General features: G+C 63.2%; 104 protein-coding genes and 6 pseudogenes (2 of these 110 running past the window's edge). 68 read left to right on the top strand and 42 right to left on the bottom strand.

What is annotated here, in order from left to right; all coding sequences use genetic code 11:
- Positions 1-780, bottom strand: partial view of a haloacid dehalogenase type II gene (locus DLM46_RS13365; RefSeq protein WP_115101225.1) — the 5' portion only. 24 nt of this gene lie to the left of the window's left edge; the window shows 780 of its 804 coding nt (coding positions 1-780); the start codon lies at positions 778-780; its stop codon lies off the left edge, out of view.
- Positions 781-931: 151 nt separating this feature from the next.
- On the opposite strand from DLM46_RS13365, the gene DLM46_RS13360 reads away from it, so the two are divergent.
- Positions 932-1,834: a LysR family transcriptional regulator gene (locus DLM46_RS13360; protein ID WP_115101224.1), complete on the top strand. Its 903-nt coding sequence runs from the start codon at positions 932-934 to the stop codon at positions 1,832-1,834.
- Between the two features lie 171 nt (positions 1,835-2,005).
- Complete coding sequence (locus tag DLM46_RS13355) at positions 2,006-2,440, top strand: universal stress protein (protein ID WP_115101262.1); 435 nt, start codon at positions 2,006-2,008, stop codon at positions 2,438-2,440.
- 278 nt (positions 2,441-2,718) lie between these two features.
- Here the strand turns inward: DLM46_RS13355 and aceA are convergent, their stop codons facing one another.
- From aceA to DLM46_RS13340, 3 genes are all read right to left on the bottom strand, one after another.
- Positions 2,719-4,023: an isocitrate lyase gene (aceA, locus tag DLM46_RS13350; RefSeq protein ID WP_115101223.1), complete on the bottom strand. Its 1,305-nt coding sequence runs from the start codon at positions 4,021-4,023 to the stop codon at positions 2,719-2,721.
- Between the two features lie 641 nt (positions 4,024-4,664).
- Positions 4,665-6,278: a DEAD/DEAH box helicase gene (locus DLM46_RS13345; protein ID WP_115101222.1), complete on the bottom strand. Its 1,614-nt coding sequence runs from the start codon at positions 6,276-6,278 to the stop codon at positions 4,665-4,667.
- A 417-nt stretch (positions 6,279-6,695) separates the two neighbouring features.
- The gene (locus DLM46_RS13340; protein WP_115101221.1) at positions 6,696-6,965 is read right to left on the bottom strand and encodes an acyl-CoA-binding protein; all 270 of its coding nucleotides are present in this window, start codon (positions 6,963-6,965) and stop codon (positions 6,696-6,698) included.
- 297 nt (positions 6,966-7,262) lie between these two features.
- On the opposite strand from DLM46_RS13340, the gene tsaB reads away from it, so the two are divergent.
- The 4 genes from tsaB to DLM46_RS13320 are packed head-to-tail and all read left to right on the top strand — an operon-like array spanning position 7,263 to position 10,705.
- Positions 7,263-8,060 (top strand): tRNA (adenosine(37)-N6)-threonylcarbamoyltransferase complex dimerization subunit type 1 TsaB, encoded by a 798-nt coding sequence (gene tsaB, locus DLM46_RS13335; RefSeq protein WP_115101220.1) that lies wholly within the window; start codon positions 7,263-7,265, stop codon positions 8,058-8,060.
- On the top strand, positions 8,057-8,551 hold the full coding sequence (gene rimI, locus DLM46_RS13330) for a ribosomal protein S18-alanine N-acetyltransferase (RefSeq protein ID WP_115101219.1): 495 nt from the start codon (positions 8,057-8,059) through the stop codon (positions 8,549-8,551). Before tsaB ends, rimI begins: the two co-directional genes overlap by 4 nt.
- On the top strand, positions 8,538-9,704 hold the full coding sequence (locus DLM46_RS13325; RefSeq protein WP_115101218.1) for a uracil-DNA glycosylase family protein: 1,167 nt from the start codon (positions 8,538-8,540) through the stop codon (positions 9,702-9,704). Before rimI ends, DLM46_RS13325 begins: the two co-directional genes overlap by 14 nt.
- Complete coding sequence (locus DLM46_RS13320) at positions 9,704-10,705, top strand: DUF1853 family protein (RefSeq protein ID WP_115101217.1); 1,002 nt, start codon at positions 9,704-9,706, stop codon at positions 10,703-10,705. Before DLM46_RS13325 ends, DLM46_RS13320 begins: the two co-directional genes overlap by 1 nt.
- 78 nt (positions 10,706-10,783) lie before the next feature.
- Here DLM46_RS13320 and thiD read toward each other — a convergent pair whose 3' ends face one another.
- The gene (gene thiD / locus DLM46_RS13315) at positions 10,784-11,590 is read right to left on the bottom strand and encodes a bifunctional hydroxymethylpyrimidine kinase/phosphomethylpyrimidine kinase (protein WP_115101216.1); all 807 of its coding nucleotides are present in this window, start codon (positions 11,588-11,590) and stop codon (positions 10,784-10,786) included.
- Positions 11,591-11,645: 55 nt separating this feature from the next.
- Entirely contained in the window at positions 11,646-12,953 is a 1,308-nt protein-coding gene (lplT, locus tag DLM46_RS13310; protein ID WP_115101215.1) for a lysophospholipid transporter LplT, read from the bottom strand.
- A 218-nt stretch (positions 12,954-13,171) separates the two neighbouring features.
- Between lplT and alr the strand changes: the two genes are divergently transcribed.
- From alr to DLM46_RS13295, 3 genes are all read left to right on the top strand, one after another.
- On the top strand, positions 13,172-14,242 hold the full coding sequence (gene alr / locus DLM46_RS13305) for an alanine racemase (RefSeq protein ID WP_115101214.1): 1,071 nt from the start codon (positions 13,172-13,174) through the stop codon (positions 14,240-14,242).
- Positions 14,243-14,317: 75 nt separating this feature from the next.
- A complete protein-coding gene (gene radA, locus DLM46_RS13300) occupies positions 14,318-15,694 on the top strand; it encodes a DNA repair protein RadA (protein WP_115101213.1) in 1,377 nt (458 codons plus the stop codon).
- Between the two features lie 141 nt (positions 15,695-15,835).
- On the top strand, positions 15,836-16,114 hold the full coding sequence (locus tag DLM46_RS13295; RefSeq protein WP_115101212.1) for a DUF2866 domain-containing protein: 279 nt from the start codon (positions 15,836-15,838) through the stop codon (positions 16,112-16,114).
- Positions 16,115-16,194: 80 nt separating this feature from the next.
- Here the strand turns inward: DLM46_RS13295 and DLM46_RS13290 are convergent, their stop codons facing one another.
- Both DLM46_RS13290 and DLM46_RS13285 read right to left on the bottom strand, forming a co-directional pair.
- On the bottom strand, positions 16,195-17,268 hold the full coding sequence (locus tag DLM46_RS13290) for a CaiB/BaiF CoA transferase family protein (protein WP_115101261.1): 1,074 nt from the start codon (positions 17,266-17,268) through the stop codon (positions 16,195-16,197).
- 98 nt (positions 17,269-17,366) lie between these two features.
- Positions 17,367-19,301 (bottom strand): ATP-binding cassette domain-containing protein, encoded by a 1,935-nt coding sequence (locus DLM46_RS13285; protein WP_115101211.1) that lies wholly within the window; start codon positions 19,299-19,301, stop codon positions 17,367-17,369.
- Between the two features lie 135 nt (positions 19,302-19,436).
- Here DLM46_RS13285 and DLM46_RS13280 point away from each other — a divergent pair, with 135 nt between their 5' ends.
- Positions 19,437-19,916 (top strand): glutathione peroxidase, encoded by a 480-nt coding sequence (locus tag DLM46_RS13280; protein WP_115101210.1) that lies wholly within the window; start codon positions 19,437-19,439, stop codon positions 19,914-19,916.
- Positions 19,917-19,943: 27 nt separating this feature from the next.
- Here the strand turns inward: DLM46_RS13280 and cls are convergent, their stop codons facing one another.
- The 6 genes from cls to dapC all read right to left on the bottom strand — a co-directional run bounded on the left by cls (position 19,944) and on the right by dapC (position 26,369).
- On the bottom strand, positions 19,944-21,383 hold the full coding sequence (gene cls, locus DLM46_RS13275) for a cardiolipin synthase (RefSeq protein ID WP_115101209.1): 1,440 nt from the start codon (positions 21,381-21,383) through the stop codon (positions 19,944-19,946).
- Between the two features lie 283 nt (positions 21,384-21,666).
- Entirely contained in the window at positions 21,667-22,551 is an 885-nt protein-coding gene (gene prmB / locus DLM46_RS13270; protein WP_115101208.1) for a 50S ribosomal protein L3 N(5)-glutamine methyltransferase, read from the bottom strand.
- A gap of 16 nt (positions 22,552-22,567) precedes the next feature.
- Positions 22,568-23,707 (bottom strand): succinyl-diaminopimelate desuccinylase, encoded by a 1,140-nt coding sequence (gene dapE, locus DLM46_RS13265; RefSeq protein WP_115101207.1) that lies wholly within the window; start codon positions 23,705-23,707, stop codon positions 22,568-22,570.
- Between the two features lie 174 nt (positions 23,708-23,881).
- Positions 23,882-24,247, bottom strand: coding sequence for an ArsC family reductase (locus DLM46_RS13260; protein WP_115101206.1), 366 nt, complete (start codon positions 24,245-24,247; stop codon positions 23,882-23,884).
- Positions 24,247-25,074, bottom strand: a complete 828-nt coding sequence (gene dapD / locus DLM46_RS13255) for a 2,3,4,5-tetrahydropyridine-2,6-dicarboxylate N-succinyltransferase (RefSeq protein WP_115101205.1) — start codon at positions 25,072-25,074, stop codon at positions 24,247-24,249. The genes DLM46_RS13260 and dapD overlap by 1 nt, the downstream gene beginning before the upstream one ends.
- Positions 25,075-25,151: 77 nt before the next feature.
- The gene (dapC, locus tag DLM46_RS13250; RefSeq protein WP_115101260.1) at positions 25,152-26,369 is read right to left on the bottom strand and encodes a succinyldiaminopimelate transaminase; all 1,218 of its coding nucleotides are present in this window, start codon (positions 26,367-26,369) and stop codon (positions 25,152-25,154) included.
- Positions 26,370-26,828: 459 nt separating this feature from the next.
- Between dapC and DLM46_RS13245 the strand changes: the two genes are divergently transcribed.
- From DLM46_RS13245 to def, 5 genes are all read left to right on the top strand, one after another.
- On the top strand, positions 26,829-27,851 hold the full coding sequence (locus DLM46_RS13245) for a DMT family transporter (RefSeq protein WP_115101204.1): 1,023 nt from the start codon (positions 26,829-26,831) through the stop codon (positions 27,849-27,851).
- 150 nt (positions 27,852-28,001) lie between these two features.
- Positions 28,002-31,520, top strand: a complete 3,519-nt coding sequence (gene smc / locus DLM46_RS13240) for a chromosome segregation protein SMC (protein ID WP_115101203.1) — start codon at positions 28,002-28,004, stop codon at positions 31,518-31,520.
- Between the two features lie 111 nt (positions 31,521-31,631).
- Positions 31,632-32,903, top strand: coding sequence for a cell division protein ZipA C-terminal FtsZ-binding domain-containing protein (locus DLM46_RS13235; RefSeq protein WP_115101202.1), 1,272 nt, complete (start codon positions 31,632-31,634; stop codon positions 32,901-32,903).
- A 188-nt stretch (positions 32,904-33,091) separates the two neighbouring features.
- Positions 33,092-35,158 carry an NAD-dependent DNA ligase LigA gene (gene ligA / locus DLM46_RS13230; RefSeq protein ID WP_115101201.1) on the top strand — a complete coding sequence of 689 codons (2,067 nt, stop codon included), beginning with the start codon at positions 33,092-33,094 and terminating at the stop codon, positions 35,156-35,158.
- Entirely contained in the window at positions 35,155-35,688 is a 534-nt protein-coding gene (gene def, locus DLM46_RS13225) for a peptide deformylase (RefSeq protein ID WP_115101200.1), read from the top strand. The genes ligA and def overlap by 4 nt, the downstream gene beginning before the upstream one ends.
- Before the next feature lie 177 nt (positions 35,689-35,865).
- Here def and DLM46_RS13220 read toward each other — a convergent pair whose 3' ends face one another.
- From DLM46_RS13220 to map, 3 genes are read right to left on the bottom strand one after another with little or no spacing between them, the layout of a single operon-like run.
- The gene (locus DLM46_RS13220) at positions 35,866-38,073 is read right to left on the bottom strand and encodes a pseudouridine synthase (RefSeq protein WP_115101199.1); all 2,208 of its coding nucleotides are present in this window, start codon (positions 38,071-38,073) and stop codon (positions 35,866-35,868) included.
- Positions 38,074-38,079: 6 nt separating this feature from the next.
- Complete coding sequence (locus DLM46_RS13215) at positions 38,080-40,659, bottom strand: [protein-PII] uridylyltransferase (RefSeq protein WP_115101198.1); 2,580 nt, start codon at positions 40,657-40,659, stop codon at positions 38,080-38,082.
- Between the two features lie 31 nt (positions 40,660-40,690).
- Positions 40,691-41,500, bottom strand: coding sequence for a type I methionyl aminopeptidase (map, locus tag DLM46_RS13210; protein WP_115101197.1), 810 nt, complete (start codon positions 41,498-41,500; stop codon positions 40,691-40,693).
- 550 nt (positions 41,501-42,050) lie between these two features.
- Between map and rpsB the strand changes: the two genes are divergently transcribed.
- The 16 genes from rpsB (at position 42,051) to DLM46_RS13130 (ending at position 58,246) form a co-directional block, all read left to right on the top strand.
- Positions 42,051-42,803: a 30S ribosomal protein S2 gene (rpsB, locus tag DLM46_RS13205; protein WP_115101196.1), complete on the top strand. Its 753-nt coding sequence runs from the start codon at positions 42,051-42,053 to the stop codon at positions 42,801-42,803.
- Positions 42,804-42,996: 193 nt separating this feature from the next.
- Positions 42,997-43,878, top strand: coding sequence for a translation elongation factor Ts (tsf, locus tag DLM46_RS13200; RefSeq protein ID WP_115101259.1), 882 nt, complete (start codon positions 42,997-42,999; stop codon positions 43,876-43,878).
- 221 nt (positions 43,879-44,099) lie between these two features.
- On the top strand, positions 44,100-44,813 hold the full coding sequence (gene pyrH / locus DLM46_RS13195) for a UMP kinase (protein WP_007181434.1): 714 nt from the start codon (positions 44,100-44,102) through the stop codon (positions 44,811-44,813).
- Positions 44,814-44,913: 100 nt separating this feature from the next.
- The gene (gene frr, locus DLM46_RS13190) at positions 44,914-45,474 is read left to right on the top strand and encodes a ribosome recycling factor (RefSeq protein WP_012433445.1); all 561 of its coding nucleotides are present in this window, start codon (positions 44,914-44,916) and stop codon (positions 45,472-45,474) included.
- 64 nt (positions 45,475-45,538) lie between these two features.
- Positions 45,539-46,321 (top strand): polyprenyl diphosphate synthase, encoded by a 783-nt coding sequence (gene uppS / locus DLM46_RS13185; RefSeq protein WP_115101195.1) that lies wholly within the window; start codon positions 45,539-45,541, stop codon positions 46,319-46,321.
- Positions 46,315-47,136, top strand: coding sequence for a phosphatidate cytidylyltransferase (locus DLM46_RS13180; protein WP_115101194.1), 822 nt, complete (start codon positions 46,315-46,317; stop codon positions 47,134-47,136). The genes uppS and DLM46_RS13180 overlap by 7 nt, the downstream gene beginning before the upstream one ends.
- A 10-nt stretch (positions 47,137-47,146) precedes the next feature.
- Positions 47,147-48,352, top strand: a complete 1,206-nt coding sequence (locus DLM46_RS13175; protein WP_115101193.1) for a 1-deoxy-D-xylulose-5-phosphate reductoisomerase — start codon at positions 47,147-47,149, stop codon at positions 48,350-48,352.
- 7 nt (positions 48,353-48,359) lie between these two features.
- Positions 48,360-49,769, top strand: a complete 1,410-nt coding sequence (gene rseP, locus DLM46_RS13170; protein ID WP_115101192.1) for an RIP metalloprotease RseP — start codon at positions 48,360-48,362, stop codon at positions 49,767-49,769.
- A gap of 67 nt (positions 49,770-49,836) precedes the next feature.
- Complete coding sequence (gene bamA, locus DLM46_RS13165) at positions 49,837-52,140, top strand: outer membrane protein assembly factor BamA (RefSeq protein WP_115101191.1); 2,304 nt, start codon at positions 49,837-49,839, stop codon at positions 52,138-52,140.
- Between the two features lie 85 nt (positions 52,141-52,225).
- Positions 52,226-52,753 (top strand): OmpH/Skp family outer membrane protein, encoded by a 528-nt coding sequence (locus DLM46_RS13160; RefSeq protein WP_425273984.1) that lies wholly within the window; start codon positions 52,226-52,228, stop codon positions 52,751-52,753.
- A 73-nt stretch (positions 52,754-52,826) separates the two neighbouring features.
- Positions 52,827-53,930, top strand: a complete 1,104-nt coding sequence (gene lpxD / locus DLM46_RS13155; RefSeq protein WP_115101189.1) for a UDP-3-O-(3-hydroxymyristoyl)glucosamine N-acyltransferase — start codon at positions 52,827-52,829, stop codon at positions 53,928-53,930.
- A 184-nt stretch (positions 53,931-54,114) separates the two neighbouring features.
- Complete coding sequence (fabZ, locus tag DLM46_RS13150) at positions 54,115-54,579, top strand: 3-hydroxyacyl-ACP dehydratase FabZ (RefSeq protein WP_006048683.1); 465 nt, start codon at positions 54,115-54,117, stop codon at positions 54,577-54,579.
- Positions 54,580-54,681: 102 nt separating this feature from the next.
- Positions 54,682-55,470 (top strand): acyl-ACP--UDP-N-acetylglucosamine O-acyltransferase, encoded by a 789-nt coding sequence (gene lpxA / locus DLM46_RS13145; protein ID WP_115101188.1) that lies wholly within the window; start codon positions 54,682-54,684, stop codon positions 55,468-55,470.
- 3 nt (positions 55,471-55,473) lie between these two features.
- Positions 55,474-56,643 (top strand): lipid-A-disaccharide synthase, encoded by a 1,170-nt coding sequence (gene lpxB, locus DLM46_RS13140; RefSeq protein ID WP_115101187.1) that lies wholly within the window; start codon positions 55,474-55,476, stop codon positions 56,641-56,643.
- On the top strand, positions 56,640-57,401 hold the full coding sequence (gene rnhB, locus DLM46_RS13135) for a ribonuclease HII (RefSeq protein ID WP_115101186.1): 762 nt from the start codon (positions 56,640-56,642) through the stop codon (positions 57,399-57,401). Before lpxB ends, rnhB begins: the two co-directional genes overlap by 4 nt.
- A gap of 59 nt (positions 57,402-57,460) precedes the next feature.
- Positions 57,461-58,246 (top strand): TrmH family RNA methyltransferase, encoded by a 786-nt coding sequence (locus DLM46_RS13130; RefSeq protein ID WP_115101185.1) that lies wholly within the window; start codon positions 57,461-57,463, stop codon positions 58,244-58,246.
- Positions 58,247-58,298: 52 nt separating this feature from the next.
- Here the strand turns inward: DLM46_RS13130 and ppsR are convergent, their stop codons facing one another.
- On the bottom strand, positions 58,299-59,114 hold the full coding sequence (ppsR, locus tag DLM46_RS13125) for a posphoenolpyruvate synthetase regulatory kinase/phosphorylase PpsR (protein ID WP_115101184.1): 816 nt from the start codon (positions 59,112-59,114) through the stop codon (positions 58,299-58,301).
- A 510-nt stretch (positions 59,115-59,624) separates the two neighbouring features.
- On the opposite strand from ppsR, the gene ppsA reads away from it, so the two are divergent.
- The 3 genes from ppsA to DLM46_RS13110 all read left to right on the top strand — a co-directional run bounded on the left by ppsA (position 59,625) and on the right by DLM46_RS13110 (position 63,647).
- The gene (gene ppsA, locus DLM46_RS13120; RefSeq protein WP_115101183.1) at positions 59,625-62,030 is read left to right on the top strand and encodes a phosphoenolpyruvate synthase; all 2,406 of its coding nucleotides are present in this window, start codon (positions 59,625-59,627) and stop codon (positions 62,028-62,030) included.
- Positions 62,031-62,185: 155 nt separating this feature from the next.
- Positions 62,186-62,629, top strand: coding sequence for an NfeD family protein (locus DLM46_RS13115; RefSeq protein WP_115101258.1), 444 nt, complete (start codon positions 62,186-62,188; stop codon positions 62,627-62,629).
- A gap of 85 nt (positions 62,630-62,714) precedes the next feature.
- The gene (locus DLM46_RS13110) at positions 62,715-63,647 is read left to right on the top strand and encodes an SPFH domain-containing protein (RefSeq protein WP_115101182.1); all 933 of its coding nucleotides are present in this window, start codon (positions 62,715-62,717) and stop codon (positions 63,645-63,647) included.
- Between the two features lie 143 nt (positions 63,648-63,790).
- Here the strand turns inward: DLM46_RS13110 and smpB are convergent, their stop codons facing one another.
- Entirely contained in the window at positions 63,791-64,237 is a 447-nt protein-coding gene (smpB, locus tag DLM46_RS13105) for an SsrA-binding protein SmpB (protein WP_115101181.1), read from the bottom strand.
- A 100-nt stretch (positions 64,238-64,337) separates the two neighbouring features.
- Here smpB and DLM46_RS13100 point away from each other — a divergent pair, with 100 nt between their 5' ends.
- Both DLM46_RS13100 and DLM46_RS13095 read left to right on the top strand, forming a co-directional pair.
- Complete coding sequence (locus tag DLM46_RS13100) at positions 64,338-64,775, top strand: type II toxin-antitoxin system RatA family toxin (protein ID WP_115101180.1); 438 nt, start codon at positions 64,338-64,340, stop codon at positions 64,773-64,775.
- On the top strand, positions 64,772-65,104 hold the full coding sequence (locus tag DLM46_RS13095) for an RnfH family protein (RefSeq protein WP_115101179.1): 333 nt from the start codon (positions 64,772-64,774) through the stop codon (positions 65,102-65,104). The genes DLM46_RS13100 and DLM46_RS13095 overlap by 4 nt, the downstream gene beginning before the upstream one ends.
- Before the next feature lie 150 nt (positions 65,105-65,254).
- Here the strand turns inward: DLM46_RS13095 and DLM46_RS13090 are convergent, their stop codons facing one another.
- Positions 65,255-66,232, bottom strand: coding sequence for a DMT family transporter (locus DLM46_RS13090; RefSeq protein WP_115101178.1), 978 nt, complete (start codon positions 66,230-66,232; stop codon positions 65,255-65,257).
- A 357-nt stretch (positions 66,233-66,589) separates the two neighbouring features.
- Between DLM46_RS13090 and guaB the strand changes: the two genes are divergently transcribed.
- The 6 genes from guaB to DLM46_RS13055 all read left to right on the top strand — a co-directional run bounded on the left by guaB (position 66,590) and on the right by DLM46_RS13055 (position 71,865).
- Positions 66,590-68,050 carry an IMP dehydrogenase gene (guaB, locus tag DLM46_RS13080; RefSeq protein WP_115101176.1) on the top strand — a complete coding sequence of 487 codons (1,461 nt, stop codon included), beginning with the start codon at positions 66,590-66,592 and terminating at the stop codon, positions 68,048-68,050.
- Positions 68,051-68,056: 6 nt separating this feature from the next.
- Positions 68,057-68,809: a hypothetical protein gene (locus DLM46_RS13075; RefSeq protein WP_115101175.1), complete on the top strand. Its 753-nt coding sequence runs from the start codon at positions 68,057-68,059 to the stop codon at positions 68,807-68,809.
- 206 nt (positions 68,810-69,015) lie between these two features.
- Complete coding sequence (guaA, locus tag DLM46_RS13070) at positions 69,016-70,599, top strand: glutamine-hydrolyzing GMP synthase (protein ID WP_115101174.1); 1,584 nt, start codon at positions 69,016-69,018, stop codon at positions 70,597-70,599.
- A gap of 222 nt (positions 70,600-70,821) precedes the next feature.
- Positions 70,822-71,106 (top strand): Uma2 family endonuclease, encoded by a 285-nt coding sequence (locus tag DLM46_RS40245; protein WP_244306154.1) that lies wholly within the window; start codon positions 70,822-70,824, stop codon positions 71,104-71,106.
- Between the two features lie 141 nt (positions 71,107-71,247).
- Complete coding sequence (locus tag DLM46_RS40240; RefSeq protein ID WP_244306151.1) at positions 71,248-71,418, top strand: hypothetical protein; 171 nt, start codon at positions 71,248-71,250, stop codon at positions 71,416-71,418.
- 60 nt (positions 71,419-71,478) lie between these two features.
- Complete coding sequence (locus DLM46_RS13055; protein ID WP_115101257.1) at positions 71,479-71,865, top strand: SgcJ/EcaC family oxidoreductase; 387 nt, start codon at positions 71,479-71,481, stop codon at positions 71,863-71,865.
- Positions 71,866-71,903: 38 nt separating this feature from the next.
- On the opposite strand, the gene DLM46_RS13050 is transcribed toward DLM46_RS13055, so the two are convergent.
- The 5 genes from DLM46_RS13050 to DLM46_RS13025 all read right to left on the bottom strand — a co-directional run bounded on the left by DLM46_RS13050 (position 71,904) and on the right by DLM46_RS13025 (position 75,277).
- A complete protein-coding gene (locus DLM46_RS13050) occupies positions 71,904-72,836 on the bottom strand; it encodes a YihY/virulence factor BrkB family protein (RefSeq protein WP_244306149.1) in 933 nt (310 codons plus the stop codon).
- Positions 72,833-73,198: a CsbD family protein gene (locus DLM46_RS13045; protein ID WP_244306146.1), complete on the bottom strand. Its 366-nt coding sequence runs from the start codon at positions 73,196-73,198 to the stop codon at positions 72,833-72,835. The genes DLM46_RS13050 and DLM46_RS13045 overlap by 4 nt, the downstream gene beginning before the upstream one ends.
- Positions 73,199-73,700: 502 nt before the next feature.
- Entirely contained in the window at positions 73,701-73,835 is a 135-nt protein-coding gene (locus DLM46_RS13035; protein ID WP_115101171.1) for an entericidin A/B family lipoprotein, read from the bottom strand.
- Between the two features lie 425 nt (positions 73,836-74,260).
- Positions 74,261-74,530, bottom strand: a complete 270-nt coding sequence (locus DLM46_RS13030; RefSeq protein ID WP_165847968.1) for a hypothetical protein — start codon at positions 74,528-74,530, stop codon at positions 74,261-74,263.
- Between the two features lie 513 nt (positions 74,531-75,043).
- A complete protein-coding gene (locus DLM46_RS13025) occupies positions 75,044-75,277 on the bottom strand; it encodes a hypothetical protein (protein WP_115101255.1) in 234 nt (77 codons plus the stop codon).
- Positions 75,278-75,942: 665 nt separating this feature from the next.
- On the opposite strand from DLM46_RS13025, the gene DLM46_RS13020 reads away from it, so the two are divergent.
- Positions 75,943-76,524, top strand: coding sequence for a hypothetical protein (locus tag DLM46_RS13020; protein ID WP_115101170.1), 582 nt, complete (start codon positions 75,943-75,945; stop codon positions 76,522-76,524).
- Positions 76,525-76,706: 182 nt separating this feature from the next.
- Here the strand turns inward: DLM46_RS13020 and DLM46_RS39390 are convergent, their stop codons facing one another.
- Positions 76,707-76,850 (bottom strand): hypothetical protein, encoded by a 144-nt coding sequence (locus DLM46_RS39390; RefSeq protein WP_165847960.1) that lies wholly within the window; start codon positions 76,848-76,850, stop codon positions 76,707-76,709.
- Between the two features lie 618 nt (positions 76,851-77,468).
- Here DLM46_RS39390 and DLM46_RS13010 point away from each other — a divergent pair.
- The 4 genes from DLM46_RS13010 to DLM46_RS12995 all read left to right on the top strand — a co-directional run bounded on the left by DLM46_RS13010 (position 77,469) and on the right by DLM46_RS12995 (position 79,191).
- Positions 77,469-77,807: a BON domain-containing protein gene (locus tag DLM46_RS13010; protein ID WP_115101169.1), complete on the top strand. Its 339-nt coding sequence runs from the start codon at positions 77,469-77,471 to the stop codon at positions 77,805-77,807.
- Between the two features lie 178 nt (positions 77,808-77,985).
- The gene (locus DLM46_RS13005) at positions 77,986-78,141 is read left to right on the top strand and encodes a DUF3309 family protein (RefSeq protein WP_115101168.1); all 156 of its coding nucleotides are present in this window, start codon (positions 77,986-77,988) and stop codon (positions 78,139-78,141) included.
- A gap of 253 nt (positions 78,142-78,394) precedes the next feature.
- Entirely contained in the window at positions 78,395-78,982 is a 588-nt protein-coding gene (locus DLM46_RS13000; protein WP_115101254.1) for a BPSL1445 family SYLF domain-containing lipoprotein, read from the top strand.
- Between the two features lie 62 nt (positions 78,983-79,044).
- Positions 79,045-79,191 (top strand): DUF3096 domain-containing protein, encoded by a 147-nt coding sequence (locus DLM46_RS12995; protein WP_115101167.1) that lies wholly within the window; start codon positions 79,045-79,047, stop codon positions 79,189-79,191.
- Positions 79,192-79,275: 84 nt separating this feature from the next.
- Here DLM46_RS12995 and DLM46_RS12990 read toward each other — a convergent pair whose 3' ends face one another.
- The 6 genes from DLM46_RS12990 to DLM46_RS40225 all read right to left on the bottom strand — a co-directional run bounded on the left by DLM46_RS12990 (position 79,276) and on the right by DLM46_RS40225 (position 84,069).
- Entirely contained in the window at positions 79,276-80,232 is a 957-nt protein-coding gene (locus DLM46_RS12990) for a glycosyltransferase family 4 protein (protein WP_115101166.1), read from the bottom strand.
- A gap of 486 nt (positions 80,233-80,718) precedes the next feature.
- Positions 80,719-80,841: a hypothetical protein gene (locus tag DLM46_RS40915; protein ID WP_279635185.1), complete on the bottom strand. Its 123-nt coding sequence runs from the start codon at positions 80,839-80,841 to the stop codon at positions 80,719-80,721.
- Positions 80,842-80,991: 150 nt separating this feature from the next.
- Positions 80,992-81,399, bottom strand: coding sequence for a DUF3564 family protein (locus DLM46_RS12980; RefSeq protein ID WP_115101165.1), 408 nt, complete (start codon positions 81,397-81,399; stop codon positions 80,992-80,994).
- Between the two features lie 329 nt (positions 81,400-81,728).
- On the bottom strand, positions 81,729-83,057 hold the full coding sequence (locus DLM46_RS12975) for a cation:proton antiporter (RefSeq protein ID WP_425273988.1): 1,329 nt from the start codon (positions 83,055-83,057) through the stop codon (positions 81,729-81,731).
- 132 nt (positions 83,058-83,189) lie between these two features.
- Positions 83,190-83,600, bottom strand: coding sequence for a DUF3175 domain-containing protein (locus tag DLM46_RS12970; RefSeq protein WP_115101164.1), 411 nt, complete (start codon positions 83,598-83,600; stop codon positions 83,190-83,192).
- 166 nt (positions 83,601-83,766) lie between these two features.
- Positions 83,767-84,069 carry a hypothetical protein gene (locus DLM46_RS40225; RefSeq protein ID WP_244306143.1) on the bottom strand — a complete coding sequence of 101 codons (303 nt, stop codon included), beginning with the start codon at positions 84,067-84,069 and terminating at the stop codon, positions 83,767-83,769.
- Positions 84,070-84,231: 162 nt separating this feature from the next.
- Here DLM46_RS40225 and DLM46_RS12960 point away from each other — a divergent pair, with 162 nt between their 5' ends.
- From DLM46_RS12960 to DLM46_RS12945, 4 genes and pseudogenes are all read left to right on the top strand, one after another.
- Positions 84,232-84,483 carry a hypothetical protein gene (locus DLM46_RS12960; protein ID WP_115101163.1) on the top strand — a complete coding sequence of 84 codons (252 nt, stop codon included), beginning with the start codon at positions 84,232-84,234 and terminating at the stop codon, positions 84,481-84,483.
- 206 nt (positions 84,484-84,689) lie between these two features.
- Positions 84,690-84,986, top strand: a complete 297-nt coding sequence (locus DLM46_RS12955; protein ID WP_115101162.1) for a hypothetical protein — start codon at positions 84,690-84,692, stop codon at positions 84,984-84,986.
- Between the two features lie 160 nt (positions 84,987-85,146).
- Positions 85,147-85,449, top strand: a complete 303-nt coding sequence (locus tag DLM46_RS12950; protein WP_244306141.1) for a DUF1488 family protein — start codon at positions 85,147-85,149, stop codon at positions 85,447-85,449.
- 21 nt (positions 85,450-85,470) lie between these two features.
- Positions 85,471-85,845: pseudogene (locus tag DLM46_RS12945) on the top strand (PA2169 family four-helix-bundle protein); the annotation flags it as partial.
- Between the two features lie 91 nt (positions 85,846-85,936).
- Here the strand turns inward: DLM46_RS12945 and ligD are convergent.
- Both ligD and DLM46_RS12935 read right to left on the bottom strand, forming a co-directional pair.
- Positions 85,937-88,577, bottom strand: a pseudogene (gene ligD / locus DLM46_RS12940) (DNA ligase D).
- Positions 88,578-88,614: 37 nt separating this feature from the next.
- A pseudogene (locus tag DLM46_RS12935) lies at positions 88,615-88,984 on the bottom strand (hypothetical protein); the annotation flags it as partial.
- Positions 88,985-89,232: 248 nt separating this feature from the next.
- Here DLM46_RS12935 and DLM46_RS41245 point away from each other — a divergent pair.
- A pseudogene (locus DLM46_RS41245) lies at positions 89,233-89,551 on the top strand (alpha,alpha-trehalose-phosphate synthase); the annotation flags it as partial.
- Between the two features lie 70 nt (positions 89,552-89,621).
- Positions 89,622-89,867, top strand: coding sequence for a hypothetical protein (locus DLM46_RS12925; protein WP_115101160.1), 246 nt, complete (start codon positions 89,622-89,624; stop codon positions 89,865-89,867).
- A 220-nt stretch (positions 89,868-90,087) separates the two neighbouring features.
- Here the strand turns inward: DLM46_RS12925 and DLM46_RS40220 are convergent.
- Positions 90,088-90,234, bottom strand: a pseudogene (locus tag DLM46_RS40220) (IS5/IS1182 family transposase); the annotation flags it as partial.
- A 314-nt stretch (positions 90,235-90,548) separates the two neighbouring features.
- Here DLM46_RS40220 and DLM46_RS12920 point away from each other — a divergent pair.
- Together DLM46_RS12920 and DLM46_RS12915 are read left to right on the top strand one after the other, a co-directional pair.
- A complete protein-coding gene (locus DLM46_RS12920; protein WP_115101159.1) occupies positions 90,549-92,012 on the top strand; it encodes a mechanosensitive ion channel in 1,464 nt (487 codons plus the stop codon).
- A gap of 222 nt (positions 92,013-92,234) precedes the next feature.
- Positions 92,235-94,610 (top strand): AsmA family protein, encoded by a 2,376-nt coding sequence (locus tag DLM46_RS12915; protein ID WP_482811934.1) that lies wholly within the window; start codon positions 92,235-92,237, stop codon positions 94,608-94,610.
- Between the two features lie 362 nt (positions 94,611-94,972).
- Here DLM46_RS12915 and DLM46_RS40215 read toward each other — a convergent pair.
- From DLM46_RS40215 to DLM46_RS12885, 6 genes and pseudogenes are all read right to left on the bottom strand, one after another.
- Positions 94,973-95,230, bottom strand: a pseudogene (locus DLM46_RS40215) (EthD domain-containing protein); the annotation flags it as partial.
- Between the two features lie 76 nt (positions 95,231-95,306).
- Positions 95,307-96,776, bottom strand: a complete 1,470-nt coding sequence (locus tag DLM46_RS12905) for an NAD-dependent succinate-semialdehyde dehydrogenase (protein ID WP_208866273.1) — start codon at positions 96,774-96,776, stop codon at positions 95,307-95,309.
- 11 nt (positions 96,777-96,787) lie between these two features.
- The gene (locus DLM46_RS12900; protein ID WP_115101155.1) at positions 96,788-97,807 is read right to left on the bottom strand and encodes a dihydrodipicolinate synthase family protein; all 1,020 of its coding nucleotides are present in this window, start codon (positions 97,805-97,807) and stop codon (positions 96,788-96,790) included.
- Between the two features lie 28 nt (positions 97,808-97,835).
- A complete protein-coding gene (locus DLM46_RS12895; protein WP_115101154.1) occupies positions 97,836-98,846 on the bottom strand; it encodes an ornithine cyclodeaminase family protein in 1,011 nt (336 codons plus the stop codon).
- 103 nt (positions 98,847-98,949) lie between these two features.
- Entirely contained in the window at positions 98,950-99,915 is a 966-nt protein-coding gene (locus tag DLM46_RS12890; protein ID WP_208866270.1) for a LysR family transcriptional regulator, read from the bottom strand.
- Positions 99,912-100,835, bottom strand: coding sequence for a LysR family transcriptional regulator (locus DLM46_RS12885; RefSeq protein WP_115101153.1), 924 nt, complete (start codon positions 100,833-100,835; stop codon positions 99,912-99,914). Before DLM46_RS12885 ends, DLM46_RS12890 begins: the two co-directional genes overlap by 4 nt.
- Positions 100,836-101,171: 336 nt before the next feature.
- On the opposite strand from DLM46_RS12885, the gene DLM46_RS12880 reads away from it, so the two are divergent.
- The 10 genes from DLM46_RS12880 (at position 101,172) to DLM46_RS12835 (ending at position 110,457) form a co-directional block, all read left to right on the top strand.
- Positions 101,172-102,062, top strand: a complete 891-nt coding sequence (locus tag DLM46_RS12880; RefSeq protein ID WP_115101152.1) for a SphA family protein — start codon at positions 101,172-101,174, stop codon at positions 102,060-102,062.
- 20 nt (positions 102,063-102,082) lie between these two features.
- Positions 102,083-103,243 (top strand): alpha/beta hydrolase family protein, encoded by a 1,161-nt coding sequence (locus DLM46_RS12875; RefSeq protein ID WP_115101151.1) that lies wholly within the window; start codon positions 102,083-102,085, stop codon positions 103,241-103,243.
- Positions 103,244-103,271: 28 nt separating this feature from the next.
- Complete coding sequence (locus DLM46_RS12870; RefSeq protein ID WP_115101150.1) at positions 103,272-104,249, top strand: VOC family protein; 978 nt, start codon at positions 103,272-103,274, stop codon at positions 104,247-104,249.
- 14 nt (positions 104,250-104,263) lie between these two features.
- The gene (locus DLM46_RS12865; RefSeq protein ID WP_115101149.1) at positions 104,264-104,668 is read left to right on the top strand and encodes a Rieske (2Fe-2S) protein; all 405 of its coding nucleotides are present in this window, start codon (positions 104,264-104,266) and stop codon (positions 104,666-104,668) included.
- A gap of 96 nt (positions 104,669-104,764) precedes the next feature.
- The gene (locus DLM46_RS12860) at positions 104,765-105,892 is read left to right on the top strand and encodes an FAD-dependent oxidoreductase (RefSeq protein WP_115101148.1); all 1,128 of its coding nucleotides are present in this window, start codon (positions 104,765-104,767) and stop codon (positions 105,890-105,892) included.
- 18 nt (positions 105,893-105,910) lie between these two features.
- Positions 105,911-107,116 carry an MFS transporter gene (locus DLM46_RS12855; protein WP_115101147.1) on the top strand — a complete coding sequence of 402 codons (1,206 nt, stop codon included), beginning with the start codon at positions 105,911-105,913 and terminating at the stop codon, positions 107,114-107,116.
- On the top strand, positions 107,113-107,916 hold the full coding sequence (locus tag DLM46_RS12850) for a cyclase family protein (RefSeq protein WP_115101146.1): 804 nt from the start codon (positions 107,113-107,115) through the stop codon (positions 107,914-107,916). Before DLM46_RS12855 ends, DLM46_RS12850 begins: the two co-directional genes overlap by 4 nt.
- On the top strand, positions 107,913-108,509 hold the full coding sequence (locus tag DLM46_RS12845) for a cupin domain-containing protein (protein ID WP_115101145.1): 597 nt from the start codon (positions 107,913-107,915) through the stop codon (positions 108,507-108,509). The genes DLM46_RS12850 and DLM46_RS12845 overlap by 4 nt, the downstream gene beginning before the upstream one ends.
- On the top strand, positions 108,506-109,510 hold the full coding sequence (locus DLM46_RS12840) for a fumarylacetoacetate hydrolase family protein (RefSeq protein WP_115101144.1): 1,005 nt from the start codon (positions 108,506-108,508) through the stop codon (positions 109,508-109,510). The genes DLM46_RS12845 and DLM46_RS12840 overlap by 4 nt, the downstream gene beginning before the upstream one ends.
- Positions 109,507-110,457, top strand: a complete 951-nt coding sequence (locus tag DLM46_RS12835; RefSeq protein WP_115101143.1) for an NAD-dependent epimerase/dehydratase family protein — start codon at positions 109,507-109,509, stop codon at positions 110,455-110,457. The genes DLM46_RS12840 and DLM46_RS12835 overlap by 4 nt, the downstream gene beginning before the upstream one ends.
- 95 nt (positions 110,458-110,552) lie before the next feature.
- On the opposite strand, the gene DLM46_RS12830 is transcribed toward DLM46_RS12835, so the two are convergent.
- Complete coding sequence (locus tag DLM46_RS12830; protein WP_115101142.1) at positions 110,553-111,005, bottom strand: MaoC family dehydratase; 453 nt, start codon at positions 111,003-111,005, stop codon at positions 110,553-110,555.
- Between the two features lie 833 nt (positions 111,006-111,838).
- Here DLM46_RS12830 and DLM46_RS41240 point away from each other — a divergent pair.
- The 3 genes from DLM46_RS41240 to DLM46_RS12815 all read left to right on the top strand — a co-directional run.
- A complete protein-coding gene (locus DLM46_RS41240) occupies positions 111,839-112,099 on the top strand; it encodes a hypothetical protein (protein ID WP_425273983.1) in 261 nt (86 codons plus the stop codon).
- A 172-nt stretch (positions 112,100-112,271) separates the two neighbouring features.
- Complete coding sequence (locus DLM46_RS12820; RefSeq protein ID WP_165847966.1) at positions 112,272-113,300, top strand: helix-turn-helix transcriptional regulator; 1,029 nt, start codon at positions 112,272-112,274, stop codon at positions 113,298-113,300.
- Between the two features lie 436 nt (positions 113,301-113,736).
- On the top strand, positions 113,737-113,966 hold the beginning of the coding sequence (locus DLM46_RS12815; protein WP_115101140.1) for an ATP-binding protein. Its footprint extends 2,260 nt past the window's final position; 230 of the gene's 2,490 nt are visible here — the first part of the coding sequence; its start codon is at positions 113,737-113,739; its stop codon lies off the right edge, out of view.

The raw sequence follows: 113,966 nt of genomic DNA, 5'->3' as shown, positions 1-113,966 counted from the left end.
GCGGCTGCCGCCGCTGCTGCCGCGTTCGGGCGGCACGAGGGTTTGCAGAAAAGCGAGCAGGTCGTTCATGCTCCCGCCCGCGCCATGCGGCGCGACGCCCAGTTCTTCGGCTGGCGCGTTTTGCCGGTTGAGCCAGAAAGTGGTGAAGCCGAACCAGGTCGCACCCGCCACGTCCCAGCCGTTCGACGATACGAAGACGATCTCGCGCGGCGGCGCGCCGAAGGCTTGTGTGCCGAGCGCATAAGCGGCGGGCGAAGGTTTGTAGGCGCGTACTGCGTCAACGGACAGAACATGATCGAACAGACCCGTCATGCCGGCGCTCTTCACGGCGATGTCGAGCATTTGCGGATTGCCGTTCGAGAGGATCGCCAGACCGGGCCGTGTGCCGCGTTTGCCGCCCGCAGGCGCGGAGGGCGGCTCGCGCAACTGGCGCAGCGCGGGCACGGCATCGGGGAACGCGGACAGGCACGCGTATTCGTCCATCAGACGCTTTTCGGCGGCGCGATTGAGCCTGAGCTGAAGCTTCTTCGCGGCGAAGCGCAACGCGTCGATCGTGATGTCCCAGAACGGCTGGTAATGCACGCTGGGCGTGCCGGCCGGGTCGGCGAGCGTGCGCAATTGCGTGTATTCGATTTGCTTGAGACGCCACAGCTGCGAGAGCGCGTCGCCGTGGCCGGGGAACATCTGTTCTGCGGCAGCGATCACCGAGTGCACGTCGAAAAGCGTGCCGTAGGCATCGAAAATCACTGCTTTAGGGAAGAGTGTCGTTGTGGCCGACATTGCCGTGCGCTCCTATCAGAGGTCAGGATGGATTGTATTAGTGATGGTCTGCGCTAAAAAATAGTCTAAATATCACTTGATCTTTTACTTTCATAAACCTAATCTGACCTGCACTAACCACTTTCATGCGCAATTCCGGCTCTGCCCCGTCATGGACCGTTTCAAGCAGATCGAAACTTTCGTCGCCGTCGCGGCAAAGGGCAGCCTGTCCGCCGCGGCACTGGTCGAGGGCGTCGCGCCCGCGATCATCGGCCGCCGCATCGACGCGCTCGAAGAGCGTCTCGGCGTCAAGCTGCTGGTGCGCACCACCCGCAAGATCACGCTGACCTTCGAGGGCTCGGCGTTTCTCGAAGACTGCCAGCGCGTCATTCACGATATGCAGAACGCCGAGGCGAGCGTGTCGGCGGGCGGCGTGAAGGCGAGCGGTCATTTGCGGCTGTCGGCGCCAGCGGGTTTCGGCCGCCGGCACGTCGCGCCGCTGGTGCCCGCGTTTACCGTCGCGCATCCGGATGTGTCGATCACGCTTGATCTGTCCGACCGGCTGGTCGATCTGGTCAACGAGGGTTTCGATTGCGCGGTGCGGCTCGGCGAGTTGCCGGATTCGTCGCTGGTGTCGCTCAAGCTCGGCGAAAACCGCCGCGTGTGCGTGGCCTCGCCCGCGTATCTGAGCCGGCGCGGTGCGCCGCATACGCTGGCCGATCTCGCGCATCACAACTGTCTCGCGCTCGGCGCGAGCGCCAACCAGCAGCGCGGCTGGACGTTCCAGCAGGGCGACAAGGTCATGTCGATCAAGGTGTCCGGCACGATGGAATGTTCGGACGGCGCGGTGCTGCATGAGTGGTGCCTCGAAGGTTATGGCCTCGCGTGGCGCTCGTGGTGGGAAGTCGGCAGCGATATCGCCGCCGGGCGGCTGGTGAGCGTGCTCGACGAGTTCGCTGCGCCGCCGATCGGCATTCATGCGGTGTTTCCGCAGCGCCGTCATTTGCCGTTGCGGGTGCGGCTCTTTCTCGATTTTCTCAAGCATACGTATAGCGATCCCGGTTACTGGGGCTGACGTTCGCGAGGCTCAGGCGACGCCGCGCACGGGGTTTCCGATATGCGGACAGACCCGCACACGTGTCATGCGCGTGATATCGGCGCACTACAATCGATTGCAGCGGCTTGCATGCCGGGCCTCGTTGGACGCTGACGCCGCGCGGCGAGCCGCATGGCGACGGAGGGCATCATGTTCAGGCACATCCTGGTTCCGACCGATGGTTCAGACCTGTCACGTAAAGCAATCGACGGCGCCATCGATCTCGCGCAGGCCGTCGGCGCGCGTGTGACGGCTTATGCGTGCCTGCCGCAATATCCGTACTCGCCGTTTTCCGAGGTCGTGATCGAGCCGCCGGCCGAATTCCTGCAGCGCAGCGAGCGCGAGGCGCGCGTGCATCTACGGGAAGTGGAGCTGGCCGCGCGCCGCGTGGGCGTCGCGTTCGACAGCCGCACCAGCGTGCATCCGGCGCCCTATCTCGGCATCATCGAAGCGGCCGAGCAGGGTGGCTGCGACGTGATTTTCATGGCTTCGCATGGACGGCGCGGTCTTGGCAGCCTGCTGATCGGCAGCGAAACGCAGCGGGTGCTCACGCATACGAAAATTCCGGTGATCGTGTATCGCTGAGCATGCCGGTCCGGTCCGGCGTGTGTGGCGCATTGCGAAAAAAAGCGCCGGCGATGAGGCCGGCGCGCGGTATGCATCGCCGCACGATCCGCCGTGCGAGCGCTATCTCCCAGATTCCAGCCCTATGGCTCTCTGGCCCTTTAGTCCTGTGGGTCCAGTGAGCTCCGGCTCTGCGGCCATGTTGTTCTCCTCCCTGACAGCGGCCCTCTGGCGGGGCCTTTTGCCGTCTGTCTGCCATGCCGTTCTTGCGATCAGACCGCGCTATGTCATGTGGCCTGTTACGCGACCTTCTTGTCGAAGAACTGTTCGTCTTCCGTCGAGCCGTGCAGCGCGGTCGTCGATGCTTCGCGTTCGACCGTTTGCGTGACGGCGTCGAAGTAGCCGGTGCCGACTTCGCGCTGGTGCTTCACGGCGGTGAAGCCCTTTTCGGCGGCTGCGAATTCGGCCTGCTGCATTTCGACGAACGCGCTCATCTGCGTGCGGGCATAACCGTGTGCGAGGTTGAACATCGAGTAGTTCAGCGCGTGGAAGCCTGCCAGCGTGATGAACTGGAACTTGTAGCCCATCGCGCCGAGTTCCTTCTGGAACTTGGCAATGGTTGCGTCATCGAGGTTCTTCTTCCAGTTGAACGACGGCGAGCAGTTGTACGACAGCAGCTTGCCCGGGAATTCCTTGTGGATCGCTTCCGCGAATTTCTTCGCGAATTCGAGGTCCGGCTTGCCGGTTTCGCACCAGATCATGTCGGCGTACGGCGCGTAGGCGAGACCGCGCGAGATCGCTTGCTCCAGACCCGGCTTCGTGCGGTAGAAACCTTCGACGGTGCGCTCGCCGGTCAGGAACGGCTTGTCGTTGTCGTCGATGTCCGAGGTGACGAGGTCGGCGGCTTCAGCGTCGGTGCGAGCCAGCAGGACGGTCGGCACGCCCGAGACGTCGGCGGCCAGACGCGCGGCGGTCAGCTTGGCGATGTTTTCGCGGGTCGGCACGAGCACCTTGCCGCCCATGTGGCCGCACTTTTTCACCGAGGCGAGCTGGTCTTCGAAGTGCACGCCCGCGGCGCCGGCTTCGATCATCGCCTTCATCAGTTCGAACGCGTTCAGCACGCCGCCGAAACCGGCTTCAGCGTCGGCGACGATCGGCGCGAAGAAGTCCACGTAGCCTTCGTCGCCCGGGTTCTTGCCTTCCGACCACTGGATCTGGTCGGCGCGCGTCAGCGTGTTGTTGATGCGCTTCACGACGAGCGGCACCGAGTTCGCCGGATACAACGACTGGTCCGGGTACATTTCGCCGGCGACGTTCGCATCGCCCGCCACTTGCCAGCCCGACAGATAGATTGCCTTGAGGCCGGCCTTCACTTGCTGCATGGCCTGGTTGCCGGTCAGCGCGCCGAGCGCGTTGACGAACGGCTCGTTGTGGATCGAATCCCACAGCTTTTCCGCGCCGCGCCTGGCGAGCGTGTGCTCGACCGGCACCGAGCCGCGCAGGCGCACCACGTCGTCGGCGGTGTACGTACGCTTGATGCCTTTCCAGCGCGGGTCGGTTTCCCACTGCTGCTGAAGTTGTTTGGCTTGTTGTTCGCGGGACATGGTGTGCTCCTTGGTTGCCTGTGATGGATAGGTGACTCTGTCGACCAGAGTTGGCGCTTTAGCTGTCGGCCGGGGTTAGCGCTTCAGCTGTCGGCCGGAGTTAGCGCTTCAGCTGTCGGCCGGAGTTAGCGCTTCAGCGCTTACTCCGGGCTCATGCAGAGCACTTACTCCGGGCCCATGCAGAGCGCTTCCTCTGGTCCTATGCAAGAAACTTGCGGTCTTCGTCGAAGCGGCTGGCCCGGTCAGGCGTTTCGTTTCGTGAAGTCTTATATAAGAGTCTAGGCAAATCAGTAGTCGGACAATAGCTGCCCGGGAGCGTTTTTGGAATATTTATATTTGTTTTAAATCAAATACTTATTGCATTCATTCCGCATTAAGAAATGTGGTTTTCCATCTCGCAATAAGACTTGTTGTGCCTTGCAGCACGATTTTTTACGACGCAAAAAAATTTTCCACATGGTGAAATTTGGGCGGAGCCCAAATACGGACAAAAAAAAACCGGCGCATGAGCACCGGTTTCTTCCGACTGACGAACGGCGCAGGGCCGTCCGGGTCTTTCTTCAAGCTGACTTCCGCGGTAATCGGGCGGCGCGCATGGCGGCTGCCCGGTTACTGCCTCACTGCAACTCGACAGTCGCGGCTTAGCTGCCGCGGCGCGCCGTGCGCGGGCCATCGCTACGGCGTGCGCCGTAGCCGCCGTCACGCGAACCGCCGTAACCTTCACGCGAACCGGAACCGCCGTAGCCTTCGCGCGAACCGCCGCCAGCCGACTTGCCGGCCCAGCCGCCGCCATTGCCGCTGCCGCTGCGAGCGCCGCCGCCGTTGCCGGCCGGCTTGCCTGCGCCGCTGCCAAAGCGCCGGCCGCCGCCGTTGCCGCCGCCCGGACGGCCACGACCGCCAAAGCCAGGACGGCCGTTGCCCGACGGAGCCGACTTGCGCGGCTCGAAGCCTTCGACGACGTTGACCGGCAGCGGGGTGCGCACGAAGCGCTCGATGCGCTTCAGCGCGCCTTGTTCAGCGTGATGCACGAGGCTCACGGCGATACCCGAGCGGCCGGCACGGCCGGTACGGCCGATACGGTGCACGTAGTCTTCGGCGAACTTCGGCAGGTCGTAGTTGAACACGTGCGTGATGCCCGGGATGTCGATGCCGCGAGCGGCGACGTCCGTGGCGACCAGCACGCGCACGCGGCGCTCGCGCAGCGCGCGGATGGTGCGGTTGCGTGCGCCTTGCGGCAGGTCGCCGTGCAGCGCTGCCGATTCGAAACCGGCATCGGCCAGACGCCCGGCCAGCTGGTCCGCGTCCATCTTGGTTGCCGTGAAGACGATAGCCTGATCGAGGCCGGCGTCACGCAGCAGATGGTCGAGCAGACGATCCTTGTGATCGCGATCGTCGACATAGTGAACGGTTTGCGCGATGTTGGTGCGTTGTTCGAGGCGCTGAACGATCTCGATACGCTCCGGATCCTTCAGCAGGCGGCCGGTCAGCGAACCGATCTTGCCGTCGAGCGTGGCCGAGAACAGCATGGTTTGGCGCGTGGCCGGCGTAGCGGCAACGATCGTTTCGATGTCTTCGATGAAGCCCATGTCGAGCATGCGGTCGGCTTCGTCGAGCACGAGGATCTGCAGTTGCGACAGATCGATACGGCCGCGTTCCAGGTGGTCGATCAGACGGCCCGGCGTGGCAACCAGGATTTCCGGGTTCTTCGCCAGCAGCATCAGCTGTTGACCGTAAGCGACGCCGCCCAGAATGCTGACGGTGCGCAGACGCTTGAGGTGCTTGCCGTACGTGGCAGCGGCGGTGGTGACCTGCATAGCGAGTTCGCGGGTCGGCGTCAGAACCAGCATGGTCGGACGGGCAACCGGTTGCGGACGGCGCGTGCGGCCGCCGTCAGCCGGGCGCGGCTCACGCGGCTGGCTGGCTTGCGCTTTTTGCAGTTGCGAGAAACGCTCGATGGCGGGCAGCATGAACGCGGCGGTCTTGCCCGAACCGGTCGGGCTCGAGACCAGCAGGTCGCGGCCGGCGATGCCGGCGGGGATGGCGCGTTGCTGAACCGGGGTCGGCGTTTGGTAACCAGCGGCGGTCAGCGCGGAGACAACATCCGCGGACAGGCCAAGCGACGCGAACGACGGGCCGGCGGGCGCTGCGGCGACGGCTTCCGGCGCGGCAGCGGCTGCTGCGGGTGCGTCGGCGAGACCGAGGGCTTGGTCGGCGATGGCGTTCAACGGGCTGCTGGGGGTATTGCTCGAAGTCATGAGAATCCTTGAAACGATCCTGGAGGATGCAGGGAATTAAAACGTCGGCGCCAATCGGCATACCCAAGTCGTCGGATTCAGCGAGCAAAGAAGCAGCGAGCAAATCGAAAAACGGGGGCAGCTCGCGACAATGAAGGCGAGCTTTTCGTTAGAAGCTGTATCGGATGCGACATGCCAACACGGCGTGTCGCCAGCCTGGGACATGATCGCCCGTAGGGGGCTAGGCAGGAGGGGACAGGTTCTAAACTGGATTGGAGCTAAACGCTACGAGGCGCTGCGCCGCAAAGGCCGCTAGAGGAAAGCCGGGCAAAGCAGTGGAGCGCAGGCAGCATTGTATAGATATTTGTTGCACTGCGCCACTATTAGGACATTTCCTGGTGAAAAAGTTTTGACTGCCGATGCCCTGGCGGATCTGGCTCAGGCTGCCGCGCCGCTTTTGAGGGATTCGACCAGGTCGATGTATTGCTGCTTCGCGGCGTCCGGTGCGGTGCCCTTCAGGGCGGCCCATGCGTCGTATTTGTATTTGCCAACGATGTCGGTGAAACCGGGTTTGTCGCCGTGAACGTCGCCGTCGGTGGCTTGCTTGAAAAGGGCATAGAGACGCAGCAGGGTCAGGTTGCCCGGGCGTTCCGGCAATTGCTTCGCGTCTTCCTGAGCCTGAATGAATTGGGTGTTGATGTCTGTCATTGTGATTTTGCCCTCCGGGCAGGGGTGGGTTCGGCTGGTTTTCGCTGGGTTCCAAGCTTGGCCGGTCATCATAACAATTGGCTGCCGCCGCGGGGCTGAGGGGTTATTCCAAACGGTTTCGGGTTTTTGTCCGGGTTTTTGTTTTTGCCGTGCGGCGTTATGGTCGATAGGCCAAAGGCGAGCAGAACAAAGAACGTCCAACGCCGCGGACGTACAAACCCACAGCGCCGCGCGGGCGGAAAGAACCAAAACCCCATGCCCCCGTGCGGTGCCGATTACCCGATTACAATACGCGTCATGACTCAAACAGTACTTCTTGCCCTCGATACATCGACCGAATTCTGCTCGGTAGCGCTTCTCGCCACTGGCGAATCATCGGCCCACACCGCCCCTGAACCCCGCATCTGGGTCCGTCATGAGCAAACCGGCGCGGTTTCCAGCACGCGCCTGCTGCCGGCGATTCGCGAACTCTTCGATGAGGCCGGTTTGCAACTGGCCGATTGCAATGCCATCGCCTTCGGCTCCGGGCCCGGTTCGTTCACAGGGCTTCGTACGGCCACCGGTGTCGCCCAGGGCCTCGCGTTCGGCCTGAACCTGCCGGTCGTGCCGGTCGGCACCTTGCTCGCGTGCGCGGAAAGCGCCCGTCTGCACGATCCTTTGGCGCTTCGCGTGCTCGCCGCGCTCGACGCCCGCATGGAAGAAATCTATTGGGCCGACTATGCGTGGGACGAGACCCAGGGCGAGTGGCGAACGCTCCTACCGGCTTCGCTCGATACCCCCGAGCGCCTCGTCTTGCCCGGCGTGCCGTTTACGCTGGCAGGCAACGCCGCCGCAGCCTTCGGCGCGCGGCTGCCCGCCGTCGCTGCTGCCCGGACAGTCGATGGCGAAGCGCTGCCGCATGCGTTGCCCATCGCATACGCGGCGCTACGCGCATTCCGCGCCGGCCGCACGGTGCCCGCCGACCAGGCCGCGCCGGAATATGTGCGCGATAAAGTTGCCCAAACCATGGCGGAACGCGTCGCTGAAAAAGCCGCCAAGGCCGAATTGGCCGCGCAGGCGGCGCACCGCACGCATCAGGGCGAGGGCCAGCGATGAGCGGGGTGTTGCTCGCGGACCGCTACATGTCGCCGATGACCGAAGGCGACCTGGACGAGGTTGCCGCAATCGAAAAGATCGCTTACGAATTTCCCTGGAGTCGCGGCAATTTCGGCGATTCGCTGCGCAACGGCTATTTCGGCGTTTGTCTGCGGCATGTGACGGGCGCGCTGATCGGCTATTGCGTATTGATGCCGGTTGTCGATGAAATGCACCTGCTCAATTTGTGCGTGACGCCGGCCGCGCAAGGCGCCGGCGCCGGGCTCGCGCTGTTGCGAGAAGCGGTGCGCATCACGCGCGCCGAAAAGCTCGACGGCCTGCTGCTCGAAGTGCGGCCGTCCAACCATCGGGCGATCCGGCTTTACGAACGCTTTGGGTTTGCGTCGATCGGCCGGCGCAAAAACTATTATCCGGCGCGGCATCGCAGTCGGGAGGACGCCATCGTGATGCGTTATTCGTTTGCCAGGGAGGGCGCAGATGGCGCTGCATGAATCGGTACTGGAAGAGTTCGGACTCGCGCCGCTGTGGGTACGTCGAGGAATGGCGGTGGTCGCGTCCGCCGAGGCTGTCGAGCTTGCTTCGGACGCGCAGACCAGTCATGCGCGGCCGGGCGAGGCCGGCGCCGCGGACGCAGGCGCGCGTCGCGAAGAGCCGCTGGCTGCGGACCCGGGAGTAACGGCGCCGTCAACGTCGCCGGCCGGCCGTGCAGAGCGAGATGATCGGCAGCCAGGCTCGCAGCAGGCAACGGCGCGTTCGCACGATGAGCAGCGCCCGGCGATGCGCGCAAGCGAAGCGCCGCAGTCCCGCCAGACACAGCCCGGCAGCGGGCAATCAGCGTCGATGCGCACGAGCGAACCGCGGCAGCCAGCGCCTGCGCGCGAGCCGGACGAGCATCGTTCGCCTGCGCAACGTAGCGAGCCGGCACGGCAAACGCCGCCATCCTCGTTTGGCGAAGCACCGTCCGACGACGATTTCGCGTGGTTCGACGATCTGCCGGCCCATGAGTCTGGCCCCGCGAGCGCCGAGCCGCGCCGCGAAACGCCGGAAGCGCTGCCGATCCATCTGCTCGACTGGGACGCGTTGAGCGATCGCGTCGCCGGCTGCGAACGCTGTCGTCTGTGCGAGAAACGCACGAAGACGGTGTTCGGCGTCGGCGATCGCAACGCCGACTGGATGCTGATCGGTGAAGCGCCCGGCGAGAACGAAGATCGCCTGGGCGAGCCGTTTGTCGGCCAGGCCGGCAAGCTGCTCGACAACATGCTGCGTGCGCTGACCCTCGCGCGCGACACCAACGTCTATATCGCCAATGTGATCAAGTGCCGGCCGCCCGGCAACCGCAATCCCGAGCCCGATGAAGTCGCGCGTTGCGAGCCCTATCTGCAACGCCAGGTCGCACTGGTCAAGCCGAAGCTGATTGTCGCGCTCGGCCGCTTCGCCGCGCAGAGTCTGCTGAAGACCGACGCGAGCATTTCGTCGCTGCGCGGCCGCGTGCACGAATACGAAGGGGTGCCGGTCATCGTCACGTATCACCCGGCTTATCTGTTGCGCAGCCTGCCCGACAAGGCAAAGGCCTGGGCCGACTTGTGCCTCGCGCACGATACGTGGCGCAAGGCGGGCGGCACAGCTTCGCACGAAGCGAAGTGATGGCGGCCACCGGGCCGACGGCGTCGGCGGCCTTCGCAGCGCCCGGCACACCTGCCGCGCTACTCGAGACGCTCCTCGACACCTTGCGCGTCCCGGCGGTGCGCGATCTGGCGTGGCTGTTGCTGAGCTCCGATTTGTTGCGGGCGCAACCACCGGCGGGGGCACTGGCCACGCCGTTCGACACGCCGCAGGAGGCCTGTGCGACGATCGACTGGTTGCGCGCGCTCGACACCGATCCGGCCGAACTGCAACGCGACCTCGCCGCGACGCGCATCACGCGCCTTGGCCGCTACGCCGAACGTCTGCTCGCGTGGTTTCTGCGGCATGGGCCCGCGGCGCGGCTGGTCGCGGCCGGCGTGCCGCTGCGGCGCGCCGGCGTCACGCTCGGCGAATGCGATTTTCTGGTGCAGACGAACCAGGGCGCGCGACTGCACTGGGAATTGGCGGTGAAGTGCTATCTGCATGCCGGCGACGGTCGCGGGCAACTGGCGGATTACGTCGGCCCGAATCTGAGGGATCGTTTTGATCTGAAGCTCGCGCATTTGCTGAATCATCAGCTGCCGCTGAGCGCACGCGAAGAATTCGCGTCGCTCGGCTATGGAGGCTCGTGGACGCCGCAGATGTTCGTCAAAGGCTGGCTGTTTTACCGGCATGGCGAGTCGCCGACGGATCCGGCCGTGCTCGATCCTTCACACGGACGCGGCTGGTGGGTGACCCGTGGCGATTGGCCGGCTTTTGCCGCCGCGCATGCATGGGCGTGGCGCGCGCTGCCGCGTCTGGAGTGGCTCGCGCCGAGGCGGCATGAGCCTGCTGCTGAGGAGCAGGCGGAGATCGCTTGTGTCGATGCGCGGACGCTCGCTGAGCAAGTTTCACATCAACAGGGACCGGCGATGGTTGCGGCGTTCGCCAATGACGGCGCGCGCAACTGGCTTGAACGCTCACGCGGGTTCATCGTCCCGGACGACTGGCCGCAACAGGCGCAGGCCTACGCGCGGCAGTAGCGGGAGTCGAGGGGAGTCAGCGGGAGTCGAGGGGGTAAGGCCTGGGTGCCAAGCCGCAGACAGTTCCGCTTCACCACCTCACCACCACCGATAAAAATGATGCACCGGCCCGACGCCGCTGCCGACCTCGAGCCGGTCGCTCGCTTGCAGCGCGCCGGTCAGATACCGCTTCGCATCGGCGACGGCGCTCGCCAGATCGTCGCGTTGCGGAATCAGCGCGGCAATCGCCGACGACAGCGTGCAGCCTGTCCCATGCGTGTTCTTCACCGGCACGCGCGGACCGCCGAGACGCAGCGTGCCGCTGTCCTGCACGAGCCAGTCGGGACTATCCGGCGCACTCAGATGACCGCCTTTCATCAGCACCGCGCGCGCGCCGAGCGCACGCAGCGCTTCGCCTTGCGCGACCATGCCGGCCTCATCCGTCGCGGCTGCCACGCCAAGCAAGGCGGCGGCTTCCGGCAGATTCGGCGTCAGCAGATCGGCGAGCGGCAGCAATTCCTCACGCACCGCGGCGACCGCATCCGGCAGCAGCAACGCGTGATTGCTCTTCGAAATCATGACTGTGTCGAGCACGATGTGCTTCGGCTTGTGCCGGCGCAACGCGTCGGCCACCGCGCGCGCGATCGCCGCGTTCGCGAGCATGCCGATCTTCACGGCGTCGATACGGATGTCGTCGAACACCGCATCGAGCTGCGCGGTGACGAAGGCCGGTTCCGGCGTATGAATCGCCGTGACGCCGCGCGTGTTCTGCGCGGTCAGTGCGGTGATCACACTCGCGCCATAGGCGCCGAGCGCGGAGAACGCCTTCAGGTCGGCCTGAATGCCGGCGCCGCCGCCGGAATCGGAACCGGCGATCGTCAGCACGTTGGGAATCGGTTGAGTCATGGCAAGGCGGAAATAGGAGAAGGCGCGCGGGATGGCGCTTGCAGGCCGCCGCTGGTCAGTGCTTGACTTCGCCGATCAGCGCGACCGAATCGAACGCGCGCTGATTCGCCTGGTGGCGCCGCATCACGAGCCACATCATCAGGCAGACGAACGTGCCGAACAGCACGATCACCGTCGTGACCGGCACGTCGAGCCACACCAGCACCGCGTACAGGCACAGCATCACGAGCACCGAGAGATTCTCGTTGAAGTTCTGCACGGCGATCGAGTGGCCCGCCGACAGCAGCACGTGGCCGCGATGCTGGAGCAGCGCATTCATCGGTACGACAAAAAAACCGGACAAACCGCCGACGACCATCAGGAAGATATACGCGACGATCAGATAGCCGGGCACGTGCATGCGGCCGAAGTAGAGGCCCCAATGCGCGGGGAACAGGTCGCGCGTGTAGAACGCCATCAGCATCACGGCGATGCCCATCATGATGCCGACCGGCAGCACTGAGAGCGACTTCTTCAGCGGCACGCGCGAGGCCGCGAAGATCGCGCCGGCCGCCACGCCCACGGCCACCACCGCCTGCAGGATCGCGGCTTCCGACAGCGACATGTTGAGCGACACCTCGGCCCACTTCAGGACGATGAATTGCAGCGTCGCACCGGCGCCCCAGAACAGCGTGGTGACGGCGAGCGAAATCTGGCCGAGTTTGTCGCGCCACAGCACGAGGAAACAATCGGCGAAATCGGTGATGAGCTTGATCGGGCCGCGTTCCTGTTTCGGATAACGCGCGCCGGTGTCGGGAATGCGCAGATTGAACAGCGCGGCGATCACGTAGATCCCCATGATCACCAGCATCGCTGCTTCGGCGGGCGTGTGGACGGTGGGAATGTGGTGCTTCAGGATCGGCGCTGCGATGTGCGGACTGATCAGGGCGCCGCCGAGCACAGTGCCGAGAATGATCGAGCCGACCGTGGTGCCTTCGATCCAGCCGTTCGCGGCGACCAGCCGCTCAGGCGGCAGCAGTTCGGTGAGAATCCCGTATTTCGCGGGCGAGTAGGCCGCCGCGCCAAAGCCGACGATGCCATACGCGAGTAACGGATGCGCGCCGATGAGCATCGTGACGCAGCCGACCACCTTGATGGTATTGGTGATGAACATCACGCGTCCTTTCGGACGCGAGTCGGCGAAAGCGCCCACGAAGGCGGCCAGAACGACGTACGACAGCACAAAAAACAACTTGAGCAGCGGCGTCATCCAGTTTGGGGCGTGAAGATCTTTCAGCAGTGCGATAGCAGCGATCAGAAGCGCATTGTCGGCCAGCGACGAAAAAAATTGCGCGGCCATGATGGTGTAAAAACCTTTTTTCATCTGATGCGATGCTGTCCTCGCTGCGGTCTGTCCGCCCCGGCCGTGGGAGAGGCGTCCGGGCTTATGCCGTTCGAAATGGGTTGTGCGCACGGCTTTATATCACGAAAATAGCTGGATTCGGACTAGCAAAATCCTTGACTGCACCGCCCAGCGGGCTGCCGAGCGCTGAAAACGCCCTGTAAGCTGCTGATTCGCAAGCGTCTTTACGAAAATTTCCCATGCCGCGCCCCCTCTCAGCCACGATCCATACCGCCGCACTCGCCAATAATCTCGCCGTCGCCCGTCGCTACGCACCAAAATCGAAGATTTGGGCCGTCGTCAAGGCAAACGCCTACGGACACGGCCTCGCACGCGCGTTCCCCGGACTGCGCGCAACCGACGGCTTTGGCTTGCTGGACCTCGAAGAAGCCGTGAAGTTGCGTGAATTGGGATGGGCCGGGCCAATTTTGTTGCTCGAGGGCTTTTTCCGTCCGACCGATATCGACGTGATCGACCGCTATAGCCTGACCACGGCGCTGCACTCGGACGAACAGCTGCGGATGCTGGAAATGGCGCGTCTGTCCAAGCCCGTCAACATTCAACTGAAGATGAACAGCGGCATGAACCGCCTCGGTTACGTGCCGGAAAAATTCCGTGCCGCCTGGGAGCGCGCGCGTGCCTGTCAGGGTGTCGGCCAGATCACGTTGATGACCCATTTCTCGGATGCCGACAGCGAACGCGGCATCGCCGTTCAGATGGAAGCGTTCGAACGCGGCGCGCAAGGCATCGCAGGTGCGCGCAGCCTCGCGAATTCGGCGGCGACGCTGTGGCATCCCGCCGCGCACTTCGACTGGGTGCGTCCGGGCATCATTCTGTACGGCGCGTCGCCGTCCGGCGTGAACGCCGCGATCGCAGACACCGGTCTGCAACCGGCCATGACGCTCGCCTCCGAACTGATCGCCGTGCAGACCATCGCCGAAGGCCAGACGGTCGGCTACGGTTCGTCGTTCAAGGCGCGCGGGCCGATGCGCATCGGCGTGGTCGCCTGCGGTTACGCGGACGGCTATCCGCGGATCGCGCCGGAAGGCACGCCGGCGATCGTCGACGGGGTGCTGACGCGGCTCGTCGGGCGCGTTTCGATGGACATGCTGACCGTCGACCTGACGCCGATCCCGACGGCCAACGTCGGCTCGCGCGTCGAATTGTGGGGCACGTCGCTGCCGATCGACGACGTCGCGCAAGCGTGCGGCACGATCGGCTACGAGCTGATGTGCGCGGTGGCGCCGCGCGTACCGGTGCGCGCCGAGTAAGCACGGAAGCGATCGGCGGGCTCACGGCCTGATCAGCCGGATCTCCAATAGAACAGCAACAACAGGCAAGGGCGCGTGGCTAAACAGAAGACGTTGTACATCTGCAGTGAATGCGGCGGGCAATCGCCGAAGTGGGCCGGGCAGTGCCCTTCATGCAATGCGTGGAACACGCTGGTCGAATCGGTGGCGGAAGCGCCCTCCAACCATCGCTTCCAGTCGCTCGCGAAAAGCGCGCCGGTGCGGCGTCTCGCCGATATCGACGCGACCGACGTGCCGCGTTTTTCAACCGGCGTCAGCGAGTTCGACCGCGTGCTGGGCGGCGGTCTGGTGCCGGGCGGGGTGGTGCTGATCGGCGGCGACCCGGGCATCGGCAAATCGACGCTGCTGCTGCAATCGCTCGCGGAAATCGCCGCGGACAAACGGGCGCTCTATATCAGCGGTGAGGAATCGGCGGCGCAGATTGCGCTGCGCGCGCAGCGGCTCTCGCTGCTCGAGCCCGGTTCGAAGGCCAGCGAACTGCAGTTGCTCGCCGAAATCCAGCTCGAAAAGATCCAGGCGACTGTCGCCGAGCAGCGGCCCGACGTCGCCGTGATCGACTCGATCCAGACGGTCTATTCCGACGCTCTGACCTCCGCGCCCGGTTCGGTCGCACAGGTGCGCGAGTGCGCGGCGCAATTGACGCGGATCGCCAAGCAGTCGGGCACCACCATCATCATGGTCGGCCATGTGACCAAGGAGGGCGCGCTGGCAGGGCCGCGCGTGCTGGAGCACATCGTCGATACGGTGTTGTATTTCGAGGGCGACACGCATTCGTCGTTCCGGCTGGTGCGCGCGATCAAGAACCGCTTCGGCGCGGTCAACGAACTCGGTGTGTTCGCGATGACCGAGCGCGGCCTGCGCGGCGTCGCCAACCCTTCCGCGCTGTTTCTGTCGCAGCATGAACAATCCGTTCCGGGCTCGTGTGTGCTGGTCACGCAGGAAGGCACGCGCCCGCTGCTGGTCGAAGTGCAGGCGCTGGTGGACGCGGCGAACGCGCCGAATCCGCGGCGGCTAGCCGTCGGCCTGGAACAGAACCGGCTCGCGATGCTGCTGGCGGTGCTGCACCGGCATGCCGGCATCGCCTGCTTCGATCAGGACGTGTTCCTGAACGCGGTGGGCGGCGTGAAGATTACCGAACCCGCCGCCGACCTGGCCGTGCTGCTCGCGATTCATTCGTCGATGCGAAACAAACCGTTGCCGAAGGGGCTGGTCGTGTTCGGCGAAGTGGGCCTCGCCGGCGAAATCCGGCCGTCGCCGCGCGGTCAGGAGCGTCTGAAGGAAGCGGCCAAGCTCGGTTTCTCAATCGCGCTGATTCCGAAGGCCAATGCGCCGAAGCAGCTGATCGACGGCTTACAGGTCATTGCGGTTGAAAGGATCGAGCAGGCCATCGACCGGGTTCGCACGCTCGAATGAACGGGGCTGTAGCGGCGGCAGGCGCGGTCCGCCGCGTAATGCGCGGTAAATATCTCCATATTGGCTGTAACCTACCCGACATTCCTTTTTCCTAAGCTGAAGGGATTGCTTCCCTTCTGATGCCGAAAAAAGGATTGCGCCTTGAAACAGCCACATGAAACCGTAGCCGAGCGGCCAATGCAGGTGCGCGGCTGCCGCGTCTCCGCGCCCATTCGCCAGCCTTGGGGCGGAGCTTGCCGGATCGTCGAGTGGATCGACACGACGGGGCAGATTTCGCGGCGGGTGGTAGCCGAACATGTTACGGCGGCGGAAGTGCGGGCCACCATCAACCGTCACGTTGAAGGCCGCAAGTATCTGCTGTACGACGACGAGAAAACGCCGCGCCAGACCTTGCCGCGGCAAGCGGCGGCCAAACGCTGACCTGCTGACCTGCTGACCTGCTGACCTGCTGACCTGCTGACCTGCTGACCTGCTGACCTGCTGGGCGGCGGCCGCTTGCCTCAACCGGCGGAGCGGCCTTCGTCGTCTTCGGCCTCGGTTTCGTTGTCACTTGCGCTCGCGGCCACGCGGGCCTGCGGATTGAAGAGCGGGTGCCGCGCGGCTTCTGCCGGCGTCAGCACCGGCGACACGCAACAGTCGAGCGACTCTAGCAGCAGCACCCACTCCTCCAGCGGGCGCTTGCCGATCACATCGGCCAGTTCCTGCGTCAGCGCGGCCGCGTCCGGGCCGCCGATTGCCTGACCAAGACTCCAGTGGCGCGTCGCCCATTCGGGCCGGTCCAGCGCCATGCACAGCGTTTCCCAGAATTTGAGCTCGAGCGCGCCGACCGCGAGCCAGCGGTTGTCGAGCGTGCGGTACAGGTTGTAGCAGGGCACGCCGCCGTTCAGCAGGCCAACGCCTGCGGCCGGAGCGGCGCCTTCATTGGCGAGCGAGACTTGCGCGACGACGTTGTGCGCGTGCGTGACATGGGTCATCGATACGTCGACGAAGCGGCCTTCGCCCCCGCGCGACACGTGCCATAACGCGGCGAGAATCTGCGTGACGGCGCTCAAGGCGCCGCCGAGCAGGTCGGCGATCTGGAAGTTCGGCAGGATCGGCGCGCCGTCGCGGCCGGCCAGTTGATCGAGTACACCCGCGTAGCCGATGTAGTTCAGATCGTGGCCGGCATGGTCGACAAACGGACCGCTCGCGCCGTAGCCGCTAATTGCGCAGTAAACCAGTTTGGGATTCGCCGCGCGCAGTGTTTCGTAGCCGAGGCCGAGGCGCTCCATCACACCGGGCCTGAAGCTTTCGATCAGCACGTCCGCTTCGGCCGCGAGCGCGCGTAACACGCTGCGTCCCGCTTCCGATTTCAGGTCGAGCCGCGTTTCGCGCTTGCCGCGATTGACGAGCCGGTAAAACGCGCCGGGCCGGCCGGCCACGCGGTCGCTCGACGACTGCATCATTGTGCGGGTGGGGTCTCCCGCGCCAGGCGCTTCGATCTTCAGTACGTCGGCGCCGAGTTCGGCAAGCCGCAACGCGGCGACCGGGCCCGGCAACAGGCGCGTCAGATCGAGCACGCGCAGGCCTTGCAGCGCGGGCGGCGCTGATGCGGACCATGATCTGGATGACGTCGCAGATGACAAAGCCAACCTCTTGTCGATGCCGGCGCGGACCTGGAAACTGCGTACCGCTAGCCGATTTGTTCGAGTTCCTCATGAGCGTCGAGCCATTCGGCTTCAAGCGCTTCGAGGCGCGCGTTCACATCTGCCTGACGGCGGATCGCCTCCGTCAGTTTGCTTTTCTGCTCGGGTTCGTAACTCGCCGGATCGACGACGAACGCATCGAGCGTCGCCTTTTCCGCGTTGAGCGAGTCCATTTCCTTTTCAATTTTCGTGATGCGGCTTTGCAGCGGCTTTTTCAGGTGCGCGAGCTTTTGCCGCGTTTCGGCTTCGAGACGGCGCTGCTCCTTGCGGTTGACGCTATTGTCCGCGCTATCCGCGCCGTTCGACGCCGTGCCCGCTTTCAGCGCCGCGCGTTGTTCGGCCGCGTGTTGCAGCAGCCAGTCGCGGTAGTCGTCGAGATCGCCGTCGAATTCCTGCAGACGGTGTTTCGCGACCAGCATGAACTGATCGGTCGTGGCGCGCAGCAGATGCCGGTCGTGCGACACCAGAATCAGCGTGCCCTCGAACTGCGCGAGCGCCATGGTCAGCGCGTGACGCGTTTCGAGGTCCAGGTGGTTGGTCGGTTCGTCGAGCAGCAGCAGATTCGGCTTTTGCCAGATGATCAGCGCCAACGCGAGGCGAGCCTTTTCGCCGCCCGAGAAGGGCGCGATTTTCGAGGTGGCCATCTCGCCGGAGAAGTTGAAGCTGCCGAGGAAGTCGCGCAGTTCCTGTTCGCGCGTATCCGGCGCGAGCCGCGCCAGATGCTGCAACGGCGTGTCGTCCGGGCGCAGCGTTTCCAGCTGATGCTGCGCGAAGTAGCCGATCCGCAGACCCTTGCCTTCGCGCACCTGACCGCCGAGCGCGTCGAGCGTCCCGGCCAGCGTCTTGATCAGCGTCGATTTGCCCTGGCCGTTCGCGCCGAGCAGGCCGATGCGCTGTCCGTTCTGGATCGACAGCATCACGTGCTCGACAATCGGAATCTCGACGCCGTCATTGCGATAGCCGCAGCGTACGGCTTCCATCACCATCATCGGATTCGGCGCGGAATCGGGGGGGCGGAATTCGAATGTGAACGGCGAGGCCGCGTGCGCCGGCGCGATCAGCTCCATCTTTTCGAGCGCCTTCACGCGGCTTTGCGCCTGACGCGCCTTGGTAGCCTGCGCCTTGAAGCGGTTGATGTAGCTCTGTAAATGCTCGACGGTGCGCTGCTGTTTCTCGTACGCGCTCTGCTGCAACGCGATCTGTTGCGCGCGCAGGATTTCGAACTGCGAGTAGTTGCCGCCGTAACGCTTGATTTGCTGCTGCTCCAGGTGCAGCGTCACGTTGCAGACCGAATCGAGAAACTCGCGGTCGTGCGAGATCACGATCAGCGTGCCCGAATAACGGTTCAGCCAGTCTTCGAGCCAGACGATTGCGTCCAGATCGAGGTGGTTGGTCGGTTCGTCGAGCAGCAGCAGGTCGGAGCGGCACATCAGCGCCTGCGCGAGATTCAGCCGCATGCGCCAGCCGCCCGAGAAGCTGCTGACCGGCTCGCGGGTCTGCTCGAGCGTGAAGCCGAGGCCGAGCAACAGCGCTTCGGCGCGGGCGGGCGCGGTGTAGCCGTCGGCATCCGCGAACGCGGCGTGCGCTTCGCCTTCGGCAGCGCCGTCATGCGCGGCCGACGCCGCGGCAATGCGCGCTTCGATCGCGCGCAACGCGGCGTCGCCGTCGAGCGTGTAGGCGAGGGCGGTCTTGTCGGCGGCGGGCGTTTCCTGCGCGACGTGGGCGATCCGCCAGGTCGGCGGGATCGAGAAATCGCCGCCGTCCGCGTGCAGTTCGCCGAGCAGCACGGCAAACAGCGTCGACTTGCCCGCGCCGTTCGCCCCCACCAGGCCGGCCTTTTCGCCGGGGTTGAGGGTGAACGTGGTGTTGTCGAAGAGCGGCTTGGTGCCGCGCGCGAGGCTGAACTGGTTAAAGCGGATCACGACGAGGCCGGCTGAAGAAAAGCGCTATTTTAGACTGCCGGGGCCGACACCGGGCGCTCAGCCGGGATCGGCCGTTCGGCCGACTGTACTGGCGAAGCTTTTGGCATAGACTGACGGCTTTCACGGGGAGGGCACATGACATCGATTTATTCGTTTTCGGCGCACACGCTCGGCGGCGAGGAAGTGAGCCTCGAGCAGTATCAAGGCAAGGTCTTGCTGATCGTCAACACGGCGAGCGAATGCGGGTTCACGCCGCAGTACGCGGGCCTGCAAAAGCTCTATGACACTTATGCGGCGCGCGGCCTGACGGTGCTCGGTTTTCCGTGCAACCAGTTCGGCAAGCAGGAGCCGGGCGACGCCGCGCAGATCGGCAGTTTCTGCGAGAAGAACTTCGGCGTGACTTTCCCGATGTTCGACAAGATCGACGTGAACGGCGCGAATGCGCATCCGCTGTTCCGTTACCTCACGGGCGAGGCGCCGGGCCTGCTGGGGCTCGAGGCGATCAAGTGGAATTTCACCAAGTTTCTGATCGGCCGCGATGGCGATGTGGTCAAGCGCTACGCGCCGCTGACCAAGCCCGAGGCGATTACCGAAGACATCGAGAAGCTGCTGTAAGCGCCGCGCAGTCGGGCAGCGCGGCGGCTACAGGATCGGTGAGAACAACCGTGCGACGTGCATCAGCACGCGCCGCAATGCGCTCGCTTGCCGGTAGTCGCTGCGGTCGATTTCGAGCGACTGGGCGAAATCCTTCAGTAGCATCCCTTCGACTTCTTTGGCAAAACCGCGATCCACGGTCAACACCATGATCTCGAAGTTCAGGCGGAACGAGCGGTTGTCGAGATTGGCGCTGCCGATCGCGGCGGCCACGCCGTCGATCAGTACGACTTTCTGATGCAGGAAGCCCGGCTGGTAGCGAAAGATCCGAATGCCGGCGCGCACCGAGTCGTACGCATAGAGTTTCGAAGCTTCGAACACGACGAGATGGTCGCGCCGGCTGGGAATCAGGATGCGCACGTCCACGCCGCGCAGGGCCGCAAGCCGCAACGCTGCGAACACCGCCTCGTCGGGCACGAGGTAGGGCGTGGTGATCCAGATCCGCTCGCGCGCCGCGCTGATCGCTTCGACGAAGAAGAGCGAACAGGTCTCCTGCTTGTCGGCCGGACCGCTCGGCATCACGAGGCAATGCATGCCAACGCCTGCCGGTTCGAGCGGCGGGACGTCGAACGCCGGCAACTGCTGGGTCGCCCAATGCCAGTCTTCGGTAAACACGAACTGGATGCTGGCAACCGCGGGGCCGCGTACTTCGATATGCGTATCGCGCCATGGCGAGAGCGGCGGCTTGCCGCCCAGATACTCGACGCCGACATTGTGTCCGCCGACAAACGCGCGCTCGCCGTCGACAGAGACGATCTTGCGGTGATTGCGGAAGTTCAGTTGCAAACGGTTGACGAAGCGGCGATTGGTGGCGAACGGATGCGTCTCGACGCCGGCTGCGCGCAGCGCCGCTACGTAGCGGTGGGGCAGATCGAAGCTGCCGATGCTGTCGTACAGAAAGTAGACGCGCACGCCTTGCTGCGCTTTCGCGATCAGCGCGTCCCTGAGCATCTCGCCGAGCGCGTCGTCGCGCACGATGAAGAATTGCACGATCACGTAGTGGCGCGCGCCTTCGATCGCTTCGAAGATCGCCTCGAAGGTCGCTTCGCCGTTCACCAGCGTGCGTACCGAATTGCCGGGCAGGAACGGCATGCCGCCGAGACGCGTCAACGAATGCACGAAGCTTGCGCCGAGTTCCTCGGTGGGCAGGCCCGCTGAAGAGTCTTGCGTGTCCCATTCCAGCGGATGCGAGCGTGTGCGCAGCAGTTCGTTCTCGATGCGGCGGGCGTCCGCGTAGCCTTCGAATTTGCTGCGGCCAAGAAACAGGTACGGCACCAGCGTCAGATAGGGCATCGCGACCAGCGACACGGCCCACGCGATCGCGCCTTGCGACGTGCGGGTGTTGAGAATCGCATGGCACGCGGCGACCCCGCCGAGAATGTGGGCGAGAAGGACCAGCGGGCCGATGTGAAGCAAGTCGAATTGCATAGGCGGCTGATGGGTTTCGGGGCGCTGCCGGGCGGCTTGACGCCGCCGTGGGAAGCCGACCGCGCCCATCTTACCGAACGCGCGCGCATTGGGGGTACGTGACGGACAACCGACTGCTTGATTTACCGCAGTGCGGCAAAACAGCCGGAAGGGACGCGCATTTCGCGCGGCGGACATTCCTATGCCGCCGCGCGCATCGCCGGATGACGCGATGACGCGATGACGCGATGAAGCGATGAAGCGATGAAGCGATGAAGCGATGAAGCGATGAAGCGATGAAGCGTCAGACCGGCAGATCCGCGGCCTGAATCAGGAAGACGTTGTCGTCGCCGGCACTGGTCGACAGCCAGACGAGGTCGAGGCCGCCGAACGCCGCCTCGACGTTCGCGCGCTCGTTGCCGATTTCGACCACCAGCACGCCGTTTTCGGTCAGCCAGTTGCGTGCTTCGCCGATGATCCGGCGCACGATGTCCATGCCGTCCACGCCGCCCGCCAGCGCCATGTTCGGCTCGTGCTTGTACTCGGCGGGCAAGCTCTGCATCGACGCCGCGTTCACATACGGCGGATTGCTGATGATCACGTCGTAGCGGCGCTCGGCGAGCGGTGCGTACAGATCACCTTCGAACAGCGCGATGCGGTCATCGAGATGGTAGTCCGTCACGTTGCGCGTCGCGACTTCGAGCGCGGGCGCCGACAGATCGACGGCGTCGATATCCGCATTCGGGAACGCGTGCGCCGCGAGAATCGCAAGGCAGCCGGAGCCGGTGCACAGCTCGAGCACCGCGCCGACCTGCTCGGGATCTTCGACGTACGGTTGCAGGCCGTCCTGCAGCAGTTCGCCGATGAACGAGCGCGGCACGATCACGCGTTCATCCACGTGGAAGCGAAAGCCGTGCATCCACGCTTCCTGCGTGATGTACGCGGCCGGCACGCGTTCACCGGCGCGGCGTTCGATCACGTTGAGCACGGCGTCGATTTCGGCCGCGCTCAAACGCGCGTCGAGAAACGGCTCTAGCAGATCGAGCGGCAGATGCAGCGTGTGCAGGACCAGATAAGCGGCTTCATCGTAAGCGTTGGCCGAGCCGTGGCCGAACGACAGCCCGGCCTGATTGAAGCGCGACACCGCGAAACGCAGCAGGTCGCGGACAGTGGAAAACGGGAGCGTCATTGCAAATAGTCCTTGGTCAGGCGATCAGTTGTTCGAGCACGCGGCGATACACGTTCTTCAGCGGCTCGATATGAGCGACTTCGATATGCTCGTCGATCTTGTGGATGCTGGCGTTCAGCGGGCCGAATTCGACCACCTGCTTGCAGATGCGCGCAATGAAGCGGCCGTCCGAGGTGCCGCCGGTGGTGGACAGTTCGGTCGCAATGCCCGTCTCGTCCTTGATCGCTTTGGCGAGCGCGTTCGACAGATCGCCGCGCGGCGTGAGGAACGGCAAGCCGCTCACGGTCCACTGCAGGTCGTATTCGAGGTTGTGCCTGTCGAGAATCTCGTGCACCCGCGCCTGCAAACCTTCGACCGTGCTCGCCGTGGCAAAGCGGAAGTTGAACAGCACGTCGGCGTGGCCTGGGATCACGTTGCTCGCGCCGGTGCCGCTGTGAATGTTCGACACTTGCCAGGTGGTCGGCGGGAAGTATTCGTTGCCGTCGTCCCAACGTTCGGCGACCAGCTCGGCCAGCGCCGGTGCGAGCAGGTGCACCGGATTTTTTGCCAGATGCGGATACGCAATATGGCCCTGCACGCCCTTGACGATCAGCTTGCCCGACATCGAGCCCCGCCGGCCGTTCTTCACGGTGTCGCCGAACTGCGTGCTCGAGGTCGGTTCGCCGACGATGCAATAGTCGAGGCGCTCGCCGCGCGCTTGCAGCGCGTCGACGACCTTGACGGTGCCGTCGGTGGCGGGGCCTTCTTCGTCGCTCGTGATCAGGAACGCGATCGAGCCGCGGTGCGCGGGGTGCGCCGCGACGAACTCTTCGCTTGCCACCACGAAGCCGGCGATCGACGTCTTCATGTCCGCCGCGCCGCGTCCGTACAGTTTGCCGTCGCGATGGGTCGGCTCGAACGGCGCCGAATTCCATTGTTCGAGCGGGCCGGTCGGCACGACGTCCGTGTGGCCGGCGAACACGAGCAGCTTGCCGCGAGTGCCGTCGACGCCGCGTTTGACGGCCCACAGGTTGGTCACGCCGTTCGATTCGATGGTCTCGTGCTCGAAGCCGAGCGCGGACAGGCGCTCGATCAGGAGGCGCTGGCAATGCTGGTCGTCGGGCGTGACGGACGCGCGCGCGATCAGTTGTTCGGTAAGGGCGAGGGTGCCGGACATGGATTCAATACAAGCCACTTTGAAATGAAAAAATGCCGGCTGGCGGTTGAGCACCGCAGCCGGCAACAGCTTTTGAGCAACGGGGCGAGGCTGCGCTCATCGGCGTTTTTCTGCGCTTTATCTGCGCGCCACCTGCCCCGTACTTCTTTGTTGCGTTCGAAATCGCCCTGCCGATCAGGCGAACAGCGTGGCGTATTCGTCAGCGGAAAAACCGAGCGACTTGACGCGGCCGTTGACCACCAGCACCGGGCGCTTGATCACCGACGGCTTGTGGATCATCAACGCGATCGCGCCCGACTGCGTATCCGCCGCCGATTTCATGTCGTCCGACAGACCGCGCCACGTGGTGCCGCGACGGTTCAGCAACGCGTCGAGCTTGACGTCCTTCAGCCAGTCCTGCACGAGCGGCTCGGTTACGCCGGCTTTCTTGAAGTCGTGAAACTCGAACTCGACGCCGTGCTCTTCCAGCCACACGCGGGCCTTCTTCACGGTGTCGCAGTTCGGGATGCCGTAGACGACGGTTTTGGTGCCGCGCGCCATCAATCGCCTCGCAGCAGCTCGTTCAAGCCGACCTTTGCACGCGTCTTGGCGTCGACTTTCTTGACGATCACGGCGCAGTAGAGGCTGTGCGAGCCGTCCTTCGACGGCAGGTTGCCCGCCACCACCACCGAGCCCGCCGGAATGCGGCCGTACGACACTTCGCCGGTTTCGCGGTCGTAAATCTTGGTGCTCTGGCCGAGGTACACGCCCATCGAGATCACCGAGTTCTCTTCGACGATCACGCCTTCCACGACTTCCGAACGCGCGCCGATGAAGCAGTTGTCTTCGATGATGACCGGATTGGCCTGCAGCGGCTCCAGCACGCCGCCGATGCCCACGCCGCCCGACAGGTGGACGTTCTTGCCGATCTGCGCGCACGAACCGACGGTCGCCCACGTGTCGACCATCGTGCCTTCGTCCACATAGGCGCCGATGTTGGTGTACGACGGCATCAGCACGACGTTCTTCGCGATGAACGAGCCGCGGCGCGCGATGGCGGGCGGCACGACGCGGAAGCCGCCGGCGGCGAAGTCTTCAGCGGAATAGTTGGCGAACTTCGACGGCACCTTGTCGTAGAACTGCGAGTAACCGCCGGCTGGTTGCACCACGTTGTCTTCCAGTCGGAATGACAGCAGCACGGCTTTCTTCAGCCATTGATTGACGACCCAGTCGCCGTCCTTCTTTTCAGCGACGCGCAGCGCGCCCTTGTCCAGTTGCTCGATCGCGTGCGCGACGGCTTCGCGCACTTCGGCCGGAGCGGCCTTCGGCGACAGGTCGGCGCGGTTTTCCCAGGCGGTGTCAATGATCTGCTGAAGTTGTTGCGACATATGCGTGCTTTATCGAAGAGTTGAAGTCTGAAGAAGGGGATGCGGTGCGGCGCTGGTAACGGAACTCAACCCGGAACTCAACCCGCCAACGCGCGGCAAAAATCGACGATTCGCTGTGCGCCTTGCGTGCATTCGTCGACATCGGCGACGAGCGCCATGCGCACGAAGTTGCGGCCGGGATTCACGCCGTGCGCAGTGCGCGCGAGGAACGAGCCCGGCAGAACCGTCACATTATAGTCGGCGTAAAGGCGCTGGGCGAACCCGGTGTCCGTGAGGCCCGTGCGCGACACGTCGGCCCACAGGTAGAACGCGGCGTCCGGCAGGCGTACGTCGAGCACCTCGGCGAGCATCGGCGTCACAGTGGAAAACTTCTGCAGGTACTTCGCACGGTTCTCGCGAACGTGCGCCTCGTCGTTCCAGGCTGCGATGCTGGCACTCTGGAACACGGTCGACAAGGCCGCGCCGTGGTATGTCCGGTATAGCAGGAAATCCTTGAGAATCGCCGCGTCGCCGGCCACGAAACCCGAGCGCATGCCGGGTACGTTCGAGCGCTTGGACAGGCTCGACAGCATAACGAGGCGCTCGAAGCCGCGGCCGAGCTTGTGCGCCGCTTCCAGGCCGCCGAGCGGCGGATTGGCCTCGTCGAAGTAGATTTCCGAGTAGCACTCGTCCGACGCGATCACGAAGCCGTGGCGGTCCGACAGCGCGAACAGCTCGCGCCAGTCGTCCAGCGTCAGCACCGCGCCGGTCGGATTGCCCGGCGAGCACACGTACAGCAGTTGCGTGCGGGCCCAGATGTCGGCCGGCACCGCCGAATAATCGCAGGCGAAATTGCGCGCCGGGTCGCTATTGACGAAGTACGGCTGGGCGCCCGCGAGGATCGCCGCGCCTTCATAGATTTGGTAGAACGGGTTCGGACAGAGTACGATCGCAGGCTCGCCCGATGCATTCCGTTGTGGGTCGATCACCGTTTGTGCCAGCGCGAAAAGCGCTTCGCGCGAACCCGACACCGGCAGCACCTGGGTGGCCGGATCGACCGGTGGCAGGTTGTAGCGCTGCATGGCCCATTTTGCAATCGACTCGCGCAGCGGCAACGAACCGATGGTCGCCGGATACGCCGACAATCCGCCGAGCGAGGCGACCACGGCGTCGCGAATCAGCGCCGGCGTGGGATGTTTCGGCTCGCCGATGCCGAAGCTGATGTGCGCGAGGCCGGCCGGCGGCGTGAGGTCCTTGAAAAGCGCGCGCAGCTTTTCGAACGGATAGGGCTGAAGGGAGTCGAGGAGCGGGTTCACTGGGCGGATCGGGCCTGATCGAGGATGGTGCGAACTGAATGCCGGGTAGGCGCGCTGACGCCAAACGCATGAAGCGCATGAAACAGGCGCAACGGCCGGCGGCGACGACGAACGGATGATTATAGCCGGGCGTGCCAGGCGTGGGGCGCCCCGGACGGCGCCTGCCGCTGGACGCATCGCAGCCGTGCGGCGCGCCTCGCGCGCAGGACGCGGCGCAACCTGCGAGGCAGCGCAGGCAATGCGCCGCAGCGGGAACGACGCGAACCGCGGACGGTTCGCGTGAAAGGACGCAGGAGCAGTGATGTACGTAACAACAATCGAGACACGTTTTGCGACTCGTTTCGGATCGAGGTCCGGACGAATCGGGCGCGAACGCGCCGCCGCCGGCGGCACGACCGGCAAAAGCAGCAATAGCGCAGATGGCGGCAACATGCGCAAAAGCCGCGGGAGCGCCGCGCTATGACCAACTGGCTTCGCAATGGCTGGCCGACGCTCGCGATCATGCTGGGCGCGTCGGTGTGGGGCATGATCTGGTATCCGCTGCGCATGCTGTCGGCCCTTGGCGTAACCGGCACGGCGGCGAGCGCGCTGACGAGCGGCGCCGGTTGTCTGTTCGTGCTTCTGGTACGCCGCAGTGCACTGAAGACGGTGCGCTGGCACTGGCTGCTGCCGGCCCTGGCGCTGGCAGCGGGCATCACCAATCTCGGCTTCGTGTGGGGTTCGATCCACGGCCAGGTGATGCGCGTGCTGCTGCTCTTCTATCTCACCCCCGCATGGACCGCGTTGTTCGCGCACTTCATCCTGCGCGAACGGCTGACGTGGTCGGGCGCGGGGTTGGCCGCGCTGTCGCTGGCGGGCGCGATGGCCATGCTGTGGTCGCCGCAGCTGGGTATCCCGGTGCCCGGCAATCTCGCCGAATGGGCGGGCCTCGCCGGCGGCATGGGCTTCGCGATGAGCAACGTGCTGATCCTGAAGACGAGCCGCGTGCTGCCCGGAATGAAACCCGAGATGCGTACCGCAACGGTTTTCGGCGGCGCGGCGATGTTCAGCGCGTGTGCGTCGCTGTTCGAAGCGATGCCGGCGCCGCCCGCCGGCGCGCAGCTTGGCACGGCAGCGCTACTGGTGCTCGGCCTCGGTTTGCTGCTGGCGTCGAACAACATGCTGGTGCAGTACGGTCTTGCACGCGTGCCGGCCAACCGGGCCTCGATCATCATGCTGTTCGAGATCGTGATCACGGCCTTGTCCGCGTGGCTTTTTGCCGGCGAGACGCCCGGTCCGCGCGAATGGGCGGGCGGCGCGTGCATCGTGCTGGCCTCCGCCTTGTCCAGCTGGGTACATCGAACCAGAGCCGGGCCGGCTGATCCGACCGGTCGGGGGGCAGGCGCGGGTGCTGACCACAATGCGGGCCACGACGCCGACCACAACGCCAACCACAACGCCGACCGTAAGGACGGTAAGAACCGTCCACGCGCGATGGTATGATTGCCCCTCATTGGCTAACGCGCGCTTGACCGCGTGCGATTGGCGCCCGTTTCGAGGGAGGCTTCACGGGCCGTTTCGCCGCATCGGCAAACGGCTTGCGCGGCTTTCGCGAGCCACCTTTATTTTCCCTTTTCAATCAGCGATATTGCCGTGCGTCTGACCTCGATCAAACTCGCTGGCTTCAAGTCATTCGTCGATCCCACGCATTTCCAGGTTCCAGGCCAATTAGTCGGTGTGGTCGGTCCCAATGGGTGCGGCAAGTCCAACATCATCGATGCCGTGCGCTGGGTGCTCGGCGAATCGCGCGCCTCCGAGCTGCGCGGCGAATCGATGCAGGACGTGATCTTCAACGGCTCGACCGCGCGCAAGCCGGGTAGCCGCGCCAGCGTCGAACTCGTGTTCGACAACGCCGACGGCCGCGCCGCCGGGCAGTGGGGCCAGTATGCCGAAATCGCCGTCAAGCGCGTGCTGACGCGCGACGGCACCTCGAGCTACTACATCAACAACCTGCCGGCGCGCCGCCGCGACATCCAGGACATCTTCCTCGGCACCGGTCTCGGGCCGCGCGCTTACGCGATCATCGGGCAGGGCATGATCGCGCGCCTGATCGAGGCGAAGCCCGAAGAGCTGCGCGTGTTTCTCGAAGAAGCCGCGGGTGTGTCGAAGTACAAGGAGCGCCGCCGCGAGACCGAGAACCGTCTGCACGACACGCGCGAGAACCTGACGCGGGTCGAGGACATCGTCCGCGAACTGGGGGCGAACCTCGAAAAGCTGGAAGCGCAGGCGGTGGTCGCCACGCGCTACAAGGAACTGCAGACCGACGGCGAAGAGAAGCAGCGTCTGTTGTGGCTGTTGCGCAAGAACGAAGCCGGCAGCGAGCAGGAACGCCAGTTGCGCGCGATCGAACAGGCGCAGATCGACCTCGAAGCACAAACCGCGAAGCTGCGCGAAGTCGAAGCGCAGCTCGAAACACTGCGCGTCGCGCATTACTCGGCGAGCGACGCCATGCAGGGCGCGCAAGGCGCGCTGTACGAGGCGAATGCCGAAGTCAGCCGTCTCGAGGCCGAGATCAGGTTCATCGTCGAATCGCGCAACCGCGTGCAGGCGCAGATCGCGGCGCTGACCGCGCAGCGCGAGCAGTGGCTGTCGCAGGCCGAAAAGGCGCAAGGCGATCTCGAAGACGCTGAGGAGCAACTCGCCGTCGCCGAAGAAAAAGCCGCGCTCGCCGAAGACGAAGCCGCCGCGAAACACGACGCGTTGCCGGCGCTCGAAGCGCGCTGGCGCGATGCGCAGACCGAGTTGAACGCCGAGCGCGGCGGTATCGCGCAGACCGAACAGGCGTTGAAGCTCGAAGCCGCGCATCAGCGCAATGCCGACCAGCAATTGCAGCAGTTGCAGCAGCGTCACGAGCGGCTGAAGTCGGAAGCGGGCGGTCTCGATGCCCCCGACGAGGCGCAGCTCGAAGACCTGCGCATGCAGCTCGCCGAGCACGAAGAAATCCTCCACGACGCCCAGGCCCGTTTGGCCGACGCGCAGGAAACGCTGCCGCGCCTCGATGGCGAACGGCGCGCCGCGCAAGAGCGCGTGCAGTCGGAAAGCGCGCAGATTCATCAGCTCGACGCACGCCTTGCCGCGCTCAAACAGCTGCAGGAGAACGTCCAGACCGAAGGCAAGATCCAGCCGTGGCTCGAGAAGCATGAACTGAACGGCCTGCCGCGTCTGTGGAAGAAGCTGCATGTCGAAGCCGGTTGGGAAACCGCGCTCGAGGCGGTGCTGCGCGAGCGGCTCGCCGCGCTGGAAGTGTCGAATCTCGACTGGGTCAAAGCGTTCGCCACCGACGCGCCGCCTGCCAAGCTCGCTTTCTACGCGCCGCCTTTGGCCGCAATGCCGGCCGCTACGCCGCCCGCATTGCGCCCGCTGCTGTCGCTGGTTCGCATCGACGACGCGGGTTTGCGTGCGGTGCTGAACGACTGGCTCGGCCTCGCGTTCGTCGCCGACGACCTGGCGCAAGCGCTCGCAATGCGCTCGCAGCTGCCGGAAGGCGGCTCGTTCGTCGTCAAGGCCGGACATGTCGTGACCCGCGTCGGCGTGCAACTGTATGCCGCCGATTCCGAACAGGCCGGCATGCTGGCCCGTCAGCAGGAAATCGAAAACCTGACGCGTCAGGTGCGCGCTCAGGCCTTGCTCGCCGACGAGGCAAAGGCCGCGGCGATCCGTGCCGAGGCCGCTCACACGCAAGCCGCGCATGCACTGACCGAGGTGCGCCAGCAGTCCGAGCGCGCGACGCAACGCGTTCATGCGTTGCAGATGGACGTGCTCAAGCTCACACAAGCGCACGAGCGCTACACGCAGCGCAGCACGCAGATCCGCGAAGAACTCGAAGAAATCACCGCGCAAATCGAAGAGCAACGCGCGATGCGCACCGAGTCGGAAGCGAACTTCGAGCGCCACGACGCGGAGCTCGCCGAATTGCAGGCGCGTTTTGAAGATCACCAGATGGCCTTCGAAGCGCTCGACGAAGAATTGACCGCCGCACGCGGGCAATCGCGCGATCTCGACCGTGCCGCCACCGACGCGCGCTTCGCCGCGCGCAACATGGCGAACCGCATCGATGAATTGAAGCGCAGCATCCAGGTCGCGCATGAGCAGAGCGAACGCGTCGCCGCATCGCTGGAAGACGCGCGCGCCGAACTGGAAACCATCAACGAGCAGACCGCGCACACCGGCTTGCAGGACGCGCTCGACATCCGCGCGGTCAAGGAAGAAGCGCTGCACGCCGCGCGCCTCGAACTCGACGACCTGACCGCCAAGCTGCGCGCAGCCGACGAAACCCGTCTGAGCGCCGAGCGCGCGTTGCAGCCGCTGCGCGACCGCATCAATGAGTTGCAGCTGAAGGAACAGGCCGCGCGCCTGAACGGCGAGCAGTTCATCGAGCAACTGGCCGCGGCCGGGGTCGATGAAGCCGAGCTGCAGGCCAAGCTCACGCCGGACATGAAGCCGTCGTACCTGCAAGGCGAGGTCACGCGGATCAACAACGCGATCACCGCGCTCGGCCCGGTCAATATGGCCGCGCTCGACGAGTTGAAGGCGGCGAGCGAGCGCAAGATGTTCCTCGATTCGCAATCGGCCGACCTGACCGACGCGATCGAAACGCTCGAAGACGCGATCCGCAAGATCGACGGCGAAACGCGCACGCTGCTGCAAGGCACCTTCGACGAAGTGAACCGTCATTTCGGCGAACTGTTCCCGCGCCTGTTCGGCGGCGGCCAGGCCAGGCTGATCATGACCGGCGACGAAATTCTCGACGCCGGCGTGCAGGTGATGGCGCAACCGCCGGGCAAGAAGAATTCGACGATCCACTTGTTGTCGGGCGGCGAAAAGGCGCTGACCGCCACCGCGCTGGTGTTCGCGATGTTCCAGCTGAATCCCGCGCCGTTCTGTCTGCTCGACGAAGTGGACGCGCCGCTCGACGACGCCAACACGGAACGCTTCGCGAACCTCGTGCGCGCGATGTCGGACAAAACCCAGTTCCTGTTCATTTCGCACAACAAGATCGCGATGGAAATGGCGCAGCAGCTGATCGGCGTGACCATGCAGGAGCAGGGCGTATCGCGGATCGTGGCGGTGGACATGGAAACAGCCGCCGGTTTCGCCCAGAATATCGTTTAAGTTAAAAAAAAGCCGCGCGGGCGTCCGCGTTCACCGCAGCGGCTGCCGGCCGCGCGGCACGTGGGGCGGGCGCATAGCCGCGCAGACAGAAGAATTGCTGATGGAGCATGCATGGACGAGTTGACACTCGGTTTGATCGGCGCGGGTGCCGTGGTGGTCGGGGGCGTGGTTGTGTACAACGCCTGGCAGGGCGCGAAAGTGCGCCGCAAGATGCCGCGGCCGATGCCGGCCGACGCTGCCGAAACGCTGGCGCGGGACGATCAGCAGGAACAGAGCCCGTTCATCGAGCCGGCCCGGCCCACCACGCGCCGCGAGCCGGTGGTGGGTTCCGATGCGGTTGCGCAAACGGCGGCGGCGCGCGTCGAACCGACTTTCGGTTCAGCGGCCGCACCGCTCGATACGCCGGCCGATATTCAGGCGGAGACGACTACGCCGAACGGCTATCCCGATGCCGAAGGCGTCGCGGCTGCGGAAGGCGCTCACGCGGCTGAGGGCCGCAAGGCGGCGAAAGCAGGCGAGCCCGTCGAACCGATCCTGCCGGCCGCTACGACGATTTCGTCGGCGCCGCCGGCCATCGTCGATCGCCGCATCGACTGCATCGTGCCGATTCGCCTGAACGGTCCGGTGGCCGGCGACAAGGTGATTCCTCTCGCGCAGCGTCTGCGCCGCGCGGGCAGCAAGCCGGTGCATATCGAAGGCAAGCTTGAAGGCGGAGCGTGGGAGCTGCTGCAAAACGGCGCGCGCTACGAAGAGTTGCGCGCGGCCGCGCAGTTGGCCAATCGCAGCGGGGCGCTCAATGAACTGGAGTTCTCGGAGTTCGTGACCGGCGTGCAGCAGTTTGCCGATGCGCTCGATGCGTCGCCGGAATTCCCCGACATGCTCGAAACGGTCGCGATGGCGCGCGAACTGGACGGTTTTGCCGCGCAGTGCGACGCGCAACTGTCGATCAACGTGCTCTCCGACGGCGCGCCGTGGTCGGCCAACTACGTGCAGGCGATCGCCTCGCAAGACGGCTTGCTGCTGTCGCGCGACGGCACGCGCTTCGTCAAGCTCGACGCGAAGCAGAGCCCGGTGTTCATGCTGCAGTTCGGCGACACCAACTTCCTGCGCGACGACCTCACCTACAAGGGTGGCCAGATGATCACACTGGTGCTCGACGTGCCGGTGGCCGATGAAGACATCCTGCCGTTCCGTCTGATGTGCGACTACGCGAAATCGCTGGCCGAGCGCATCGGCGGGCGGGTGGTCGACGACGGCCGGCGGCCGTTGCCGGAAACCGCGTTGCTGGCGATTGAAAAGCAGTTGATGACGCTCTACGCGAAGCTCGAACAGGCGGGCATTCCGGCCGGTTCGCCCGCGACACGACGCCTCTTCAGCCAGTAACATTCCGGGTCTTTCACGTTGTATCCGACGGCCGCACGATGTGCGGCCGTTGTCATTGGGGGCAGTGCTTTCAGGCAGCGCCTCGCGCGGCCGGCGAACGCTCGAAACTGGTCGATCGGCCGATGTAAAGGGGCACGCTTTCCTGCGATAATCCAATGTCTGAATTTCACAAAGAACCTTCCGACAGCATGGCCCGAACCCCCGTCTCCAATCCAGCAACCAGCGCTCCGGCAGAGCGGGCCGCGTGGCTGCGCGCGGAACTCGAACGCGCCAACTACGCGTACTACGTGCTCGACCAGCCTGACTTGCCGGACGCGGAATACGACAAGCTTTTCAAGGAGCTGCAACAGATCGAGACGGAACATCCGGACCTGATCGTGCCGGATTCGCCCACCCAGCGTGTGGGCGGCGAGGCGGCGAGCGGCTTCGAGCCGGTCGTGCACGATCAGCCGATGCTGTCGCTGAACAACGGCTTCGCGGACGAAGACATCATTGCGTTCGACAAACGCGTCGGCGATGCGCTCGGCAAGAATGCGAGCGAGCCGCCGGTGCCGGTCGATTACGCTGCCGAGCTGAAGTTCGACGGCCTCGCCATCTCGCTGCGTTACGTCGACGGCAATTTCATGCAGGCGTCCACGCGCGGCGACGGCACCACCGGTGAGAACGTTACCGAAAACGTCCGCACGATCCGCTCCATTCCGCTGAAGCTCAAGGGCAAACGCGTGCCCCGTGTGCTCGACGTGCGCGGCGAAGTGCTGATGTTCAAGCGCGACTTCGAGCGCCTGAACGAACGTCAGCGGGCCGCGGAGCAAAAGGAATTCGCCAACCCGCGCAATGCCGCGGCGGGCAGTCTGCGGCAACTCGATTCGAAGATCACCGCACAGCGGCCGCTGTCGTTTTTCGCGTATGGCATCGGCGTGCTCGAAGGCATCGAGATGCCGGCCACGCATAGCGAACTGCTCGACTGGTACAAGGAACTCGGCTTGCCGGTCAATGGCGAGCGAGCCGTGGCGCAAGGCGCCGACGGCCTGCTGGGATTTTTTCATGCGGTGGGCGAGAAGCGCGAGAGCCTGCCGTACGACATCGACGGCGTGGTCTACAAGGTCAACCGGCGCGATGAGCAGGACGCGCTCGGCTTTGTGTCGCGCGCGCCGCGCTTCGCGTTGGCGCACAAATTCCCCGCGCAGGAAGCGCTCACCAAACTCGTCGCGATCGACGTGCAGGTCGGCCGCACCGGCGCGATCACGCCGGTCGCGCGGCTGGAGCCGGTCTTCGTCGGCGGCGCGACGGTGACGAATGCGACCCTGCACAATGAAGACGAAGTGCGCCGCAAAGACATCCGTATCGGCGATACGGTGATTGTGCGGCGTGCCGGCGACGTGATTCCGGAGGTGGTGAGCGCGCTGCTCGACCGGCGTCCGGACGACGCCCGCGAGTTCGTCATGCCCACGCACTGCCCGGTGTGCGGCTCGAGCATCGAACGGTTGCCGGACGAGGCGATTGCGCGCTGCACGGGCGGTCTGTTCTGTCCCGCCCAGCGCAAGCAGGCGCTGTGGCACTTCGCGCAACGTCGCGCACTGGATATCGACGGGCTCGGCGAAAAGATCATCGATCAGCTGGTCGAGCAGAACCTGGTGCGCACGCCGGCCGATCTGTTCAATCTTGGCTTTGCGACGCTCGCCGAGCTCGACCGGTTTGCCGACAAATCCGCGCAGAATCTGCTCGACTCGCTCGAAAAAGCCAAGCACACCACGCTGGCGCGCTTTATCTACGCGCTCGGCATCCGTCACGTCGGCGAATCGACGGCGAAAGACCTGGCCAGGCATTTCGGCTCGCTCGATCCGATCATGGACGCGTCGGTCGAAGCGTTGCTGGAGGTCAACGATGTCGGGCCGGTGGTCGCCGAGTCGATTCATCAGTTTTTCGCTGAAGAGCACAACCGCACGGTGATCGAGCAACTGCGCGCGCCCGGCAAGGTCACGTGGCCGGAAGGGCCGCCCGCACCGAAGGCGCCGCAAGGCATACTGGCCGGCAAGACGGTGGTGCTGACCGGCACCTTGCCCACGCTCGCCCGCGAAGAGGCGAAAGAAATGCTCGAAGCGGCCGGCGCCAAAGTGGCCGGTTCGGTGTCGAAGAAAACCGATTACGTGGTGGCCGGCGCCGAAGCAGGCAGCAAGCTTGCAAAGGCGGAGGAACTCGGCATCCCCGTACTCGACGAAGATGGTATGCGCAAGCTCCTGGAGGGGCAGTTATGATCCGTGAAATTCTCAAGATGGGCGATCCGCGCCTTCTGCGTATTGCTGATCCGGTCGATCACTTCGACACGCCCGAACTGCATGAACTCGTGAAAGACATGTTCGAGACCATGCGCGACGCGAACGGCGCGGGGCTCGCCGCGCCGCAGCTCGGCGTCAATCTGCAGGTGGTGATCTTTGGCTTCGGGCACAGCGAGCGCTATCCGGATGCGCCGCCGGTGCCGGAGACCGTGCTGATCAATCCGACCATCACGCCCGTTTCGCTGGATATGGAAGAGGGCTGGGAAGGCTGTCTGTCGGTGCCGGGACTGCGAGGTGCGGTCAGCCGGTTGTCGATGATCCGGTATCACGGCTTCGATCAGTATGGCAAGCCGATCGATCGCGTCGCCGAAGGCTTCCACGCCCGCGTCGTGCAACATGAGTGCGATCACCTGATCGGCAAACTGTATCCGATGCGGATTACCGATTTCTCGCAGTTCGGCTTCACGGAAGTTCTGTTTCCGGATCTGGACCCGGAAAGCGACGATTGATGCCGCTTCTTGTCCGGCGGAGGTCGGATCATCGAGCTGCCGGGAAACAAAAAACCCACGCAATGCGTGGGTTTAATGAGATGGTCAGCCTGACCGAAAAGGCCCAATCGGCTTACGCTGATTGGGCTTTTTCTTTTTGTCGGGTGAGTCTCACAAGCCAGCCTTACGCGCCTAGCGTCAGAACGACTCGTCCGGCGCCAGGTAGCGCCATTGACCCGGCGGCAGCGCGCCCAGCATGACGTGGCCCATCCGCACGCGCTTCAGGCCGACCACTTCGAGGCCGACCAGCTCGCACATGCGGCGGATCTGGCGCTTCTTGCCTTCGCGCAGCACGAAACGCAGCTGCTCGCCATTTTGCCAGCTGACCTGCGCAGGCTTCAGCGGCGCGTCGTCGAGCGAGAGGCCGTGGCGAAGCAGCGCGAGGCTTTCCGGCGGGAAATGGCTTTCGACGTCGGTGGTGTGCTCGCCATACGACACGCGCACCAGATACTCCTTGTCGATCTCCGAATGGCCGCCGACCAGCTGCTTGGCGATGCGGCCGTCCTGCGTCAGCACCAGCAGGCCCGTCGAATCGATGTCCAGACGTCCGGCTGGCGCGAGTTGGCGCAGATGAGCAACGGAGAAGCGAATGTCCGAGCGGTCGCCTTCCCAGCGGTTTTCCGGCGTAACCAGTGTGATGGCCGGCTGATAGCCGTCTTCCGCCTGACCCGACACGAAGCCCACGGTCTTGTGGATCAAGACCGTCACCTGACTCGCCTGCGCGGCCTCGGCGGCGGGATCGATCTCGATCCGCTGATCAGGACGAACCTTGGTGCCGAGCGTGTCGATCCGCTCGCCGTCGACCAGTACCCAGCCTTTTTCGATCCATTCGTCGGCTTCCCGGCGCGAACACAGGCCGAGTTCGGACATCAGCTTCGACAAGCGCAAGGTGCCTGGCGCGTCTTCGTAATCGCGGCGGGGTGTGCGCGGCAAGGCGTCGGCGTCCCGTTCGATTTTGGCTGAGGACGGGCCGCGCGGCTTGTCGGCGCTTGCCGGGCGGTCGTTGTCGCCGAAGCGTCGTGCGGCGGCCGGCAGCGCTTTGTCGAAGCTGCGGGCAGGGCGGTCGCTACGTTCCGTGCGCTCGCTGTGCTCGACTCGCGGCGGCCGATCGCCGAATTCGCGTTTTGCGGGTGCTCGCTCGCCACGGCCGCCACGGTCGTCGCGTGGTGCGCGGGCGGAGCGGTCCGGGCGGTCGCTGTAACCGCTTTTGACGGGTTTCGCGAATGTGCGCTCACCCCGATCGGACGAGCCGCGTTCACCTTCATAACGGCGCGGCGCGCTGTCGCTGCGCGACGGCCGCTCGCCGGTGCGGCGCTCTTGCGGGGCGCCGCGGTCGCTGCCGAAGCGCGGCCGATCGGACGCATCGCGCTCACGGCGCGGTCCGCCTTCCGACGGACGGCCGGTACCCGGGCGGGCAGCGCTGAATGAGCGACGCTCGCCATCGTCACGACGCGGCGCACGGTTGCCTTCGAAACTGCGTGGAGCGGCCGCACTGCCTTCGAAGCGTCGCGGAGCCCGTTCACTACGATCGCCGCCGCCTTCAAAGCGGCGCGGCGCACGCTCGCTGCGCTCGCCCTCGGCACGGCGTGGGGCCCGTTCACTACGATCGGCACCGCCCTCAAAGCGGCGCGGGGCGCGCTCGCCCTCGGCACGGCGTGGGGCCCGTTCACTACGATCGGCGCCGCCTTCAAAGCGGCGCGGGGCGCGCTCGCCCTCGGCACGGCGCGGAGCCCGTTCGCTACGATCGGCGCCGCCCTCAAAGCGGCGCGGGGCGTGTTCGCCCTCGGCACGGCGTGGAGCCCGTTCGCTACGATCGCCGCCGCCTTCAAAGCGGCGCGGGGCGCGCTCGCCCTCGGCACGGCGTGGGGCCCGTTCACTACGATCGCCGCTGCCTTCAAAGCGGCGCGGCGCACGCTCGCTGCGTTCGCCATCTGCACGGCGTGGAGCTCGTTCACTACGTTCAGCGCCGCCTTCAAATCGCCCCGGCGCCCGTTCGCCACGCTCAGCATCGGCGCGGCGCGGCGCACCGCCCGCACCCTCACGGCGCGGCGGGCGATCCGACGTCGCCCGGCGCGCAGCGCCAGTACCTGCCGTGTTCCGCTCACGCGAAAACGATCCGTCGGCCCGCGCCGGCCGCGTGCCGCCGCCCGCTGACTGGCCTGCTGGCCGCTTGCCGCCGCCCGCCGCTGCGCCTTCACCGCGCGCCCCACTAAAACCCGTCGCGGAGGTCGACGGCTTCGGTCCCGCCGGGCGCGTCGGCTTACGCGCCGATGCGCTTCCGGTACGGACAGGGGCGCGTTCGGACGAAGCCGGCCGCGGGTGCTTGGCTGTTAATTTGACTCGCATGAAATCTCACACTGCGATCGCGCGCAGCAGTTCGGTCTCGACCTGAATTTGCAGGCGGTTGTCCGACAGATCGTGTCCATCCAGCAGGAACACGTCTTCGACGCGTTCGCCGAGCGTATTGATCCGCGCCGAGGAGACGCCGACCCGATGCTCGGCCAGCACGCGCGCGATCGAATAAAGAAGGCCTGGCCGGTCGTTGGCCGACACGGACAGGATGTAGTATTGGCCGCGCTCGTCGGCCCGAAGATCGACACGCGGCGTGACAGGGAAGGTCCGCGACAGCCTCGACAGACGGCCTTTCGACGGTCCCGGCAGCAGTGTGCCGTCGCCCGCCAGGCGTGCGGTCAGTTCCTGTTCGACCAGATTGGCAATATCGCGATAATGCACGTCTTCTTCGGTATGCGCGACGAGGAAATTATCGAGCGCGTACCCGTGACGGGTCGTGCTGACCCGCGCATCGAGCACCGACAGGCCGTTGCGGTCGAAATACGCGCAAATGGCGGCGAACAGCTCGGGCTGGTCCTTCACGTAAACCAGCACCTGGAGCGCCTCGCCGATCGGCGCGGGCCGGGCGCGCACGATCGGGGTCGGCGTTTCGACGTGACGGGACAGCACGCGTGTCTGCCACGCGATATCCGCCGCGTCGTGGCGCAGGAAGTAGCCAATATCCAGCTTGTCCCATAGTGCCTTTTGTGCGCCTTCCGGCACGGTTTCGAGGCGCAGCAGCGCAAGCGCCTCTTCCTGACGCGACTTCAGTTCCGAATGCGCGTCAGGCCGCGCGCCGCCGAGCACCGCCAGCGTCGAGCGATACAGGTCTTCGAGCAGCTTGGCCTTCCACGTATTCCAGACTTTCGGGCTGGTGCCGCGAATGTCGGCGACGGTCAGCAGGTAAAGTGCCGTCAGACGCCGTTCAGTGCCGACCAGTTCGGCAAACTGCTTGATCACCTCAGGGTCGCTCGTGTCCTGCTTCTGCGCGACCTGGCTCATGGTCAGATGCTGCTGGACCAGCCAGACGACCAGTTCGCCGTCGTCGCCCTCGATACCGTGGCTGCGGCAAAAGCGCCGCGCGTCGGCCATGCCGAGCACCGAATGGTCACCGCCGCGGCCCTTGGCGATGTCGTGAAACAGCGCCGCCACGTACAGCACCCACGGCTGGTCGAAATTGGCGATCAGCTGGCTGCAGAACGGATATTCGTGCGCGTGCTCGGCCACCGCGAAACGGCGCAGGTTGCGCAGCACCATCAGGATGTGCTGATCGACCGTGTAGACGTGATACAGGTCGTGTTGCATCTGTCCGACGATGCGCCGGAAATTCAGCAGATAGCGCCCAAGCACGCTGGTCTGGTTCATCAGCCGCAGCGCGTGCGTGATGCCGGCCGGCTGCTTCAGGATGCCCATGAAGAGGCGCCGGTTTTCCGGGTCGCGCCGCCAGTGCTGATCCATTATGTCGCGGGCGTTGTAGATCGCGCGCAGTGTGCGCGCGGACAAGCCTTTCACGCCCGGCGTCTGCTCGTACAGCAGGAAGGCCTCGAGAATCGCGTTCGGTTCGCGTTCGAACACGTCGTCGCTGGCGATTTCAAGCATGCCTTGCTTCTCGACGAAGCGGTCGGACAGCACGCGCGTAATGCCGCTCGTGCTGGGGAAGAGTTGCGCTTCGATGTTCTGGATCAGGATCGTCGCGAGCTGCGTGACGGCCTTGGCCGACCAGTAATAGCGGCGCATCAGCTGTTCGCTGGCGCGCTTGGTGGCGGTCGGCTTGTAGCCGAAGCTCTCTGCCACCGGGGTTTGCAGGTCGAATACCAGAATGTCCTGACGACGGCCCGCAATCACATGCAAGCGGGCGCGAAGCGCTTTCAGGAAGCCTTCGTTGCGGCGCAGTTCACGCGCTTCGCGTTCGGTAATCAGGCCGCGTGCCTCGAGTTCGCGCCAGCTGCTGCCGAAGCCGGCCGCCTGGGTGATCCACAGAATCAGTTGCAGATCGCGCAGGCCGCCCGGGCTTTCCTTGATGTTCGGCTCGAGCGCATACGGCGTGTCCTGAAACTTGGCGTGCCGTTGGCGCATTTCCAGCACTTTCGCCTGAAAAAATGCGCGCGGATCGAGCGCTTCGCGGTAACGCCGCGCGAAATCGTCGAATAGCAGGGTGCTGCCGGTGACGCGCCGCGCTTCGAGGAGCGAAGTGCGTACGGTGACGTCGTTGGCGGCCTCTTCCAGACACTGCGACACGCTGCGCACGCTGCTGCCGAGTTCCAGCCCCAGATCCCACGCGAGGCTGATGAAGCGTTCGATGCGCGCTTCCAGATGGGCGATCGGCGCGTCCGGCAGCAGGACCAGGATATCGATGTCCGAGTGCGGCGCGAGCTCGCCTCGTCCATAGCCGCCCACGGCCAGCAGCGCCAGCTCGGACGGCAGTTCGCAGGTGTTCCAGGCGGCCCGCAGCGAGTCGTCGGTGGCGCGCGCGAGGGCGGCCATCAGCGCATCGACGTTGGTAGCCGTCTTGAAGCGTTCCAGCAACTGGGCTTTGGCCACTTTGTAGTCCGCCTTGAGCGACGTGGCATGGGATTGGGCGACGACAGGAACACTACTCATTGGCAGGCGGGCGAGTGGGGGCGGAAAGCGCTCAGGCGGTGGCGGCCACGACCGGCGGGCGCGCAGGCGTGCCGGCGGAGACGGTCAGCACGTCATAGCCGGTTTCGGTGACGAGCACGGTGTGCTCCCACTGCGCCGACAGGCTGCGGTCCTTGGTCTTGACGGTCCATTGGTCCGGCATGGTACGGATCTCACGACGGCCGGCGTTGATCATCGGCTCGATCGTGAAAATCATGCCCGCCTGCAATTCGAGCCCAGTGCCCGGGCGGCCGTAGTGCAGAATCTGCGGATCTTCGTGGAACACCGTGCCGATGCCGTGGCCGCAGTATTCGCGCACCACGCTGTAGCCCTGCGCTTCGGCATGCTTCTGGATCGCGTACCCGATGTCGCCCAGATGGGCGCCAGCGCGCACCTGATCGATGCCGAGCCACATGCATTCGTAAGTGGTTTGCACAAGGCGTTTCGCCAGAATCGACCCTTCTCCGACGATGAACATCCGGCTCGTGTCGCCGAAATAGCCTTCCTTGATTACGGTGACGTCGATATTCAGCGCGTCGCCGTTCTTCAGCGTCTTGTCGCCCGGAATGCCGTGGCAGATCACGTCGTTGACCGAGATGCAGGTGGCTTTCGGATAGGGTGGATAGCCGGGCGGCTGGTAATTCAGCGGAGCCGGAACCGTGCCCTGTACCTTGACCATGTATTCGTGGCACAGCCGGTCGAGTTCGCCAGTGGTAATGCCGGCGGTGACGAACGGCGTAATGTAGTCGAGCAACTCGCTTGCGAGCTTGCAGGCGACGCGCATTTGCGCGATATCGTGTTCGTTTTTGAGCGTAATAGCCATGAGTCGGGCCTGAAATGCGATTTATTCGGGGATTATCGCACCATATTCAGGCCGCCGCAGGCTTTTGCGATAGGGCCGGCGCGCTTTGCGGCCGTGTTCCCGGCGTGTTTCGGGCATTTTGAAGGCGGTTGCAAGGCTGGTTTTTGCGGACGTGGATCGAAGCTGGCCTTCAGTCGCGTCGGCGCCTGTTGCGCGCTGGTTCAAAGCCGGTCGCAAAAAGACAGGTGCAACCCGTCTGCGGCAAACAGGAGCTACCGTGCGGGTTGAGCCGGCCGATAGTCGCGTGCTATAATCTCTGGCTAAGTCGATCTTTGTTCTCGTTTGTGCGTATTTATTATGCATATAGCCGCGGCCCACGTGGTGAGAGAAGAAGGGGAGGCCGCTCATGGCGCTAGCTGCCTGCGCCATGAGTGAGTAGTAACAAGGCAGCAGACTCAAGGCAGCAGACTCGCAAGCCGGCGCACCCAGGGTGTCCGTTGCGCTCAGCCAGAAAAGGCGGGCGCGGCCGATACGGCAGCCGGCTTAAGGCCCAACCCTCGCGGAGAATTTCATGGCAGTTACCATGCGTCAAATGCTGGAAGCCGGTGTCCACTTCGGTCACCAAACGCGCTTCTGGAACCCGAAGATGGCTCCCTTCATTTTCGGTCATCGCAACAAGATTCACATCATCAACCTCGAAAAGACGCTGCCGATGTACAACGACGCGCTGAAGTACGCGCGTCAACTGGCGGCGAACCGCGGCACGATCCTGTTCGTCGGCACGAAGCGTCAATCGCGCGACACGATCGCTGAAGAGGCGCAACGCGCTGGCATGCCGTATGTCAACGCACGCTGGCTCGGCGGCATGCTGACCAACTTCAAGACGCTGAAGGTTTCGATCAAGCGCCTGAAGGACATGGAAGCAGCGCTGGAAGCCGGCGAAACCGAACGCATGAGCAAGAAAGAAGCGCTGCTGTTCGAACGCGAAATGCTCAAGCTGCAAAAGTCGATCGGCGGCGTGAAGGACATGGGCGGTATTCCGGACGCGATCTTCGTGGTCGACGTCGGCTACCACAAGATTGCCGTCACCGAAGCGAACAAGCTCGGTGTGCCGGTCATCGCCGTGGTCGATACGAACCACTCGCCGGAAGGCGTGGACTACGTGATCCCGGGTAACGACGACGCCAGCAAGGCTGTCGCTCTGTACGCGGCCGGCGTGGCTGACGCGATCCTGGAAGGCCGTGCGAACGCGGTCAACGAAGTGGTGCAAGCTGCCCGTGGCGGTGATGGCGACGAGTTCGTCGAGGTCAACGGGGAAGCGTAAAGCCACCCCGTGTCCGGCAAAAAAGGGGGCTTTCTACAGGCCCCCTTTTTTTAAGCCGCGACATTGTAGCGGGGCGTCGAAAACGGTGCCCGAAACGTTGTTTGTAAAAAATACGCACAACGCTGAAACGAATTCTTGCCGCCGGTATCGAAGTCCGGGCGGCGTGTGACAGACGGAACTCAAGGAGCAAATGATGGCGGCAATTACCGCAAGCATGGTTGCAGAACTGCGCGCGAAGACCGACGCGCCGATGATGGAATGCAAGAAGGCGCTGACGGAAGCCGAAGGCGACATGGCGCGTGCTGAAGAACTGCTGCGCGTGAAGCTGGGCAACAAGGCCAGCAAGGCAGCGTCGCGCGTGACGGCTGAAGGCGTGGTTGCATCGTTCATCGGCGGCAACGCTGGTTCGCTGGTCGAACTGAACTGCGAAACCGACTTCGTTTCGAAGAACGACGACTTCCTGGCTTTCTCGAAGCAGATCGCTGAGTTGGTCGCTACGCAAAACCCGGCTGACGTCGCTGCCCTGTCGGCGCTGCCGCTGGACGGCTCGACGGTCGACGCAGTGCGTCTGGCGCTGGTCGGCAAGATCGGCGAAAACCTGTCGATCCGCCGTTTCGAGCGTTTCGAAACCTCGAACAAGCTGGCAGCGTACCTGCACGGTACGCGTATCGGCGTGCTGGTCGAGTACACCGGCGCGGACGAGCAGGTCGGCAAAGATGTCGCAATGCACATCGCGGCAATGAAGCCGGTGTCGCTGTCGTCGGACGACGTGCCGGCGGATCTGATCGCCAAGGAGCGCAGCATCGCTGAACAGAAGGCCGCCGAATCGGGCAAGCCGGCTGAAATCGTCGCCAAGATGGTCGACGGCAGCGTGCAGAAGTACCTGAAGGAAGTGTCGCTGCTGAATCAGACGTTCGTTAAGAACGACAAGCAGACGATCGAACAGATGCTGAAGGCCGGCAACTCGAGCGTGCAGAAGTTCGCGTTGTTCGTGGTCGGCGAAGGCATCGAGAAGAAGCAGGACGACTTCGCAGCTGAAGTGGCCGCTCAAGTCGCTGCTGCAAAGCAACAATAAGTCTCGCGTAAGCTTTACCGCAGTACCGTTGGACCCGCGGCGGAGCAAGACTTTGCCGCGGTCGGTAGCGCCGCAAGGCTGCGCGCGGGTTGACCCTCGCCGCGCAGCCGCCGCTGGCGAACCTTGGGGTTCGTGAATTTGGCGGCGCTTGCCCGAATCAGCATTTCACCCCTACATTAGTCCCTTGTTGTTGCCCTGTTCTGCGCGATCTGGATATCTCTATGCCCATTGCCTATAAACGCGTCCTGCTCAAACTCTCCGGCGAAGCTCTGATGGGCGACGATGCCTTCGGCATCAATCGTGCGACCATCGAACGAATGGTGGCGGACGTGGCCGAAGTGGTTCGGCTCGGTACGCAGTTGGCCGTGGTGATCGGCGGCGGCAATATTTTCCGCGGCGTCGCGGGCGGCGCGGCCGGCATGGACCGCGCCACGGCCGACTACATGGGTATGTTGGCCACCATGATGAACGCGCTGGCGCTGCAGGACGCAATGCGCCACGCCGGTATTGAAGCGCGTGTGCAATCCGCGCTGCGTATGGACCAGGTGGTTGAGCCGTACATCCGCCCGCGTGCGATTCGCCAGCTCGAGGAAGGCAAGGTCGTGATTTTCGCGGCCGGTACCGGCAACCCGTTCTTTACGACAGACACGGCTGCTGCGCTGCGCGGCTCGGAAATCGGCGCGGAAGTCGTGCTAAAAGCCACCAAGGTGGACGGCGTCTATTCGGCCGACCCCAAGAAGGACCCGAGCGCGACCCGTTACACGACGATCAGCTTCGACGAAGCGATCGGCCGCAATCTGCAGGTGATGGACGCTACGGCGTTCGCGCTGTGCCGCGACCAGAAGCTGCCGATCCGGGTGTTTTCGATCGTCAAGCCGGGCGCGCTCAAGCGCATCGTACAAGGTGAGGACGAGGGCACCCTCGTCCACGTGTAAACTCTCGTTCACATAACGTGGGCTTTGACGCGGGCCCTGGCCGTCGCCTTTCGCGCGCGCTGGCCGGCTCGCTCCGTTTTGAAGGTTCGGAGGTTTAAAAATGTCTGTGGCTGATATCAGGAAGGGCGCTGAACAAAAGATGCAGCGCTCGATCGACGCGTTCAAGAACGATTTGTCGAAGATCCGTACGGGCCGTGCGCACACGGGCCTGCTCGATCACATCCAGTGCGACTACTACGGTTCGCCGGTGCCGATTTCGCAAGTTGCGAACCTGACGCTGATCGACGCACGCACGATCGGCGTGCAGCCGTGGGAAAAGAAGATGGTCCAGGTCGTCGAAAAGGCGATCCGTGAATCGGACCTCGGTCTGAATCCGGCCACCCAGGGCGACGTGATCCGCGTGCCGATGCCCGCGCTGACCGAAGAGCGCCGCCGCGAACTGACCAAAGTGGTCAAGAGCGAAGCGGAAACGGCGAAGGTGGCCGTGCGCAACCTGCGCCGCGACGCAAACGAGCAACTCAAAAAACTCGTGAAAGACAAAGAAATTTCCGAAGACGACGAGCGTCGTGCAGGCGACGACGTCCAGAAGCTGACGGACAAGTTCGTCGCTGAAATCGACAAACTCGTGGTGACCAAAGAAGCCGAGATCATGACGGTCTGAGGCCGGTTGGCTCAGCACTTTCAGGGTTTCCACTTCTTTTTTTGCAGTCACTGTCCCGACGGCCATGACCTATACCAGCTCAACCGTGCGCGTGCCTGATGTCGCAGCGGTGCCGCGACATATCGCGATCATCATGGACGGCAACGGCCGTTGGGCGACCCAGCGGCGCCTGCCGCGCGTGGCCGGCCATACGCGCGGCGTCGACGCGGTGCGCTCGGCCGTCGAGGCTTGCGCACGCCAGGGCGTCGAATATCTGACGTTGTTCGCTTTCAGTTCGGAAAACTGGCGCCGTCCAACCGACGAAGTGTCGTTCCTGATGCGTCTGTTCGTCTCGGCGCTCGAACGCGAAATCGGCAAGCTGCACGCGAACGGCATCCGTCTGCGGGTAGTCGGCGATCTGTCGAAGTTCGACACGCGCATCCGCGATCTGATCAAGCGTGCGGAAACCAAAACCGCGCGCAATACCCGTCTCACGCTGACCATCGCCGCCAATTACGGCGGCCGCTGGGACATCATGCAGGCTACCCGCAAGCTGGCCGAGCAATCGGCGCTGGCGGGGCAGGCCGTCGAGGTCAACGAGGAATCGTTCGCCGAACATCTGTCGATGGCCTATGCGCCCGAGCCGGATCTCTTCATCCGTACCGGCGGCGAGCACCGCGTCAGCAACTTCCTGCTGTGGCAACTCGCGTACACCGAGTTCTACTTCACCGACACCTTCTGGCCGGATTTCGACGCCGACGCCCTCGGCCACGCCATCGCTTCGTACGCGGAGCGTGAGCGCCGCTTCGGCCGCACCAGCGCTCAACTCGAGCCGCAATCGCAGAACGTCGATTCGCTTCCATGCTAAAAACCCGTGTCATCACGGCGATCATCCTGCTGGCGGTGTTTCTGCCGGTCACGTTGTTCGCGCCGGTGGGTGCGTTCGGCGCGCTGATTGCATTCGTCGTCGTGTTCGCCGCGTGGGAATGGGCCCGTTTGCTGAAGCTCGGCGGCGCCGGCCCGGTCGTTTACGCGCTGATTGCCGCGGTAGCGCTGGTCGCGAGCACGCGCCTCGGCAGCGGTGTCGAAGAGCCGCGGCCGCTGTTTCAGGCGGCCGCTATCTTCTGGGTGATCGCCGGCCCGTTCGTGCTGCTGCGCAAGCCTGCGCTGGCGCAAGGCGCGTGGCGCGCCTTTCTGTTTCTTGCCGGCATTGTGGTATTCGCCGCCTGCTGGCATGCTCTCGTCGCCGCGCGCATGAAGGGCGTACCGTTCGTGCTGTCGCTGCTGCTGTTGGTATGGCTCGCCGATATCGGCGCATACTTCTCAGGAAAAGCGTTCGGAAAACACAAGCTGGCGCCCGCCATCAGTCCGGGTAAAACCTGGGAGGGCGCGATCGGCGGCTGGCTGGTGGTCATGATCGTCGCGGCGGCGGTGGTCTTTTTGCATGCGTTCCAGCCGACCCTGTATTCTGCGCTGCTGGCGCAATTGGGCGCCGTGCGCACGCTGCTCGCACTGACCGCGCTGGTGGCATTCAGCGTGGTGGGCGACCTGTTCGAATCGATGTTGAAACGCCAGGCCGGAGTCAAGGATTCAAGCGGCCTGCTGCCGGGACACGGCGGCGTGCTCGATCGCATCGACGCATTATTGCCGGTGCTGCCGCTTGCCATGCTGCTGCTCGGCTAGAGAAAGAGATATGCAAAAACGTCTGACATTGCTCGGTTCCACGGGCTCGATTGGAGACAGTACGCTCGACGTCGTCGCGCGACATCCCGAGCGCTTTTCGGTCTATGCGCTCTCCGCGCATCGCAACGGCGACAAGCTCGTCGAACAATGCCTGCGCTTTGCCCCCGAAGTCGCGGTAGTCGGCGACGCCGATACGGCCGCGCGCGTCGCGGCGAAACTGCGCAATGCCGGCTGCAAGACCGAAGTCACGTTCGGGCCGCAAGCGCTTGTCGACGTGTCGAAGAGTGACGGTTGCGATACGGTGGTGGCGGCGATCGTCGGCGCCGCGGGCCTTGCGCCGAGTCTGGCCGCGGCGCGCGCCGGCAAGCGCATTCTGCTCGCCAACAAGGAAGCGCTGGTGATGTCCGGGGCGATCTTCATGGACGCGGTGCGCGACAACAGCGCGGTGCTGCTGCCGGTGGACAGCGAACACAACGCGATTTTCCAATGTCTGCCGCGCGACGCCGCGGCGCATGGCGGTGTGTCGAAGATCATCCTGACCGCCTCGGGCGGCCCGTTCCGCACCCGCGAACCGGCCACGCTCGTCGACGTCACGCCGGAAGAGGCCTGCAAGCATCCCAACTGGGTCATGGGCCGCAAGATTTCCGTGGACTCGGCCACGATGATGAACAAGGGCCTCGAAGTGATCGAGGCGCACTGGCTGTTCGGCCTGCCGGGCGAGCGTATCGACGTGCTGATTCATCCGCAGAGCGTGATCCACTCGCTGGTGTCGTACGCCGACGGCTCGGTGCTCGCGCAACTCGGCAACCCGGACATGCGCACGCCGATCGCGCACGCGCTGGCGTTTCCGGATCGCGTCGATTCGGGCGTCGCGCAACTCGATCTGGCGGAGGTCGCGTCACTTTCGTTCGAAAAGCCGGACTACACGCGCTTTCCGTGTCTCGCTCTCGCCATGAAGGCGCTGGCCGAGGGCGGGGTCGCGAGCGCGGCCTTGAATGCCGCAAACGAAATCGCTGTTGAAGCGTTCCTGGCGCGCCAGATCGGCTTCATGGCGATTGCCCAGGTGGTCGACGCGGTGCTCAACGCGTTGCCGAACCGCAGCGCGCATGCGCTCGAAGACGTGATCGAAGCTGACGCCGCCGCGCGTCGCGCCGCTGCCGAATTCATCGCGCGTCTGCCGGACGGCGCTCGTCGCACGGAACGCGCCGTTCAGTGAGGCGCTTATGAATCTGCTGATCGAACTGCTTGCCTTCGCGGTCGCGATTGGCGTACTCGTGGTCGTTCACGAATATGGTCATTACAGCGTTGCGCGCCTGTGCGGTGTGCGCGTGCTGCGCTTTTCGATCGGCTTCGGCAAGCCGCTGTTCCAATGGGTGAGCCCGAAGACGGGCACTGAATGGACGATTGCCGCGTTGCCGCTCGGCGGCTATGTGAAGATGCTCGACGAGCGCGAGACGGGCGCGCCGATTGCCGCTGAAGCGTTGCCCTATGCGTTCAACCGGCAGTCGGTGTGGAGCCGTATCGCGATTGTCGCGGCTGGGCCCGTCGCCAATTTCCTGCTGGCTATCGTGCTGTTCGCCCTCGTGTTCGCTACCGGCGTGACGGAACCCGCGGCCGTGGTCGCGGCACCCGCGCCGAACACGCCGGCGGCTTTGGCCGGTTTCGACGGCGGCGAGACCATCGTCGCGGTGCGCTCCGTGAATGGCGGTGAATCGGAGCCGGTGCGTTCATGGTCTGACCTGCGCTGGAAACTGCTGGGCGCGACTTTCGATCACAGGCGTATCGTACTGAGCGCGAAGGATGCCCACGGCACGTCGGATTTCCAGCTCGATCTGCGCGGCATCACGGAGAAAGATGTCGACGACGACTTTATGTCGCGTCTCGGCTTCGAGCCGGGCGGGGGCAAGCTGACGGTCGCGGGTGTGCAGCCCGGCAGCGCGGCGCAAAAGGCAGGCCTTGTAGCCGGTGACCGCTTGCGTGCTGTCGACGGTATGCCCGCCGACAATGCCACGGCATTCATCGCGTATGTGAAATCGCACGCCGGCAAGCCGCTCACGCTGCAAGTGGAGCGCGGCAGGCAAGGTGCGCAGGGTGCGCACGCTACGCAGGGCGCAGGCAAGTTCGAAGACATCCGTATCGTGCCGCAGTCGCAGCGCGACAATGCGACGGGGCAGCAGATCGGCCGCATCGGTGCGGAACTGGCGACCCAGGTGCCGTCGATCGACGTGCGTTATGGGCCGATCGAGAGTCTGCAACTGGGTGCGCGCCGCACCTGGGATCTCGCGGTGTACTCGGTGCGCATGTTCGGCCGGATGATCGTCGGCGAGGCTTCGCTGAAGAATTTGTCCGGTCCGGTGACGATCGCCGATTACGCGGGAAAGAGCGCACGTCTGGGTCCTTCTGCATTCCTGTCGTTCCTGGCCCTTGTCAGTATTAGTCTCGGTGTACTGAACCTGTTACCAATTCCGGTATTGGACGGGGGGCATCTGTTATATTATTTGGTTGAAGCTGTGACCGGCAAAGTTGTCTCCGATCGCTGGCAACTCGTTTTTCAGAGGGCGGGGCTCGCCTGCATCGTCGCGTTGTCGGCGATCGCGCTGTTCAACGACCTGGCTCGTTTAATCCATTTTTAAAGTGTCCGGCGGCGCTCACGATGGCGACCGCCTGACCTGATGCAGCTATACACACTGGGGAAGCACGTTGTTTAAACCTCATCGCTCTGTTCCAAAGACGGTTATAGCCGCGGCATTCGCCGCGCATGGGCTGGTTGCTCACGCAACGACGCCCTTCGTGGTGCAAGACATCCGGATCGAGGGATTGCAACGCGTCGAACCAGGTACCGTGTTCGCGTACCTGCCGATCAAGCAAGGCGACACCTTTAGCGACGACAAGGCTTCCGAAGCCATTCGCGCGCTGTACGCCACCGGCTTCTTCAACGACGTCAAGATCGCGACCGAAGGCAACGTCGTCATCGTGCAAGTGCTGGAGCGTCCGGCGATCGGCACGATCGATTTCGCCGGGATCCATGAATTCGACAAGGAAAACCTGACCAAGGCGCTGCGTGCGGTCGGTTTGTCGCAAGGCCGGTACTACGACAAGGCGCTGGTCGACAAGGCAGAGCAGGAACTGAAGCGCCAGTATCTGACGCGCGGCTACTACGCCGCCGAAGTCACCACCACGATCACGCCGATCGACCGCAACCGCGTGGCGGTGCTGTTCTCGGTGGCCGAAGGCCCGAGCGCGAAGATCCGCCAGATCAACTTCATCGGCAACAAGGCATTCAGCACCGGTACGCTGCGCGACGAAATGCAGCTGTCCACGCCGAACTGGTTCTCGTGGTACACGAAGAACGACCTGTACGCGAAAGACAAGCTCACCGGCGACCTCGAGAACGTTCGCTCGTACTACCTGAATCGCGGCTACCTCGAGTTCAACATCGAGTCGACCCAGGTGTCGATCACGCCGGACAAGAAGGACATGTATCTGACGGTCACGCTGCATGAAGGCGAGCCGTACACGATTTCGAGCATCAAGCTGGCGGGCAATCTGCTCGACCGCGAGGCGGAGCTGTCCAAGCTCGTCAAGATCAAGCCAGGCGACCGTTTCTCGGCTGAAAAGCTGCAAGCCGCCACCAAGGCGGTCGTCGACAAGCTCGGCGAATACGGCTATGCGTTCGCTACCGTCAATGCACAGCCGCAGATCGATCAGGCCAACCACAAGGTCGACCTGACGCTGCAAGTGGACCCGAGCCGCCGCGTGTACGTGCGCCGCATCAACGTGGTCGGCAACACACGCACCCGCGACGAAGTGGTGCGTCGCGAAATGCGTCAGCTCGAAAGCTCATGGTTCGACTCGAACCGCCTCGCGCTGTCGAAAGACCGGATCAACCGTCTCGGCTACTTCACCGACGTGGACGTGACCACCACGCCTGTGGAGGGCACGCCGGATCAGGTCGACGTGGATGTCAAGGTGGCCGAAAAGCCGACTGGCGCAATCACGCTGGGTGCAGGCTTCTCGTCGACCGACAAGGTGGTGCTGTCCGCAGGCGTGTCGCAGGACAACGTGTTCGGTTCGGGCACGAGTCTCGCCGTGAACGTGAATACCGCCAAGACGTACCGTACGCTGACGGTCACGCAGGTCGACCCGTACTTCACGGTCGACGGCATCAAGCGGATTACCGACGTCTACTACCGTACGTACCAGCCGCTGTACTACTCGACGGATTCGAGCTTCAAGATCGTCACGATCGGCGGCGACCTGAAGTTCGGCATCCCGTTCTCCGAAGTCGACACGGTCTACTTCGGTGCAGGCCTCGAGCAGAACCAGCTGGATATCGACGCGAACACGCCGCAAAGCTACATCGACTACGTGAACCAGTTCGGCCGCCGCTCAACCAACGTGCCGGTCACGGTGGGCTGGTCGCGCGACGCGCGTGACAGCGCGCTGGTGCCGAGCCGTGGTTACTTCACGCAGGCGAACGCCGAATACGGCACGCCGATCGGCGGCACGCAGTACTACAAGGCCGACATCAACGCGCAGTACTATTACTCGTTTGCGCGCGGTTTCGTGCTGGGCTTCAACTTCCAGGGCGGTTACGGTAACGGCCTCGGCGGCAAGCCTTACCCGATTTTCAAGAACTACTACGCGGGCGGTATCGGTTCGGTGCGTGGCTACGAGCCGAGCTCGCTGGGTCCGCGTGATGCCAAGACGAACGACCCGATCGGCGGCTCGAAGCTGCTGGTGGGTAACGTCGAACTGACGTTCCCGCTGCCGGGCACGGGCTACGACCGCACGCTGCGCGTCTTCACGTTCCTCGACGGCGGTAACGTCTGGGGTACGGAGGGCAACAGCATCGGCGCGAACGGCCTGCGTTACGGCTATGGTGTCGGTCTGGCGTGGATCTCGCCGATCGGCCCGCTCAAGCTCAGCCTGGGCTTCCCGCTCACGAAGCACACCGGCGACCAGTATCAGAAATTCCAGTTCCAGATCGGGACGGCATTCTGATCCGGCCGCGGGCGACCCCGGCGATGGGCGGCTCCCGGCGGCGGGCTCCCCTTGGCGGGCCCAGCCAAATTACAGTATCGAGAGGATGACTTTGCGAACCGGTATGTTTTCGAAACGTGTGGCGTGCGCACTGGCGCTGGCAATGACCTTGGGTGTGGGCGTGGCGCATGCGCAGGAAGCCAGGATCGCCGCGGTGAATTCGGACCGCATCCTGCGCGAATCGGCTGCCGCGAAGGCCGCGCAGGTCAAGCTCGAGGCCGAGTTCGCCAAGCGTGACAAGGACCTGGCCGACATGGCGCAGAAGCTGAAGTCGATGTCCGACTCGCTCGACAAGAACGGCGCGTCGATGTCGGCGACAGATCGCGCACAGAAGCAGCGCGATCTGTCGCAGCTGGATACCGACTTCCAGCGCAAGCAACGCGAGTTCCGCGAAGACCTGAACCAGCGCCGCAACGAAGAGCTGGCGGCGGTGCTCGATCGCGCCAACAAGGTGATCAAGCAGATCGCCGAGGCGCAGCACTACGACCTGATCGTTCAGGAAGCGGTGTACGTGAGCCCGCGCATCGATATTACCGATCAGGTCCTCAAGGCGCTCGCGGCGTCGGGCAACTGAACGCGTCGGGCGGCCCGTAGAACCGGGCCGCGGAACTGACAAACTGGACTGAACTGCAGGAGACAGGATAGGCATGGCATTTACGCTCGAGGACATCGTCCAACGGTTCGGCGGTGAAGTAGTCGGAGACGGTTCGCAGCGCGTCAGCAGTCTGGCGCCGCTCGACCAGGCAGGCCCGAACCAGCTGGCGTTCCTCGCCAATCCGAAGTATTTGTCGCAGGTCGCGACGACCCGTGCGGGCGCGGTCTTGATCAACGCCGACGACCTCGCCAGGCTCGGTTCCTGCGACGCCCGTAACTTCATCGTCACGCCGAATCCGTACGCTTACTTCGCGCGCATCGCGCAAACCTTCATCGACATGGCTGCGCCTAAGCCGGTACCCGGCGTGCATCCGAGCGCGACGATCGATCCGTCGGCGCAGATTGCCGCGAGCGCGGTGGTCGGTCCGCATGTCACGGTGGAAGCGGGCGCGGTGGTCGGCGAGAACGCGCGGCTGGACGCCAATGTGTTCATCGGCCGCGGCACGCAGATCGGCGCGGGTTCGCACCTGTATCCGAATGTCGCGGTGTACCACGGCTGCAAGCTCGGCGAGCGCGTGATCGTGCATGCGGGCGCGGTCATCGGTTCAGACGGATTCGGCTTCGCGCCTGATTTCGTCGGCGACGGCGACGCGCGTACCGGCAGCTGGGTCAAGATTCCGCAGGTCGGCGGCGTGTCGATCGCGGCGGACGTCGAAATTGGCGCGAACACCACGATCGATCGCGGCGCAATGGCCGACACGATCATCGAAGAGTGCGTGAAGATCGACAACCTCGTGCAGATCGGCCACAACTGCAAGGTCGGTGCCTACACCGTGATCGCCGGTTGTGCGGGGATCGCCGGCAGCACGACGATTGGCCGTCATTGCATGATCGGCGGCGCGGTCGGCATCGCCGGGCACGTCACGCTGGCGGATTATGTGATCGTCACGGCGAAGTCGGGTGTCTCGAAGTCGTTGTTGAAGCCCGGCCTGTACACCAGCGCTTTTCCAGCCGTGAACCATGCGGACTGGAACAGGAGCGCCGCTTTGCTGCGTAACATCGATAAACTGCGTGACCGTATCAAGGCGCTCGAAGCGGGTGCCGCGGCCGACGGGTCGGTCAAGGCAGCCGGCGGTGCCGCGGGCGACAAAGTCTGAGATATCAGGGGCAGCCTGCCGGCACCGCGTAAAATAGCCGGCGAGCATCAAGAAGCAAGTCGGTTGCCGTGACCGGGTGGCATGGCCACCGGGTCACGGCAAGCGTCGGCAGCACGCGTTACCAACCCACCTGCACCAGCATCCGCAGTCATCATCGCGCAGTCAATGCGCGAGTAGAAACACCATGAGCACCGAAAAAATCAATCTCGACATTCATAAGATTCTCACGCTGCTGCCTCATCGTTATCCGATCCTGCTGGTTGATCGGGTGCTCGAACTCGAACCGCACAAGAGCATCAAAGCGTTGAAGAACGTGTCGATCAACGAGCCGTATTTCCAGGGTCACTTTCCGACCCGTCCGGTGATGCCCGGCGTGCTGATTCTCGAGGCGCTCGCGCAAACGGCGGCGCTGCTGACGTTCTCGGAAGAGCCGAGCGATCCGTCGAACACGCTGTACCTGTTCGTGGGCATCGACAATGCGCGCTTCAAGCGCGTGGTCGAACCGGGTGACCAGCTGATCCTGAACTGCACGTTCGAGCGTCACATGCGCGGCATCTGGAAGTTCAAGGCGCGCGCCGAAGTGGATGGCGTCGTGGCGGCGGAAGCCGATCTGATGTGCGCGGTGCGGCACACGGACAAGGACGCTTAAGTCGTCGGGAATTCAGCGTCGGGCGGTCAGCGGCTGGTCGCAAGCCCTGCAAGCCCCGCCCCGCCCATCCAGACAACGCAACAGAATCAGAAGCGAGGACGCATGAGCAGGATTCATCCCACTGCGATCGTCGAACCGGGCGCACAACTCGACGAGTCCGTCGAAATCGGACCGTATGCCGTGATCGGCGCGCACGTGACGATCGGCGCACGGACCACGGTCGGTTCGCACAGCGTGATCGAAGGTCACACGACAATCGGCGAGGACAACCGGATTGGCCACTACGCATCGGTGGGTGGCCGTCCGCAGGACATGAAGTACAAGGACGAGCCGACCCGGCTCGTGATCGGCAACCGAAACACGATCCGTGAATTCACCACGATCCACACCGGCACGGTGCAGGACGCGGGCGTCACCACACTCGGCGACGACAACTGGATCATGGCCTACGTGCACATCGGTCACGACTGCCACGTCGGCAGCAACGTCATCCTGTCGAGCAACGCGCAGATGGCCGGTCACGTGACGATCGGCGACCACGCGATCGTCGGCGGCATGTCCGGCGTGCATCAGTTCGTGCGCATCGGCGCGCATTCGATGCTGGGTGGCGCGTCGGCGCTGGTGCAGGACATTCCGCCGTTCGTTATCGCGGCCGGTAACAAGGCGGAGCCGCACGGTATCAATGTCGAAGGCCTGCGCCGCCGCGGCTTTTCGGCGGATGCGATCTCGGCGCTGCGCTCGGCGTACCGGCTGCTCTACAAGAACGGCCTGTCGCTGGAAGAAGCGAAGGTGCAGTTGCGCGAACTCGCGTCCGCGGGTGGCGATGGCGATGAACCGGTGCAAACGCTGCTCGCGTTCGTCGAAGCGTCGCAACGCGGCATCATCCGCTAACCGATGGTCTTGCAACCGAGTCCGCTGCGCGTCGCCATGGTGGCTGGCGAGCCATCCGGCGATCTGCTGGCCGCGTCGCTGCTCGACGGCCTGGCCAGCCGTCTGCCCGCCGGCACCCAGTACTACGGGATCGGCGGCCCGCGCATGATCGCTACGGGGTTCGACGCGCACTGGCCGATGGAAAGGCTGACGGTGCGCGGCTACGTCGAAGCGCTGCGGCATATCCCCGAAATTCTCGGCATCCGCAACGAGTTGAAGCGCCAGTTGCTCGCTGAGCCTCCATCGGTGTTCGTCGGGGTGGATGCGCCCGATTTCAACTTCGGCCTCGAACATCCGCTGCGCGATGCCGGCATTCCGACGATTCACTTCGTCTGCCCGTCGATCTGGGCGTGGCGCGGCGGCCGGATCAAGAAGATCGCCAAAGCGGTCGATCACATGCTGTGCGTGTTCCCGTTCGAAACCGCGCTGCTGGAGAAGGCGGGCGTCGCGGCGTCGTACGTGGGTCACCCGCTGGCTGACGAAATCCCGTTCGAGCCCGACACGCTGGGCGCGCGCCGCACGCTTGGTCTGCCGGAAAGCGGTCCGATCATTGCCGTGCTGCCGGGCAGCCGGCGTTCGGAAATCGATCTGATCGGTCCGACGTTCTTCGCCGCGATGGAGATGATGCAGCACCAGGAGCCAGGCTTGCGTTTCGTGATGCCGGCGGCTACGCCCGCATTGCGCGAGATGCTGCGGTCGCTGGTCGATGCGCACCCGGGTCTCGCGCTGACGATCACCGACGGCCAGTCGCAACTCGCGATGACCGCGGCGGACGCGATCCTCGTCAAGAGCGGCACGGTCACGCTCGAAGCCGCGCTGCTGAAAAAGCCGATGGTGATCTCGTACAAGGTGCCCTGGCTGACCGGTCAGATCATGCGCCGGCAAGGCTATCTGCCGTACGTGGGCTTGCCGAACATTCTGGCCGGGCGTTTCGTGGTGCCGGAAATTCTCCAGCATTTCGCCACGCCCCAGGCACTCGCCGAGGCCACGCTGAAGCAGTTGCGCGACGAAGCCAACCGGCGCACGCTGACGGAAATCTTCACGGAGATGCATCACGTGCTGAAGCAGAACACCGCGCAGCGTGCGGCGGAAGTCGTGGCGAACGTCATCGAAACGCGGAAGGCGCGGCTGTGACGACTGCACGCGCACCACGCCGCAAGACCACAGGCGTCGCCGGGGCGGCGGCCCAGCAGGCCGGCCTGAACTTCGAAGCGCCGGATGACATCGTCTGCGGCGTCGACGAAGCAGGGCGCGGGCCGCTGGCCGGCCCGGTGGTCGCGGCAGCGGTAATATTCGACCCGTCGAAACCGATTATTCGCGGCCTCGACGATTCGAAAGCGCTCACCGCCAAAAAGCGCGACGAACTGTACGACAAAATTGTCGACCGGGCGCTCGCGTATTGCATCGCGTCCGCCAGCGTCGAAGAAATCGATACGCTGAATATCCTGCACGCCACGATGCTGGCGATGAAGCGCGCGGTCGAAGGCTTGTCGGTGGTGCCGACGCTCGCGAAAATCGACGGCAATCGTTGCCCGGCGCTGAGCATTCGCAGCGAGGCGATCGTCGGCGGCGACGCGCTGGTCAAATCCATTTCGGCTGCGTCGATCCTCGCAAAAGTCACGCGCGACCGGATGCTGCTGCAACTGCATGAGGCCTATCCCGTCTATGGCTTCGACGCGCACGCCGGCTACGGCACGCCGCAGCATCTCGCGGCACTGCGCGAGCATGGGCCATGCGAGCATCATCGGCGCTCATTTGCGCCGGTGCGCGAAGTGCATTTGCGATTCGGCACGGGCGTGCCGCTGTCGTCGGGCGGCGTGATCGTTGTGCCGGACACGATCACCGGTACCATGCCCGATGACGACGCCTTCGGTGAACGTACTGGCGCCTGAGCGCCGTGTAGCCTCGCGCGTCGCCACCTCTTTCCTCATTCTCACTGTCTGCGCTGCCTGTGAAAGCCATCACCTCGCGGGACAATCCGCTCTATAAGCGCCTCAAGGCATTGGCCGGCTCGACGCATCAGCAGCGTCGCAGCGGTCATGCGCTGCTCGAAGGCTTCCATCTTGCGAGCGCCTATCTCGACGTCGCCGGGCAGCCGGAAATGTGCATTGTCACGGAGGGCGCGCTGCGTCACGACGAGGCACAGGAAATCGTGTCACGCATCGACGAGCATCGGATCGTCACGCTGCCTGATGCTTTGTTCGGTCAGTTGTCGAATGTCGTGCACGGCGTCGGGATTTTGCTGCTGGTCGACAAGCTCGAGACGCCGTTGCCCGAACGGGTAGCGCAGACCTGCCTCGTACTCGATGGCGTGCAGGATGCCGGCAACGTTGGCTCGATTCTGCGCAGCGCGGCCGCCGCCGGTATTCAACAGGTGTTCTGCGCGCCGGGTACCGCATACGCGTGGTCGTCGAAGGTGTTGCGCTCGGGCATGGGCGCGCATTTTCTGCTGCAGATTCACGAGGACGTCGAAGCGCAGACGCTGATCGAACGCCTCGCGGTGCCCATCGTCATTACGGATTCGCACGGCGCCGAGGCGCTTTACGATTGCGATTTGAGCGGACGGTTGGCGTGGGTGTTCGGTAACGAAGGGGCGGGCGTGTCGCAGACGTGGCGCGATGCGGTCACGTTGCGGGTGACGATTCCGCAGCCGGGCGGCATGGAATCGTTGAACGTGGCGGCGGCCGCGGCGGTCTGCGTGTTCGAGCAGTGCCGCCAGCAGCGCCGCCGCGCGTGAGCGCATGACATGAAACGCGCGCGGCTACGCGCGTTTGCGCTTCAGGCGGCGCTCAGTAAGCCTGCCGGTCCAGCTTGATCTCCTGCAAGATCGTCGTCGCGATCTCTTCGATCGACTTATGCGTCGACGACAGCCACTTGATGCCTTCGCGCCGCATCATCGTCTCCGCTTCATTGATCTCGTAACGGCAATTTTCCGGCGCGGCGTACTTGCTGCCCGGTCGGCGCTCGTTGCGAATCTCCGACAGCCGCTGCGGATCGATCGACAAACCAAACATCTTCGGCCGATGTGCCAATAGCGGTGTGGGCAGCTTGCCGCGTTCGAAATCTTCTGGAATCAGCGGGTAATTGGCCGCTTTCACGCCATACTGCATCGCCAGATACAGGCTCGTCGGCGTTTTGCCGCTGCGGGATACGCCCACCAGAATCACGTCGGCGTCGGCGAGATTACGGTTCGATTGGCCGTCGTCATGCGCGAGCGAAAAATTGATCGCCTCGATGCGGTTCTTGTATTCCTCAGTGTCCGCATTCTGGTGACCACGGCCCATCGCATGGCTCGACTTCAGCTCCAGTTCCAGTTCGAGCGGCTCGACGAAGGTCTGGAACATGTCGAGCACGAGCGCGTTCGAACCTTTGACGATCTGGTTCGACGCGCTGTCCACCAGCGTGGTGAACACGATCGGACGGCGGCCGTCCTGCTGGATTGCTTCGTTGATCTTTTCTAGCGTGGCGTAGGCCTTTTCGGTCGAGTCGACAAAGGGCACCCGAACGAGGCGGAATTTCTGGTCGAACTGGGAGAGGATCGAATGCGCGAAGGTTTCGGCAGTGATCCCGGTCCCGTCAGAGACGATGAATACGGTGGGCGGCATCAGTGGAGCTGGGGAACATGAGCGGGAAAGAGCGCTCGAAAGAAACATCGCTGCGCGGACTTCGCTGCACGGTGGCTAACCGGGGATTGCAGCGGCGTCGACGGAGCGCGCCGTGGGCACCGCTACTGCGCCCGGATGCGGCTTGGGCCTCGCTAGGAGCCCGCCGGCCGGTCCGGGGCGCGATTCGAGGCGCAATTCTCGTCCGACTGTCACATTTTGAGAGTCGGCACGGTAGAATAGCGGCAACCTGTTGGATAAGCAATTGCAGGCGATTGGCGTCTAACTTACCGTGAACGGTCGTTCAACGCCTCGCTTTCAGCTGGTAACCTGCGGCGAATGGGGTGGATCGATCGGTAAATTCGTCCAACCGCTTTCTTCGTCGTGGATCTGGCATCTCAGGCGATTGTTTCTCCAACAGGTTGTGCAAGACGCGAGGTCACGCTTCCTATGAGCGCTCGCGTTCAAGCCCACTTGCACAGCCGTGAATTTCTTTCACACTTAGGGGCTTGTATGACTAACGCAGTTACCGTCGCAAAGGATGAGGCGTATGTAGTTCCGTTCGAGCAGTTGCGGATGACCGATGTGGAAATTGTCGGCGGCAAGAACGCGTCGCTTGGCGAGATGATCAGCCAGCTCGCCGAAGCCGGCGTGCGCGTGCCGACCGGTTTCGCCACCACGGCGCTGGCCTTCCGTGACTTCCTGCATCACAACAATCTGACTGAACGCATCGCCCAACGTCTCGAAACGCTCGACGTCGACGACGTGAAGGCGCTCGCCGAAGCGGGCAAGGAAATCCGTCAATGGATCGTCGATGCGCCGTTGCAGCCGCGTCTCGAAGCGGATATCCGCGCAGGTTTCGACACCCTGCAAAACAGCTCGCCTGAAGAGCTGTCGTTCGCCGTGCGTTCGTCGGCAACGGCAGAAGACTTGCCGGACGCATCGTTCGCCGGTCAGCAGGAAAGCTACCTCAACGTGGTCGGCATCGACGACGTGCTCGATCGCATGAAGCACGTGTTCGCGTCGCTATATAACGACCGCGCCATCTCCTATCGCGTCCACAAGGGCTTTACCCACGCGGAAGTCGCGTTGTCGGCCGGCGTGCAGCGCATGGTGCGCTCGGACGTCGGCGCGGCCGGCGTGATGTTTACGCTGGACACGGAGTCGGGCTTCAAGGATGCGGTCTTCATCACGTCGAGCTACGGCCTGGGCGAAACGGTCGTGCAGGGCGCGGTGAATCCGGACGAGTTCTACGTCTTCAAGACCACGCTCGCGCAAGGCAAGTACCCGATCATCCGCCGCTCGATCGGCTCGAAGCTGATCAAGATGGAATTCACCAAGGCCGGCGAGCAAGGCCGCGTGAAGACCGTGGATGTCCCGCACGAGCAGCGCAACCGCTTCTCGATCACCGACGATGACGTGATCGAGCTGGCGAAGTACGCCGTCATCATCGAAAAGCACTACGAGCGTCCGATGGACATCGAGTGGGGCAAGGACGGCCGCGACGGCAAGATCTTCATCCTTCAGGCGCGTCCGGAAACGGTGAAGAGCCAGGCCGCGGGCAAGGCCGAGCAACGCTTCAAGCTGAAAGGCCAATCGAACGTGCTGGCAACCGGCCGTGCCATCGGCCAGAAGATCGGCGCGGGTCCGGTGCGCGTGATTCACGATCCGTCGGAAATGGACCGTGTGCAGCCGGGCGACGTGCTGGTCGCCGACATGACCGACCCGAACTGGGAGCCGGTGATGAAGCGCGCTTCGGCAATCGTCACGAACCGAGGCGGGCGGACCTGCCACGCGGCGATCATCGCGCGTGAACTGGGCGTGCCGGCGGTGGTGGGCTGTGGCGACGCAACCGACGTGCTGAAGGAAGGCTCGCTCGTCACCGTGTCGTGCGCGGAAGGCGACGAAGGCAAAATCTACGACGGTCTGCTCGAAACCGAAATCACCGAAGTGCAGCGCGGCGAACTGCCGCCGATTCCGGTGAAGATCATGATGAACGTGGGCAACCCGCAACTGGCGTTCGATTTCTCGCAACTGCCGAACGCAGGCGTGGGTCTGGCGCGCCTCGAGTTCATCATCAACAACAACATCGGTGTGCACCCGAAGGCGATTCTCGAGTACCCGAACATCGATCAGGACCTGAAGAAGGCCGTGGAAAGCGTGGCACGCGGCCATGCATCGCCGCGCGCGTTCTACGTCGACAAGCTGACCGAAGGCATCGCGACGATCGCGGCGGCCTTCTATCCGAAGCCCGTGATCGTGCGTCTGTCGGACTTCAAATCGAACGAGTACAAGAAGCTGATCGGCGGCTCGCGCTACGAGCCGGACGAAGAAAACCCGATGCTGGGTTTCCGTGGCGCTTCGCGTTACATCGCCGAAGACTTCGCCGAAGCGTTCCAGATGGAATGCGTCGCGCTGAAGAAGGTGCGTGAAGAGATGGGCCTCGACAACGTCGAGATCATGGTGCCGTTCGTGCGTACGTTGAAACAGGCGGAGCGCGTGGTCGGGCTGCTGGAGAAATTCGGCCTGAGGCGCGGCGAGAAGAACCTGCGCCTGATCATGATGTGCGAAGTGCCGTCGAACGCGATTCTCGCAGAGGAATTCCTGCAATTCTTCGACGGTTTCTCGATCGGTTCGAACGACCTGACGCAGCTCACGCTCGGCCTCGACCGTGACTCCGGCATGGAACTGCTGGCAGTCGATTTCGACGAGCGCGATGCGGCCGTCAAGTTCCTGCTGAAGCGCGCGATCGACACGTGTCTGCGGCTGAACAAGTACGTCGGTATCTGCGGCCAGGGCCCGTCGGATCATCCGGACTTCGCGCAGTGGCTGACCGATGAAGGCATCAAGTCGATCTCGCTGAATCCGGACACGATCATCGAGACGTGGCAACAGCTGGCGAAGTCGTCGGCGAAGTAAGCTGTCGAGCGGCCGTCGCTAAGCGGCTTGCATAACGAGCGGTGCGGTCGCGCAAATTCGCGTCGCAAGCGTGCTGTACCGCTCGATAAAATGCACCTGCTTCGTGCTATAAACACCCCGGTAGATCCGGGGTGTTTTGTTTTGTGGAGGTCGACGTGGCGCCAGGTGGATTGTTCTGGTGGATCGGGGCGGGCGTGCTTGTCGCGCTGGAGCTGATGAGCGGCACGTTCTATCTGTTGATGATCGCGTTGGGCTTTGTGGCTGCGGCTATTGCCCGCATGGCGGGCGCGGCCACCGATCTTCAATTGGCGGTCGCCGCCGTGGTGGCGCTGGCGGCCGTGGTGATCTTGCGGCGCTCGCGTTTTGGCCGCAGGTCGCGCAAGGAGGCGTCGAAGAACCCGGACGTCAATCTGGATATCGGTCAGACGCTGACCGTACCGGTCTGGCATGAGCGCCGGGCACGAGCCAATTATCGCGGCGCGGCATGGGACGTCGAATTGGCAGCCGGCGAGCCGGAAGACGCACAAGTCTACGAAATTGCCGAGCTGCGCGGCAGTTGCCTCGTCGTCGTAGCGCGCAAACGCGCGACGGCGGCCTGACTGTGCACACACATCAGGCACAGGACACGTACACAATACGTACCACGCACGCGCAACAATTCGAACTACAAACGGGAGGGTAGCAATGGATTCGACCATCATCGGGGCGGTGCTTCTGATCATCGTGATCGTGGTGGCGGCGCAGACGCTCAAGATCGTGCCGCAGCAGCATGCGTGGGTGCTCGAGCGGCTTGGCCGCTATCACCGCACGTTGACGCCGGGTTTGAGTTTTGCGTTTCCGTTCGTCGACCGGATCGCCTATAAGCACATCCTCAAGGAAATCCCGCTCGAAGTGCCGAGCCAGGTCTGTATCACGCGCGACAACACGCAGTTGCAGGTGGACGGCGTACTGTATTTTCAGGTCACCGATCCCATGAAGGCGTCGTATGGGTCGAGCAACTTCGTGTTCGCGATTACGCAGTTGTCGCAGACCACGCTGCGCTCGGTGATCGGCAAGCTCGAGCTCGACAAGACGTTCGAAGAGCGCGACTTCATCAATCACAGTATCGTGTCCGCGCTCGATGAGGCCGCGTCGAACTGGGGCGTGAAGGTGCTGCGCTACGAGATCAAGGACCTGACGCCACCGAAGGAAATTCTCCACGCAATGCAGGCGCAGATCACCGCCGAGCGTGAAAAGCGCGCGCTGATCGCGGCGTCGGAAGGGCGCAAGCAGGAGCAGATCAACATCGCGTCAGGCGGTCGCGAGGCGGCGATCCAGAAGTCGGAGGGCGAGCGGCAGGCGGCCATCAACCAGGCGCAAGGGCAGGCGGCGGCGATTCTGGCGGTGGCGGAAGCCAACTCACAGGCGATTCAGAAGATTGCAGCGGCGATCCAGTCGCATGGTGGGATGGAGGCGGTGAATCTGAAGGTGGCCGAACAATATGTGAACGCGTTCGGCAATCTGGCGAAGCAGGGCACCACGCTGATCGTACCGGGCAATCTTGCGGAGATGAGCTCGATGATCGCGTCGGCGTTGACGATCGTGAACAAAGGGAAGGGCGTATCGGACGCACGCTGAGCGCTTGAGTCTTTGCCGAAAAAATGGCCCGCTGAAGAATCAGCGGGCCATTTTTTGTTGAACTGCTGCTTTGGAAAGCAAGGCGGCAAACAAGGCGGCAAGCAAGGCGCGGCAAATCCGCGCAGCATGCGACGCCGGTCAGATCATGTCGGCGAGCGCATCAGGCGCGCCTTTTCGCGTTCCCAGTCGCGCTTCTTTTCGGTCTCGCGCTTGTCGTGCAGCTTCTTGCCCTTCGCCAGACCGATCTCGCATTTGACGCGGCCGCCTTTGTAATGGAAGTTCAGCGGCACGAGCGTATAGCCGCGCTGCTCGACCTTGCCGATCAGTTTGCTGATTTCCTCGCTATGCAGAAGCAGCTTGCGCGTGCGCACCGGGTCCGGATTGATGTGGGTCGAGGCTTCGGGCAGCGGGCTGATGTGCGTGCCGATCAGGAACAGTTCGCCGTTACGGATTACCACGTAACCTTCCTTGATCTGGCCGCGCCCGGCGCGCAGCGCCTTGACCTCCCACCCTTCGAGCACGAGCCCTGCTTCATAGCGTTCTTCGACCGAGTAGTCGTAGAAGGCTTTTCTGTTGTCGATGATGCTCATGAATGGAAAGCGCCCAACTCGTTTAAAATCACGATTTTAGCAAAGCGGGGCAAGGAAAGCCCGCGGCGCTTGTCCACCGTTGCCACGTGCTGTTCAATTTATGGCAGATGTCCAGAAAACCGTGTTGATCCGCCATTCGGCGGAACAGATGTTCGACCTCGTCACCGACGTCGCCGATTACCCCAACTTCCTGCCGTGGTGCGGGGGAGTCGAAATCCGCCGCCAGGACGAAACCGGCATGGAGGCGAAGATCGATATCAACTTCAAGGGCATCAAGCAGCATTTCGCCACACACAACAGCATGGAGCGGCCCACGCGCATCGATATGGAATTCGCAGACGGCCCGTTTCGCAAATTCACCGGCTACTGGCGTTTCACGCCGCTGCGAGCCGATGCCTGCAAGATCGAATTCGCATTGCACTACGAATTCTCCAACGTCATTCTCGAGAAGATCATCGGGCCGGTGTTCAGCCACATCGCCAACACCTTTGTCGAGTCATTCGTGAAGCGCGCCGATCAGCGCTACGGTAAGGCATGAGCGCGCGTCTGTCGATTGAAGTCTGCTACGCGCTCGCCGATGCGCAGACGCTGATCGCCATCGAGTTGCCCGAAGGCGCCACGGTGCAGCAGGCGCTCGACGCGAGCGGCATCCTGCAGCGCCACCCGCAAATCGATCTGACGAAGCAGAAGGTCGGCGTGTTCGGCAAGGTCAAAACACTGGATACGGTGCTCGCCGACCACGACCGGGTTGAGATTTACCGGCCGCTTCTGGCGGATCCGAAGGTGTCGCGTCAGCGGCGCGTCGAGAAGACCCGCAAGGCGGGTTCGGTCGAAGGCCGCCGCTGGCAGAACAAGGATTCGCGCTGAGGGTATCCGGTGGCGCGCTTCGGCTTGTCGTTCGGCTTGTACTTCGGCTTGTACTTCGGCTTGTACTTCGGTTCGTACTTCGGCTGTCGCGCGCCAGCCGGTTCGCGTGAACCGCTGCCATTGCGCGATGCCGGCGCGTCTGCGCAAACCTCAATGCGCCGAAACCTGTGCCTTCTCCTCGATCGAGCGCTCACCGGACGAAGCGTCGCCGGCATGCTGTCGCACCGACCAGCTGACCCCCGCCACCAGTAGCACAATCGCCGCTGTTTCCAGCGGACGCGGCAGCCGCTGGTCGTAGATGAACGCGTAGAGCAGGGCGAACAGCGTTTCGAACACGATCAACTGACCGGACAGCGTCAGCGGCAAGCGCTTCGACGCGGCGTTCCACAGGCCGTTGCCGAGCCACGAAGCGCCGATCGCGAGGGCCAGATTCAGCGCCCAGAAGGTGTGCCAGCGGGTGTCCGCAAGCGTGCTTTGCAGGCTGCCGGAGGGCAGCACGGCGACCACCAGCCACAGCGCGGCGCCGAGCGCGCCGGTTATCACGCCCCATAAAACCGACCATTCGTTGCCGCTGAAATGTGTCTGGCGTTGCAGATAGCGGGTGTTTTCGACCGCGAACCACGTCCAGCAAGCCAGTGCGCCGACCGCGCAGGCGAGCCCGGCCAGCTTCGTGACGATGCTCACCGGCGTGCTGTCGGCCACGGTAAACACGTCGACGTTGATGCACGCGATGCCTGCCATCACCATCGCCAGTGGCCACGCGAGGCGCGCGAGCGGCACGGCGCCGTGGTCGCGCCGGCCGAGCAGCGTCACCGTGACCGGCAACACGCCGACGATCAGCGACGCCGGCGCGATGCCGACCATATGGACGGCGGCCGTCAGCAGCAGGTAATAGAGCAGGTTGCCGGCCAGCGCCAGCTTGACGAGCGCGCCGAGATCGGCGCGGGTTAGGCGTTTGACGAGCGAGCGCGCGATCGGCAGCGCGGCCGCCAGCGAGACGACGCCGTACATCGTGTAGCGGCCCGCGCTCAGCAGCAGCGGCGAAAAATCGGGCAATACCCGCGGCACCAGAAACACCATGCCCCATAAGGCCCCGGCCATCACCCCATATGCCACGCCGCGCTGCATCGACTGCCCCTGCAAAATACTGGAATGGTGCGGAGAATAGCCGGTTGTAGGGCGGCGCGTCTTGTTTGATTCTGCATTCGCGGCCGAATTCCGTCGTATTCAGTGGCATGTGGCCGCCCCGATCCGGCGCGAGCGCCGCAGCAAATTCCGGCGCTCACCTCGGTCGGCGGCTCGCTGCCTGCGAACGCGCAAACGAAACCCGATCGAACCCGAGCCGAACAGGCAAGTGAAATCGAAGTGCCTGAAGTCACGAAAAGTCACGAAAAAAATCGCCTGAAATTCGCTAAGCTGCTGTTCGTGCAGTGAAAACCGGGGAGGTATCGCGTATAATTCGCTTTTGCGCCTATAGGATTTGCCATGCGTCTGATCCAAACAGCACTCACGTTCGATGACGTGCTCCTCGTCCCGGCCTTCTCCGATGTTCTGCCGCGCGACACCAGCCTCAAGACCCGGCTGACCCGCAACATCTCCCTGAATATGCCGCTCGTGTCCGCCGCCATGGACACGGTCACCGAAGCCCGTCTCGCGATCGCGATGGCGCAAATGGGTGGCGTGGGCATCATCCACAAGAACCTCACGCCGGCCGAACAGGCGCGTGAAGTCGCCAAGGTCAAGCGCTTCGAATCGGGCGTCGTGCGCGATCCGATCACGGTTCCGCCGCAAATGAAGGTGCGCGACGTGATCGCGCTGTCGCGCCAGCATGGCATTTCGGGCTTCCCGGTCGTGGAAGGCGCGCAACTGGTCGGTATCGTCACGAACCGCGACTTGCGTTTTGAAGAGCGTCTGGACGAGCCGGTGCGCAATATCATGACGCCGCGCGAGCGCCTCGTCACCGTCAAGGAAGGCACGCCGCTCGCCGAAGCCAAGGCGCTGATGCACAGCCATCGCCTGGAGCGCGTGCTGGTCATCAATGATGCCTTCGAACTGCGCGGCCTGATGACCGTCAAGGACATCACCAAGCAAACCGAACACCCGGACGCGTGTAAAGACGAACACGGCAAGCTGCGCGCGGGCGCGGCGGTCGGCGTCGGCGAAGACAACGAAGAGCGCGTGGCGCTGCTGGTGCAGGCGGGCGTCGACGTGATCGTCGTCGATACGGCGCACGGCCACAGCAAGGGCGTGCTCGAGCGCGTCAGGTGGGTCAAGCAGAATTTCCCGCACGTTGAAGTGATCGGCGGCAACATCGCGACTGCCGCAGCTGCGAAGGCGCTGGTCGAGTACGGTGCGGACGGCGTGAAGGTCGGTATCGGCCCGGGTTCGATCTGCACGACGCGGATCGTCGCCGGTGTCGGCGTGCCGCAGGTCACCGCGATCGCCAACGTGTCGGAAGCGTTGAAGGGCACGGGCGTGCCGGTGATCGCCGACGGCGGTGTGCGCTTCTCGGGCGACATCAGCAAGGCGCTGGCGGCGGGTGCGAATGCCGTGATGATGGGCAGCATGTTCGCCGGTACTGAAGAAGCGCCGGGCGACGTGTTCCTGTATCAGGGCCGCCAGTACAAGTCGTACCGTGGCATGGGCTCGGTCGGCGCGATGAAGGACGGCGCGGCGGACCGCTACTTCCAGGACAACTCCGCGAACATCGACAAGCTGGTGCCGGAAGGCATCGAAGGCCGCGTCGCCTACAAGGGCTCGGTCAACGCGATTCTGTTCCAGCTCATCGGCGGCGTGCGCGCCAGCATGGGCTACTGCGGTTGCCGCACGATCGCGGAGATGAACGACAAGGCCGAGTTCGTGCAGATCACGGGCGCGGGCTTGCGCGAGTCGCATGTGCATGACGTGCAGATCACCAAGGAAGCGCCCAACTACCACGTGGACTAAACGCGAATGAAGCCATTGCTGCGTGCTGTACTCATCCTCGATGCCTTGCTGTTGCTTGCGTTCGGCCTGCTGTTTCTGCTGACGCCGTGGACTTCGCTGTACAACGCGCTGCAACTGGTGCAAACCCAGCCGGTTCTCGCCGGCCAGGGGTTCGGTGTGGCGCTGATTGGGCTCGCGTGGCTGGCGTTGCACGCGTCGATCGATGGTGCGCTGACGTCGACGGTTGCCAAGGTCGTCGGGCATGTGAACTGGCTGACCGGCGTGTTGATGCTGGTATGGCTGCTCGGCTTGCGTACGCCGGCGTTGACCGGCTTCGGGCAGATCGTCGCGGTGCTGACCGGTGTGGTGCTGGTGTTGATCGGCCTCGGCGGCGTGCGTTTGTCAGGCGCGGTGCGGCGTCGCGAAAAGGTGCGGGTGGCTGAGGTCGTCGCTGCCGGGCGCGCCGAGCGGCAGGCCGCGAAAGGTGCAGTCGGAGATGCCGGCAAAGAGACGGCCAAAGATGCAGGCAACAGGCGCGAACCCGGTGGTGTGACGGCTAAATTTCCGGCCTATCGCGCGGAGCCGGTGGTCGAGCCTGTCTTGCCGGCGACGCGGCCCGTCAATCCGGTTTCGGCGGCGCCCGTTCACCCGGTGGTCGACGAGCCAGGTCTGACGGCGTCGGAGCGAGCTGCGCGGGCTGAAACCGCCGCCGCGCGCGACGAGGCCCGCAACGCAGCCGCCGATGCACCCGGCGCGCCCCGGCCGCCGTTTCATGGCTGATGCGCTCAGCGCCAAACCGTCTGCCGAAGCTACCGGATTTCGTTCGTGCGCGCCGCAAGGGAGTGTGCCTGCGGTACTGAACCTCCGGACGCGCTTCATCGTTGCGCTTCATGCTCGACGGTCCGCCACGCGGACCGCTTTGAATTCAACGCCGCGCTTCGTGCGCGGCATCCCGTATCCGTTCACTTTTGACTCCGTCCGCTGCCATGCATGACAAGATCCTGATCCTCGACTTCGGTTCGCAAGTCACCCAACTGATTGCACGTCGCGTTCGCGAAGCCAACGTGTATTCGGAAATTCATCCCTACGACGTCGACGCGTCGTTCATTCGCGACTTCGCGCCGAAGGGCGTGATCCTGTCGGGCGGCCCGAGCTCGGTCACCGAAACGGATACGCCGCGCGTGCCGCAAGCGGTGTTCGAACTCGGCGTGCCTGTGCTCGGCATCTGCTACGGCATGCAGGCGATGGCCGAGCAACTGGGCGGCAAGGTCGATATCGGCCACCTGCGCGAATTCGGTTATGCCGAAGTGCGCGCGCGCAACCATACGAGCCTGCTCGAGGGCATCAGCGATTTCACCACGCCGGAAGGTCACGGCATGCTGAAAGTGTGGATGAGCCACGGCGACAAGGTGCTGGAAATGCCGCCGGGTTTCGCACTGATGGCGTCGACGGAATCGTGCCCGATCGCGGCGATGGCCGACGAAACGCGCCATTTCTACGGTCTGCAATGGCACCCCGAAGTCACGCACACTGTGCAGGGCCGCGCGATGCTCGAGCGTTTCGTGCTGCAGATTTGCGGCGCCAGGCCCGACTGGGAAATGGGCCATTACATCGACGAAGCGGTCGCGAAGATTCGCGAGCAGGTCGGCAGCGAGCATGTGATTCTGGGTTTGTCGGGCGGCGTGGATTCGTCGGTGGCGGCGGCGCTGTTGCATCGCGCGATCGGCGATCAGCTGACCTGCGTGTTCGTCGACCACGGCCTCTTGCGCCTGAACGAAGCCGAGCAGGTGATGGCGACCTTCGCCGATCACCTCGGCGTGAAGGTGATTCACGTCGACGCAAGCGAAGCGTTCCTGTCGAAGCTGAAGGGCGTCACTGACCCGGAAGCGAAGCGCAAGATCATCGGCGCGGAATTCGTCGAAGTGTTCCAGGCTGAAGCCGGCAAGCTCACCGACGCGAAGTGGCTCGCGCAAGGCACGATCTATCCGGACGTGATCGAATCGGCCGGCAAGGGCAAGAAGGCAACGCAGACGATCAAGAGCCACCACAACGTGGGCGGCCTGCCTGAGACGCTGAATCTGAAGCTGCTCGAGCCGCTGCGCGAACTCTTCAAGGACGAAGTGCGCGAACTCGGCGTCAAGCTCGGTTTGCCGCCCGCGATGGTGTATCGCCATCCGTTCCCGGGCCCGGGTCTGGGCGTGCGGATTCTCGGCGAAGTGAAGCGCGATTTCGCCGACCTGCTGCGTCGCGCGGATGCGATTTTCATCGAGACGCTGCGCACCTTCATCGATAAGGAAACCGGCAAGTCCTGGTACGATTTGACGAGCCAGGCGTTCGCGGTGTTTCTGCCGGTGAAGAGCGTCGGCGTGATGGGCGACGGCCGCACTTACGAGTACGTCGTCGCGCTGCGCGCCGTGCAGACGCTGGACTTCATGACCGCGCACTGGGCGCATCTGCCGCATGAATTGCTGGGGCATGTGTCGAACCGCATCATCAACGAAGTGCGCGGGATCAATCGGGTGGTGTACGACATTTCGGGTAAGCCGCCGGCAACGATTGAGTGGGAATAAATCAAACTGCTCCCAAGTCGTTCCGGGAGGTCCGGTTTTCCATGTTTTTCCGTTTGAAAACATGAGTTTATTGCCCGGTGTGGTCTGCTGTGATCCGGGCAATACCTGGAGGAAATGTCGGTATCGGTGACGGTACCGACATTTCTTCCTCGGACGGCCTTGTCCGATACCGTCAAATCAGTCTGACGGTATCGGTTGACGGTATGCGTTCGACGAGCTCTCATGCTCACAGACATGCAGTTGCGAGCGCTGAAGCCGGCCAAGAAAATCTACAAGATTGCCGATCAGCGGGAAGGTTTCGACCGCGACGACCCGGTCCCGTTCGTGCCCGACCTCTGCGTCGAAGTGCTTCTCGATAGCGACAGGATTTGTGACATTGATCGAAGGGTGGCGGCCTATCTGGAAGGCGGCGCCGCCGAAGTCATTATCATCGGCCCAGTGATCGTTGATTTCATCTGCGCAGGCATCAACTGCACGTCCTTCTATACCTATATGAAGGGCGCGTAGAGCGGCACGCCGCTCACGTCGCTGATTGCCACGCCGGCCAAGTTCGACGCCTTCCTGACGACGAACAACCCCGATCTGCGCTTCGCCGACCACGACGCGCAGGGCTATGCGTCGGCCTCCGTCACACCGGGGAGCTTTTTCGTGGTGTTCAACAAAGTGAGGCGCCTGAACGCGGACGGCACCGCGCCCGCGGATGCGCTGCTCGCCCGCACGCGACTGACCGTGCCTAAGGACGCGGTCGAGGTGCGCGTCGAGCGTTTCGAGGATCACGGGCCCGTCCGGTCGCAGCAAGATATCTCCGCCATGCCCTGATTCGTTCGTTGAACGGTGCTTGCTACAATCGATGACACCGCAATAGACATGGAAACCATGATGACGGGTGACGAACGCGCGATCCGCGATCTTGTGGACACCTGGATGTCTGCAAGCATTGCCGGAGATACCGAGAAAGTACTCAGCCTGATGACTGACGACGTGGTGTTCATGGTGCCGGGTCAGGAGCCGTTCGGCAAAGCGGCCTTTGCGGCCGCGTCGGCGGCGCAGCCGGGCATGCGCATCGAAGGCTCGGCCGACATCGTCGAGCTTAAGGTGCTTGGAGAGTGGGCCTTCATCCGCAACTTCATCGACATAACCGTGACGCCGCCCGGCGCTACGCAGGCCGTGCGGCGCGCGGGCCACACGCTTACCCTGCTGCGCAAAGACACGAACGGCCGCTGGCTGCTCACGCGCGACGCGAATCTGCTCACCGTAAAGGCCTAGCGCCTGGAATCGCGCCCGAGGTCGCGACACCTGCATCCCTAATCCGTTTCGAGCGCCTCTGGCTCCGTCGGGTTGGTGCTTGCGTTCAACCGCTCGTATTCGGCAATCAGTTGCGCTCCAAACAAAAGAAGGGTGGCCAATGCTTCAAGGCTGAACAGTACGACGATGGCAGTGGTCAACGATCCGTATACGACGCTCACCTGCGACAAGCTCGCGAAATACCAGACCAGCACTCGACGCGTGATCTCCCAAAGAACAGCGGCCGCCACCGCGCCCATGAATGCGTGACGAAGCGTCGTACGTCCGGCGGGAAAGACCAGGTAAACAGCAGTTAAAACCAATATCTCGCCGGCGAAACCGAACAGGTAAAGGACGGCGCGTGTTGCCCCCGTCAACGACATATTGTGCCCGAACAGCACCACGCTATCGGCCCCAACTGCCTGCAAGCTGCTCGATACGAGTGTAACGAGTAGCACTCCGACACCAAGCGAAAGGCTAAAGCAATAAGGCACGATCGCTGATATCAAGAAGTGCCGGCGCCGGACGGCGACCCGATGCACGAAGATGATCGACAGCGCGTTTTCCAGGACGGTGAACGCAAGCGAACTAAAGAAGATCATCGTGACGACGAGAAACCAGCTCACCACCGCACGATGCGTGAGGAAATTAGACAGTTCGCTAACGATCGCTTTCGACTGCCCCGGCACGAGCCACTTGAGCAAACGTTCCAACGTATCGAGCAGCAACTGCTGACCGATGACGTGACTAAATGCAATAGTCACTAGAATCAGCAACGGCACAATCGAAAGCAGTGCATAGTACGCAATAGCACCAGCCAGCAGGAGTCCTTGATTTCGTCGAAACGCTTTGACGACCTGAATGATGAACCGAAAAGGATGGGCGACGACGAATCGCAATGCGCGATTGCGCGCCGCTTTTTTCCTCGGTTTCGCGACCATGGCGCGCGTCATTCTCTCGATTCCGCAACGCGATGATTACGGGGCCTGGCATGGCGAGCGGATCCTCTCGCCGTTTCGCCTGGCGCCCCCGCATGTCGTTGTCGCGGAAATCGCATCGATTGAATGACCATAGCGCGCCCAGCACGAACCCGAGCGCAGCCGCGCCTGCGAGGGCGTCGAGCGGATTGGCCATTATCTTTGTCTTTGTCGCGCGCGAGGCTGGTGGCATCTGCACTCGGTTGCTGTGCCTTACCGCGTAGCTCCTTTGCTGAGCCAGCGATCTGCGCGCCGGCGTCACCTGTCAGCGTGCCGATCGTTTCCTGCACCGCGCCTGCAGCACCGCGCAGGGCGCCTTCTGTCTTGGTCGTTTCCATTTACCAGTCCTTTGGGAGCGCCACACGTAACGGTTCACGGTGTACGAGACTCACGTAGCGCCGGTTGCGAAAGAGAGCAACCGGCGCGCTGCCAATCTTGGGCAGCAAACTACGGTCGCGTCCGCCGTGCAGCGAGCAGGTCTGCCACTCGCGCAGATTTCGACATCCGATCGCGGCCCGCTGGTGCACGCGTGAGAGGGGCATCGACTGGCTCATTCGGGTTTTCGACGCCCTCTGCACGTTGCTTGCTCGCTGCAACGTGGACCAGTGCGCTAAGTCAACGCACCTTGCGGTCGGCAGCTTCTCAGCGGAGGCGAGCGCGTCGCTGTCGGTCAACAGATGGACGGCGCCTTGCGCGTCGTTGTGAGAGGGTAAGACAATCACCGAGCGCAATTGAAAACGCGGCCTGTAGAGGCGCCGCGTTTGCTGCGATGATGGGGCGCGAATGGGTTTGTTGAGTTCGGCCCCTCGTGTCGTTGGCGCACTCGCTCAGCTGGTTCCCTTACTTGGATTCCTGTGCCTCATTCTTGATCGCCTGGCCTCCCTTCGAAATGTCCTGGCCTGCGCCCGCCATCGTGTTGCAGCCGGCGAGAACTGCGGTACCAGCAATCAGCATCCATGCAATCAATCGGATCATTATCTTCCCCTTGTTCAGATCAGGATCAGAGAGTTGAGCGCACTTGTCGCGCGAGGCAAGCAGGCGCGCGACATCGCTTAGCGCGGGTTGTCAGTATTCGCGATGCTCGTGCTCGCGGTCGCGCCGCGGGTCGCGCTCATGCGGATGACGGTGCATCCATTCGTCGTGCTCCCAATAGCGGTGGCCGTCCCAGTAGCGCTCGCCGTGCCAGCCGAGCGTGACCGCCTAGGCTTCATCATTTGCCCTCCATCAAATACTGGAAACAGAGCACGATTCGTACCTGAACGGAGCGGCAAACGCTTCGCTCGCTATCTCGCGCAAGCCTCCCTCGCCTCATCGCGGCACGTCCAAACCTTGTTCTGGCGTCGGACAGACCCGAAACACAAATTGACGCGTAGAGCTGCGCGTTCGCTGCGCCAGTCACTTCACAGCAGATCAAAACTCCGTACCACCGCCGCGGCTTTCCGATTGTCCCGTTTCTCGAGGCTCCTGGCGAGCAGTTCGCGAAAGATATGGACCTTGTCAGCACCGTATTGCTCGCGAAATTCGCGACACGCCTCGACAATGGCGGCTCGTAGAGTGGCGGGTGTCAATGTGCTGGCGATGTAAGAACTTCCTCTCGCCAATTCCAGCACGTAAGCCGATTGGTAAATCTTCATGTCGTCCATGCGACCGGTCTTTCGTTCCTTGTTCATCGCTATTTTCCCAGGCTGGTTTTAGTTGGGTGCTAAACGAGCAGCTCTCCTCTCTGATCAAGCCGAGCGTTCAGGCGTCCGGCCGACCCGTTTCGGTTTTTCTCCAGCACTGCAAATAAACTAAGCCGCTTTTCCTTTAACGGAATCTTATGCATTGCTGAATAGCGACGCGGCGGTTTATGCCAGAAGCCGTGTCCGATATGAAGGCAGGCAAACATTCTTAACAAGCGTTCCCGACCGCTGTCAGATCAGCGTAAAAGATTGCCGCTCACCATGAGGGGGCGCAGTCCACAAACGTACACGCTCGCTTTCTGCAATCTGTAGCGCGCGATCACGACCGACGAGCATTGAACGATCACGCCTCGATGGCGGCAGAATAGCGGCCCATCCGACAGGATGGGCCGAAGCAGCCGTGGTGATCGCTGATTCCGGTTCTCTTCTGCGATTAGTCCGGTCCAGCACGATGCATCCGGCGCTTTATTTAGCCCGAGTCTCGGCCGGGACATTATTAGCTTACGTAGTGGCGGCACTGCTTTCGCGCATGTCGATCCAGGCAAGTGCCCATTGATGCGCAACGTGGATCGCCTCGGCCTCGGTGTCGAACCATGCAAGATCGCGTTCGATGTGCTTTTGAACGCCTACATCACTATCTGGCGAGCTGCGGGTTAGCCGCGCATGCGCGAAGAATTTCCCAAGGGAGAAATCCGGAGTTGCGTCAATGATCCAGCCGCCGTACTGGTGCTCCATGGTCACCTCCGACATCCAACCAATCGAGATTCGAAAAGAGATCATGGATTCGTCAGATCGCAATCCCTATACTGCCCAGGTTGAATTCGCTGACTTCAGGGTTGGTGTAAAGCAGCAAGTCATCCCACCTACAGTTTCGTTATAGACCGTCCAGCGAAGTGCGTCTGTGATTCCGGGAATGGAGAATCGCAACAAATGCGACAAATTGTTTCTCCTCCACGGCCGGGCTTACACCCTGACCACGTTTCCCCAGGAATGGTGAGCGATCATCCATATAGGGCCTTCGGCCGAGCTTACCCACGACCAGGAGTGGCAGGCGACGACCGTCAGCATCGGGGCACCTAAACCATTCGACATTCTCGTTTGGAGACATTCTAAAACGGTAGCGTGATCGGCCATCTCAAGGGGCCGTCATGGCCGAGGAGGCGTCGACAGCCACACGTGAGGTGGAAGGACCTCCCATGCGTCATCCGACAATCCCGTTCAAGGATGGACATGATCACGGGATACAGCTTTAATTGTTACCACGCTAGGGACATGTCCCTATGCGCGCCGTAGCGGGATATGAGAGAAAGTCCAATTGAATCTTTCCGGAGCTGATCCAATGGTGAGGCCACTTCCGCATTAGGCGGTACTGACCCACCGCCATCCCAAGGAGCACGGCAATGAAGATCCCGTATGTCCTTGTGGCGGCCGCCGTCGCCATGATCACCTGCCCGGCATTTGCCCAGCCACAGACGTCTGTGGAGGTCAAAAAAGAAACAGACAAGACCACCGTGACAGGAACGGCAACGGTCATTGCCACGGTCGTCGCCATTAATCCCGCTACCCGGACCGTCACGCTCAAGGACAAGCACGGCCGGGTCGAAGAACTTGAGGCGGGCGAGGAAGTGCGCAACTTTGATCAGCTCAAGGTTGGCGATGTGGTCACCACCGAGTACCGGGAGGCGAGGTCGCTGAGTCTTAGAAAAACAAGCGGCCCGCGGTCTGCCACGGAGCGGCAGACCTTGCATCCGGCCGCGTCCGGGACCGAACCGGGCGGCACAATCAGTCGCGAGGTGACGGTAGTGGGCGATGTCGTTGCCATTGATGCAAAGGGGAAACACGTCACAATAAAGGAGCCGCAGGGCACGATGGATGTGTTGGTGAACCCCGAGCAACTGAAGAACATTCGCCAGGGTGATCAGGTTGAGATTGTGCATACCGAAGCGGTTGCGATATCCGTCACGCCCGGAACGAGCAAGTAGGCGCCAGGGAGAAACTGATTCCTCACTGAATCGCCTTCGTTAATTCGCTTTCCCGACTACCTGTCAGGTCCGGTCCAGGCTAATCCAGCTAATGTCATGATTTACGGAAAGGTCAATAATGCGACAACGCCGTCCCGTGTACATCAGCATAAATAGCACGCTGCCTTGGTAGCGCGGCACGTCTACGCCTCATTCTCCCAGTCGTGCCATCCGACCGGATGCGACTCCAGATAGCGGTTCACCGCTTGCCCGACAGTAGGAAAGAAGTGTTGCTCGCCGATCATCTCGAACAGGCCGTAGTGCTTCAGGCTGTCCCCGTGCTTCATCGTTGGAATGTAGGCGTGGTACGCGTTCCGCTCGCATCTAACGGGCGCATCCAGCGTGACGCGGCGCACAGCGCGGCTGATTTTTTCGCTCGCCTCAGGTTTCGCGCTCGCGACGGCGGCGCTTGGTGTGTGGCTCGGGAAAGCACATGAACTCGCACCGGTCTTCGCCGCGTGCAGCGCAGTCGCGTTTTGTTATTCGTCTGCTCGCGCAATGTCGGCTGCGCGCTTTGCTTTATTCTCCACGCGGACTGCGAGTACCCGTTCGCGTCTTTTTTACAAGTCACCGGCAAAATCCGGACCTCCCCGAGGCCGCGTGGCGGACTGGGCAGTTTGTCCCGATCTTCGGCTGAACATCGCCCCATACGACGCGTTGCGCGAATCTCCCTGCCTCAGCAAACGCATCCGGCACGCTGCTTGCGGACACACGTGGTATGCGCGAACCCGTGCCGCTGCGCAGGATCATCAGTAGGCGCTGCGCAATCACTCGAATCCGGTGTCGATAACGGGTCTGACGGAACCGTGGCGGCAACGATCCCACGCGTGTCATCGGTGGCATCAACCGCGACGATCGCAAGGCAACAAGACCGTAATTCTTATCAATCACAGGACGGAGAAATTATGAAGACGATTCCATTCCTCAAGGCTGCCGGCAGTATCGCGTGCGTTGCATTCGCTCTCAACGCCACGGCGCAAACCAGCGCGTCAGCTCCGCCCGCCAGCTCGGAAACGATCGGCCAGCATATCGATGACGGCGCGATCACAACCAAGGTGAAGGCCGAACTGCTCGGTGCGAAGAACGTGAAGTCGACCCATATCCATGTGAAGACGCGCAAGGGCGTCGTATGGCTGATGGGCTCGGTGCCGTCCGCCGACGACAAGTCGGCGGCCGAGGAAGTCGTGCAGAACGTATCCGGCGTCAAGAGCGTCAAGAATCATCTGAAGGTGGGGGCGGAATAAAGGCTGCGCGCGGCGGTCGCCAGCAATCCGTTGAGCCATTGCCGCTACTGTCAGGCCGATGATTCAATTGGTTGGGCGGTGCGGCTATCGTGCCTGAAAATCCGAATCCTGAGCGCGCCCCACTTGGCGAGATAGCGACGAATTTCGTCAGGCCGCGAAGTCGCGAAGGAGAAGTTCCATGCTGGAAACACTATTGATCGTCGTTCTGGTGCTCGTGTTGATCGGCGCCATACCGACCTGGCCGCACAGCCGTTCGTGGGGCTATATGCCCAGCGGCGTGCTAGGCGTGCTGTTAGTCGTCGTGCTTGTGTTGCTGCTTCTGGGCCAGATATAAGCGCGAAAAATCCTTTTTGGAGGGCTCCTGCGCGCGAAGGTCGTTGCCGCGTGTTTTTGATACGAGCGAGTGATTCGCGACAGCGAACTCGCTCGGTTACCCATTCTCGTTCAAGGAGCTTTGTCATGAACAAGGATCAGGTGAAAGGGCGCATCGAGGAAGGAAAAGCAAAGCTGCGGAAGTTGTCGGCAAGGTCACGGGAAATGAAACGACCACGGTGAAGGAGCCATCCAGGAACAACCAGGAGAAAATGATGCTACGACGAACATTCATATGGGGTGCGCCGGGATCGATCCTGGCTATTGGCCTCGCGGTTTCGGGCTGCACGACGACCGACACATCCAGCGCCAGCGGCAACCAGGCCGACAAGCGTCACACCATCGACGCGGGCGTCGACTCGACCCTTGCTCGCCTCTATACGGTCGCTAACGGTTCGCGTGAACTGGTCGGCAAGGCCCGTGGCGTACTGGTGTTTCCGTCTGTCATCTCGGCCGGCTTCTGGGTCGGTGGGCAGTATGGTGAAGGCTCGCTGCGGGTCGGCGGCAGCACGGTCGGGTACTACAGCACTACGACTGCTTCGATCGGGCTGCAGATCGGCGCGCAGTCCAAAGCCATCATTTTCCTGTTCATGACCCAGGAGGCGCTCGATCGATTCCGTAATAGCGAAGGTTGGTCAGCGGGCGGCGATGCATCAGTGGCGGTACTGAAAGTCGGCGCGAACGGCAATGTCGACACCACCACCGCGACTGCGCCCGTCGAAGCGTTCGTGCTCACGAACAGCGGGTTGATGGCGGGCGTGACGCTCGAAGGCACGAAGGTCACGAGGCTCAAGTCGCTGTAACGAGCCATGCAGGCGCGGCAGGTTTAAGTCTATTGACCGTTTTCAATCTTACGGAGGGCGCCATGCACATTCTCACAAGCGCGGGCCCGCTGGTTTCGCTGATCGCCGGCATCCTGATTCTCGTGGTGCCTCGCCTGTTGAACTACATCGTGGCGATCTACCTGATTATCATCGGGTTGCTCGGGCTGTTCGGGGGACATCTCCACTGACCCGAAACCGCCCGCAAGCCGATTTCGACAGCCATCGATTGAAGCGTGCGTTTCGATACAGCGGCCGGCGGGATGCACGTGGCGTCATGCTGTGACCTGTAGCAGCGCGTCGTGCCACTCCTGCACGAAACGGTCGATATGAAAACGCTCGAGCGCCGTGCGGCGCGCGCCGTCGCCGAGGCGCCGCGCCTCGGCCGGATCGCGCAGCAGACCGACCATAGCGTCGACGAGCATCTTGATGTCGGTATGCACGAAACCGTTTTCGCCATTGTGGATCACGGTAGCGAGTTCGGCCGTCGCCAGCCCGATGACCGGCATGCCGATCGTCATCGCCTCGATGACCGCGAGGCCAGGGCTGCTCCAGCGGATTGGATTGAAGAAGAAGCGATAGCGAGCACAAAACGCAGCGAGATCGGGATTGCCGATTTCGCCAATGCCGCCGAGACTCTGCGCGTCCATGCCGACGAGATCAAGCGGCACCTGGCAGCGGACCTGGGAAAAAATATCCGCGCCCAGGGGGCGCCCACGCTGCGCGAGGTGATTGACGACGACGATCCCTCGCTCCAGCTCACCGCTGTAGCGCACACCTTCGGGGACCATGACGCCATGCTCGATCACCCGCGTCGGCGTGATGCCGTTGTCCCACATCAGCTGATTGAAATGCGTGACATGGACAAGCAGCGTGTCCGGATCGTCCACCCAGTGCCACTGCCCGAATGGACTCTCCTGCGGGGGATCGTGCTCGAGGTGGACGCGTGGCAACCGGCGCTGCGCGGGCGACAACAGCGTCTCGCGGTCCCGCTCCCAGTGGCTCCTCTGCTGATAGAGAATCACGTCGAATTCGCGCGACGCGACGTCGTCGGCATTCACTTCGTGCACGTTGTCGTCCCACGGCAGCAAGCCGACCTTGCCCGCGTAGCCGGTCGGATGATCGGGTTTCGTGACCAGGTAAAAGTCGAACGGCGTCTGAGTGAGGTAGTAGAGGTAGTTGCCGTGCACGTGCCATGTCAGCACGCGAAGCCGGCGGCAGTTCCGTAGCATGATTAGTCTCGTCCGTGAAAGGCGGCGATTCCATCGGCACATGAAATAAGAATGACGCTGCCGGTGTCGCGCGGCCGTTGTGGGCAAGCTGCGCACGGGCGGTGTGCACGACGCTCGCGAAGCTGACATTGAGCGCACATGGACGGCCAACGCTCTCTTGCGCGGCGCTCCCATTGCGCTACAGCGGGACTGGTCAGGTCATGGCTCGCGCCGTTGAGGAATCCTGTGCGCGTCGCCGAGCGTTATCGAGCACAGCCGACGGTGTGCCCGTCGGATTGCCGCCAATGCTTTTTTCTCTGCATACTGGATGTCGTCCGAATAATGCGGATCATCGGCGGCAGGCCTATAACCGTTCTGCTCCAGTTTCTTCAGCTCGGCCTTTTGCGCCTTGCGGATCGTTGTGCTGTTCCGTTGCGGCGACTGCGGCTGCTCCGATTGCAGCTGTTGTGTTGGCGGCAGCTGCTGTGTCTGATGTGTCTGCCGTGCCTAAGCCGGCTGTATGCCGAGTGAGATCAGTATCGCTATCGCAAGCGCGCACTCGAACGCCACCAATGCCGCAATTCCAAGGGTACATTCGAGCGAGTTCTTTGTGCCTTCGATCGTGTTCATGCCGGACTCCTTTGAACTTCCTCATACCGGTTGAACAAGCATCCGTTGTGCCGCCTCTAATGAAGCAAATCGATAAGGCCGTCGAGCCTAAATTTCCCGCTAGCGATCCGCCGTCGACAAGTGGCACAGCAGCGCTGATGCTGCAGGCGCTCATTGACGGGGTCGGAAACCGGACCGTTTGCCGCCGGAGCGGCTGTCTGGCGGCGCTGAGGCCAGTACTCTTGAACCCGGCGGTTGCCGGTCCACCGCCTGCAGGTGCCAACAGCCTTCGACCGGCATGCGCCGGGTGGCCGATTGCCATGTCGCTGCGCCCTCGGCAACGGACGTGCACCGATAGCGGTCCATATGCAGACCGCGCAGCGTGCACAGCGGCGTCTCCGAGCCGGGTGCACAAAGCAGGGTGAGACCGCCCGTGTCGTGTATCTCGCCGGACGGAGGTAGGTCGATTCCGTTGCAAAGCTGCCGCGACCACGCTTGCTCGACGATATCGAGCCACAACACGGCGTAGTCGTGGCTGACGGTCGGATCGGAACAATTGATCAGAATCGATAGGCGCATGCGGTTTTCCTTTGAGGTTGTCCCTTGCCTCTGCGCGTTCTTACCCGCGACGCGCTCTTTTTGCAAAGCTTGCCGTGAGGCATGTAGATCTTCCACGAGCCGCAGAGTCCACTCGCCGCGTACATATGCTTCTTCACGTGATCTGGATAGCGCAAGCATTCTTGGTGCCCGGACTGCAGTTGACGTCGAATTTCATTCACCGGTTTTTCGCGCATTCGATTGCCCGAATCGCAGCGCAAAGCGCGTAGAGCCAGCTTGCGGCAACAGGTACGGCGCTTGCGGCCAATCGAGCAGATAGAGTAGAGGATCACCGGCGCGGCCATGAGCAGCTAATTTTCGCTGCTGCGCAGCCGGCGATACCAGTTCATCAACGGCGTGGCCGAGACGCCATGGATCACCACCGAAGCCCCGACAACGGCCAATGCAAGCGGCACTAAGGGCGTCACGTCGGCAGCAGCGCCACATTCGAGTGCGTACGCAAGATAGTAAAACGAACCGATGCCGCGAATTCCGAACCAGCTCATCAGCCGCCGCTGGGTTGGCGTCGCGCTCGACCCCAATAGCGACAACTCCACCGACACGGGCCGCACCAGCACGAACAGCGCGACGGTTAGCGCGACTGTTTGCCATGTGAACAGCGGCACTTGCAGATTCGCGAGCACATTGCCGACCATCGCCATCACTGCGACTTCGGCGATGCGCTCGAGTTCGATCGTGAAGCCGAGCACCGACTCCGTCATATACGCATGCGCTTTGCTCGGATTCGCCGCGGTTGCTTCGACATCTTCGGAATCGACGGTGCCGATCGCCTTGCGGGCCGACATACCGCCGCTCGCGCGATGCTCGACGCGGCGCATCGCGACGCCCGCCGCGAACACCGCCAAAAACCCATACGTCTGTGCGAGTTGCGCGGCGCCGTACGAGAGCTCGATCAAGCCGAGCGCGAAAAATCCCTCGAGGCCGAACGCCTGAGCATGGCGCATGCGCAACCATGCAACCGCGTGGGTCGTGGCCCAGCCGAGCAGGCCGCCGATTGCGATCGCGCCAGCTACGCCCCCCACCATGCTGCCCGCGAGTTTCACAGTCAGCATGTCGCCGGCTTGGGCAGCAGGCGCCGCGCATAGCGCGAGGCCGAGCATCGCGAAAGGCAGTGCGATGCCGTCGTTCAGACCGCCTTCGCCGGACAGCGCGAAGCGCAGCAGGTCGTGGTCGCCGGGATTGTGCACCTGGACGTCGTGGGCCAGCACCGGATCGGTGGGGGCGAGGATTGCCGCGAGCAGCAAAGACGGACCCCAGCGCAGATGCAACACGTAGACGCCGAAGAGAGTCAGTAGCGGAATCGTCGCCAGCATGGCGAGGAAGCCGAGTCGCAGCGGTACGGTCCAGAGTTTCTCGAGCACGCCGAGCCGCAGGCGCAGGCCGATCGCAAACAGCGACACCAGCAGCGCGATTTCGGTGATGGTGCGCAGAAGGTGCGCGTCGACGGCGATATCGAGGCGCAGCAGGTCGATGCCCGGCGGCCCGAGCGCGTAGCCGATGGCCAGATAGAACATCGCGGCGCTACAGGGCAGCCGCCGCAAGGTTGTCGTCGCGATGCCCATAAAGACCAGCACTGCGCCGACGATGAGAAACCAGAGTGTTTCTTCGTGCATGAGCATCCGCTTGAGGCTGGCGCGCGACCATTGCACGCGTTACCGGAAAAAAACGCGCATTCGGACGCGATGCCCAGCCGCGCCTGCGCGCATGGCATCATCGGACGCTATCGGGCCGATGGTACGCGCGCTGGCGCTTCAAGGCGCGCGTCCGAACGCTTCGCGTAATTTGCGCTTGGCCTGTTGCAACGTATCGCGGCGCGCCTTCGGCAGATTTCTGCCCGCGCGATTGATATAGAAATTGAGCATCGACATCGCCGACTGGAACGGCGTGCCCTTGCGGCGGCGGCTCTGTGTCGATGAACGTTTGAGCGACTCCGCGATCGACTGCGCGCTGCCGGTTTTGAAAATGTTGGGCTCGATATCCATCGCGTCACTGGTTTCCATCACGTGATGCGACCATTTCTGTCCGCGCTTCGTGGCGCTGCTTTTGGCGGTCTTCGCGAGATGGGCCGCGTGTGCTTGTGCATGCCGCTGGCGTGGCGGGCGTCCCCCCTTACCGCGCGCGACTGGGCGTTTTGATTTGCCGGTGGTTTTGCTGGTGGCCATGGCTTTGCCTCGTATGAAGTCGGTTTGGCGACTACTTCGCGTTGCCTCTGTGCTCAATGCGTGCTCAAAGTGAAACGCACCGGATACCCGCGTTGGCGGCATGCCGGCACATTACGGCAAGGCCCGAGCCTGAAGCTGTCCGGACCGGCCCGCAACAGCGTCCGGATTACAGCTTCAGGCCGCCGGCCTCCGGTGCATCCCAGGAGTCCGCCGGAATCTCACCGGCGCCCAGATCGTCGCGCCGGTCGAACGGGTCGCGTCCCCAGTACGGTGTCGCAGAAACGGGCGTTCCATTGGTCGCACAGCCGCTGGCAGCGATCAACTGGCAACGAAATTCGATGCGCTGCAGCGCGGCGCGCGTAAAGGATGCCGGCGGGTTTGCAATTCTTTCGTATGAATAGACGAGGAGAACTGATGAACGGTTTGCATCGTGTTCTCCATAAAGACCAGATGCACGAAGACGACGCATACCGCGTACCAATGTTCTACACGCCCGGCATTGCCGCGTTTTCTGCGAGCGTGCGCCTAGAGGGCACAGACCTTGCTGGATCATGAGTGACAGCAGGCAACAGTTTCGCTGCAAGCGGCGAGTGCCGCATTCACCGAAGGAGACTTCGATGAAGGAGGGGTGATGTACCCGCTAACTAATCAAAGCACGGGCAAACAACTGCTTATGGTGGCAGCGCTCGTAATGTTGACGGCACCTACCGGCTGCAAGCGCTCCACGAGCGACAGCGCCAGTGCAGCGCTGGGCAGCAGCGGCGTGATGGACGGGCACGCGGCCACCGGCAGCACCGCTGACACGAGCAGCCGCGCGACGGCCGCCGCCGATAAGGCGAGCATGCCGGCCGCGGCAGCCGCGGCGTCGGGCGCCAGCCAATGACGTCGGTGCGACGCCGATTTGCAGTAAGGCGGTCTGGGTTAGCGCCTTATGACCAGGCAGACGCCGGAGCAGCAATGCCGGCAAGTTGGGGAGGTGGACAAGCGCGGACATACTGCTCCGGCTGTATCGATGCAATCGATGCATGCGGCTCGCTTCTCCTAAGGGTGGAAATGAACGCATGCGCTTGCATCGCGGGAGATGCAATCATGGCCTCAAGAATCCATTACCAGATGAATATCTGCGGCGGCGATTTCACGCACGTCAGAGAATGCTTCCGCGACTGGAAATCGCAGCCGCTCGTGTATCGCTGGAACCAGCGGATGTTCGAGGGAAAACAGGAAGTGCGTCCTCTGTCGGGACGTGTGTTCAACAACGGCGAAGGCGCGCATCGGGCGCTCGAGCGCGTGTGCGGACCGGGCGATCCCTACGCGCTCGCCGCTGAGATTTGCGACGGCGAGCGTGACCTGTGGCTGGTGATGGCAGCGTTCGAAGAAGAAGCTTGAGACGGCCAGCGCGCTGGCCGCCGCTGGTGCGACGGTGCGCTCGCCATGTGACGAATGAGGCGCACGCATGCGATCTGAAACGCTGTGCCGCATGTATCCGGGGCGGGAAGGGTTCGTCACGAGTGCGATTCTGCAGCGGCCAGCCTATGAGGATTCCCTTATGCACGTCACTTTTCCCGACGACCATCCAGTCTTCGACGGCGCGAATCTGACAGTGCGCTTTACGGCGCGCGTCGACGGCGAGCCGGTTGAATGCGCAATTACCGCCGAGGCGCTGGAAGATCATTTCGGCGCGCATTCCGCGCTGGAATCCGCCTTGATGGCTGCTTTCGACAACGGCCGCAATCGTATCCGTTCGGTTTGCGCGGAAGCGCTCGACCAGAACGGCGGCAAAGGCGTAGTGCTACATAGCGGACTGTTCAGAGTGGAAGGCATGGACCCCGATCGCGGCACCACGGCATAGTCCCGGCGCGTGCCACCGCATGCCGAGGATGCGCATGACGCGCAACTGAAGACGATGTTTCTATCGCGGGCGGAAGACTGCATGCGCGGTGCGCGTGAGTTGCAGGATGTAGTCCAGGGTCTGGGCGGCAAACCCGAAACCGGCGGCAGCATGAGCGGCGCATTGCATCGTGGCTGGGTCGACGTGAAGTCGGTGGTGACGAATCGCAGCGACCATGAAATCCTTGCCGAACGCGAAAAAAGCGAGGACGTGGCGAAGAAACGCTATCACGATGCGCTCGAAAAGGATTTGCCACTGGACGTGCGTAGCATCCTCGAGCGTCAGTATCTGGGCGTGCTGCAAAACCATGACAGTGTGCGCGATCTGCGCGATCAGCATGCCGCGACCAGGCGTTAATCGGCATGAGTCGAAATCGATCGGCAGTAAGCGGCTGGCGCTCTAACGGGCGCCACAAGTCACGTCTTCGACGGGGCTGGCTCGACACCGGTCAGTCCGCTCCATCCAGACGTTTCCGCATCGTGGCTGTAATGCGCTGACGCGTCTTCACATAGTCCGCCCACGGGTCGCGCTTGAGGTCCGCGAGCCGCTCGTGCAGGTTCTCGATGTTCCATTGGTCGCCGCCCGTCGTCGCGGGGACTTCGTCCCACGCGAGCGGCACCGAGACGCCCAGACCTGGCCGGGCGCGCGCCGAGAAAGCGGCGACCGTGCTCGAGCCGCGGTTGTTGCGCAAATAATCGACAAAGATTTTCTGCTTGCGATTTTGTGCACCCATCTTCGCGCTGAAGTATTTGGGCAGCGTCGCCGCCATGTGCTGCGCGACGGCCATCGAAAAGTCCTTCACTTCATCCCAGCCGACCTGTTTGGCGAGCGGCACGACCACATGCAGCCCCTTGCCGCCGCTTGTCTTGCAGAACGACTTGAGGCCGAGCTCGTCGAGCAGCGACCGCGTCAGTTGCGCCGCCTCGATCATCCGGTCCCAGCCGAGCGACGCGTCCGGGTCGAGATCGAACACCACGCGATCGGGTTTTTCGAGGTTTGACGCCATGGCATTCCACGTATGAAATTCGATCGTGCCCATTTGCGCGGCGCCGATCAACGCTTTGAGCGTATCGACGGTCATCAGCGGCGGATGGCCGGGATCGAGTCCGGGATACTGCGTGACATCTGGATTCGACAGCTTCTGGCTGTGCCTCTGAAAGAACAGCTCGCCGCCGATGTCTTCGGGCGCTCGCACCAGCGACACGGGCCGGTCCTGCAGATGCGGCAGCATCCAGTTGGCGACCGATTCGTGGTACCGCACGAGATCGATCTTGCGCGCGCCGGTGCTCTTGTCGATTACGCGGCCGGGATGGGACACGCGCACGCCGGCGACTTCGGAAGCCACCGCGGCGGTTTTCGATTTCGTCGCGGGTGCTTTGCTTGCGCTTTTTGCTGCGGGTTCGGCTGCGGCATTAGCCGCGATTTTCTTGGCCACGCGTTTCTTCGGCGCGATATCGGTTTGCTGATGCACGTCGGCTCCTTTGCGGGGTGCTTCCTTGACGATCTGCTGCGCGGGTTTGTCGCTGCGCAGGCCGACGAACGACGCCTGCCGCACGAGGCGCTCGCTGGTCCATTCGGCGAAATTGCATTCGCAGGCGAGTTCCGGCTTGACCCAATGAACCGGCGTGCGACTGCGCTCACGCGGCGCGGCGGCCCGACGGTTCCGAATAGCCGCCGATCACAAACTCCTGACGCCGCCGGCACTTCAATTTGATCCACGCGGACGTGCGCCCGGAGCTATAGCCGCTGTCGCGCCGCTTGCCGATGATGCCTTCGAGCCCCGCGTCGCAGGCGCGCTTCAGCAGATCGTCGGCGGTGTAGCCGAAGTCGTTCGAGAAGCGCAGCACGCTGTCGTCGACGTCTTCCATCAACGCGAGCAGGATCGCGCGGCGTTGCTCGAGCGGCACGCCGCGCAAATCGTAGCCGTTCAGGAAGGGAACGTCGAACAGATAGATGACGATGTCCTGCGGGCGCCTGGAATCGAACGCGTTTTGCAGCGCCTGAAAATCCGGCACGCCGGGTTCATCGAGCACCACCGCCTCGCCGTCGAGCCACGCGCGCTCGATGTCGAGTTGTTCGAACGCCTTGACGTGTTTGCTGAATTTCGTGGTCCCGTCGTTGCCCGCGCGCGTGAACACCTTGACCGCCTTGCCCTTCGCCTGCCGGTCGATGCGCGTCAGCACGCGGTAGCCGTCGAACTTGATTTCGTACGACCAGTCGTCGCCGGGCGGCGCAGCATCGACGAGCGTCGCCAGTTGAGGTTTGAACGTGGCGGGCAACGCGCGTTTGACCGCGCCTTCGATCGATGGCGCCGCTGCCAGTTCGCGCAGCGATTGCGTGCTGCGCGTCGCGACGATATCGGTTTTTTTCGGGTCGGCGCGGCGCGATGAAGCAGTCTTCGCACCCTTCGTGCCGGCGGTCTTTGCGCTCGCTGCTGTCTTGCTTGCCGCTTTCTTTGCTGCGGCGTGAGAGATCTTAGCGCCGTTGCCCGCCGACGCACTCCCATCGAGCACGCTGCCCGGCCGCTTCTTCAGAATGTCGTACTCGCTTTCGTCACGTGCTTCGTCGTCGCGTTCCTTGATCAACAGCCACTGCTCTTTATCGCCGCTGGCACGCATATGAGTGCGCACCAGCGTCCAGTCGCCATGCAGTTTCTCGCCGAAGAGATTGAACTTGAGCTTGCCGGCTTGATAGGATCTGGCCGCTTGCGCCGCGCCGCCAACCGGCTCCCACGTGCCGCGATCCCACACGATCACTGTGCCCGCGCCATAGTTGCCGGGCGGAATCTCGCCTTCGAACGAGCCGTATTCGACCGGATGATCTTCGACATGCACGGCGAGCCGTTTCACCGACGGGTCGAGGCTCGGCCCTTTGGGTACTGCCCAGGATAACAACGTGCCGTTCAGTTCGAGCCGGAAGTCGTAATGCAGACGGCGCGCGTCGTGCTCCTGAATCACATACGAGAGCCCGTGCTTCGATTCACGCGCAGCCGTCTTCCGGCCCGCTTTCTTACGCGCGGTTACGCCCGACGGTTCCGGCGTTTCGTCGAAACGGCGCTTGCGGGTGTAGAGATCGAGCCCGTCGTTCATGGCGGTGAACTCATCGCTGGTCGAAAGGGCGCGGGTAATCGTGTGGCGCTTCCACGTCGGTGATTTCCTCGGTCTTGCCCACGCGAATCTTCCGATCGACCAGCGCCATGATGTCGTCGCGGAACGTGTCGTGATACTGCGCCGGGTCCCACGCCTCGCTCATGTCATCGATCAACTTCTTCGCCATATCGAGTTCGCGTGCGCTGATGCCGGCCTTCTTCGGGTCTTCGGGAGGCTTCCTTGCCGGTACGCTTGTTGATCTGTTTGTAGCCGATCGGATCGATCGAGCGCTTGTCGAGCAGATTGAAGCCGACTTTCTCCGACTGCGTCGCCGAGTACAGCTGCACCGGGACGTGGACGTGGACGAGGCCGAAGCTGATTGCGCCCTTCCAGATCATGTGCGCCATCGTGCGCTCCCCAAGCCTGGGACCTTTGGTGAAGCAGCAAGCGTGCCACGCGGTTGCGCGTTACGTGTGGCGTGGCGGCGCGCTTGCCGCCTGGGGCATCGGCTGTAAGTCTTGCGTCATGTCGGCAAAAAATACTGAGTTTGGGCATGGAGAGGACGCGGAATCGATTGCTGCAAGCCATGATGGGTGGGCGATCTGGCGGTCTTTCCGCAGGTCCGCGCCGCGTAGCACGATAACGCTGGCGTTTCATGAGCCGTCGTCTCGTAGTCGTTTCCAACCCGACTGCCGATCCGCGCAAGCCTGCTGCGGGGCGCGCGAGGTGGCAGTGAAAGAAAGCCTGCAGCAGACCAGTGGTACGGTTTGGCTGGAGCGGCAGGGCGGGCGGTGAAACAGCCAACACCAGCCGGAATCCACGTGCAGCCGGTCGGCAACGTGACGCTGGCGACGCTAGACCTGAGCCGCGAGGATCGCGACGCGTACTACCTCGGCTACGCCAATGATGTTTTGTGGCCCGTGTTCCACTGTCGTCCGGACCTGGCGAACTTCGATACGCGGTTCGCGGCCGGTGAAGGACCCGTTAGTCTCGAACCAATGCCTTCCCATATCTCTCTAATTTAGAGGGGGAAGGAGAGAAATAATGATCAGACTATTTTGTATTTTCGCGCTGGCGGCAGGCCTCGCAGGCTGCGTCGTCGCTCCGCCATACGGTTATGGCTACGGTTACGAGCCGGCACCCGTATATCAATCTGCGCCCGGCTACTACGGCTATGCGCCTGGCTACTACGGCTATGCGCCTGGCTATTATGCGGCGCCGGCCGTTGATATTGGCATCGGTTTCGGCTTCTTCGGCGGGCACGGTGGGCATGGCGGTCACGGAAGATGAGCGCGCGCGGCACATGAGCTAACGGCATACAAGACGCAGGGTTAAGCGGGATAGCCGGCTCGGTTCGACTAGCGAAAAGATCACAGACCAGCGGGCGGGGATTGTCCGTCGACGCCTTCAGCCTGCCATCGGTTCTCAGTCGCTGTTCCCGTGAGGAATGCCAGAATGCGCGACTCACCTGCCTCGTCGACTCGGTTAAGAAGGTCAAGGGATCTCGATCCTGAATCGCTTTGATCATGGCTGCTGGCCCCGGCAAATTGATAATCCGGTTCATGTTGTACGCCAGTACGCGCAAGCTCATTTCGGTGCTGATCTTCTCAATCGTCCTGGTCAGGAAGTGCGTCGCGCTCATCCAGGCTTTCGCCGTTTGACAGCTTTTAAACATATTGCTGCAGCCTCTACACACACATCGCATAGCATATTGCAGGCAGCACGGTGTTTCCGCTTTCGCTTATGGCTGTGGCCGGGCTCCGCAATTTTGACGCCGTCGTTATCCAGCTTGTCAGCGCCAGCTTTGCTCTGGCCCGGCACGTTCATGGTACTGGCATGCCGATGAACTAACATTCACGCAAAGAATTAAGGAGGACATGAGAGGGCGGGTTCAGTCGGTGTCGTCGAAGGCAGAAAGCAGAAAGCAGAAAGCAGTTCCACAACCGCATCACAAAGCTTTCGGAGAGAAAAATGGATTTAACCAGTTTTTTCGTTTCGCTGGAAAACGCGCTAAGTGGCTTCTTGCCTAAAATCGCCGGTGCGCTCGGCATTCTGATCGTCGGTTGGCTGATTGCCGTAATCGCCCGGGCCGGTGCCCGCAAGCTGCTCTCTGCGCTCAAGGTCAATCAGCGCATTGCCGACAGCACGAAGCAGGCCGCGCAGGTGGAGAACGTCATTGCCGGCGGCCTGTTCTGGCTTGTTCTGCTCATGACCGCAGTCGGGGTCTTCAATGTCCTGAACCTGTATGCGGTCTCCAATCCGTTTTCGCTCCTTGTCACCAAGATCGTCAACTATCTGCCGAACCTGATCGGCGGCATCGTGCTTGCGCTGGTCGCATGGCTGATCGCGTCGCTATTGCGTGCGGTGGCCGACAGGGCGCTGCGCGCGAGCAAGCTCGACAGCAAGTTGTCCGAGACGGCCGGCATGCGTCCGATGAGCGCGTATGTAGGTGATGTGCTCTTCTGGCTCGTCATCCTGTTGTTCATTCCGGCCGTGCTCGCGGCATTCGATCTGAACGGCCTGCTCGCGCCCGTGCAGAGCATGATCGACAAGCTGCTTGCGATCGTGCCGAATCTCTTCGCGGCCGCCGTGATCGGGATTGTCGGCTGGATTTTCGCGAGGATCCTGCGCGGCCTTGTCACCAATCTGCTTGTGGCGGCCGGTGCGGACAAGCTCACACAGGACGTCGACAGCCCGACGCCCGTGCGGCTGTCAAGCCTGGTCGGCACGGTGGTGTACATCTTCGTGTTCGTGCCGACGCTGATTTCTGCACTCGACGCACTGAAGATCGATGCGATATCAGGACCTGCCACGCATATGCTCGATCAGTTCCTCAGCGCCGTGCCGGATATCGTCGCAGCCGTGGTCATTCTGCTCGCGACCTTCTATGTCGCACGCTTCGTCGCGGCACTGGTACAGAAGCTGCTGGTGACGGCAGGTGTGGACGGGTTGCCGGCGGTGCTCGGTCTCGACAAGGTTCTGTACGGCCCGTTGCAACCGTCGGTGCTGGCCTCGCGACTCGTGGTTTTCTTCGCGATGTTGTTTGCCGTGGTGGAAGCCGCCAATCGCCTGGGTTTTGGCCAGGTCCGCGACGTGGTCACGCTCTTTATCGAGTTCGGCGGACACATCCTGATGGGCAGCGTGATCCTGATCATCGGTTTCTGGCTGTCGAGTCTTGCGCGGCGTGTGATCGAGCAGGCCGATCGGGAGCACAGCGTGCTGCTTGCCCGCATCGCTCAATTCGCGATCCTCGGACTTGTGTTCGCCATGGGACTGCGCGCAATGGGTATTGCCAATGAAATCGTGCAACTTGCATTCGCGCTGGTGCTGGGCGGGATCGCGGTAGCCGTCGCGCTGTCGTTCGGGCTTGGCGGACGTGAAGCGGCCGGCAAACTGCTCGAACGCTGGTTCGCTACCCGGGGCGACAAGGAGTAGCGGCGCCCACGTGAACCGCACCGCGTTGGCGATGCGGTTCACATGCTCCAGTCGACGCCGGTCAGCGCAGTGATGGCCTGTCCCACTCCTTGGCTGCTTGCGCCGGCGCGTCCACCAGATATCCTGAGGAAACCGGCTGGCCGGGCACTTGCGGCCGCCTGGCATACTACGTGCTGCTCAAAGCACAAAAGGGAAAATGATGGGGCCGTCATGGCGCAGCGCTTGCCAATCGGAAAAATTGCTGCATGGATCATTGCCGTGCTGGCGGTAATGATTGCGGCACTCGTCGTCTTTCTCCTGACTTTTGACTGGAACCGCGCACGGCCGTGGATCGACGACAAGGTCACGCAGGCAATCGGACGGCAGTTTCACATCACCGGCGACCTGAAGGTTGGCTGGCAGCGTCCGCCGAGCGAGACCGGCTGGCGGCGCTGGGTGCCGTGGCCACGCTTTTCCGCTCAGCACATCACGATCGCGAATCCGGACTGGGCCAAACAGCCGCAATTCGCCACCCTCGACGAGATCGATTTTCAGGTTGAGGTCCTCCCGCTGCTGGCGCGCGACATCGTGATTCCGACGATCAACCTGGTCAACCCGTCGATCGATCTCGAACGCCTCGAAGATAACCGCAACAACTGGACGTTCAGGTTCAACCAACCGGCCGAGCCGTCTACGTGGCATCTCACCCTGCACGACATCGCGTTTGCGACGGGTCACGTCGCGTACGCCGACCAGCTCACCCAGGCCGACATGCAGGTCGTCGTCGATACGCTTGGCCAACCCGTGCCGATCGGTGACGTCATGAAGCAGCAGGAGCAGGCGTCGCGCGAATCGTCGGCGCAGGTGGTCGGCAAGAGCGGCGCGACCCAACTCCACAAGCAGGTCGAAACCAGGCAGGTCGAAGCGTCAGCGGCATCGGCGGCATCCTCTGCCGCCGCCGCGAGCAGCGGGCCGGCGAGTCCGGCGAGCACGTCGGCGAATACCGGCACGACCAGTCAGCAGAAGTCGAAGCCTTCAGTGCCGTCTTATGGTCTCGGCTGGACGCTCAGGGGCACCTACAAGAAGACGGCTGTGTCGGGCAGCGGCAAGGTGGGAGGCGTGCTCGCGCTGCAGGACACGACGCGGCCGTTCCCCGTGCAGGCTGATGTGAAGATCGGCGATACGCATATCGCGCTGGCCGGTACCGTGACCGCCCCGGCGCACCTCGCCGCGCTCGACCTGAAACTGTGGCTGCAGGGCGTCAGCATGGCGCATCTCTATCCGATCGCGGGCGTGCCATTGCCCGAAACGCCGCCGTACGCGACTGAAGGGCGGCTCGTCGGCCAGTTCAACGAAGACGGCAACGTCTTCAGATATGAGAACTTCACGGGCCGCGTCGGCGGCAGCGACGTGAACGGCTCGACGGTTTACGTGGGTGAGAAGCCGCGGCCGATGGTGTCGGGTGAACTCGTGTCCAATCTGCTGCAATTTTCCGATCTCGCTCCGATCATCGGCGCCGACACCAACGCGAGCAAGGCGAAGCGCGGCGAGCCAAGCCGGCAGCCGTCGAACAAGGCGTTGCCGGTCGAGCAATTCAAGACGGATCGCTGGAAGGCCGTCGATGCCGACGTGAAGTTCACCGGCCGCCGCATCATCAAGGACCCGGCTCTGCCGATCACCCATCTCTACACCCACGTGATCATGACGGACGGCGTGCTGACGTTCGAGCCGTTAAAGTTCGGCGTGGCGGGCGGCACGCTGGCATCGAACATTTACCTCGATAGCAGCACGACGCCGCTCAAGGGACGCTTTGCGACGCAGGCGCGGCACCTGAAGCTCAAGCAACTTTTCCCGACCGTGAAGACGATGCAGTCGGCGCTCGGCGAGGTGAATGGCGACGCGGCGTTGTCGGCAACGGGCAATTCGCCCGCGGCGCTGGCGGCGACGTCGAATGGGGAAGTGAGGGCGCTGATCACCGATGGCACGGTTAGCCGTCTCTACATGGAAGCGGCAGGGCTGAACGTGTTGAACGTCGTCTACGAGAAGCTCTTCGGCAAGCGCGATGTGAAGATCAACTGCGCGGCGGTGGACTTTGTGGTGACGAACGGCGTGCTCGAATCGCGCGTGTTCGCCCTCGATACCGACGATGCCGTGATCAATATGGATGGTCACATCGATTTGCAGACCGAGCAGATGGATCTCGGGATTCATCCGCATACCAAGGGCCTTCGGGTGATTTCGCTGCGCTCGCCGCTGTATGTGAAGGGGACCTTCAAGAACCCGCACGTCGGTGTGAATGCCGCCGCGCTGGCCGTGCGTGGCGGGGCGGTGGTGGGGCTCGGGCTGGTTAATCCGTTCGCGGCGCTGATTCCACTGATCGCGCCGAGCAACAACAAGCCGCTGCCATGTGCGCAGATGCTCGCCGACATGCGCGCGGCGCCGAGCGCACCGCCGGCGGGGCAGAAGCAGCGTGAGAAGGCGGCGCCGGCTTACCTGGCGTCGGGCGCAGCGGGTCCGGCAGAGGATAGTCCGGGCGGCGCCGCGCGCGCGCAGGCGGCGAGTAAGACGGCGCCTGCGGGTCCGGCGGCAGCCAGCGAGGCGCAGTACAGGGGACGTTGAGCCTGCATGTCACGCGCGACGCGCTTTTCGCACGAGCAGGCGAGGGACGAGACGTCGTCGAACCAGAGGCTGGCCACGCCTTCGTAAATAGGCACGTCCTTCGCGCTGAAATACGCCAGCATTGCATTGAAGTCAGGAACCTGCCGGTTGTGCACGCACCGGCGCAGCGCAGCCGCGGCAACCGGCTCGGTGTCCAGTGCGCGTTGATGCGCCGCCGCGCAGCGCTCGAAGAATTCCGGCAGCGCCAGCCCCTCGGCCGCACGCAGGTAATGCAGCACCTTTGCGCCGCAGGCCCGGGACGGCTGGGCGACCGGTTGCTCGGCCTCCACCGCTACGAGACTCAGCGACAAGCTCGTGTCGGCGAAATTCGCGGCGTCGGGGCCGACTTTCGCGCGCACGTGCTCATGCGCAAAGGTGATGCCCATGTGCTCGGGACTGTCCCAGTAAAGCTCGGTAATCGAGTCACGCGCGACGGCCATTGAATGCGCGTGCTCGGCGGCCGATCCGAAGGCGGCATCGAAAACATGGTTCTGCACGTAGGGCCGAAGCGTCACGGGGTTTTCGTTCGAGATCGCGCCGTGCACGTGCTGCACATACGCCACATACTCGGCGTGTGTCATGCCGGGCCGACGGCAGACTGCAGCCGCCATCTTGATCATCACAGGTCTCCTGTAGAAGTCTCACGCAGCGTCTGGATCACGATACGTCGAGCCCGTCCCAGCAAAGATACTTGACCTCGAGGAACTCATCGATGCCGAGATGCGAACCCTCCCGCCCAAGACCGCTTTGCTTCACACCGCCAAACGGTGCGACCTCGTTCGAAATCAGGCCGCAGTTGATGCCGACCATCCCCGCTTCGATGCGTGCGGCGTTGCGCCAGATACGCGCGGCGTCGCGGCTATACAGGTAGGCGGCGAGGCCGTATTCGGTGTCGTTAGCCATCGCAATGGCATCGTCATCCGTATCGAAGCGCAACAGCGGCGCCACCGGACCAAACGTCTCCTCGCGCGCAATCAGCATCGCGGGCGTGACGTCCGCGAGCACAGTGGGCTCGAAGAAGCCGCCACCGAGGAGGTGCCGCTTACCCCCGTGCAGCAGCCGGGCGCCTTTGCCCAGTGCGTCGGCTACGTGCTCTTCGACTTTCAGCACGGCCGCGTCGTCGATCAGCGGACCGAGCTGCACATCGGGCGCGAGACCGTTGCCCGCGCGCAGGCGCGCAACGCGCTCGACGATGCGCCCGGCCAATGCGTCGTAAATGCCGGCCTGCACCAGCACGCGATTCGCACTGATGCAGGCCTGGCCCGTGTTGCGGAACTTCGCCGCGACCACGCCGTCGGCGGCGGCATCGAGGTCGGCATCGTCGAAGATAATGAAGGGGGCGTTGCCGCCCAGCTCCATCGAACACTTCTTCACGGTCTGGGCCGACTGCGCAAGCAGCACGCGGCCCACTTCGGTCGAACCGGTGAACGTCAGCTTGCGCACGATCGGGTTCGCCGTCAGTTCGCCGCCGATCGCACGCGTATCGTTGCCGGTGATCACGCTGAAGGCGCCAGGCGGAACGCCGGCGCGTTGCGCCAATTCGGCGAGCGCGAGCGCGGTCATGGGTGTCTGGCTAGCAGGCTTGACCACCAACGTGCAACCGGCGGCAAGCGCTGGGCCGGCCTTGCGCGTGATCATCGCGGCCGGAAAATTCCACGGCGTGATGGCGGCGCATACGCCGATCGGTTCGCGCAGCGCGACAATGCGCTGCGTCTCCTTCACGCCCGGAATCACCTCGCCGCGCACGCGTGTCGCCTCCTCGGCGAACCAGCGCAGGAACGATGCGGCGTAGTCCACCTCGCTGCGCGCTTCGGCCAAAGGCTTGCCTTCCTCCAGTGTGATCAGCGTGGCGAGGTCGTCGCGATGTTCCACCATCAATTCATACCAGCGGCGCAGCACTTCGCCGCGATGCTTCGCGGTGGTGCGGCGCCATGAGACAAAGGCTTCCTGTGCAGCGTCGATTGCGCGCCGCACCTCGGCCTCCTGGCAACGCGGCAGTTCGACAAGCACCGAGCGGTCAGCCGGGTTGCTCACCGCGTACCGGCCGTGCGGCGTCTCGCCCATCCATTCGCCAGCGACGAAAGCGGATTCGCGCCACAGCGCTGCGTCCTTCAGCAGATGTTTTATCGACGTATTCCTTAGCAGGGGAAGCGGCCCGTGATGAATGCTGAATCCGGGTCCGAGGTGACGGGCAGCCCCGAGGCTGCCAGGCCCTGGCGCAAGGTCTTCATCAGGCGGTCGGGCACGCGCATCGCCGGCGCGCGCAGCGGGCCGCCGTTGAAGCCGGCCAGCCAGTCCTGATACTTCCACATGGTGCGGTTGAGCACGCCCGTACCGCCTGCATAGCTTTGCGCTGCAGCGCCGTTGGCATTGCGCGCCGGGTTGACGCTCCAGTACAGCGCCATGGCTTCTTCCCATCGACCGCTGCGCGCCATTTCGAAGGCCTTCGGATAGTAGTCGCCCATCCACGCGGTATTGCTGGTGCCGGAGAACTGGAGTTTCATCAGGCTCATCAGCGGAATAGCATCGCCTTCGATCGGACAACTGATCACCACGTCGTCGCGGAAGTGGTGATACATCTCGCAGATGCCGGCCGGCAACGGGAAACCCTGCTCCGACTTGATGGCGACGATGTTGGGGCAGTCGTTCAGAAGACGGCGCACCAGCTCCACCTGCATGCCCGCCGGGTGAACGCGCTCGAAACCCCACAGCGGTATCGGGAACAGCATCACCGCCAGATCCGTCGCATCGCAGAAGGTCTTCGTGTAATCGTAGATTTCCTGCTCCGTCGTCGGCCAGAACTGCGGCGGGTACGACAGCAGGACGATGTCCGCGCCGGCTTTCTCCGCCAGCTTCACCGCTTCGATATTCTCGGCAAGCGTGCCGAACGCCGCATGAAAGAACAGGCCGAGCCGGTTGCCCGCCGTCTCGCGTGCCCAGGCGGTGAACTGTGCGTTTTCCTCGGGCGTGATCGCGACTTCGCTGCACAACAGCGTGTAGCGGAAGCCAAATTTGATCGCCAGTTCGATGTCGTGGCGGATGCCGCCTTCATTGAGCCGCTTCAGGTCCGCGCTGTAGCTCGGAATCGTGACAGCCGAGCAACCCGTCAGATGTTCCCTGGCCCACGCGTGGGCATCGGTCTTCCTGTATGTAGCCATGAGAATGGATCCTTGATCGATGTGAAAGTTATTTGGCGACGGGCACGATGCTCGCGGGCAACGGGGTGCCATAGCCCCTCGCTTTGGCGAGTGCGAACAGCATCTCCGCAATGACGACGTCCTGAAGCGCGGAGCCGACCGACTTGTAGAGCACGATGTCGGTTTCCAATCGCCGCGGCGTCGTTTCACCCGAGACGAGGGCGGCGAGCGAGACCAGCTTCGCGTCGAGCGTGAGACCCGCGCGCGTGGCGGCGATCCCGTCGCCGGTATCGTGGGCGACTTCGTCGGGCACATCGGCGACGACGCACGCGGCGCGAGCTATTGTTTCCTCGTCCACCTCGCGCTGCTCGGGCAAGGTGGAGCCGAGCGACACGACCGTTGCCCCTGAGGCGAGCCAGGCGCCGCGCAGAACGGGTGACTCGTCGCGGCTGCGTGCCGCGCAGATGACGACGTCGGCTCCGCTCACGGCGGATTGCGGCGTGTCGGCCGGGAGGACGTCGAGCGTGCCGGCGAAAGACTGCGCAAAGCGCTCACGGCTCAACGGATTCGGACTGAAGACGTGCACGCTCTCTAGCGTGCGCATCGCTTTCAGGCAGTCGAGCGCGCCGCGCGCCTCGAAACCCGAACCGATGACCGCGACGCGCAGCGGCCGGCGCGCAGCCAGCACGTCGATGGCGAGCGTGGCAGTGGCCGCCGTGCGCAATCCTGTCACGCGATTGCCGTCGATGAGCGCGGCGAGGCCCATCGTCTGCTGATCGAACAGCGAAATCAGGTAACTGGCCCGGCGTGCACGGGGCGATGCGGCGATGAGCTTCGAGCCCATGTGACCGCCCGCCGGCGAGATCGCCGTGAGACTGCGCAACCAGATTCCGTCGCCGCGAGCCATTGAACGCGGCGGGACCATCGCGTCCGATGTCTGTTTGGCATATGCGTCTGCCAGCGCTGAGACAGCCGAAGGCCACTCGGCGAGCGCGGCGACATCTGCATCGCTCAGGAAAAGTGTCGAGGGAAGGGCATCGCTCTGCCGGATGTCGGACATGGTGTGGACGTTGGTGTGGGTGACCAGCGCACTATAGGGACCCCGTCCGGCTGCGTGTACTACTCAGTGTCGAAACCAGATATCCATTCTGTCGATAACCGGATCAGGCCGTCGGCGCAAATGCATCGAGGCGCTCTATCAAACGCCGAACCGCGCGAGTGGCTCGCGTATGCGGACGGCGTGGCGTGTCCACCAGCACCACGAACCTTTCCAGCATGGGGCCGACTATCCGCGACGAAGCCAACCGCGGATCGAGCCGGCCCGGCAGCACCGAGGCGATCGCGTAACCGCCGCCCGCGGCGACGATCTCATACTGCAAACGCACCGAATCGACTTCGACGGCCACTTGCAGTGTCAGAGAATGCTCGACCGCCAGGCGATCGAGGCGTCCGCGTAACGGATGGGGGCGGCCGGGCACGACGAGCGGAATGCCGGAAAGTCCGGCGAGTGGGAAGTCCTTCCTGCCGAACAGGGTCTCTTCGCGGCGGCCTACGAGATTGAGCGGAATCCTCGCAAGCACGTGAGCGTCCTTGATGCTCGCTTCGTCCTCGCGCAGGACCACGGCCATGTCGAGGCGGCCTTCGTGGAGCTGCTCCTCGAGCTGGGCGCTCGCGCCTTCGACAAGGTGAAGCCTGACGCCGGGCAGTTCCTTTGTCACTGACGCGAACAACGGACCAGCGAGCTGATCGACAGCCGACGGCAGCAAACCCACCAGCACCTCGCCAGCCGGCTGCCCGCGCGCGCTGCGAATGTCGTCGGCAAGCGCGTCTGCCTCTTCGGCGAGATGCGAGACGCGCGGCAGCACGTATTCGCCGAACTCGGTGAGCACGACGCCGCGGCCGGTGCGGCGAAAGAGCCGCTCGCCGCATTGCTGCTCAAGCAGCGCAATGTTTCGACTGACGAGAGACTGGGGCATGTCGAGCGCGATAGCGGCCTTGCTGAGACTGCCCAGATCCGCCACGCGCACAAACACTTGCCATCGTGAGTCGAGAATGGACGGCGCATCGTGAGCGGGCTGCATGTCCACTTTCGTGCTCGCGGCGCGCTTTCTGCCGACGATCGCTTTCATACCGCGGTGGCCGATGCGCTGTCCATCGCGAGTACCGCCTCTTTCAGAAGCGCGCGTACCCATGCGATGCCCTGGTCCGATGTGCGATGCTTGTGCCATTGGACGCATTGCTCCATCTTCGGCATCGTCACCGGCATGCTGCGCATGGTGATCGGCAACGAGCGCGCAGCTTGCCTCGCAAGCCGGCTATGCATCGTCGCGATACGGTGCGTGCCGACCACGAGGTGCGCCGGGGACAGAAAACTGAACGTGCTCGCCTCGACGCGCCGAATGATGCCGAGTCGTTGCATGAACGAGTCTTCGAGCGCAATGCCGTCGCCGGGATGGACGACCACGTGTCCGGCTGCCATATAGCGTTCGGCCGTCATGTCGCCGCTCGTCAGGTTGCTTTCATTCCACAACACGCAGCAGAACGATTCTTCAAACAACATTTCCGACGGGTGTTCCGTCGAGCAGAAGTCCTTGGGAATGATCAGCAGGTCCGCTTCGCCGCGCTCGAGCACGCGTTGCGGGTTGGAGACCTGAGGCCGCAAATCGAAGCGCACGCCTGGCGCCTGCCGATAGGCGAGCTCCAGCATGTGCGGCATGAGCGTCATCATCGTGTAGTCGGATACCAGCATCCGGAAAAGCCGGTTCGACTGCGAGGGAACGTACTCGGGCTGAGCCGCGACGGTCGCATCGACCCGAACGAGGATGTCGCGCACGGCGTCTTTCAATCCTTCGGCGCGTGAGGTCGGCTCCATCTTGCGCCCGACCTGCACGAGCAACTCGTCGTCGAAGTATTCGCGCAGCCGCGCCAACGCGTTGCTCATTGCGGACTGGCTCAGGTGAATTTTCTCGGCCGCCCGGCTGATGCTTTCTTCAGTCAGTAAAGCATCGAGCGCCACGAGCAGATTCAGATCGAGTTTGTTGAAGCGCATGCGCGCCGTCTCCGTTCAATATCGTCTCCCCATGCCGGCAGCGTGGGCCGGCGTTAGGGTTTCTCCTGAAAGTATTCAGGCCACCCATACAGCGAATGGATGCAATCCATTTGAGTGCTACGTGAGTGCATCTTAATCTAAAGCCCATCCCGACACGACCGAATTGCGGTTGCGCACATCGGGATGCCGCTTGCAGTGCTGACGCCGCCGTATTTGTGTTTCGCTGCGCCCATTGAACGATAAAAGACATGTCCGACCCGCCCATGAGGCGCCGGCGATGAGGAGACGAAATTGCGTAGAGGAATTGCCGCGGCTGTTGCCGCTTCCGTAGGCTGCATGATGTTTGCCGCGCTGGGATCGAAGAACGCCTGTGCTTTCGAAGGCGGGATTTCCCCTTATCCGGCAGGCGCGGTGGGCACGAACATCGCGGAGATGCCACCCATACCCGGACTGTTTGCTCTGGAACAATTCAATTACAGCTTTGCCAATGGGCTTTACGGCAACAACGGCGAGAAGCTGCCGATTCCGTTCCATATGTCCGCGTTTTCGGCGACGACGCGTCTGCTCGCTTCGTACCCGTTTACCGTGCTCGGCGCTCGTGTGTATTCGCAGCTCGTCCTGCCGGTCGTATCGCTGCATACGAATGTCGCGGGCCAGCAGGGCACCCAGAACGGCCTGTCCAACATCACGCTGTCTCCCGTCATTCTGAGCTGGAACCTGGCGCGGCATCTGACGTTCACCAGCGGTTTTGACATTGCATTCGAGACGGGCTCGTATAGCCCGTCGAAGCCAAGCGTGGCCGTGGGATATACGTCGCTGCAACCAGTCGTCTCGCTGCGCTACAACGATCCCAACGGTATCGACGTGGGCGTCGCCAATCGCTTGATGATCAATCGGGAAAATGGCACGACGGGCTACAAGTCGGGCACGGCATACGTGAGCGAATTCGAGGCCGGTTGGAACATCGGCAAATGGAAGCTGGGCCTCGTCGGCGCGTACCTGAACCAGTTCACGGACGACCGCCAGAACGGTTCGGTGATCGGCGGCAATCGGGCGAAGACGCTCGGGATTGGCCCCTCGATCGTCTACGACGCGGGCAAATTCAATATCAATCTCAACTATCAGCAGGGCATCTATGCGGCCAACACGTCGAAGAGCAACGCGATCTGGTTGAACGTCGCGATCCCGTTGTGGGCGAAGCCGCCGGGACCGGTTACGGGCTACTAATAAAACTCTGAAGGACTTGCATGTTTCGTTACTTTCCCACGAACTACGTCTGGAACCTGTCCGTCGATCTCGCGATCGAGATGGGCGCGCGCATCGGCGAAATTGAAGCGATGTGCGCGCCTTTGCAGGAGGCCGCGAAGCAGCCGGATGCCGATGGAACCCGCGCATTCAGGCAAGTATGGTCCAGCATGGCCGATCGACTTTGCGATCTCGCGAACGAGGACGAAGCGCACGGCCGGCTGCTGTCGGCCGGCGAAAAGTTCAAGCGCGCTGCCATCTACCTGATCACCTGCGAACGGCTGCTGGCGCATGATGCACCGGCGCGCATCGATCTTTACCGGCGCTCGCTCGATACGTTCGCGAAGGGCGTCAGGCTGCTCGGCGAGGACTGCGAGCGGGTGACGATTCCGTACGGGAACGGCCACCTTTCCGGCTTGCTGGTCAAGGCGAAACGCGCCGGCGCGCGCAGTCCCTTGCTGGTTCAGGTGAACGGACTCGATTCCACGAAGGAAATGAAGTACCTCGTCGGACTGCCGGCGTGGCTGGCGGCACGCGGCGTGTCATCGCTGATCGTAGACCAGCCCGGCACGGGCGAAGCGCTACGCCTCGACGGCCTGCACGCCGCGTACAACTCTGAGGTGTGGGCGAGCAGGATTGTGGACTGGCTGGAGACGCGCGACGACGTCGATCACAAGCGCATCGGTCTGGAAGGCGTCTCGCTCGGCGGCTACTACTGCCCGCGAGCAGTCGCCTTCGAGCCGCGCTTTGCTTGCGGTGTCGTGTGGGGTGCGAATCACGACTGGCGCGACGTTCAGAAAAAGCGCCTGCAGCGCGAAGGCAATTTTCCGGTGCCACATTACTGGAACCACGTTTGCTGGGTGTGGGGCGCGAAGGACGTCGACGAATTCATGCAGATTGCGGAAAACGTTCACCTCGACGGCGTGCTCGATCGCATCAAGGTGCCGTTCCTCGTGACACACGGCGAGAAGGATTCGCAGATTCCCGTGGCGTGGGCGCACCGGACTTATGAGCAGCTCGTCAATAGCCCGAAGCGCGAGCTCAAGATCTTTACCGATCGTGAAGGTGGAGTTCAACACTCCAGCTTCGACAATTCGATCAACGCAGGCCACTACATCGCCGACTGGGTGGCCGAAACGCTGGGCGGACGCACCGCTCTCTGACTAAAACCTTTAACTTGAACTCGAGCTCATGAACATCATCGGACCCGATACGCTCGTCTTCGGCGTGGACGACGTGGCAAGCTGCAACCAGTACCTTCTCGACTACGGCCTCGTGCCAGTCCGCGCGGATGAGGCCGGCGGCCGCTTCGAAGCGCTCGATGGCACCGCAATCGAAATCAGGCGCACCGATGACCCGGCTTTACCTCCCGCGCTCGCCACGGGGAGCATGTTGCGCAAGACAATCTATGGCGTGGCCGATGCCGCAACGCTGAACGACATCGCGGCGGAACTGCGACGGGACCGTGAAGTACGGCAGCTTCCGGACGGGTCGATCGAATCGGTCGACGACATGGGTTTTGCACTCGGCTTCCAGATCACGGTGAGACGTTCGCTCGCGCTGCCCGCGGAATCGGTCAACGCACCAGGCGCGCCGGCGCAGCGAGGACCGAACGTGGTCGGCGTGAACGACAACGTGGATCTCACGCCTCGCACGCTTTCGCATGTCGTTTATTTCGTGCCTGACGCCGACAAGGCGGAAGCGTTCTACGTCGAACGACTGGGCTTTCGCTGCTCGGACCGCTTCACCGGTGTCGGGCCGTTCCTGCGGCCGGCGGGCACGCTCGATCATCACACGCTGTTCATGATCCAGACACCGCCGTTCATGAAAGGCTGCGAGCACTTCACGTTTCATATGGGCGGACCCACCGGAGTCCTGCAAGCGGGGACGCGTTTCGTCGAGAAAGGCTATCAGTCGTTCTGGGGGCCGGGACGCCACCGGTTCGGATCGAACTGGTTTTGGTACTTCAACAGCCCGTTGGGTTGCCACGTCGAGTACGACGCGGACATGGATCTGCACGACGATGGCTGGGCTGCGCGAACCGCGCCGATGGGTGCAGACGCGTCGCAGTTGTTCCTGTTCCAGCATCGCGAAAAATGGGCGCCGGGCGGGCCTCCCGCTGCACCGGCAGAGGCCGCCGCGAAGGTCAACGCGAAGTTCTCCGGTTAACACGAGGCGCCGTCATGTCAGTGGCCACCCTGGCGGTTCGCCTCGCCCGATTCGACGACCTCGACGACCCCGGGTCACGGGGTTTCGATCCCGCCGGACAGGGGCGCGACACGTTGCTGCTCGTTCGCCGAGGCCATGAGGTCTTTGCGTATCTGGACGCGTGTCCGCATTACGGCGGCACGCCGATGGCCTGGCGCAAGGACGCCTATCTGAACGGCGACGGCACACGGATCGTTTGCCACGCGCATGGGGCGCAGTTCGATATTGCGACCGGAGAGTGCCTGGTGGGGCCGTGCCTCGGCCAGCGGTTGACGCGGTTCGATACGGCAGTGACAGAAGACGGCGACGTATGCGTATTCATGCCCCCGGATTCCGCGCCGACGTGCAACGAAGCCGGGGGCGAAAAGGTGCGGCAGTGAGTGCATGGCTGCACGACAGCCACACGACATTTGAAAACAGAAAACGCGCCCGCGTATGACGATCGGGGGCGGCAGATGAAATCAGGAGACGTCAGCATGACTTCCATTCGGCATGTCCTCATAGTCGGAGGCGGTTTTTCCGGCATGGCCACTGCAATTCAGTGCGTAAAGCAGGGGCTGAAGGTCGATCTCGTGGAGATCGATCGCGAGTGGCGCGCCTATGGCGCCGGCATCAGCATCGGCGGTCCGACGCTGCGTGCGCTGAAGACGATCGGCGTCGTCGAAGCGGTGATGGAGCGCGGCTTCTGCGGCGACGGTGTCAACCTCTTTGCGTCGAGCGGCGCGCCGTTAGGGCAACTGCCGACGCCTCGCGTGGCGGGGCCGGACATTCCCGGTGGTGGCGCGATCATGCGACCGATACTGGCCGACATTCTTGCCGAGGCGACGAGAGCGGCGGGCGTGCACGTGCGCCTCGGCTGCACGTTCTCTCAAATCGTGCAACGGGACGACGGCGTCGAAGTGACGCTAACCGACGGTACGCAGGCCACGTATGACCTCGTCATCGGCGCCGATGGCCTTTACTCGAAAGTGCGGCAAGCCGTGTTCCCTGACGCGCCTCAGCCACGCTATACCGGTCAGGGCATCTGGCGTGCAGTCGTGTCGCGGCCGGCCGAGATCACTTGCGCGACGATGTGGATGGGACACAAGGTGAAGGCCGGCGTGAATCCCGTGTCTCACGACGAGATGTACGTCTTCGTCACCGAGGATCGTCCGACCAACGAGCGCATCGACCCCGAGTGCTGGCCGCAGATGCTGCGCGATCTGCTGGCGTCGTTCAGCGCGCCGTTGGTGCAGTCCATCCGTGACCAGATCGGCCCGCATTCGACGGTCATCTACCGGCCGCTGGAACGGCTGCTCGTCCCGCAACCGTGGTTTGCGGGACGCGTGGTGCTCGTGGGCGATGCGGTGCATGCCACGACGCCTCATATGGCTGCCGGAGCCGGCATCGGCGTCGAGGACGGCATCGTCCTCGCCGAAGAATTGGGTCGCGGCGCGACGCTCGACGCGGCCTTGCGTGCGTTCCAGGCGCACCGTTGGGAACGCTGCCGCATCGTCGTGGAAAACTCAGGCCGGCTTGGCGAAATCGAGATTTGCGGAGGCGATAGGGCAGAACACGCCCAGATCATGCGCGAGACGCTCATGAGCCTGGCACAACCGATCTGAGGCGAAGGAGGCAAACAAATGGTACAGAACATCACAGCAGATGCCGCGCAACAACCCGCGGCGCAAGCCGGCGCTCCCGTGGCGACGCGATACGGCAGCCTTGGCGTGCTGGCGCTGCTCGTTGCGCACTGCGCCGGCATGGTCGACCTGGTCGCTCTGCCTGTCTGGGTGGGCACGCTGATAGGCGACTATCATCTCGACCCGCAGCAGGCCGGCGCGCTGGCCACACTGTTTCTCGTCGGCGCGGTCGCGAGCAGCGTGTTCCTCTCGCCCCGCCTGAACCGCCTGCAGGCACGCGTCATTGCGCCGACCGGCTTCGCTGTCGCCGCCGTCGCGTTCGCCGTGACCGCGGCGACCGACCGCTATGAGCTGATGGCGGGCCTGCATCTGGTGGCCGGGCTTTCTGTCGGAAGCAGCCTGAGCGTCACGCACGGAACCATTGGGCGCAGTCTTAATCCGCATCGGCTCTTCGCGATGGCCGGGTTGTCGTTGGGCTGTTTCGCCATCGCTTTTCTCGGCATCACGCCGGGATTGATTGCGGCTCACGGCGGCAGGGCGCTTTTCCACGTGTTCGCCGGCGTGATGGCCGTCGCCGCGTTCATCTCCGCGATGGCGTTCCCGGCGACCCGCTCACGCGATACCGGCGCGGCGAGCGCCGAGTCGCGGCTCGACCGGGCTGTCTGGTTCGGCATGATCGGCGTCGCCTGCATGGGACTGACGCAGGCCATGGTATTTGCTTTCATGCAGCGCATCGGACTGGATCGCGGCTTCGGTTTCTCCGCTGTCACGGGTGTGCTCATCGCCCTCGGTCTCGTGAACCTGATACCCGCGGCGCTCGCGGGCTTTCTGGAATCGCGCCTGCCGGGCGTGCGAGTCGTGCAATGTGGGCCGCTGGCGCAGGCGGTCATCGCGGTGACGCTCACGCAGAGCAGCGCTTTCGCGCCGTATGCGGTGTGCGCTTCGGTGTTTGCGGCGGTGATGATCTTCAGCCACACCTTCGCGTTCGGCATACTCGCGCGCCTCGACAGGACCGGCCGTGCCGTTGCGGCCACGCCCGCCATGCTCATGACGGGCGCCGCCATCGGCCCGATTCTTGGCGGCACGCTCGTCAAGCACTTCGGCTACGGCAGTCTCGGTGCGGCGGCGGTGGCGATTGCCGCGATCGCGATCTTCTGCTTTTCTCGTCTTCCACACCGTGCACGCAACGTGGGAGTTTCCGCATGAAACCGAATCGCCGATTTGTCGATCTTTCGATCTACCTCGAAAACGACGTGTTATCCGACCCACCGCCGCTCGCGCCGAAAATCACCTACCAGAAGCATGCGGATACCGTGGGCGAATTCATGGCCATGCTGCCGGGAACCAAGGTCGAAGACTTCCCGGACGGCGAAGCCGCCGCGGCCGAATGGGTCACGTTGACGACGCATAGCGGCACCCACCTCGACGCGCCCTGGCATTTCCATTCGACGATGGACGCGAACCTCGGCGACCCGAAGGCGTCCGCCACTATCGACGAAGTCCCGCTCGAGTGGTGCTTTCAGCCGGGCGTGAAGCTCGACTTTCGCCACTTCCCGGACGGCTATGTCGCGACCGCCGCCGATGTCGAAGCGGAACTCACACGGATCGGCCATCAACTGGACCCGCTCGACATCGTCGTCGTGAATACGCGCGCCGGTTCGCGCTATGGGCATGGCGACTACGTCAACGCCGGTTGCGGAATGGGCTACGAGGCCACCATGTATCTGCTCGAGCGCGGCATACGTCTGACGGGCACCGATGCATGGAGTTGGGATGCACCTTTTTCGTACACGGCGAAGAAGATCGCCGAAACCGGCGACGTCTCGCTGATCTGGGAAGGCCATAAGGCGGGGCGCGACATCGGCTATTGCCATCTCGAGAAGCTGCACAACCTCGAAGCGCTGCCGCCGCATGGGTTCACCATCAGCTGCTTTCCGCACAAGATTCGCGGCGCGTCGGCCGGCTGGACGCGCGCCGTTGCAATATTCGACGAGGTTACGACATGAGCTTGCCACCCATTCGCCGGATCGTCACGGGCCACGACGCGCGCGGACGCGCCGTCGTCGCGTCGGATGGACCATTGCAGACCGTGGTCGAAATCCAGGCTATTCCCGGCACGGTATTCCATGAGGTCTGGTCGACCGCAGGCAGCCCGGCTCGCGTGGACAACGAGCCGGACCCAACCGTCGGACCCTTGATGCTGCCGCCTCCGAAACTGGGTACGCGCTTCCGTTTCGTCGACATACCACCGGATACGCAGGAGTTTCTCGCGCACGGCGCGTCGAAGATGCACGCCGCGTTCAGCGAGACGGGCGACGCCGATGTGTCGACGGTGCAAGGGGATTCTCCGCATCCGCTGATGCATCGCACGGAGTCGATCGACTACGGCGTCGTGATCGATGGCGAAATGACGTTGATTCTCGACGAGGGCGAAGTGGCGCTCGCGCCGGGGAGCGTCGTGATCCAGCGCGGCACCAATCACGCGTGGGCCAACCGCTCGAACCGCGTGTGCCGGATGTTGTTTGTGCTTGTCGATGGTACCTACGACAGCGCCATTGCCACGGCGCTCAACCTGCCTGTGGAGACGGAAACACGATGAAACTTGCCACTTTGCGCGGTCGTCGCGACGGCACTTTGCTCGTCGTCTCGCGCGACCGCCGTCATGCCGCGAAGGCAACGGGGATTGCCGACACCATGCTCGCTGCGATTGAACAGTGGACCGATGTTGCATCTCAATTGCAAAGGCTTTACGAAGAGTTGAATGACGGTCGTGTGGCCGACGCTTTCCCGTTCGACGCGAGTAGGTGCGCCGCGCCGTTGCCGCGCAGTCCTCAATGGTGCGATGGTTCTGCGTTCCTGAATCATGGCCGCTTGATGGAGCGTGCATTCAACACGCCGCCTATTCCCGAGTTCGACACGGTGCCGGTCATGTACCAGGGCGCGAGCGACGACTTTCTCGGTCCGACCGATGACGTGCCGCTGCCGGACGAGCGCGATGGCATCGACTTCGAAGGCGAGTTCGGCGTGATAGTCGACGGCGTGCCGATGGGCGTATCGGCGACCGATGCAGTGAAGCATATTCGTCTTGTCGTGCAGATCAACGACTGGAGCCTGCGCGGGTTCGGACCACGGGAAATGAGGAGCGGATTCGGTTTTCTGCAAGCCAAGCCTTCCACCAGCTTCGCTCCCGTCGCGCTCACGCCTGACGAGTTGGGTAACGAATGGCGCGATGGTCGCGTGCAACTGCGATTGCATGTCGAGTGGAATGGGCAATGGTTTGGGCACCCATGCGGCGGCGAGATGAACTTTGGTTTTGGCGAACTCATCGCACACGCGGCGCGCACGCGCAGGCTGTCCGCGGGGACCATCATCGGTTCGGGCACCGTATCGAATGTCGACCGCGCGGCAGGGTCGGCATGCATTGCCGAGCGCCGCGTGATCGAGATCGTCGATGAGGGGCAGGCCAGGACTGCTTTCATGCGCTTCGGCGATCGGGTCAGGATGACGGCGCGTGACGCGGAAGGCGGCGCGCCTTTTGGCGTCATCGATCAGCGTGTCGTGCCAGCGGCGATTGCAAGCAACGGCGAGGCGCAACGATGAGAGTCCTGGTAACAGGCGCCAATGGTTTTGTCGGCAGCGCTCTGGTTCGGCGGCTATTGAATGAAGGCGTTGTTCACGCCGACGATGTAACGCAACTGCTGTTGGTCGACCAGAAAGCCGACGCATTTTCCGCGGATTCTCGCGTCAGGTTCTTCGCCGGTGATTTCGGTGCGCCGCCTACGCTTGACGCATTGCTATCGGAACCCGTCGATATCGTCTTTCATCTGGCAAGCGTGCCCGGTGCCCAGGCCGAAGCCGATCATGCGCTCGGCGAGCGCATCAATCTATACGCCACGCTGGCGTTGTTCGAGCGGCTCGCGCAACAGACACAAGCGCATTCGCGGGTGGCGCGAGTCGTCTTCGCCAGCAGTGTGGCCGTGTATGGCGCGCCGCTCCCGCCGCGGATGGACGAGCACACTCTCCCGAGGCCGACGACGAGCTACGGCGTGCACAAGCTGGTCGGCGAACAGGTTCTGGCGGATTGGACACGCCGCGGCAAGCTCGATGGCCGGTCGCTGCGCCTGCCGGGGATCGTCGCGCGGCCGGGCCTGTCGACCGGGCATGGCTCGGCCTTCATGAGCGCGATCTTCCGCGCCGCGCAACTCGGCCTGCGTTATACGTGTCCGGTCTCGCCGTCGGCAACCGCATGGTGGATGTCGCGTGCGTGTTGCGTCGACAACCTGCTGCATGCCGCGCGCCTGCCTGCCGATGGTCTGCAAGCCCAACGTGTGTGGACGCCCCCGGTGCTGCGGCTCGAAGTGCAAACCATTGTCGATGCGCTGGTGGATCGATTCGGCTCTGCGCAGATCGACTATGCCCCCGACGAATCGATCGAGCGGCTGTTTGGCAGTCAGCCGCCGCTGATCGACCGGCGCGCGGTCGAGGCCGGCTTCCAGCACGACGGCACTCTTGAAGCGCTGGTCACGCGGGCACTCGCCGACAATTGAACTGCCACGCCTGGATGGCGCGCAGGATCTTTAACGCGGAAATCGTCCTCAGATGCCCGGTGCGAGCGCCCGATGAACGTATTGGGTGTTCGCCGTTACGCGGGCCGGCGCGCGACGATCAGTTTTGCGTTCAGGCTCTGCACGACTTCGCCACGTTGATTGATTGTTCTGGAGCGCAGTACGAGCATTCCGCGATCGGTTCGCGAACGGGACGGGATCAGCTCTGCGACTTCGCTTTCGACATGCAGCACGTCGCCGGGACGCGTCGGCATCTTCCATTCGATCTCGCCGCCGGCGCCGAGCACGCCGTTGGCGAGCTTCGGGCCACCGGAGACGAGTAGACGCATCGTGATCGCCGCGGTATGCCAGCCGCTCGCGGCGAGCCCACCGAACATCGTGTCGCGCGCGGCTTCATCGTCGAGGTGGAACGGCTGCGGATCGAACTCCGCGGCAAAGCGCTTTATGTCGGCAGCGCTGACTTCATACGTACCGGTGGTGAAGGTGTCGCCGATCTTGAGGTCGTCGAAATAGAGCGTCGCCTGACTCATGAGCGTGTCCTTTGGATCTGAGGATGGTGGGTTGACATTCATGAAGTGCTCCTTGAAACCGGTTGTTGCACGACCTGCGTGGCCTCGAATTCAGGCGGACGAACGCTCCCTTCGGTCTGGACATTTCGACGATGTTGCGTACAGAGTCGTCATGGAACGTTTGATACAACTTCCGGGCGGTTCTGATAGTCGTCAAGAACGGCGACGCTGACGCGCGACGGGTTAGCCATGAGCAACCCCCTCGAAGATCTAATTCTTCACAGTATATGGAACATCGATGCGACCGGTCCCATGCAAAACGGTTGCTGATATTGCCTTGCCCCAAAGGGGGCGGCAGGCTTTGCGGGGCGAGACAACAATATCGCCGACAGCCCAGGTCACGCTTGCCCGATAGCGCAGGTTCGCTTACCTGCCAGCGCATGCATAGTCAAGCGAGCATTTGAGGAATCCGGATGGCAGGATCGCAGCGCGCGACGGCGAAGGTAACGGCCGGTCCGCAGTGCGAAGCAGTCTCACCAGCGCCGGTCTCCGGGTGCTGTTGAATTCAAGGAAGGAATATCGGTATCGCTGACGGTATCGGTGGACGCAACGGGAGCCGGAGGGACGTCCTAGGTGGGTTTGCGGCATGCGATTAACCATCGAGTGAGAGTGAAACCGCGTCCTTCGGGGACTATCGTCTGCTATCGAAAAACTGCAATAACGTTTTGATTTATAAAAGAAATACGTCGCGGCAGCTATCGGTAGCCATCGGTAGCTATCGGTGACTATCGCCGGCCAGCGGAACAGGTTGGCGATAGAACCGCCGGCTGACCACCGCCAGGACCTTTGACGGCGTGAGCGCGCAATGGCTTGCCGGCGCCCGGATGGCCGACAGCACGAAGGCGATGCGCAAGAGCATCGTCGGTCGGGGCATCCTGCCGACTTTCCAGAACCGGCGACTCGACGAAATCACCGCCGATGATCTGCGCGCCTTGTGTGTCAAGGCCGGACGTCGAACGGGATTCAGAAGCGACCTCAAAATACTCATTTCCAGGTATGTTCTATTGCGGCGCTTTGCACTAACGTCACGACAGACCGCATCGTTCAACGACTGATGAAAAAACGAACGTATGAGTGACATAAGGTGGCAATAAGCATATAGCGCGTCCATGTGTTGCCTGCATCAAAGCAGCGCCCCCGCGGCGCCCCCGTGGCTGCGGACACATGACTTTCAGGCAACGCTGGACTTCCCGCGTCTTCCGGCACGGCGAAAGGGGACCTTGTACCGTGGACCTGGAGTTCGTTGAGACCGCCTGGGCGGCGAAAGAGCGGCTGCGGCTAGCGCTGATGGCCGGCCCCGATGGACAGCTGATCGAACGGCAACTCGTGCAACCCGATGGCATGTGCATCACCATTTCAACGCGGATTCGCTCGGCAGATGACTTGATGCAAGCAGTCGCCGCCGATCCTCATCGTGACGTGCTACGGGTCGCGTATCAGCGCACTTTTGAGCGCCATCACCGGTTGCTGCGCGAGCGCACCGAAACGACTGGCAGGACCTTGCAAATGGGGGCGAGCAACCTTGATTCGATCCGCGCGACGCGCAGCGAACCCAGGCTCGCGCATCTCGTATCGAGCGTACTCGCCCAGCGTGGGCAAGCGCCGGCGAAGTACATCTTCGCTTCGTATCAGCTCTCCAATCGGGAGCAGGGCATCAGCTGGTGTCACTTCATGTCGGAAGGCTGCTTCTCGTTGCTGCAAAAGTTCGTGCAGCGGCGCTGGTACATGAACGACCTGTTTCTGGAGTACGCGCGCTCGAACAGCGGGCCGTCCTCCAGCGATCAGCTCGAGATTCGCAGTGCCGGGCAACGTCAGGCATTCGACGCATTTGCCGAGGCAGGCTTTGCCGGCGGCGTGATTTCGCCGGCGCGCACAGCGGGCGAGTCTTTCGTCGGGTACCTGCTGGTCGCCGGCATGAGCGAAGCGGGAAACCGGGATCTGATGCTGAGGCGGCGTCATACGCTGCGGGTGCTGGCGGCCGAATTGGTGGAGTGGCGTGCCGAGGCGCGTGCGCGTGCGGCGACCGACGAATACAAGCTCTCCGCGCGCGATATCGAAGTCCTGCGGATGTTGAGCCGCGGCATGGCGGCCGCGCCTATCGCGCAGGCACTGAAGCTTTCTGAAAACCAGGTACACCGAAGGGTATATCCGGAAATCGTCGAGAAACTACGGGTTCGTCACATTAGCGAAGCGGCAAAGGCAGCGCGCGATCTGGGGGTGCTGAGCGGCGGCACACGCGCCGGGATGAGCCGGTAAGCGGAGCTGGCATGACGGCGTGGATGGATCGCGCGAGGGCCGCCGCCGCCTTTCCGGCCGCCGCCTTTCCGGCCGCGGCCGGCCGCGGCTGGGCGGGTTGCAGCGAGCGTTGCGAGCGCAGCCATAGGCCGGCCTGACCTACAAATCAAGCGCGGACTTTGTATTAGTGTGATGATTATTATTTGTTAAATATCCTTGTCGCGAGCGGGCATGCGGGTCGGGCCGCACAAGGGGTACTAGAAATCTTGCCGACCATGGGGAAAAGAAATGGACCTTCCCAGCCGGGATTCGATTCTCCTGCCAGTACTTAATAGCAAATAGCAAAGACCGCTAACCCGGGGCGCCGACCCAGGGTGAGTTCATCCACAATTAACTGGAGCAGGCATCCAGTCCGGCGGCGAGCTGAGAGGCGCCGTACGGCGGGGGCGGACACGACATGCTCGTGATCGAATCGAATCCGGCAGGGCAGCCGGCGGTGTTGCCGCTGCTTCAGCCTTATCGCGCGCACAGCGACGAACTGGCGGTGCCGCATGCAAATCGCATCGCGTTGCTGGGGCCGATGCGCATCGAACGTGGCGACACCGTACTGCCGCTGAAGTATCACAAGTCGCGCGCACTGCTCGCGTGGCTCGTGTCGCAACCGGGGGCTGCGCATTCACGCGATTG

It is taken from the genome of Paraburkholderia lacunae, from assembly GCF_003353175.1.
GTDB lineage: Bacteria > Pseudomonadota > Gammaproteobacteria > Burkholderiales > Burkholderiaceae > Paraburkholderia > Paraburkholderia lacunae.
The sequence above is the reverse complement of the archived record's forward strand: the minus strand, read 5'-3'. Positions and strand labels throughout refer to the sequence as shown.

What these genes read in the sequence shown, in the direction of transcription:
- DLM46_RS13360 (WP_115101224.1), top strand. Translation starts at nt 932, where the DNA reads ATGGACCGTTTCAAGCAGATCGAAACTTTCGTCGCCGTCGCGGCAAAG.
- DLM46_RS13355 (WP_115101262.1), top strand. Translation starts at nt 2,006, where the DNA reads ATGTTCAGGCACATCCTGGTTCCGACCGATGGTTCAGACCTGTCACGT.
- aceA (WP_115101223.1), bottom strand. Translation starts at nt 4,023, where the DNA reads ATGTCCCGCGAACAACAAGCCAAACAACTTCAGCAGCAGTGGGAAACC.
- DLM46_RS13345 (WP_115101222.1), bottom strand. Translation starts at nt 6,278, where the DNA reads ATGACTTCGAGCAATACCCCCAGCAGCCCGTTGAACGCCATCGCCGAC.
- DLM46_RS13340 (WP_115101221.1), bottom strand. Translation starts at nt 6,965, where the DNA reads ATGACAGACATCAACACCCAATTCATTCAGGCTCAGGAAGACGCGAAG.
- tsaB (WP_115101220.1), top strand. Translation starts at nt 7,263, where the DNA reads ATGACTCAAACAGTACTTCTTGCCCTCGATACATCGACCGAATTCTGC.
- rimI (WP_115101219.1), top strand. Translation starts at nt 8,057, where the DNA reads ATGAGCGGGGTGTTGCTCGCGGACCGCTACATGTCGCCGATGACCGAA.
- DLM46_RS13325 (WP_115101218.1), top strand. Translation starts at nt 8,538, where the DNA reads ATGGCGCTGCATGAATCGGTACTGGAAGAGTTCGGACTCGCGCCGCTG.
- DLM46_RS13320 (WP_115101217.1), top strand. Translation starts at nt 9,704, where the DNA reads ATGGCGGCCACCGGGCCGACGGCGTCGGCGGCCTTCGCAGCGCCCGGC.
- thiD (WP_115101216.1), bottom strand. Translation starts at nt 11,590, where the DNA reads ATGACTCAACCGATTCCCAACGTGCTGACGATCGCCGGTTCCGATTCC.
- lplT (WP_115101215.1), bottom strand. Translation starts at nt 12,953, where the DNA reads ATGAAAAAAGGTTTTTACACCATCATGGCCGCGCAATTTTTTTCGTCG.
- alr (WP_115101214.1), top strand. Translation starts at nt 13,172, where the DNA reads ATGCCGCGCCCCCTCTCAGCCACGATCCATACCGCCGCACTCGCCAAT.
- DLM46_RS13280 (WP_115101210.1), top strand. Translation starts at nt 19,437, where the DNA reads ATGACATCGATTTATTCGTTTTCGGCGCACACGCTCGGCGGCGAGGAA.
- cls (WP_115101209.1), bottom strand. Translation starts at nt 21,383, where the DNA reads ATGCAATTCGACTTGCTTCACATCGGCCCGCTGGTCCTTCTCGCCCAC.
- prmB (WP_115101208.1), bottom strand. Translation starts at nt 22,551, where the DNA reads ATGACGCTCCCGTTTTCCACTGTCCGCGACCTGCTGCGTTTCGCGGTG.
- dapE (WP_115101207.1), bottom strand. Translation starts at nt 23,707, where the DNA reads ATGTCCGGCACCCTCGCCCTTACCGAACAACTGATCGCGCGCGCGTCC.
- DLM46_RS13260 (WP_115101206.1), bottom strand. Translation starts at nt 24,247, where the DNA reads ATGGCGCGCGGCACCAAAACCGTCGTCTACGGCATCCCGAACTGCGAC.
- dapD (WP_115101205.1), bottom strand. Translation starts at nt 25,074, where the DNA reads ATGTCGCAACAACTTCAGCAGATCATTGACACCGCCTGGGAAAACCGC.
- DLM46_RS13245 (WP_115101204.1), top strand. Translation starts at nt 26,829, where the DNA reads ATGACCAACTGGCTTCGCAATGGCTGGCCGACGCTCGCGATCATGCTG.
- DLM46_RS13235 (WP_115101202.1), top strand. Translation starts at nt 31,632, where the DNA reads ATGGACGAGTTGACACTCGGTTTGATCGGCGCGGGTGCCGTGGTGGTC.
- ligA (WP_115101201.1), top strand. Translation starts at nt 33,092, where the DNA reads ATGGCCCGAACCCCCGTCTCCAATCCAGCAACCAGCGCTCCGGCAGAG.
- def (WP_115101200.1), top strand. Translation starts at nt 35,155, where the DNA reads ATGATCCGTGAAATTCTCAAGATGGGCGATCCGCGCCTTCTGCGTATT.
- DLM46_RS13220 (WP_115101199.1), bottom strand. Translation starts at nt 38,073, where the DNA reads ATGCGAGTCAAATTAACAGCCAAGCACCCGCGGCCGGCTTCGTCCGAA.
- DLM46_RS13215 (WP_115101198.1), bottom strand. Translation starts at nt 40,659, where the DNA reads ATGAGTAGTGTTCCTGTCGTCGCCCAATCCCATGCCACGTCGCTCAAG.
- map (WP_115101197.1), bottom strand. Translation starts at nt 41,500, where the DNA reads ATGGCTATTACGCTCAAAAACGAACACGATATCGCGCAAATGCGCGTC.
- rpsB (WP_115101196.1), top strand. Translation starts at nt 42,051, where the DNA reads ATGGCAGTTACCATGCGTCAAATGCTGGAAGCCGGTGTCCACTTCGGT.
- tsf (WP_115101259.1), top strand. Translation starts at nt 42,997, where the DNA reads ATGGCGGCAATTACCGCAAGCATGGTTGCAGAACTGCGCGCGAAGACC.
- pyrH (WP_007181434.1), top strand. Translation starts at nt 44,100, where the DNA reads ATGCCCATTGCCTATAAACGCGTCCTGCTCAAACTCTCCGGCGAAGCT.
- frr (WP_012433445.1), top strand. Translation starts at nt 44,914, where the DNA reads ATGTCTGTGGCTGATATCAGGAAGGGCGCTGAACAAAAGATGCAGCGC.
- uppS (WP_115101195.1), top strand. Translation starts at nt 45,539, where the DNA reads ATGACCTATACCAGCTCAACCGTGCGCGTGCCTGATGTCGCAGCGGTG.
- DLM46_RS13180 (WP_115101194.1), top strand. Translation starts at nt 46,315, where the DNA reads ATGCTAAAAACCCGTGTCATCACGGCGATCATCCTGCTGGCGGTGTTT.
- DLM46_RS13175 (WP_115101193.1), top strand. Translation starts at nt 47,147, where the DNA reads ATGCAAAAACGTCTGACATTGCTCGGTTCCACGGGCTCGATTGGAGAC.
- rseP (WP_115101192.1), top strand. Translation starts at nt 48,360, where the DNA reads ATGAATCTGCTGATCGAACTGCTTGCCTTCGCGGTCGCGATTGGCGTA.
- DLM46_RS13160 (WP_425273984.1), top strand. Translation starts at nt 52,226, where the DNA reads ATGACTTTGCGAACCGGTATGTTTTCGAAACGTGTGGCGTGCGCACTG.
- lpxD (WP_115101189.1), top strand. Translation starts at nt 52,827, where the DNA reads ATGGCATTTACGCTCGAGGACATCGTCCAACGGTTCGGCGGTGAAGTA.
- fabZ (WP_006048683.1), top strand. Translation starts at nt 54,115, where the DNA reads ATGAGCACCGAAAAAATCAATCTCGACATTCATAAGATTCTCACGCTG.
- lpxA (WP_115101188.1), top strand. Translation starts at nt 54,682, where the DNA reads ATGAGCAGGATTCATCCCACTGCGATCGTCGAACCGGGCGCACAACTC.
- lpxB (WP_115101187.1), top strand. Translation starts at nt 55,474, where the DNA reads ATGGTCTTGCAACCGAGTCCGCTGCGCGTCGCCATGGTGGCTGGCGAG.
- ppsR (WP_115101184.1), bottom strand. Translation starts at nt 59,114, where the DNA reads ATGCCGCCCACCGTATTCATCGTCTCTGACGGGACCGGGATCACTGCC.
- ppsA (WP_115101183.1), top strand. Translation starts at nt 59,625, where the DNA reads ATGACTAACGCAGTTACCGTCGCAAAGGATGAGGCGTATGTAGTTCCG.
- DLM46_RS13110 (WP_115101182.1), top strand. Translation starts at nt 62,715, where the DNA reads ATGGATTCGACCATCATCGGGGCGGTGCTTCTGATCATCGTGATCGTG.
- smpB (WP_115101181.1), bottom strand. Translation starts at nt 64,237, where the DNA reads ATGAGCATCATCGACAACAGAAAAGCCTTCTACGACTACTCGGTCGAA.
- DLM46_RS13100 (WP_115101180.1), top strand. Translation starts at nt 64,338, where the DNA reads ATGGCAGATGTCCAGAAAACCGTGTTGATCCGCCATTCGGCGGAACAG.
- DLM46_RS13095 (WP_115101179.1), top strand. Translation starts at nt 64,772, where the DNA reads ATGAGCGCGCGTCTGTCGATTGAAGTCTGCTACGCGCTCGCCGATGCG.
- DLM46_RS13090 (WP_115101178.1), bottom strand. Translation starts at nt 66,232, where the DNA reads ATGCAGCGCGGCGTGGCATATGGGGTGATGGCCGGGGCCTTATGGGGC.
- guaB (WP_115101176.1), top strand. Translation starts at nt 66,590, where the DNA reads ATGCGTCTGATCCAAACAGCACTCACGTTCGATGACGTGCTCCTCGTC.
- DLM46_RS13075 (WP_115101175.1), top strand. Translation starts at nt 68,057, where the DNA reads ATGAAGCCATTGCTGCGTGCTGTACTCATCCTCGATGCCTTGCTGTTG.
- guaA (WP_115101174.1), top strand. Translation starts at nt 69,016, where the DNA reads ATGCATGACAAGATCCTGATCCTCGACTTCGGTTCGCAAGTCACCCAA.
- DLM46_RS40245 (WP_244306154.1), top strand. Translation starts at nt 70,822, where the DNA reads ATGCTCACAGACATGCAGTTGCGAGCGCTGAAGCCGGCCAAGAAAATC.
- DLM46_RS13055 (WP_115101257.1), top strand. Translation starts at nt 71,479, where the DNA reads ATGACGGGTGACGAACGCGCGATCCGCGATCTTGTGGACACCTGGATG.
- DLM46_RS13050 (WP_244306149.1), bottom strand. Translation starts at nt 72,836, where the DNA reads ATGACGCGCGCCATGGTCGCGAAACCGAGGAAAAAAGCGGCGCGCAAT.
- DLM46_RS13045 (WP_244306146.1), bottom strand. Translation starts at nt 73,198, where the DNA reads ATGGAAACGACCAAGACAGAAGGCGCCCTGCGCGGTGCTGCAGGCGCG.
- DLM46_RS13035 (WP_115101171.1), bottom strand. Translation starts at nt 73,835, where the DNA reads ATGATCCGATTGATTGCATGGATGCTGATTGCTGGTACCGCAGTTCTC.
- DLM46_RS13030 (WP_165847968.1), bottom strand. Translation starts at nt 74,530, where the DNA reads ATGAACAAGGAACGAAAGACCGGTCGCATGGACGACATGAAGATTTAC.
- DLM46_RS13025 (WP_115101255.1), bottom strand. Translation starts at nt 75,277, where the DNA reads ATGGAGCACCAGTACGGCGGCTGGATCATTGACGCAACTCCGGATTTC.
- DLM46_RS13020 (WP_115101170.1), top strand. Translation starts at nt 75,943, where the DNA reads ATGAAGATCCCGTATGTCCTTGTGGCGGCCGCCGTCGCCATGATCACC.
- DLM46_RS39390 (WP_165847960.1), bottom strand. Translation starts at nt 76,850, where the DNA reads ATGAAGCACGGGGACAGCCTGAAGCACTACGGCCTGTTCGAGATGATC.
- DLM46_RS13010 (WP_115101169.1), top strand. Translation starts at nt 77,469, where the DNA reads ATGAAGACGATTCCATTCCTCAAGGCTGCCGGCAGTATCGCGTGCGTT.
- DLM46_RS13005 (WP_115101168.1), top strand. Translation starts at nt 77,986, where the DNA reads ATGCTGGAAACACTATTGATCGTCGTTCTGGTGCTCGTGTTGATCGGC.
- DLM46_RS13000 (WP_115101254.1), top strand. Translation starts at nt 78,395, where the DNA reads ATGCTACGACGAACATTCATATGGGGTGCGCCGGGATCGATCCTGGCT.
- DLM46_RS12995 (WP_115101167.1), top strand. Translation starts at nt 79,045, where the DNA reads ATGCACATTCTCACAAGCGCGGGCCCGCTGGTTTCGCTGATCGCCGGC.
- DLM46_RS12990 (WP_115101166.1), bottom strand. Translation starts at nt 80,232, where the DNA reads ATGCTACGGAACTGCCGCCGGCTTCGCGTGCTGACATGGCACGTGCAC.
- DLM46_RS40915 (WP_279635185.1), bottom strand. Translation starts at nt 80,841, where the DNA reads ATGAACACGATCGAAGGCACAAAGAACTCGCTCGAATGTACCCTTGGA.
- DLM46_RS12980 (WP_115101165.1), bottom strand. Translation starts at nt 81,399, where the DNA reads ATGCGCCTATCGATTCTGATCAATTGTTCCGATCCGACCGTCAGCCAC.
- DLM46_RS12975 (WP_425273988.1), bottom strand. Translation starts at nt 83,057, where the DNA reads ATGCTCATGCACGAAGAAACACTCTGGTTTCTCATCGTCGGCGCAGTG.
- DLM46_RS12970 (WP_115101164.1), bottom strand. Translation starts at nt 83,600, where the DNA reads ATGGCCACCAGCAAAACCACCGGCAAATCAAAACGCCCAGTCGCGCGC.
- DLM46_RS40225 (WP_244306143.1), bottom strand. Translation starts at nt 84,069, where the DNA reads ATGCGTCGTCTTCGTGCATCTGGTCTTTATGGAGAACACGATGCAAAC.
- DLM46_RS12960 (WP_115101163.1), top strand. Translation starts at nt 84,232, where the DNA reads ATGTACCCGCTAACTAATCAAAGCACGGGCAAACAACTGCTTATGGTG.
- DLM46_RS12955 (WP_115101162.1), top strand. Translation starts at nt 84,690, where the DNA reads ATGGCCTCAAGAATCCATTACCAGATGAATATCTGCGGCGGCGATTTC.
- DLM46_RS12950 (WP_244306141.1), top strand. Translation starts at nt 85,147, where the DNA reads ATGCACGTCACTTTTCCCGACGACCATCCAGTCTTCGACGGCGCGAAT.
- DLM46_RS12925 (WP_115101160.1), top strand. Translation starts at nt 89,622, where the DNA reads ATGATCAGACTATTTTGTATTTTCGCGCTGGCGGCAGGCCTCGCAGGC.
- DLM46_RS12920 (WP_115101159.1), top strand. Translation starts at nt 90,549, where the DNA reads ATGGATTTAACCAGTTTTTTCGTTTCGCTGGAAAACGCGCTAAGTGGC.
- DLM46_RS12900 (WP_115101155.1), bottom strand. Translation starts at nt 97,807, where the DNA reads ATGGCTACATACAGGAAGACCGATGCCCACGCGTGGGCCAGGGAACAT.
- DLM46_RS12895 (WP_115101154.1), bottom strand. Translation starts at nt 98,846, where the DNA reads ATGTCCGACATCCGGCAGAGCGATGCCCTTCCCTCGACACTTTTCCTG.
- DLM46_RS12890 (WP_208866270.1), bottom strand. Translation starts at nt 99,915, where the DNA reads ATGAAAGCGATCGTCGGCAGAAAGCGCGCCGCGAGCACGAAAGTGGAC.
- DLM46_RS12885 (WP_115101153.1), bottom strand. Translation starts at nt 100,835, where the DNA reads ATGCGCTTCAACAAACTCGATCTGAATCTGCTCGTGGCGCTCGATGCT.
- DLM46_RS12880 (WP_115101152.1), top strand. Translation starts at nt 101,172, where the DNA reads ATGATGTTTGCCGCGCTGGGATCGAAGAACGCCTGTGCTTTCGAAGGC.
- DLM46_RS12875 (WP_115101151.1), top strand. Translation starts at nt 102,083, where the DNA reads ATGTTTCGTTACTTTCCCACGAACTACGTCTGGAACCTGTCCGTCGAT.
- DLM46_RS12870 (WP_115101150.1), top strand. Translation starts at nt 103,272, where the DNA reads ATGAACATCATCGGACCCGATACGCTCGTCTTCGGCGTGGACGACGTG.
- DLM46_RS12865 (WP_115101149.1), top strand. Translation starts at nt 104,264, where the DNA reads ATGTCAGTGGCCACCCTGGCGGTTCGCCTCGCCCGATTCGACGACCTC.
- DLM46_RS12860 (WP_115101148.1), top strand. Translation starts at nt 104,765, where the DNA reads ATGACTTCCATTCGGCATGTCCTCATAGTCGGAGGCGGTTTTTCCGGC.
- DLM46_RS12855 (WP_115101147.1), top strand. Translation starts at nt 105,911, where the DNA reads ATGGTACAGAACATCACAGCAGATGCCGCGCAACAACCCGCGGCGCAA.
- DLM46_RS12850 (WP_115101146.1), top strand. Translation starts at nt 107,113, where the DNA reads ATGAAACCGAATCGCCGATTTGTCGATCTTTCGATCTACCTCGAAAAC.
- DLM46_RS12845 (WP_115101145.1), top strand. Translation starts at nt 107,913, where the DNA reads ATGAGCTTGCCACCCATTCGCCGGATCGTCACGGGCCACGACGCGCGC.
- DLM46_RS12840 (WP_115101144.1), top strand. Translation starts at nt 108,506, where the DNA reads ATGAAACTTGCCACTTTGCGCGGTCGTCGCGACGGCACTTTGCTCGTC.
- DLM46_RS12835 (WP_115101143.1), top strand. Translation starts at nt 109,507, where the DNA reads ATGAGAGTCCTGGTAACAGGCGCCAATGGTTTTGTCGGCAGCGCTCTG.
- DLM46_RS12830 (WP_115101142.1), bottom strand. Translation starts at nt 111,005, where the DNA reads ATGAGTCAGGCGACGCTCTATTTCGACGACCTCAAGATCGGCGACACC.